The organism is Sphingobacterium sp. UBA6317 (assembly GCF_002440385.1).
In the GTDB taxonomy this organism is placed as follows: Bacteria; Bacteroidota; Bacteroidia; order Sphingobacteriales; family Sphingobacteriaceae; genus Sphingobacterium; species Sphingobacterium multivorum.
In genome coordinates this window covers 1-85,668 of sequence record NZ_DJTD01000019.1, presented here as the reverse complement: position 1 = coordinate 85,668, position 85,668 = coordinate 1, and the positions used below count along the sequence as shown (strand labels likewise).

Sequence of the window (85,668 nt, the reverse complement as noted above, 5' to 3'; positions counted from 1 at the left end):
TCCATTTTGAGACAGCCTCTTTTTCTTTTTTCATGGTTCCTTCCCATAAACCCCAATTCTATTTCTTTTTTAAAAAAAACAAAACAAAGTTTTGAAGCATCTTGTTCTTATTATAGTAACAAAAGCGATTTCATATGGATAAATTGAAGAAATTCCAATTGATGGAAAAGATAGCAAGAGAATTAGAAGATGTCAGAAATAGCCAGCAAGCTGTTTTGGAAAAAATAGGTAAAATCGAAGTTGATAACATTGAACTCGGCGATAAAAATATCGAAAAAACAATTCCCGATATCTATCAACGTACAGCAGATAATTCAGATGCTATTAAAGCTCTTCTGGAATCTTTTCAAGATGAGACAGCAGAGTTTGGGGAAAAGAACAATGTTGGAAAATTATTGGAACAACAACAAATTAACAGTATAAAATAATGATATTCCAAACACAAAGAAGGCCGACTAAATAATCGGCCTTCTTTGTGTTTTATAATTGGACTTTTGCAGCCTTAGCTTTCAAATACTCTTCTTCAACAAAATGGAGCTGTTGTTCTGGTGTCAGATTAGAATTATCCAAAACAATCGCGTCTTCCGCTTGTCGTAATGGACTTTCCGCACGGGTACTGTCGATACGGTCACGTGTTGCAAGATTTTCCACGACTTCTTCCAACGTCACATCCTCCCCTTTTTCCGTCAACTCCAGATAACGTCGCGCAGCACGTACTTTAGGATCGGCCGTCATAAAAATCTTCAGATCAGCATCTGGAAAAACAGTAGTACCGATATCACGGCCATCCATAATAATATTTCGTCTGCTACCCAATTTTTGCTGCTGGGCGACCATGGCAACCCGGACAGCTTTAATTGCACTCACATCACTAACTTTATCAGAAATATACATCTGACGGATCTCTTCCGAAATATCCTCATCATTTAGATGGATCTCCGTCTTTATTGCATTTGGGATAAAATCAATATGGATATCTTTTAGTGCGCTTTCGATCGCTTCTTGATCATCCAGCGCTATTTTATGCCGGATAAAATAGAGTGTGACGGCCCTATACATGGCTCCGCTATCAATAAAGGCAAACTTCAGTTTTTTTGCCAAAGCTTTTGCCAGTGTACTCTTACCGCAGGAGGAAAAGCCATCTATGGCAATAATAAAATTGTGACGTCCACTCATTATTCGTTTCCTCCTATGATTACACCTGGACGATTGACCAAAGGAACCTTAGTCAGGTTACCATCCACAATGCTTTCAGGTAAAAAGATATATTTTTTATCGTAAATAATGTTATCAATATAAAAACTCAACCAATATTCATTTGTAAGCCCGAATACCTGTTCATCAATCGCTTCAACACGATCGAAAGATTTAGCTTCTATATTTCCAATAAAATGACGCAGCGTCGTTGTTGTTACTTGTCGGCCATCCTTTTCGCCATAACCTTTTGAGCTAATCAGCACGTTCTGAATAGCAATGTTCTTGTCGTTGATAACATAGACAGTCCAATTTTTTGTCTCCACCGTCTCACCTTCCAAAACGACGGCGATCATAATGTCTTTGACTATATTTTCAGGCAAATCTGCTTTCATGCTTATTTAGACTTTGTAGTTTTTTTAGCTGGAGCCTTCTTAGCGGTAGTCTTTTTTGCTACAGTTTTCTTTTCTGTTGTTTTTGTTTTAGTTGCTTTTCCTTTTGGCGCATCCGCCTCAGCCCATTTTAACACATCTTCATAGGTAATTTTTTCAATTTCCGTTCCCTTAGGAATCTTCAGATTCTGCTTGCCAAAACGAATAAATGGTCCCCAGCGTCCCTGTTCAATCTGAGCATCCGGATTTTCATCAAAAACCCGAATCACTTTTTCGATATCTTTCTGACGTTTGTCTTTGATAATCTGTATCGCCTCTTCTTCTGTCACATCCAATGGGTCAACACCTTTTGGTAGTGAGTAAAACGCCGAATTGTGACGGATATAAGGTCCAAATCGCCCAACAGCAACCGTCATTTCCTTATCTTCAAATAAACCAACTTTTTTCGGTAATTTGAACAATTCCATGGCATCCTCAAAAGTAATGGTTTCGATCATCTGTCCCTTTCTCAAGGAAGCAAAACGAGGTTTCTCTTCATCGTCAGGAGAACCAATCTGTACCAATGGGCCGAACTTACCAATGCGAACCGAAACAGGCTTACCGGAAACCGGATCGACACCGAGCTCACGCTCATTATTCGCACGATCTGCATTGACTAAAGTATCTTCTACCTCAGAATGAAAAGGCCCATAGAAATCATGCAGCATTTTTGTCCATTCGGTCATTCCATGCGCAATATCATCAAATTCTTTTTCTACGTTGGCCGTAAAATGAAAATCCACAATACCGTTGAAGTGTTCAACCAAAAAGTCATTCACGACAACACCGATATCTGTTGGAAACATTTTTCCTTTTTCGGCACCGGTTATTTCGGTTTTTGTTACCGCTGTTAATTCGGCATCCTTTAATGTCAGTACACGGTAATCGCGCGATTTACCTTCACGCTCTTCCTTTATGACATACCCGCGGTTTTGAATCGTTGAAATTGTAGGGGCGTAGGTTGAAGGACGGCCAATTCCCAATTCCTCTAATTTTTTCACCAAAGCAGCTTCCGTATAACGTGCTGGCGGTCGTGTAAAACGCTCCGTCGCCGACATGTTTTTCAACGTTAATGGCATACCAACAGCTAATGGTGGAAGAATAGCATTGTCACTATCTTCGTCCATCGCGCTGTCTTGATCGTCATCCAAGGATTCCATGTAAACTTTCAAGAATCCATCAAATTTCATCACCTCTCCCGAAGCATTCAAATCTTCAGTACGAGTTGATATGTCGATTTTTGCCAATGTACGTTCAAACTCCGCTTCACTCATTTGAGAAGCAATTGCTCTTTTCCAAATAAGCTCGTATAATCTTTTTTCGGATGCATCGCCATCGATGGTGTGTTCAGAGAAATAAGTAGGACGAATAGCTTCGTGCGCCTCTTGTGCACCCGATGTCTTTGTTTTATATTTTCTGACTTTATGGTACTGGTTACCATAAGCCGATTTGATTTCCTTTTCAGCAGCCTCAATCGCCGTATCACTCAAATTAACAGAATCGGTACGCATATAGGTAATTCGTCCTGATTCATACAGCCTTTGAGCCACCTGCATGGTGCGGGCAACCGAAAATCCAAGTTTCCGGCTTGCTTCCTGCTGTAATGTTGATGTTGTAAATGGCGCTGCTGGTGAACGCTTCGCAGGTTTTGTTTCGAGATTTTTTACAGAAAAAAGCGCTGCTTTACAATCCTCCAAAAATTTGGTCGCCTCTGCCTCTGTCGCAAAACGCTGCGGAAGCTCGGCTTTAAAACTATCCTTAACTTTTCCCGTATGAAAAAAAGCAACGATCTTAAAAGCCGCTTCGGGTTCAAATTTATTGATTTCACGCTCACGATCTACAATCAGACGAACCGCAACTGACTGCACGCGTCCGGCAGATAAAGAAGGTTTCACCTTTTTCCATAGAACCGGAGACAATTCAAATCCGACTAATCGATCTAACACCCTTCGCGCTTGTTGTGCATTTACGAGGTTATAATCTATTTTACGCGGGTTGTCAATAGCCTTCAAAATAGCTGGCTTTGTAATCTCATGAAACACAATTCTTTTTGTGCTTTCATCTTTTAATCCCAAAGTCTCAAATAAATGCCATGAAATAGCCTCTCCTTCGCGGTCCTCATCGGACGCTAACCAAACGGTTTCTGCAGCTTTAGCCAATTTCTTCAGTTCACTTACAACCGCCTTCTTGTCGGATGGAACTTCATACTTTTGTTCAAAATTCTTTTCGGTATCAATTGCATCATCGGTTTTCACCAAGTCGCGAATATGTCCATAACTTGACTTGACCAAAAAATCCTTTCCTAAATACCCTTCTATCGTTTTCGCTTTCGCCGGAGACTCAACTATCAATAAATTTTTCGCCATCTAATTTGAGATTTGTGCAAATAAAGGGAATTCTGAAAGGAATGACAATAATTTCTTACAAAAAAGACAAAAAAAATAGATTTCATGTCGACAATTAAGAAATTTATCCTACAATAAAGAAGCAGGTAACGAGCTCATGGTTGGCATAGAAACGCTGTCAGATCAAGGTAATTTGCCTATCGAACTACTTTGTGCCCCTCAATTTCAGACCAAAACAAATTCATTTAACTTTATTCGGTTTCGAATTCACCTTCATAAAGTTGCAAAATCAAGTATTCGAAACAGTTAAAATACGTAAAAGCAAAATATATATGTATATTCGCTTATTCAAAAGGGCAATATTAACAACTCCGCTATTTTGTTTAAATATTTTAATAATGAAAAGAAGTCTTCTCAGAATTACCTTTTGGGGCACGTTATTACCATTTGCATCTTGTTCAGTTATGAAAGATTCAGCAAAATCAACTTCAGACAATTTCCCTAAACTTAGCCTGGAAGCGCATCGTGGTGGCCGCGGCCTATACCCTGAAGAGTCTATCGCTGCCATGAAAAATGCAATAGATTTTGCAAAGGTGACCACACTGGAAATGGATTGTCATATTACCAAAGACCGTAAGGTTGTTGTCTTTCACGACGATTACCTTAACCCGAAGTTTGTATTGAAACCCAATGGCACCGAAATTTCTGACAAGGACAAACCGTTGAGAATTTACGATATGCTTTATAAAGATCTGGTTAAGTACGATATCGGATCGAAATTTTACAAAGAGTTTCCTGAACAAAAAAAACAGGTTACACGTATAGCAAAACTAGCAGACCTTATTGATAGTACTGAAGCCTACGCAAATCTAAAAAGGAAAGCGCCGATGTTTTACAATATCGAAGTGAAAAGTAAGGAAGATAAAGATGGTATTTTCCATCCAAGGGTTGAAGAATTTGTGGATCTTATGGTACAAGTAATCACCGATAAAAAAATTGCTGCGCGAACCGTTATTCAATCGTTTGATAGCAGAGCCATTAACTATCTGCACAAAGCATATCCTCAAATCAAAGTTTCTTATCTTATTGATGCAAACCATACAAAAAGTGTTGAGCAAACAATTGCAGCTTTGGGTTTCACGCCTTTTATTATAAGTCCGCATTATAAAATAGTAACAAGCGATTATGTCAAGCAGTGTCACAAAGCTGGTATCAAGGTCATTCCTTGGACAGTCAATACGAAAGAAGAAATCGAGCAACTAAAAGCCGTGAAAGTTGATGGCATTATTAGCGATTACCCCAATTTGTTTTAATAAATACTTCACATGGTTCGCTTAGAATAAAAATATCAGTTTCAGTATGTTTCAATGCCAGAGAAACCATGTACAGCCAAAGCAAAGTAGTCCCTTGATCGTCCTAAACTACTTTGCTTTGGCTTTGTTTTTTAATGCTTTGTCAATATATTCCCGCCCCTTCTGGACCAAAAATTCAGAGCGGTGATAATCCCAAAGGTTACAGATATTATAGGGAATGTCTACCACCACATCGGGCCGGTACAAATCAACAATCATACGGCTCATTTTCCTGCGCATCACATAGTATGACGCTTGGAGTATATCCAACGAATTCGAAGTCCTTGTATCCAGTTTTTTGATAACAGAATATTGTTTATCCGGTTTAGATTCCAGATTAACCGCTATGATTAGGTTCTCTTTCTTGGTGACATGATTTATAGGCAATGGATTGAGTACCCCGCCATCAACATAGACATGATTGTCGTCTTCTACAGCTGTAAACACCGCGGGAATGGCAATCGACGCCCGAATAGCATCATACATACTTCCAAAGTCCAGCACAACCTCCTTTTCGTAGTTTAGATCTGTCGCAACGGCTTTAAACAAAATAGGGAAAGTCTCAATATTAGCATCCGGAATCACAGATTTCAAGGCGTTAAACACCTTGATCCCCTTCATCATCCCCAGTCCCTTCCAGCTAAAATCCATCATATTAAAGACCGATTTCTTCGTCAGGCGCTGCATCCATTCTTCCAGAACATCCATCTTCCCCTGTGCATAGATACCACCGACAAGCGCTCCTATTGAACAACCTACCACCTCATCGATTTCGTAGCCCAGCTCTTCAAGACGTCGAATAATACCAATATGCACCAGGCCTCTTGCACCACCCCCGCCCAGAACAAGGGTAACTTTACGATTTAAAAAAGCTTTCTCCACCATAGTTATACAAATACTTGAAACACTTGTTTACATCCATGCAACAATGTAAACAGATAATCATCGTTATTATATGTATTTTTGATTACAATATACGCAGTAAAAAAAGAAATATGAAAATAGAAATTTGGTCGGACATCATTTGTCCTTTTTGTTATATTGGTCTGACAAAGCTTGAACTAGCTCTTCAGGATTCCACAAGTAAGCCATCCGCTGAAATCATCTGGAAATCATATCAGCTTAACCCTGATTATCCCCAAGATGCTCCGGCAATGCCAACCTACGATTACCTCGTTCAAACGAAAGGCATGAGTATGGACGATGTCGTTGCGATGACCTCACAGCTCAGTGCACAAGGAAAAGAGCTGGGTATTGATCTGAACTTTGAAAAAGCAATCGTTGTAAATACAAAAAAAGCACATCGTCTGATCCATTTTGCCCAAGCGCAACAAAAAGGCACTCAAATCAAGAAAGCCTTATTTAAAGCTCATTTTACGGATGGTCTTGATGTAAATAACAACGAGGTGCTCAGCACGATTGCTACGCAAGAGCATCTTTCCGCTCAGGAGGTAAAAAACTTATTGGAATCTGATGAATATGCTTATGATGTTGCACAGGATATTCAAGAAGGTGTCAGCTTAGGACTCCGAGGTGTCCCTTTCTTTGTATTTGACAGAAAATATGCTATCCCCGGAGCACAGCCCATGGAAGTCTTTCACAACACCATAAATGAATGCTTGGCCAGTCAGCCAACACCGCTTGAACGCAGAGGCGAAGAAGGCCCTTCATGTGATCCTGAAACAGGAAAATGTGAATAAAGAAAGGAAAAATTATTGTTTAATTTTACTATTTTCGCAAGCTTATAACGACAAACAAATTTGGTATAAATGCAGTTAACCAAACTAGAAATTAAAGGATTTAAAAGTTTCGGAGACAAGATCACGATCAACTTCAATGATGGTGTCACAGCGATTGTTGGCCCCAATGGATGTGGGAAGTCCAATGTGGTCGACGCCATACGCTGGGTGCTGGGAGAGCAGAGCACAAAGATGCTTCGCTCCGATAAGATGGAAAATATTATCTTCAATGGAACGAAAAATAGAAAACCGGCAAACCTTGCAGAGGTCTCGCTGACCTTCAACAACAACAATAATATTTTGCCAACGGAATTCTCTACAGTGACCGTCACGCGGAAGCTGTTTCGCAACGGCGATAGTGAATATCGATTGAATGATGTCAAATGTCGTTTAAAAGATATCACAGATCTGTTCCTGGATACCGGAGTTGGTGCGGACAGCTATTCGATCATCGAATTGAAAATGATTGATGAAATTATCAATAATAAAGATAATTCACGTCGCAACCTCTTCGAAGAAGCATCTGGAATCTCTAAGTATAAAGTTCGTAAAAAACAGACTTTGGCAAAGCTGAGAGATACTGAGGCCGATCTTAGCCGTGTAGATGACTTGCTTTACGAAATCACCAAGAACCTCAAATCATTAGAAAATCAAGCTAAAAAAGCTGAAAAATATACCTCACTTAAAGCAGAATACCGCCAGAGCAGTATAGATTTGGCTTATTATAAAATAGCAGATTTCTCGACTGAATTGGAAAGACTTCAAACACAAGAATCCAAGGTTCAGAAAGATGCTGCCAATGCACATCAAAATATTCTGAATGCGGAAACGGAACTCCAATCACTCCGCCAGACAAATTTGGAACAAGAAAAAAACCTTTCGGTACAGCAAAAAACAACGCAGGAATTTGTCAATAAAATCCGAGGTTATGAATCGGAAAAGAAGATCAAAAACGAAAAGGTCAAAAATCTTCAAGATAAAGAGAACCGGTTGAACCTCGATATCAACAGCGATAAACAACAGCTTAATCATGTACTCTACACCATCAAACGACTGAATGAAGAATTGTTTGATGAACAAAATAAACTCGATTCGTTAAAAACGAATCTTGAATCGGATAAATCCGAAGTCGACGAACTGAGGGGACAGCAACAATCGGCAAAGGGAAAGCTTGATCTTTTTAATAAGAGTAATGCTGAATTACAGGCAAAAATCTACAAATTAGAAAAAGATCTTGCCGTATTTACCATTCAGAAAGAAGCCCTCCTCCAAGAATCTGTTCGCAATAGTGTAGATACAGAAGCAAAAGAAGCCGAATTGCAGCAGTTTAATTCTGCTGTTACTGAACTGGAAGGCCGTGTGGAAGCACAGCAGTTACAGTATGACTCAGCAAACCAGCTGGAAGAAGAGCTCCAAAGACAGATCAGTCAGTGCCAGGCAAACCTAGAAGAACTTAAGGCCCAGCTTGCCAAAGACCTCCGTCTGGTAGATGCCAAACAAAACGAATACAACCTCACGAAATCTCTTGTTGATAATTTAGAAGGTTTCCCCGATTCCATTCGGTTCCTCAAGAAAAATGCAGGATGGAAAAAGCAACCTCCGCTCCTATCAGATGTCCTTTTCTGTCAGGAAGATTATCGCGTGGCTATTGAGAACTATCTAGAGCCTATAATGAATCACTATGTTGTCGAAACACAACAAGATGCTGTTCAAGCAATTCAGCTATTGAGCGATGCCGCAAAAGGAAGAGCTAATTTCTTTGTTTTAGATGCCATAACACACTCGCCAAACGCTGCCCCTGCACCAAATGACAATTTGATGTCTGCGTTGGATGTGATTACAGTAGACGAAAAGTACAAGGCTTTATGTACGATGCTGCTCCAGCAGGTCTTTATTCTTAAACATGACAATGAAAAAGAACTGGATGAAAAGCTACCTGCTCTGGGACAGGTGATTCTGCAAAAAAATGGACGTTATTCGAAACATCATTTGGGTCTTTCTGGTGGTTCCGTGGGATTATTTGAGGGCAAACGTATCGGAAGAGCGAAAAACCTCGACGTGTTATCCCAAGAGATCAAAACCTTAAATCAGGAAATAGCAAAACTTGAAGATAAAATAACCGCCGAAACAGCTCGCTTGGATGTACTACACGGCAATTCGCAGAAAGAGTTAATCGATGAGCTTCGTTTTCAGCTCAATAGACTGAATAATGAATTAATTACTGTCAAAACAAAGCAAGAGCAATATCAAGCCTTCATCAATAACTCCCAGGCCCGTAAAAAAGATATTCAGGAGAAAATTGAAAGTATAGAATCAGATTTAAGGATTGCCGAGCCACAGCTTCAGGAGCTGCGCCAGGAAAAAGAACAGAGTATCGCCGAATTATCGACTTTACAGGACCAGTTCCATGAAATAGCTGAAATACTTAACGAAAAATCGACCGCATACAATCAAGAGAATATCGCTTATCATCAACAGTTAAACAAAGTTTCCAATATCACGAAAGATCTCGAATTTAGAGAGACGCAGAAGGATGACCACGAACTCCGTCTGGAGCGAAACAGTGCAGAATTAGTTGAAGTGCAAGAAGCGTTAAGAACAACCATTCCATTTGAAGATGAAGAAGATCAGGATCTTATTGCCATGTATGAGCAGAAGATTGCTTTAGAAGATGGTCTTAAAGAATTGGAAGACAACTACTATGCAGATAAGCAGAAAATCAATAATCTCGAAGACGCCCTGACACAGCAGCGTCGTTCAAAAGAGCAGAGTGACTTTCTTATTTCAGAGATCAAAGATAAAAAAACAGGTCTGCAGATCGACCTCAATGCCTTAAAAGAACGCCTTTCCGTTGAATTCAACATTGAATTGAAAGATCTAATTGACCGTGAAGATGCGCCTGAGATCACAGAAGATCAAGCGACATTGGCAACCAAATGTAGCAAACTCAAGAAACAGCTTGATGAATTTGGAACGATCAATCTGATGGCAAAAGAGGCTTTCGACGAGATGAACGAACGCTATGATTTCATTAACAAAGAGAAAGCTGATTTAATTGAAGCAAAAGGATCCTTGATGGCAACAATAAAAGAAATTGACGATACCGCTCAGGTTCAGTTTATGTTTACATTTGATGCCGTGAGGAATAACTTCGTTAAAGTATTCCGTTCGCTATTTAACGAAGAAGACAGCTGTGACCTGGTACTCACAGACCCGAGCAATCCGTTGGATTCAGATATCGACATTATTGCAAGACCCAAAGGGAAAAGGCCGCTGTCTATCAATCAGCTTTCGGGTGGTGAAAAGACCTTGACTTCAACAGCTCTCTTATTCTCACTATATCTTTCTAAACCGGCACCATTTTGTATCTTCGATGAGGTGGACGCTCCTTTAGATGATACGAATATTGATAAGTTCAACAATATTATCCGGGATTTTTCGAAAAATTCACAATTTATCGTAGTCTCACACAATAAGAAAACGATTGCAAGTACAGACATCATCTATGGAGTAACCATGGTGGAACAAGGTGTATCCCGTGTAGTAGCAGTAGATCTAAGAGAAGTTGCCTAGAGCGCAGCAAAATACACAATAAATAAGGCGGACCGGATGTACATCTGGTCCGTCTTATTTTATATATATATCGATTTAAGTTCCGCCCGACTTTAATGAGACTCTTTACTGCAACAAACAGTGAATTGCTCTGAGCTTATTTCATGTCGCAGATCAATATAAGGATAGCGAGCAGACAGCTGATTCCCCCAATAAATAAACCGACTGATAACCAAACGGGCCCGCTACTAATCCCGCCAATGCCCCTGCCATTCGTAGAGGCAAATCCACCAATGCAACACAAGCTCCAAGTGCTGTACCACGCATCTGTAATGCAACTTTTTTATGACTGCCCCCCTCCCACACAACTATATTTCGAGTACAAATATGCTACGGATCAAAAAGCTAAACATTGACTCAATTCAAAAAAAGCCTTTAAGTCGAAAATGGGACCTGAAAAATAAAAAGCCCAGAGTGGGGAACTCTGAGCTTTCGTTAGCCATATATTAACCTATTTTATGAAAAGTATTTGTAATTAAAACGTCGCATTTTTGAATTCATTATAAGAATAGATGCCATTTAACATTTTTTAACATTTAGAATAAACGGAGGATCAGCTCAATTAAGCGGGAACAGAATGGTATTTTTTCGTACTCTTGAAGCGATCCCCCATTCGACAAAAAAGCTCGAAGTGGGGAACTCCGAGCTAACCTAACCAATTATTAACCTAAATTTATGAAAAGTCTTATTTATGCAAACAGCCTTTTTTGCTGTTTAGAATTCTAAACGTAAGTGAAGAGCTTATTATTACACATCCCATTCGGAATTATATGAAATTTGACGTTTTTTAACAATTCAATAAGTAACTTTAGGAAAACGAACGTATAAATCAATAGCATATGGCAGAATACGATTTAAATGAACTTCAGAAGATCTACGAAAACAAAGATGTTTTAAACTATCTGGAACAGCATGGCATTCTGGAGATAAAAAAATTCAATGATGTTTACGATTATGAAAAGGAGCTTTACGAGCTCCAAGTCAAGCTCTTAAAACTTCAATATGAAATCATTGAAAAAGGAAAACGGGTACTGATTATTTTTGAAGGCAGGGACGCTGCGGGTAAAGGCGGTACAATTGGCCGTGTAACCCAATACCTGAATCCCAAAAAGGTGCGCGTTGTTGCATTGCCTAAACCAACCGAGGAGGAAGCTGGACAATGGTATTTTCAACGATATATCAAACAGCTCCCCAATGCTGGGGAAATTGTGATTTTCGACCGCAGCTGGTATAACAGAGCTGTTGTTGAACCAGTATTTGGATTTTGCACCAAGGAACAGCACGAGCTGTTTATGAACCAAGTTCCTGAATTTGAGAAGCAGTTAATCGACGATGGCATCATCCTTATCAAACTATTCCTGAATATCAGCAAAGAAGAGCAGGCCGAAAGATTAAAAGAGCGAAAAGAAGATATCCTAAAACAATGGAAAATCGGTGTGCTGGACGAGCAGGCGCAGGAGAAATGGGATGTTTATACGGGTTATATTGAAGATTTATTTAAAAAGACAAGCACCAAAAAATCGCCTTGGTTAGAAATTACCAAAGATAACAAGAAAAAGGCCCGCTTAGCGTCCTTCAAACTGATTATCAATGCGCTTGTTGGAAGTGAGCAGGAAAAAATAGATTCTTTCGTTACAAAACACGACTAAATGACTGTCGGTCTGGTAAGGTATCATTATAAAAAAACAGGAGGAAAAGTATTTCCTCCTGTTTTTTTATAATATTAAAACGAATTAAGATACAAGTATCGTAGTTTCTATTTTAGGTCCTGCGGCCAGCACGGAGTCCGGCATTTCATTATTGAATTTTTCAAAATTCGAAATGAACAACTTCGCCAAGCGTTTTGCTTGCATGTCATAAGCCTCATCATTGTTCCATAAACCGCGTGCATCTAAAATTTGTGCAGGAACATGCTCTCCACAGCTCGTTGGATATTCCAATCCAAAAATATCATGCTTATTAAACTGAGATTCCAGTAGTGAACCGTCCATGGCCGCGCGAATTAGCGATCGTGTATAATTCAGCTTAATACGTCTACCTATTCCGTAAGGACCAGCAATCCAGCCTGTATTCACTAGCCAAACTTTGATGTTACAATTTTGCTCTAGTTTCGAACGCAGCAAGGCCGCATATTTTGAAGGATGGAGCGGTAAAAATGCCTGTCCAAAACAGGTTGAAAATGCTGCTGTAGGCTCCTTTATGCCGACCTCTGTACCGGCAACCTTTGCTGTATAACCACTGACAAAATGATATACCGCCTGATCGGTGGTCAACAATGAAATGGGAGGAAGTACTCCAAAAGCATCTGCTGTAAGGAAAAAAATATTTTCTGGTTCATTGCCAATTCCATTTATTTCGGCATTTTCCATAAAATCGATGGGATAGGATACCCTCGTATTCTCTGTCTTGCTAATATCATTATAGTCAGGTCGATCAAATTCATCCAACACAACATTTTCAAGGAGAGCCCCAAAACGAATTGCGTGAAAGATCTCAGGTTCTTTGTCTTCTGACAACCCTACACATTTGGCGTAGCAGCCGCCTTCGAAATTGAATATTCCCCTTTCGCTCCATCCATGCTCATCATCACCAATCAACTTTCTGTTTCTATCAGCCGACAGGGTCGTTTTCCCTGTACCTGAAAGTCCGAAAAATAACGCTGTCTCCCCTTCCTTCGAAGTGTTCGCCGAGCAGTGCATAGAAAGCACATTATGTTGGAATGGCAAAATAAAGTTCAATATTGAAAAAATGCTCTTTTTAATCTCCCCCGTGTAACCGGTCCCTGCAATCAGTACTATCTTTTTTGTAAAGTCAATCGCGACAAAATTTTCGTTGATAATGCCATATTGATGCGGCTCATCGATAAGCAGCGTCGGAGCGGCTAAAATCGACCAGGCTGGCTGGGCATCTGGATTTGGCTCCGGCCGTAGAAACAGGTTATTGGCAAATATACTTTGATAAGCTGTTTCCGTAACAACACGTAAATCTATTTGATAAGCTGGATCAGCCCCTGCAGCACAATCTCTTACATAGATGATTTGATCACTTAAGTGAGCCGCTACTTTCGAGAGTAGTGCTTCGAAATTAGCCGGAGACATTCGTTGATTGATCTCTCCCCACCAAACGCTATCTTTAGTTAAAGAATCTTCGACCAGAAACCGATCTTTTGGCGATCTTCCAGTAAATTTCCCTGTATCAGCAGCTAGCGCTCCCGTATCAGAAAGTCGACCTTCGTGATTTGCTAAGGCATGTTCGACCAATTCTGAAACAGGCAATTGATAAAATACATTTTTTGTACTATCAATTTTTAAATATTTCAAATCAGGCGCGTTTCCAATGTTACCCTTTTTCATATTTTTTGTTTGTTTTAAAATGTGCCCAAATTTAAAGGCATTTTTCGCTAAAAACAAAACTCAATTACCTAAAAATCAAGCTTATTGTACAAAAAACACAAAAACAAAACACTCATTAACAGCAACTTATAGAGGTAAAAAAAATTAAACTTTTTAGCATATTTTTTTAGCACATCAATTTATCACCATCAAAAAATATCACATATTTTTCGTAAATTGTTCCAAGCTTTACAAATATTAATAAGGTAAAAACAGATCATTAAAAGACATATCATCTGCGAATGAAATTACATGCCATAGAAACGGGATTTTTCAAACTTGATGGCGGTGCAATGTTTGGCGTTGTCCCCAAGAGTATCTGGAACAAAACAAACCCGGCCGACTCAAACAATATGTGTACTTGGGGAAACCGCCTGCTCCTCATCGAGGACAGTAATCGTTTAATGCTGGTCGATACAGGATTGGGAGACAAACAAAATGAAAAATTCTTCAGCTATTATTATCTTCATGGCGATGCAACGCTGGATAAATCATTAAAAAATAGTGGGTTTGACAGAAGTGATATCACCGATGTCATCCTTACACACCTGCATTTCGACCATTGTGGTGGCGCTATCGCCCGCGAAGGTGAACAACTCGTTCCGGCTTTTAAAAATGCTCATTTTTGGAGCAATAGCGACCATTGGTCTTGGGCTACCGATCCTAATCCACGCGAAAAAGCTTCTTTCTTAAAAGAGAACATTTTACCAATACAAGAGAGTGGGCAATTAAAATTTGTCGAAGATCACCAAAATCCTTTCGGAAGCAATATTGCTATCCGTTATGCACACGGTCATACAGAAGCGATGATGCTGCCTCAGATACTGTATAAAAGCAAAACGATCCTCTATATGGCGGATCTATTGCCATCGGTGGGACATATCCCCATTCCTTATGTTATGAGCTATGATGTTAGACCTCTCGTGACCATGGAGGAACGCAACAGCTATTGGAATGAGATCGTCGATAATGAATACATCTTATTTTTCGAACACGATCCGATACATGAATGCTGTACACTTCAGCGTACTGAAAAAGGTATTCGGGTAAAGGATATTTTCAAACTGAGCGACATTTAGCTAAGACGTTTATAGAAGATGAAATAGGATATAAAAAGAATATACAAAAAAGGCTACTTTAAAGTAGCCTTTTTTGTATCGAATATATTTTAAAACCTAAAGCCCAAAGCCCAGTAATTTTCAAAAAACCATATTTGTTGAGAGGCTTTATCTACGCCTCTTCTTCCAGTTGTACGAATGTTTGTTAAATCAGTCCAGCCCGTTTTGAAATTCCCCTGAAGGTAGAGTCCTTTATAAAAACGGTAGTGCAAACCAACTTTTGCCGAAGCGCCATACCCCGCAATGTTCCAAAAATGGTTGGCTCCTTCACCAAAAAGATGTACGTCGGAACGAGGAATCAATAAGCCTACATCCACACCCGATTCCATCGTCAATACCTGTTGACCCTTGCGGTTATTGATGATGTCGTCATAACGCTCTAGCCCTACTGAGGCAAAGTTATAGCCATCGGTGTGTTCAAATGTCAGCATGGCGGAGTCTACAGTAATCAATTCACCGTTATATTGACCAGCGCGATTTCCTGTCGGAATACCAGGGTTAGAAATCTCTTCACCGATAAAACCCGAAATTTTCACCTGTTGCGGAATATCGACCACATATTTCATATGGTCCCATCCCAATGAAATGGAATAATTATCCTTGATATAATAACCGAAGTGCAGATTAAATTGCGGAATAGTCAGCCGGCTTGGATCAAAATACGTTGAACCAAATTTGGTTGGCCTGTCACCCGCTTTTACATCATGCAGAATAAAGTCATAATTAGGACCCGTAAAATGAATATCTGATTTCGCGTAAGAAGAGAAGTTGTACCCCCAAAAGAAGAAGAATTTGCCCTTGTTACTCTCTGTTCTCAAATTTTTCGGTTTGAAAATGCTTTTTCCTATCTCAGGATTTTCTTGGGCAAATAAGGCAGAAACACTTAGTGCAAGTGCTCCAATCGTTAAAAATATTTTTCTCATATCGGTGCTAAAAACGTTGGGCAAAAGTACCGGCATTCTATTTTATAAGCAAATAAAAACAGTGGAAATTGGTAAAATATGACGAAGATCACAGAAATGTCATTCGATTTAAAAAACAAACCTTCTTGACTTCTCAAGCACCGAGAGCAGTTAAAGCAAACTAGCAAGTTCTTTCTGTCGAATAACATCAGACACTTTCAAAAAAAAGCTGCTTCCCATTTCCAGGAAAGCAGCTTTTCATTTTATTTCTAAAGAATTATTATCCTTGATTTTTGCGGATGATATTCAAAGCTCCACCGGCTTTAAACCACTCGATTTGTTGCGCATTGTAGGTATGATTCGCCAAAATCTCTTCCGAAGTACCATCAGCATGATGTAACACAAGCGTTAATGGTTTACCTGGAGCAAATTCTGTCAGACCGATAATATCAATGGTATCATTCTCCTGAATCTTGTTATAATCGTCTTTATTTGCAAACGTTAATCCCAACATACCTTGTTTTTTCAGGTTTGTTTCGTGAATACGGGCAAAAGACTTAACTAAAACAGCACGAACACCTAAATGACGAGGTTCCATCGCAGCATGCTCGCGGGAAGAACCTTCACCGTAGTTTTCATCACCGACCACAATTGAACCAATACCGTGTGCTTTATAGTCCCGCTGTGTTGCAGGAACAGGACCATATTCGCCTGTAAGTTGATTTTTAACGCTATCAGTCTTCTCATTGAAGAAATTCAAGGCGCCAATCAACATGTTATTTGAGATATTATCCAAGTGACCACGGTATTTCAACCAAGGACCAGCCATAGAAATATGGTCAGTAGTACATTTACCTTTCGCCTTAATCAATAGTTTCAACCCTTTCAAATCTGTACCTTCCCATGGAGCAAAAGGCTCCAACAATTGAAGACGATCAGAAGTAGGCGCTACATCAACCACCACCGAACTACCATCAGCAGCTGGCGCTTGGTACCCTGGGTCATCTACCGCAAATCCCTTTGTTGGCAACTCATCCCCCACAGGTGGATCCAGCTTCACTTGTTCACCCTTGTTGTTTGTCAAAGTGTCAGTTACCGGATTGAAACCCAAATCACCAGAAATCGCAATCGCTGCTACCAATTCTGGCGATGCAACAAAGGCATAGGTATTTGGATTACCATCTGCACGTTTTGCAAAGTTACGATTGAAAGAATGAACGATTGTATTTTTCTCTTGTTTATCGGCCCCTACACGATCCCACATACCGATACATGGACCACATGCATTTGTAAAAATTGTCGCATTGAGATCTTCAAAAGTTTTCAGCAAACCATCGCGATCAGCCGTAAAACGCACTTGCTCTGACCCTGGATTAATACCGAATTCAGCTTTTGTGATAAGCCCTTTATCAACAGCCTGTCTTGCAATAGAAGCCGCACGTGACAAGTCTTCATAGGAAGAGTTTGTACATGAACCGATCAATCCCCATTCAACTTGCAGAGGCCAGCCATTTTTCGTTGCTTCTTCACGCATGCGTGAAACCGGAGTATACAAATCTGGCGTAAAAGGACCGTTTAGAGAAGGCTCTAATTCAGACAGATTGATTTCAATTAACTGATCAAAATATTGTTCTGGGTCAGCATAGACCTCAGCATCCGCAGTCAAATGCTGTTTTATAGCATTGGCCGCATCAGCTACTTCGGCACGACCCGTAGCGCGCAGATAACGTTCCATCGATTCGTCATAACCGAAAGTTGAGGTTGTTGCACCAATTTCAGCACCCATGTTACAGATGGTTCCCTTACCTGTACACGATAGCGACTCCGCACCTTCGCCAAAATACTCGACAATGGCACCAGTTCCACCCTTTACAGTCAAAATACCCGCGACTTTGAGGATCACATCTTTTGCTGCCGCCCATCCACTCAATTTACCCGTTAATTTTACACCGATCAGTTTCGGGAATTTAAGTTCCCAAGGTAAACCTGCCATCACATCACACGCATCAGCACCACCCACACCGATCGCAACCATACCTAAACCACCGGCATTCACCGTATGCGAGTCTGTACCGATCATCATACCGCCTGGAAACGCATAGTTTTCCAAAACGACTTGGTGAATAATACCAGCTCCGGGTTTCCAAAAACCGATACCATATTTATTGGATACAGAACTCAAAAAGTTGAATACTTCAGAACTTTCGCTTTTAGCACGAGCCAAATCTTTATCCGCACCCTCTTTCGCCTGAATCAGGTGATCACAGTGTACAGTAGAAGGAACCGCTACCTTTGGACGCCCAGCTTGCATAAATTGCAATAATGCCATCTGTGCAGTTGCATCCTGCATAGCAACGCGATCTGGGGCAAAGTCAACGTAAGAAACGCCACGTTTGTAATCCTCAGTAGCATTGCCATCCCAAAGGTGGGCATACAAAATTTTCTCAGATAAAGTCAAAGGTTTGTTAACCACCTGACGAGCAGCAGAAATGCGCTCATCATATTGGCTATAGACCTTTTTAATCATATCTATATCAAAAGCCATATCTCTCTAATTTATGTTGTTTAATTAAGTTACTAAACCCTATCACTAATTATTTTGTTGGAATAGGCGCAAACTTCGTTAAGTTAATGCCTTCCACAGCAGCTTTATATTCTTCAATATTCGGAATCCGGCCCAAAATCGCTGAAAGAACAACAACCGGAGTTGATGCTAATAAAGACTCCCCTTTTTTACCATCTCTGTCTTCAACGACACGTCCTTGGAATAAACGGGTTGACGTAGCCATTACCGTGTCACCTTTAGCTGCTTTCTCCTGGTTACCCATACAAAGGTTACAACCAGGACGCTCCAAATACATAATATTCTCGTATTCAGTACGCGCAGTACTTTTTGGTAAAGCATCGCTAAATTCAAATCCAGAGTACTTTTGTAAAAATTCCCAATCGCCTTCCGCTTTTAGCTCATCAATGATATTGTATGTTGGCGCTGCAACGACCAAAGGCGCTTCAAACGTAACAACACCTTTTTGCTGTTCAATGTTTTTCAACATCTTCGATACGATCTTCAAATCGTCTTTGTGAACCATACAAGAACCGACGAAACCTAAATCCACCTTTTTGTTTCCACCGTAGTAAGAAAGATCGCGAATTGTATCGTGTGTATAACGTTTCGAAACATCTGCATTATTCACATCCGGGTCGGCGATCATCGGTTCTTCGATAATATCCAGATCAATAACAACTTCAGCGTAATACTTCGCATTGGTGTCCGGAGTTAAAGCAGGCTTAGCACCAGATTTAATTTCCTCAATACGTTTGTTCGCTTTGTCAATTAAGCCCTGCAAAACATTGTTTTTGTTTTCCATGCCTTTATCAATCATAATCTGGATACGGTTTTTAGCGATTTCCAATGATTCGATCAGCGTATTATCCTGTGAAATACAAATAGAAGCTTTCGCTTTCATTTCTGCAGTCCAGTCTGTAAAAGTAAATGCCTGATCCGCTAAAAGCGTACCGATATGAACCTCAATAATTCGACCTTGGAACACATTTTCACCAGCAAACTGTTGCAACATCTGCGCTTGTGTCGCATGAACCACATCACGGAAATCCATGTGTTCTTTCATACTGCCTTTAAACGTAACTTTGACCGATTCAGGAATTGGCATAGAAGCTTCACCTGTCGCTAAAGCTAGCGCCACCGTACCGGAGTCAGCACCAAAAGCAACACCCTTAGACATACGGGTATGTGAATCACCTCCGATAATGATTGCCCACTCATCGATGGTAATATCATTTAATACCTTATGAATAACGTCCGTCATCGAATGATACACCCCTTGAGGGTCGCGTGCTGTGATCAATCCAAAATCATTCATAAATTTCATCAATTTAGGAATATTGGCTTGTGCTTTTTTATCCCATACCGATGCAGTATGACAACCTGATTGATAAGCCCCGTCTACTGTAGGCGAAATTACTGTAGCAGCCATCGCCTCTAACTCCTGCGCAGTCATCAAACCTGTCGTATCTTGCGAGCCAACGATATTCACCTTCACACGCACGTCAGAACCAGCATGTAATACCTTACCTGGCGTTACACCTACCGCATTTTTATTGAAGATTTTCTCCACTGCCGTTAGACCCTGGCCTTCAATTGTAATTTCTTTTGAAGGGGCAAATACTGCTGGCGCTTGAATACCTAAAGTTTCCGCTGCAAAAGTTTGGATCTTTTTACCAAAGACAATAGCATAAGAACCACCTGCTTTAATAAATTCCATTTTTTGAGGAGTCAAAGCTTTCGAAATATCGATTAGCTCCTGCTCGCCGTTATATAATTTTTTAGTCTTGGTATTAATTGTTAAGACAGTACCTGTAGCAACAGAATAAGCTTCTTCAAGAATTGGCTCGTTTTTCTCATTACGGATTACGTTACCATTTTCATCCACTTTCTTCACCCAGTTTTTAAGGTCTATACCGATACCTCCGGTTACGTCCACTGTTGTCAAGAAAATTGGTGAGATACCATTCGTACCACCAACAATTGGTGCAATGTTGACAAAAGGAACGTAAGGGCTCGCTTGTTTACCGGTCCATAGTGCAACGTTGTTTACACCCGACATACGAGATGACCCCACTCCCATTGTTCCTTTCTCAGCAATTAACATAACGCTTTTACCAGGGTGTTGCGCCTGTAATTCAACGATCTGTTGCTGTGCTTCAGGTGTGATCATACATTTTCCATGTAATTCACGATCTGAACGCGAGTGTGCCTGGTTACCTGGCGACAATAAATCTGTCGAGATATCACCTTCACCAGCGATAAAAGTAACCACTTGAATTTCCTCAGCAACCTCAGGCAGTTTCGTAAAAAACTCTGCTTTTGCATAGCTTTCTAAAATATCTTTCGCAACTTCATTGCCTTGCTCAAAAGCTTCTTTCAAACGAGCAGTATCTGCGTCGTATAAGAAAACTTGTGTTTTAAGAACCTCAGCCGCCTGTTTTGCAATAGCTAGGTCTGTGCCCAAAGCCAGGTCCAATAAGACCCTGATCGAAGGACCACCCTTCATATGTGACAACAATTCAAAAGCAAAATCAGGTGTAATTTCAGCAACAACTGATTGACCCAAAATAATTTCCTTCAGAAATTGTGCTTTAACACCCGCTGCAGGCGTAGTACCCGGCAACGTGTTGTAAATAAACAATCTTAAAGATTCAGCTCTATTTTCATTGTTTAAATCTTTAATCTGAGCAATTACCTCACTTAGTAATTCTGCTCCATCAATAGGCTTAGGATGTAATCCTTGGCCTTCTCGTTCTACAACCTCTTGTACGTAATCGTTGTAAATACTCATAGATATCTATCTTTCTATTTTATGGGCAGCATAAAAAAACATTATCTTTCTACGCCACCATGTCTGTTATATAATTAAGCTAATACGCCATCTATCGGGTCCCCCTAACAAATCACAAATTAACCCTTCCACTTCATGTTTTGAAGTTGATTCATTTGTCGTAAATCAACTTGTATGACTAATTACAAAAATAGTGAAAATCCAACTTTAAACGCATGCATTCCATTTATTTAAATCAATTTGGAATTGTTCTAAACAGAACTTATGCAATCCCGCCATCTTTCTTTGCAATCCACTATTTTGCATTTATTTCTTTCAAAAAAAAAGGTGATTTATATTATCAAATCACCTTTTCCTTTTATATACTTTCTACAGTTATATCAATGTCTTTTAATGCTTTCACAGTTTCCAAAGGATCTGTCGCGTTGAAGACAAATGAACCTGCCACCAGCACATCTGCTCCCGCTTTCAATAACTGTGCTGCATTCGCAGTCGTTACTCCCCCATCGATTTCAATCAGCAGTCCATCATTCACGCCTTGTGCCATCGCCCTTAGTTCCTGCACCTTGGCGTAGGTATTCGGAATAAATTTCTGACCACCGAACCCTGGATTAACAGACATGATACACACCAAGTCTAAATCTGCAAGAACATCTTTTAATAGAGCAACCGGTGTATGTGGATTCAATGCGACACCAGCTTTACATCCCAATTCTTTTATAGCAGCTATTGTACGATGCAAATGTGTACATGCTTCGTAATGCACTGTAATGATCTCAGCACCCGAATCTTTACATACTTGCAGATAACGATCGGGGTCAACAATCATCAAATGTACATCCAAAGGTTTAGCAGCATGTTTTGCAATAGCCTGCATAACTGGAAATCCAAAAGAGATATTTGGAACGAAAACCCCGTCCATAATATCAATATGAAACCAATCTGCCTCACTGTTGTTTACCATGATAATATCATCGTATAATTTTGCAAAGTCTGCAGCAAGAACGGATGGTGCAATTAGATGTGATTTTGTTGACATGTTGTATTTTTTTTGCAAAGATAACAAGTATTTTTTGTTCATCACAGCATTTACCCGATTTAATACCTACAAACGACAATTGGCAGAAGCTGCAGAAAATAAATTATAACTACATTTGTATATTAACATTATATTAAAAATATAGCTCACAGTGGGAAGACTAAAAATAAAGTACAAAAGAGAATTAAATACAACGGAGAACCTCGTCCGAAAAATTGGATTAATACTTATCACTATTATTCTGATCTGTATATTCCTTCCCAAACAGCCTCGTTTTCGCTATGAATTCCAAAAGGGAAAAGTATGGAATCATGAGAATCTGATATCACCTTATAATTTTGCCATATTAAAAACGCAGGAAGAATTGAATGCGGACAAGAAAAGTATCTTGAACACGATTCAACCGATTTATAATGCCAATACGACGACAAGCAAAGAGCAAATTGATCAGTTCAATACCGATTTGGCCGAAAAATGGCAAAGCAGCAAGCTGGATACAACACATGAGAATATTGCGGATTATAGAAATGCCGGCAATGCCATCTTAAGCCATCTCTATGGTAAAGGCATCCTTTCATTGAACAATCGGTTTCAGAACCGCAGCAATGACAAATCTCCAGCTTCCAAGCATTACAATTTCACACTGATCCAGGACAAAGTTGCCAGTCAAAAAAACACGGCCGACTGTTACACCATCGAAAGCTCCTATGGTTACATGGATGAGATCATGCCCAAATTGACCAAAATAAAACAAAAGAGCTGGCTCGAGGAGACTTTAAAAAACTATATTACCATTAACTATATTTATAACGACCAGCAGACGGAGGCCTTGGAACAGAATGCCATTGCTAATATTTCAGCGACACGGGGTGTAGTCCAAAAAGGCGAACTGATCGCCGAAAAAGAAAAAATAATTTCCAATGAAACTTACCAGAAACTCGAATCGCTCCGGAAGGTATACGAAGATGAAGGCAAGATCAGTGGTAATCAAAATTATGTGACATTAGGGCAATTTCTAATCATCTCGCTCGCCCTTTCAATTCTAATGGTTTTCCTTTTTCTTTTCCGCAAGGACATCTATTTCAACAATAGATTGCTGGTCATTATCATGATTGTCATTATAGGTATGCTCGGCGTCCTATCCTGGGCCATTAAAATCAAGATACCGAATCTCTACTATATGCCGTTTTGTGCTGTCCCTATTATAATCCGTATTCTTTTTGATACACGGGTTGCACTCAACATCCATCTGTTGATGGTACTGCTGGCGGGTCTTTTTGTACCAAATAGTTTTGAGTTTGTCTTCCTGCAATTTATGGCGGGAATCGTCGCAATCTATAGTATTAAAACATTGGTCAAACGGGAGCAGCTGTTCATTTCCTCGGCTATCATCCTCGGTACCTATTGGATTGCTTATATCGGCTTGGTCGTCACAAGAAACGGATCAATAGACACCATTTACTGGTCTGACCTTCTTCCCTTTTTCGTAAGCGTAATGATCACCTTATTGGCTTATCCGATGATCTATGCATTCGAAAAGTTGTTTGGTATTGTCTCTGATCTCACACTCATGGAACTTACCAATAGTAATTCCAAATTATTGCGGGAACTTTCTTTTAAAGCTCCGGGAACCTTTCAGCACTCCCTACAGGTGGCTAATCTAGCGGAAGCCGCTATCTACAAAATCGGCGGGAATCCACTTTTGGTCCGCGCCGGAGCCCTATACCACGATATCGGAAAATTGACAAACCCTCAATTTTTCATCGAGAATCAGAAGACAGAAAAAAATCCGCATGACGAGCTTTCACCGGAACAAAGTGCGCAGATTATTATATCACATGTCATCAAAGGGGTCGATATTGCCAAAAAACATCAATTGCCCGACGTGATCCTTGATTTTATCCGCACACACCACGGAACGACGCGTGTTGACTATTTTTATAACGTTTTTGTCAAGAACAATCCCGACAAACTGGTGGATGAGTCTTTATTTACCTACCCCGGCCCTATTCCTTTTTCAAAGGAAACAGCCGTACTCATGATGGCAGATTCGGTCGAAGCCGCATCCCGTGCGTTAAAAGAACCATCGGAAGAGTCTATCAATAATCTTGTCGATAAGATTATTGAACATAAATTGATGCGGGGACAGTTCAATAATAGTAACATTACGCTAAAAGATATCACTGAATCGGCAGTTATTTTTAAGGCAATGCTCAAAAGCATCTACCATGTTCGGGTAGATTACGATTTAAGCAAAAAAACAATGTAATTTTAATTGTCAAACAACAAATTGAATTTCAAACGCTTATTGCAACGTTACATTTTTTTTGCATTTTTTTTATTATTTAGACTTTGCAGAATCAAATAATTGCCTTATGTTTGCAATGTCAAAACGAGGAAGGGTGCCTGAGTGGCCGAAAGGAACAGTTTGCTAAACTGTCGTACTGGAAACGGTACCGCGGGTTCGAATCCCGCCTCTTCCGCAGACAACAGCGCTTTCAGAGAAATCAGAAAGCGCTTTTTTTGTTTCTGACGCCAAGGCAGCACCAAATAGCCATCTCGCCTACCGTTGCTATTTGACATTCTTTATTTAACTCCGGCCCATAAAATGCATTCCTGAACATCATTGTACAGTCTTTAGGCCCCAATAAGTATTGCAAATATTTTATCAATTTATTACATTGTGTTTGATTTTCATAACGCTATTAGATTGTTAAAAGCAATTTGTTCAACTTTGGCAATATGAAACAGCTTAAAAGAACAGGTCATCTACAAATTCCCTTCGGTACGCTCGAACTTGTGCTCCTGACAGATGGTTATTTTACATTAGAAACATTACAGCCTACCCTTGCCCCAAAAATACCGTCTCAACTAGTCGAAATGGAACTGCAAAGGCTTTCACTTTCAACAAAGATCTACCAAGCACCCATCATCATCATGCTGATTAAACAACAGAATCGATACATACTCATTGATACTGGTGAGGGACATTATGACACCGACAAAGCCGGAAATTTAATGGAAAGTCTGCTTTTAGCGAATATTGACTGTAATAAGATAACAGATATTCTCATTACGCACGCACATCGCGACCATATCGGTGGCATATTGGATGCCGATGGTTCACCCAATTATCCAAACGCAACATACTACATGGCTAAACCCGAATTTGAGTTCTGGATGTCAGATCGTCCTGATTTTTCGAAGAGCGAAAATCCAGAAATTGCTCAAGCTAGCATCGATTTAATACGAAAAACACTCGTTGCTATTGAGGTCAAATTACAGCTATTTGAACCGGGCGATCAACTATTTTCCTGCATTCATACAGAATCAGCAGCTGGGCATACCCCAGGACATATCATCTATACAATAAAATCCGACAATAGAGCAATTACAAATCTTGTTGATCTGATACATTCACCGATCCTAGTTTCCCAGCCTCATTGGGGAACTCAATGGGATATTGACTTCGATCGTGCTGTGGATACACGGATAAAAATACTTGATCGCTGTTATCAACAACAGACACTTATGCTCGCATCTCATATGCCTTGGCCGGGGATAGGCTTCATTGGTAGAAAAAACAACGGTAAAGAATTGGAGTGGATTCCTAAAAACAGCATTAACTAAAATGTCTTTTCCAAAAGACACACAGCAGATAAATAATCTCCTTCAATTCCTGAAATATTCAAAATGCTCTCTTTCATAATTTTTGTTTTTCATCATATCCAATTTTTTGTAGCAAATGACTCAAGGATTATAAAATATCGTTTCTAGTACTATGCAAAAAAATACCTGAAACCAGTGATAAGGGGTATGGGCCAATTCAGCTATTTTTGTAGGAAAGAAGAGTGAAAAATGAAAAAGTTAATTGGATGCTATTTTATTATTTTAAGCATCGGACCACTTTGCTTAAAAGCGCAGGAAAATTTAAAGTTTGACGATAATTTCAACGTTTGGAACATACAGAAAGGCCAGTCAGCAACTGTTTTTGCAGCCAAAGCTTACGTCCGTGCTCAACCCAGTCTAAAGGCAGCAATCGTAGATTCTTTATCCGTCGGAAATGTCGTTACGATCAATAGTAATCCCATCAAAGGAAATACACTAAAAAATTTTTATGCTCCTTGGTATGAGATAAGTTATTCCGACGGTAACAGCAAAAAGAATGGATTTATTTGGCTTGGACTATTGGCGCTCGGAAAACAGACCGCATCAGACGGCTCGCAATATATTTACGGTTTTGAACGTTTCACCAAAGGTATCAACGAACAGGAACAGGATCATTTCTCAACCGGGGTAAAACTTATCGACGCAAATGGAAATTTTCTAGCTGAACACACCTTCCCTTTTGCCTACTCAGAACAAACCTTCTCCCAAAGTAAATTGCTGCCTGCAATGGGGCTGCAAAATGTCAAACACATTATTCGCATCGAATTTCTGGGCGAAGCTTGTGGCATACCCTCTGAATATAACTATGTGGCCTGGACGGGACGGCAGCTGGTTGATCTTCCTAGCCGATATTCGGTCAGTGATGCTGGTGTGTTCTATTACGATGAAAAGATTCTTTTCCCTTCCGAACACGGAAAAAATAATCAGATTATCTATAAATACATTGAAGAGGGAGAAGTTATCGACGATAATGCGGAAAATCCAAATTTTAGGGTCACAAAAAAGAGTGAAGAATTTCTATGGAACGGCATTGGCTTTGAAAAGCTTTCGAAAGCTAAATAGTATTTTAAACAGATTTCAATATACTGAATACATACAAGAATTAATAAATGGAAGAAAAGAATATATATGATTTGTTCTACAGCGGACAACTAGACCTCTTTATTATTGAAGGAGAAAATCAACTACGACAAAACGATCAAGATGTGACGCTTTGGACACACCTCGCCATCGCCTACCACGATCAGCTATTTTATGAGGGCCACGAAGCTATTTTCGATGTGATTCAGGAAAAAATGATTCCCTATTTTCAAAAAGCATTGGCCATCGAACCTAATAATGAAACGACTCTATATCATATACTGAATTATGTTTTAGACAAAAAAGCAACACTAGCGCAAATTGGTCGACCAAAATCCCATATTACCGAAGACAATAAAGGTTTATTTATCGAATATGCAAAAAAATTAATCGCTTCCCCGAATATGTCCGGATATGGTCACAATTATTTAACCAATATCTACGAAGGACTCCAGGATGATACAGCGTTGCTCCCAGCTTTGGAGGCGAGTATTGATTTCGTTAAAGAAACATTCAAGGATGAACGAGAAACCTCTGATCATAATTTTTCCCTCTTTTGGATAAAGAAAATATATCTGCTCGACCGTACAAAACAGATCAACACATCCAATATTTTAGCTTTAATGGAAGCAGATTTTAAGCATTTCATCAGCAGCAATGAAATGAATTATGTGGATCTTGCTGAAATTGCTTACGAAAACAAAGCAATCGACCTAGCATTGCAGATTTTACTTAAGCTCATCAAAGGGGAAAACTCAGCCGTGCATATCCATCAGGAGCTGGTTAAATGGCATACTCGATTTGAAGAATTGATTGCCGAGGGGTATGAGCACCCTGAGGTCTTCTACTATCAGCTTATCATTGAGCGTAATTACTCGGAAGAAATCGGAATCACCCTTGACTATTATTATCTCCATGCACTCAAATTGATCGACGCCTATCCTGACTCTTACGTCGGTTACCATTTTGCGGCAGCCTATCTCTATGACGAGGGACAGTATGCTGCTGCTATTCCATATCTGACTATGGTAGGCGAACGGAAATGGAACGCAACATCCTGGCGACGTCTAGTTGAATGCACTTTTAAAGCCAATGGAACAGTTTACGATCAGGTCCCTACTTTCAATGACCTTCCCCGTGAATGTTACAATGAAGCTGTTATGCTATTTGATTTCATTCACTCCCTGGACAACTTAACCGCAGTCGATCAGTCTGCACTACAATTGCTCGTCCTCGGACTTTACCGTCAAGCCTACGACGCCTTCAAGGACTATTTTGAACAAAATAAATACGAAAGTGACTATTTTGGAGGCAGTCACAATAGGGCCATGAATTGCAATAATCTAGCTTTAGCTTATAAAGAAGCCGGTGAATTGGAAACCTGTTACGCTATCGCAACCGAAGGATTAAGCTATTCCGACTTTGAAGAACTTCATTTCACCCGAGCCGATACCTTGTCAGCCTTGGAAGATTACGTACGTCTCGAGCAAGTACTTCACCAGTACTTTGACACCAATCAGATCTCGTTGGAAGCCACTCTTGCGCAGCAAGAATTTACTTCGGAAGAAGACGAAGAGGACGAAGAAACGGAGTCTGCCATATTTCCTCCTTGTTACCGCATGCTTATGCATCAAATCGACGTCGAATATCAACTGGGTCGTACAGCGGACATTCAATCCCGGGCGCAACAGCTTCTGGAGTTTATTTACAAATTCTATATTGATCATCCCAATTTAGACGAATATCACTACCGTGACTTTGAAGCGTCAAAGAATGGGATCGAGCATATTATCTATCAGATAACCGAACAGGATAATTTAGCGCAACGCATCTCTTATTACGAACAAATGGCTAAACAATATCCACACGAGGCCCAGCCTCAATATGTGTTGATGCAGCTATATAATGAAAAGAGCAACTACAAAGCCATGAACATCGCTGCGCAGCAATATCTTAAAAATAAACCGGAATTTATTATCGACAATTTCGACAAGGCAAAAACACTCTATCTCATCATAAAAAGCCATTATTACCTTATGGAATTTAGTGCAGGTAAGGAAACATTCCAAAAGCATGATAACTGGGTCCAATCGATCATGGAGCCTAATGACTATGTTCTTTGGTTAAAATTCGGCATTGAACTTTTAGCCGAAAGCGGAGCTATAAACGAAGTAGATAAATACGTCAAAGTTTTCAACGGTATTTATGCCCAACACGATTGGGGTTATGACGATGATGTCGAATCGGTTAAATTAGCAGAAGCACATGTGAACTATAAAACTGGGAATCTGAAAAAAGCACACAGCTTACTGGATGAAGTGCTTTCCTATTCGGATCACTCTCCTCTGGCTGATGAATATAAACGTACCTGGAAAAAGCCAGGCTTCTTCTCTGGTTTTAAATTTTAAGTACTTCTTTTGCTTAAAAAAAAGAAAGAATTCCAAACGTCGCTCCATGTTATTCGGCCCTCTGACCCCAAATAATATGGAGCGGATTAGAAAATCCTTAATGCCAAAAAACGTTAAAAAGGAAGCAGATTCTACCTAAAACAACTATATTTGAGCTGATATGGAACTTAAGCGACTTATACTACTATTTTTAACCTTCGGTTTCTTTTTAAGTGCACCCGACGCTTTTGCCTGCCATAAAATGAATGCAAACAGTAGTCACACACAAGGTAATGCTACCACTGACAAAAAGGACCATTGTTGTTCAAAATCTAAATCTTCCAAAAAAAAGGCTTTCTGTAAACATCATAAACCATGTAAGAATTGCAATTGTCAATGCACGTATAGTGGTACATTTTTGGCAATTTCCCCCCCCCTTGAACAAGGTCATGAACTTTGCGGTATAGCAATCAAAAAAAATTATAAACCCATAGCGCCAACATTTATTTCTGAGGGATATTTTTGTCCTTGGGTCCCGCCAAAAATAAGTTAATCCATACATTGCTCATTTATCAATCATTTTTGATTACTTATTTTTATATATTCTTTTATCCAATCATATGAAAATCCAACACTATATCATAACAGGGGCTTTAGTGCTATCCTCTTTGACAAACTATGCACAAGACAACAACACCGTGAACAACAATGTTAAAATTGCCGGGAACTGCGGTATGTGTAAAAAAACAATAGAAAATGCAGGAGCCGCCGCTCAGGCTAAAGTTGAATGGAATGAAGACAACCAAACAGCGACAATAGCCTATGATGCAAGAAAACGTCCTTAGATGCTGTATTGAAAAGTATCGCTGGAGCAGGCTACGACAATGAAAAATACCTTGCTGCCGAAGATACCTATGCTAAGATACACACTTGCTGTCAATACGAGAGGAATTTAGCTCCTCCAGCTTCAGACGCCACCCAAGATGCAACCATTGCAGCGGTAGCTTCAGTAGATAACATCAGCAACGCAAGCAATTTTCAAAAGATCTATGACCAATATTTTCTGCTTAAAGATGCGCTTGTAGCAGGGGATGGTAAACGAGCTGCAGGCCTCGCAAACGATCTTGCCGATGCTATCGCCAAGGTAAAAACTGCTGATCTAACGCAAGCGGAACAGGACGTCTGGAAAACCAAAACAGCATCACTCAAAGCCATTGTAAAGAGTCTACAACAGGCCAAGGATATCAGCAAACAACGAGAATCCTTCGCAATTTTGTCAGAAGATATCTATAGTTTGTCCAAAAACTCAAAACCATCTTCTGCTGTTTATTATCAAAAGTGCCCGATGTTTAACAAAGGTAAAGGTGCCACTTGGTTAAGCCGTCATAAAGAAATCAAAAACCCTTACTATGGCGCACAGATGCTAACCTGTGGTAGCACAGTTCAAACGCTTTAACCAATAACGTCAGTTAATCGACTCTTAAAAGGTTTATCTCGTCGGGAGATAAACCTTTTTTTGTAATTGCTGCCACAATGATCGATTTTTTATAAACCAAAATAGTATATTTAATATCAGCAGAAATAGGTTCGCTTAAATGACAATATGCGTATATTATAAAACAAGGTTCGATTCATGGAAAAAGTAATTATTACAGGTGGTGCCGGAGCTATAGGTCTTCATTTAACAAAACTATTGGTTGCCAATTTCTATGAAGTTATTATTTTTACTAGAAATCCGAAATCCCATCCCGCACAGCCGAATGTCAGATACGTACACTGGGATCCCTATAAGCAAGAGATAGATGCCAAATCAATTCAGGAGGCCGATTATATCATCAACCTGGCAGGCGCAAACCTCAATGCCAAACGCTGGACAAAAACATATCAGCAAGAAATTATTGGCAGCCGGGTCGAAAGTGGGAAACTGCTCTACCAAAGTCTTAAACAACTACCTAATCAGGTAAAAGCAGTTATATCTGCCTCCGCTATAGGCTGGTATGGAACGGACGATCCCTACCAAAAAAGACCTTTTACAGAAGGAGACCCACAAGGGGGCAATTTTCTATCCTGGGTTTGCAACCTCTGGGAAGGAAGCGTAAAACCTATTGAAACATTGGGAAAAAGACTCGTTGTCTTCCGTTTTGGAGTCGTTATCAGTAAGGATCAGGGAATGCTAAAAGAAATCGGACGCTTCCTACCCTTCCGTTCAGTTCCGATATTGGGTTCTGGCAAACAGATGCTCAGCTGGATCCATATGGATGATCTCTGCCGCATGCTGTTATTTGGTATACAAAATAATACCATAGCCGGGATTTATAATGCCTGCTCGTCCGAACCGCTTCCGCTTGCCGAGTTTACCAAAAGAATAGCGAAACGTCAATACGGTCCATTCTACATACCCCTCCCAGTCCCATCACTGATGATTAAGCTGATGCTCGGAAAAAAAGGAGAGGAAATGGTACTCAATGGGACATGGGTGAGCAACAAAAAGATTGTTCATGAGAAATTCCCTTTTAAATATCCCCTTTTGGACAATAATTGTATAGATAATTTACATATCGATTAATTGTTAATTCGCGTTAATTTCCGCCCTTTTTGGGACAAAATCCGTATATTTGCGGCTTATGAAGATTTTTAGATATGGCGCAAAGGGCTCCGAAAAAGCGGGAGTCATTTTAAACGAAAAGAAATATGATGTTTCGGAAGGAAATTTTCAATATAACCGCGATTTCTTTGCGGATATTGCAAATTTGGAAAGACTTCAAGCATATATAATTGAAAAAGGCGACAAGCTTAAAGAGATAGCCGACGACGAGCGTATTGGTACACCATTGGAAGCTCCTTCCAAAATACTTTGTGTAGGACTTAATTTCGATGATCACGTCAAAGAGACCAAATTACAACAAGCTTCCGAGCCTATTGTATTTATGAAATCTGTATCTGCATTCAATGGCCCTTTTGATGGAATTACCCTTCCGAAGTTCTCTGTAAAATCTGATTGGGAAACCGAATTTGCCATTGTAATAGGAAAAAAAGCTTCTTATGTTACTGAAGAAGAAGCTTTGGACCATGTGTTTGGCTACGTGCTACACAACGATGTGACAGAGCGTGAATTTCAAATCGAGCGTGGCGGAACCTGGGACAAAGGTAAAGGATGTGACACGTTCGCCCCTATTGGTCCGTTTATAGCAACCAAAGATGAAATCACAGATATCGATAACTTAAGAATATGGCTTAAACTCAATGGTGAAATCATGCAAGACGGCAATACAAGTGATTTTATCTATCGTGTGCCCAAATTGATCTCTTATTTAAGTCACTTTATGAGCTTACTTCCTGGCGATATCATTTCCACAGGATCGCCTGCAGGATCTGGCATGGGCAAATCTCCACAAAGATTCCTGAAAGATGGCGATGTCATCGAATATGGTATTGATGGACTTGGATCGGCAAAACAAGTGATTTCAGCTTATCAAGGTTTATAAAAAATAGATATCTGGGTTCTTTCATTCTTTTTCAGTCTGAAAGAGCCCATTTTCTTTCACTTGATTTTATTTTATCCGCGGCATTTGTGTACATTTATATCAACATCATCCATTTGTCCAACTAAAATTGCTAAATCCCTACAGGGTCAATGATTCAACTAAACAACATATCCAAATCTTTTGCGGTAAAAGCGACACGTATTGATGCTTTAAAAGACGTCTCACTGTCTATTGCAAAAGGTGAAATTTTTGGTGTAATAGGCGCTTCCGGAGCGGGTAAAAGTACTTTGATTCGTTGCGTCAACCTTTTGGAAAGGCCAGACAGTGGTCAGGTAATTATAGAAAACAACGACTTGATGTCGCTGCCTGCCAGTGATCTTATGTTAAAAAGAAGGAAAATTGGTATGATTTTCCAACACTTCAATTTGCTGTCATCACGAACAGTTTATGGAAACATATCCTTCCCGCTCGAACTTGAGGGCAAATCTAAAGAATTTATCAGCGGAAAGGTGTTGGAGCTATTACGTTTGGTTGGGTTGGAAGACAAAGCCGACGTGTACCCTGCAAATCTTTCAGGAGGCCAAAAACAACGCGTTGCCATCGCGCGTGCATTAGCCAATGATCCTTACATTCTACTTTGCGATGAGGCTACAAGTGCCTTAGACCCAGCAACCACAAAATCTATCCTCAAACTGCTAAAAAAAATCAATAAGCAGCTTGATCTTACGATATTATTGATTACGCACGAGATGGATGTTATAAAAAGTATTTGCGATCAGGTTGCCGTATTAGACCACGGAAAATTGATTGAAACTGGTCCGGTAGAATCAATATTCGCCAATCCTCAGGAAACAACAACCAAAAACTTTATTCAGTCTTCACTTGAAGTTGAAATTCCACTAAGTTTTCAGGAACGCTTGAAAAGCGCTGGAAACCCACTCGTAGAAATCTATCTAACTTCAAATGAAGAATCCATCCCATTTATACAACATTTGGAACAACAATTTCAAGTCAAGACAAATATCATCACCGCTCAAATAGATTATATTGGCGAAATGAAATTTGGTGTTATATTAGCCGAACTATCGGGTGAAAAAGAAAATGTTATGCATAGTCTATCTTTCTTAAAAGAAAAGCATTCACAAACTAAAATCTTAGGCTATGTCTGATCAGGTATTTAATCTTCTGCTATCGGGTACTTTAGAAACCCTAACCATGACTTTCTTATCAGGTTTCTTTGGTTTTGTACTGGGTCTTCCACTCGGGATTTACCTGTTCTTGACCCGCAAACATCAACTGCTCGAAAACAAAGCCATGCACCAACTTGTTTCATTGCTGGTGAATGTGTTTAGGTCTATCCCCTTTATTATACTTATCGTATGGATGATTCCGTTTACACGCAACCTTGTCGGAACATCTATTGGTATGGCCGCAGCATTGGTTCCCTTGAGTATAGGTGCAGCTCCCTTTATTGCAAGACTTGTGGAAAATAGTCTTCTAGAAATTCCAAATGGCCTGATTGAGGCCTCAAGAGCAATGGGAGCAAATGCCCAACAGGTAATTTTCAAAGTTTTACTTCCTGAGGCTCTCCCCTCGCTGGTAAACAATGCAACAATTACGTTGATCACACTTGTTGGATACTCCGCGATGGGTGGCACTGTAGGTGCCGGTGGACTTGGACAGATTGGTTATCAGTATGGTTATGTCGGATATGATACTTTTATCATGAATTCTGTTCTAATTTTATTAATTTTAATCGTATTCCTGTTACAGTATACAGGAGACTACATCTCAAAAAAAGTAAACCATCGTTAACATAAATTATATCATATGAAAAAATTGAACTATGCATTTGCAATCTTAGCCTTCAGTCTCGTATCGATTGTGGCATGCAACAACAGCGAAAAGAAAGAGAATACCCTTAAAGTCGGTGTGGTATCCGGACCAGAAAAGGAGCTTGCAGAAACGGCTAAGAAGGTTGCAAAAGAAAAGTTCAATCTTGATGTGGAGTTGGTAGCTTTCAACGACTATGTTGTGCCCAATGAAGCCCTAAATCAAGGAGATATCGATGTAAATGTATTTCAGCATCAGCCTTATTTACAGGAACAATCCAAACAACGCGGTTTTACAAAGTTAACCATCGTCGGAAACACATTTGTATTTCCGATCGTTGCCTATTCTAAAAAAATAAAAAGCATCACCGAGTTACAGCCTGGCGCCAGTATTGCCATCCCCAATGATCCTACCAATGGTGGCCGCTCACTTTTACTTCTCCAACGCGAGGGCATTATCGGCTTAAAAGAAAATGTAGGCATACAGCCTAAAGTAACAGATATAGTAAGCAACCCTAAGCAGGTTAAAATCATTGAGATGGAGGCACCACAGTTGCCGCGCGTTCTGGATGATCCTCAGGTTACAATTGCCATCATCAACAATAGTTTCGCCGCTCAGGCTGGGTTGGATCCCGAAAAACAAGGCTTATTCACAGAAGACAAAGAATCACCTTACGTTAATCTGATTGTTACCCGTTCGGATAATAAAAACGATGAAAAGGTGCAGCAGTTTATTCAAGCGTATCAGTCACCTGAAGTGGAAGCTACCGCAAAAAAAGTCTTCAAGAATGGCGCCATTAAAGGCTGGTAAAATTTTTAAAATACAAGTGATAGCATCAGATCAATTATGCCCCTGTGGCTCTGGCAATACCTTTGGGGAATGCTGCCAACAAATTCATCGTTTCCATGCCAAAGCAACCACAGCAGAGGCATTGATGCGTGCACGTTATAGTGCTTTTGTGACACAACAGATCGATTTCCTATACGATACATTTCACCCCTCAACACGACGGTTCCAAAATAAACAGGCCATTGGGCAATGGGCGCGGGACAATAAATGGATGCAACTCGCGATCCTGAAATCTACACTCCATACGGTCGAGTTTGAAGCACATTATCTGGATCCACAGATGGAAGTTCATATTCACCATGAAAAGTCTACCTTCAAAAAACAAGGTGATTTATGGTACTACGTTGACGGGCGCTGATATAAATAGTTTGCTTGCAAGCCATTGGAAAGGATACCAGACTATCAACAACAGCTTGCAAGCAGCTTTTCGTTCCATAAAAATTCCCTTCTATGAAATAAAATGTGGTTTCAACTAAGTCCTTATTTTTGCTCATAAAAAAGCAGTCTCAACGGGGATGTCAAGACTGCTTTTCTGCAACGAATATTCGTTAGTTATTTCTATTAGATCGCCTGTTCAGTATCTTCGCGATAAGGAGCTTCTTCATCAAACTCACCCTCCCATTTAGCAACAACAACGGTTGCCAAACAATTTCCGATCACATTGACAGAGGTACGCGCCATATCCATGAGTTCATCGATACCTAAAATGGCAGCAATGACAAATGTTGGTAAACCAAACTGATCCGCTGTCGCAATCAAAATAATTAATGAAGCCCTTGGGACAGCAGCAACACCTTTGGAGGTGATCATCAATGTAAATGCAATCATCAATTGATGTCCAAACGACAAATGGATACCAGCCGCCTGAGCGACAAAGATGGCAGCCAATGATAAATAGAGTGAAGTACCATCCAAGTTAAAACTATATCCTGTCGGAATGACAAACGAAACAATCTTACGTGGCACACCAAATTTCTCCATTGCGCTCATTGCTTTCGGTAATGCCGCATCTGAACTTGTAGTGGCAAATGCAATGGAAACAGGTTCCTTAATCGCATTTATAAAACGTTTAACAGGTATCTTTAAATACAAAGCTACAGGAAGCAATACCAAGCATAAAAAGCATACTAAAGCAAAATACAGCGTCGCTAAAAGCATGAAAAGATTCTTAAGGATATCGACACCGAGATGCCCCACAGTGTAAGCCATGGCAGCACCAACCCCGATAGGCGCAAAGTACATAATCATGTTCGTAAACTTAAACATCGTTTCAGACATACTTTCGGTAAAATCAACCAAGGGTTTACGCTTTTTCTCATCGACCATTGCCAGGCCAATCCCGAACAAAATTGAAAATACAACAATCTGTAAAACTTGGTTATCCGCTACAGATTTGACAATATTTTCAGGAAACAAGTCGCGTATAAAAGAAGTGAACTTGTATACAGGATGCACATGGTCCGGAAGGGTTTTAAGGATATGCTCATCCATACTTTCCTTCGGCGCAGGGAGTTCTTCATGTGGCATATGTGCAACATCAACGCCCACTCCTGCTCGAGTCAGGTTTATAGCACCTAAACCAATAAAAATAGCACATGTCGTTGCGCAAAAGAAATAAAGCATCGATTTCCATGCCATACGTCCCACCTGTTTCAAATCAGAATGCCCTGCAATTCCATATACAAGCGTAGCAAAGAGAATCGGTCCCACAATCGTCTTGACTAACTTGATAAAACCTTTACTCAAAGGTTGCAGGGAAATCGCTAGATTTGGAAAATCCAACCCGACAAATATCCCCATAATCATACAGGTCAAAATCCAAGTGGTCAAATTTTTCTTAAAGAGCGCATTTACAACCAAAACGGTAGCAACTATCCAACGGACAGCCATTAGAAATTCATGCGAAAAGCCTACAACATCAAATTCGTATAATACAGCAATGATACAAGCTAATGTAACTGTGATTAGGGTTATCAACCCTATTTTGGTTTTTAACATTTAAAAGATTTTAATGGTCAAAAGAACAAAAATAAAAAAATACTATGCTTTTGCAAATATTATTATTCCAAATAGCCAAGATTCACAACAAAATATCGATTTCGCCAAAATAGAAAGGCACAAAAAAGGCAGGAAAATTTCTTATCCTGCCTTATATTTTAACGGAACACTAAATTTATTCCGCGTGTAACCAAGCTTTTTTCGCTAATAGCTCATCGTTCGATTCACGTACATCTTCGTCATCCACACAACAATCTACAGGGCAAACCGCTGCACATTGAGGCTCATCGTGGAAACCTACACATTCCGTACATTTATCTGAAACAATATAATAGACTTCATTAGAGATCGCTTCTTGAGACTCGTTGGCATCTAGTGTAACACCATCGCCAAAATCAATAACCCCATCCAAAGCCGTCCCATCTGAGAATTTCCAAGTTACACCAGCATCGTATATTGCATTATTTGGGCATTCCGGTTCGCAAGCACCACAGTTAATGCATTCGTCTGTAATTTTAATCGCCATTTATAACCTCACAATTATGATAAATAAACTATTTTTGCATTATCAATATGAAACAAAGTCTGATTGAACAATAAGGCTAGTTGATTCACGTTGATTAATGTTAACAGCACAAATATAATACAAATTTGTGTATTCATCTTTTAAAATTTTAATATTTTGACAAAGCAACAACGAATAAATGCATTTGTAAAATTAGGCGAGCGGCTGCAAGAGCGACCTGATGATTTGATTCAAATCATTCAATTCGCCCAACATAAAAACCCCTGGTATACGCCTCAAAATGTTGAACGTGCCATTCAAGCCATTGCTGCCAATCTGACAATAGAAAAGCTGAATCACTGGTTAGCTCCTTATCCAGATCTAAATTCAACGAAAATTGTAGGATTAATTCTGGCCGGCAATATCCCCTTGGTTGGCTTCCATGATATGCTATCGGTACTGATCAGTGGCTTTAGAGCCAAAATCAAAGTCTCATCGGACGACGCAGGATTGACAAGTTATGTGCTCCGCCTCCTTAAACAAATTGACCCGTCCTTTACCGATGCCTTTGAAATTGTTGACAAACTAAAAGATTTCGATCTGGTTATAGCAACAGGTTCCAACAATAGCTCGCGTTATTTTGACTATTATTTTGGAACCAAACCACATATTATTCGTCGCAATAGAAATAGTGTTGCCATCATCGGTGGACAAGAATCTCCCGACCAGCTTGAATCACTGGGACATGACATCTTTGATTATTTTGGGTTAGGCTGTCGCTCTGTATCAAAGTTATTCATTCCAAAAGATTATCCAATAGCACACTTCTTCGAAGGTATCGCTGCGTTTAACAACGTGACGGAACATTTTAAATATAATAACAATTACGACTACAACAAATCCATCTATCTGATCAACGGCGACAAGCATTTTGATAATGGATTTTTATTGCTAAAGGAGGATGAGCGCACAGCTTCTCCCCTTGCTGTAGTTTATTATGAAACATACGAAACACTGGCTGAAGTTGAAAATAAACTCCAATTAGCGCAAGAAAATATCCAATGTGTTGTATCAGAAATAGCTTTAAATGTGCCCTCGCCAGTATTTCGTTTTGGAGAGAGCCAATGCCCTGCTTTGGATGATTTTGCTGACGGCGTGAATACATTGGATTTTTTATTCGCAAACCAATAAGCTTCCTTTAAATTCATAGTAAATAAATTGCATTAAAAATACTAACTTTGAAATTATGTATATCATTAAAGTAAAAGGTGTCGCCAAAATCCCTGATTATGTTCAATTAAGAGATGATGCCTTCACCTTGCTGGCATATTTTAGAGTCGACCGCCCAGATAAATCACTTGATAAGATTGGATTAGGAGAAAAGGCAGAATATATCATGCAACTGGTTAAAGAAATGCCTTTTGGGCAAATTAAAAAATTAGAATTTTAGCTTCCATGATTGAAAATAAAGTCATTACATTAAAAAACGTTGATATCTTCCAACAAAAACATTTGGTATTGTCCAATGTCAATTTAAACATTGGTAAAGGAGAGTTTATTTATCTTATCGGCCAGTCCGGCAGTGGAAAAAGTAGTTTACTAAAAATCATTTACGGCGATTTATACATCGGCAATGGTGAGGGAATGATTGCGGGCTTTGATCTTAAAAAGCTGCACGAAAATGATGTTCCCTACCTGCGTAGAAAATTGGGTATTGTATTCCAGGACTTCCATCTTTTATCCGATAGAAGCATCGAGAAAAACCTCGAATTTGCACTGAAAGCAACAGGCTGGAAAGATAAGAAAATGATCGATAGCCGGATATTGGATGTATTGGAAAAAGTTGGGCTTCGTTCCAAACTTAAGAAAATGCCACATGAGCTTTCTGGTGGTGAGCAACAACGCATTGTAATTGCCCGCGCATTACTAAATAATCCTGAAATTATTCTGGCAGATGAGCCGACCGGTAACTTAGATCCTGCGACATCAGAAGAAATCGTCTTATTATTGCGTGACATTGCCAATTCCGGAACGGCTATTTTAATGGCAACACACGATTATACCATTATCCGTAATATGCCATCGCGCATCATCAAAACTACTGATGGGGTATTACAGGACAATGTCAGTATCTAGACAGAAAACTGACATATAAAAATAAGATTCCGACAAATTGTTAGGCTTTTTTAATAAAATCTGACAAGCTGTCGGAATTTTATTGTTTGGCAAAAACTTTGACAAACGAAGCATAGAGTAAATTTTTGAATCTAATTTTAGCATTGAAGATATGAATGAGCAAGATAATTATTACGATGAAGGTCAAGATCCAGTAGAAACAAATTCTTCTGAACAACAGGAACAGCCTGCTGATAATATAGCAGAAGAACTGTCTACTGAAGAGAAATTGGCTGCAGAATTGGCAGAGGCAAAGGATAAATACATTCGTCTTTCTGCTGAATTTGACAATTATAGAAAACGTACAAGCAAAGAACGTGTTGAATTGATTCAATCAGCAGGAAAAGATGTCATCAGTAAGCTATTACCTACACTAGATGATTTTGACAGAGCGTTAACAGCCATGGAAACAGCGACAGATGTTGAATCTGTAAAAACAGGAATGGATATTGTTAACAACAAATTCAGACAAACGTTGTCGCAATTGGGGTTAAAGGAAATGGATACCATAGGCCAAGCCTTCGATCCTGAATTACAAGAGGCTATCACAGCAATTCCTGCACCCACAGCAGAATTAAAGAATAAAGTAGTTGACGTGATCGAAAAGGGGTACTACCTAGGTGACAAAGTGATCCGTCACGCAAAGGTAGTTATAGGTCAATAATATTAAGACGATGTCAAAAAGAGATTATTACGATATACTTGGTGTCTCGCGATCAGCGGACGAGAAGGAGATTAAATCAGCATATCGCAAATTAGCGATAAAATACCATCCGGATAAAAATCCTGGTGATCATGAAGCTGAAGAACAGTTTAAGGAAGCTGCTGAGGCATACGATATCTTGAGCAATCCACAAAAACGTCAACGTTATGACCAATTTGGCCATGCCGGTAATTCTGCAAGTGGTGGTTTTGGCGGTGGCGGCGGTATGAATATGGAAGACATATTCAGCCAATTTGGTGATATCTTTGGTGGAGGACATCCATTTGAAAGTTTCTTTGGCGGTGGCGGTGGCCAGCGTGGCGGCCGTCGGGTAGCTCGTGGAAGCAATTTACGCATAAAAGTTAAATTAACACTCGAAGAAATTGCCAAAGGCGTCGAGAAAAAGGTAAAGGTCAACAAACAAGTGGTCTGTCATTCTTGTGACGGATCTGGTGCTAAAGATAAATCTTCGTTCCATACCTGTAAAACCTGTGGCGGATCAGGATCAGTTCGAAGAGTAACAAATACCATCTTAGGACAAATGCAAACAACAAGCACTTGCCCTACGTGTAATGGTGAAGGTGTTGAAATCACAGCAAAATGTACAACTTGTAGAGGTGAAGGACTCGAACGCGGTGAGGAAACAATTGCGATCAATATTCCTGCGGGTGTAAGTGAAGGCATGCAACTTTCCATGAGTGGAAAAGGAAATGCTGCTCCGCGTGGCGGCGTCCCAGGAGATTTAATTATCCTGATCGAAGAAGTACCTCACGAAAGTCTAAAACGCGACGGACTAAATGTAATCTATGATCTATATATTAATTTCGTAGATGCTACCTTAGGCACTAGCGTGGAAGTTCCTACAATAGATGGAAAAGCGAAGATCAAAATTGAGCCCGGTACACAAGGCGGTAAAATTTTACGGTTAAAAGGAAAAGGTATTCCCGAAGTCAACTCTTATCACAAAGGGGACCAACTTGTATACGTTAATATCTGGACACCAAAAGCTGTGTCTAACGAAGAAAAAGAATTATTGAACAAACTGAAAGAATCACCAAACTTTAAACCTCAACCAGGTAAAAGTGAAAAATCATTCTTCGAGCGAATCAAAGAATATTTCGATTAAAATCGGTCTTTCAAATACAAAAAAAAGCCATTTGTCCGCTGTTGACAAATGGCTTTTTTTTATCTTCTTACTTGAAATTGACAATTAAAAACAAAAAGTCAGGCCAATATCATTATCGTTAAATAGAAACGATAAAAATAAAAATACACTAAATTTTAACGCGCTGAACCACTATCAATTACCATAATGGCAAAACATCTAGACAATCTAGTGACAAAAAATTAAAATAAGATTTCGATATTTGACTAACAAATTTAAAAAGTCAGGAAGTATTTACTGGCTTATTAGAACAAACTATTTTAAATAAAAAAGACATGAAAAAAGTTTTACTAACATTGACTGCCATTGCAGGTTTAACAATAGCAGCACAAGCTCAAACTGAACAAGGAAAAATTATGGTTGGTGGTCAGGTTGGCTTCCAAACTTCTAAAGTTAAAGACACAGACTTCAAAAATAACTCATTCTCAATCAACCCAACAGTTGGTTACTTTGTAAGCGACAACTTGGCAATTGGTACAGGTATCGGTTACAACTGGAGTAAAGATGAAAGTGTTATGGACTTAAGCACAAAAAGAGACGCGTTCCAAGTTTCTCCATTCGTTAGAAAATACTCTGCTAATGGTCCATTAAGATTTTTTGCACAACTATCCGTACCAATGTCTTGGGGAAAAACTACCGTTGAAACAAATAACGTAAAAGCAGAATCAAAATTTGAGAACTACGGTGTCGAATTGGCTCCCGGTTTGGCATATTTCCCAACAAGCAAAGTCGGTATCGAATTAAAAGTTAGAGGTTTATACTATAATTATAACAATAACAAAACAGCTGATAGAGCAACAAATACATTTGGTTTAGACGCAAATTCATTAGCACCAACTTTAGGTGTACAATTCCACTTCTAGTCAGTACGGAATTTAACAATAGGAAAGGCTATAATTACTTATAGCCTTTTTTTATGTCCTTCGGGATCATGTATACCGTTTAACAATCCGGAGTTTGTGGGTGTAACGGTTCTGTTCAGTATTAAAAATACCCTCCGTATCCATCCGATCGACACGCACTTTCGCTGAAGCGTGAATAATCGTATCGCGATCCAGCATAATCCCTACATGGGTAATCCTTCCTTCGGCGTTATCGAAAAAAGCCAAATCCCCTACCCGTATTTCCGAAACAAAATCCACTGTCTGCCCCATCTCCGCCTGCTGGTAAGCATCGCGAGGTAAGGAAAGGTCAAAGCAACGATAAATCAATTGGGAGAAACCGGAGCAATCAATTCCCCATTGTGAACGTCCACCCCATAAATAAGGAACGTCCTGATAGCTTAAGGCCAATCGCACCACCTCGGTTTCAAATTGCTCTCTGGTAAAGGTATTCATACTACCTTGATACGTTAATGTCAATGGCGATAAATTGAAGGTATTCCCTGTATTTAGATAAAGCTTGGTACCATGACAGAGCTGAAATTGTGTTGTATCGGTAAAAAGAACTCCCCCCTCCCGTCCAACGATAGTAGGTTTTCCACTCAGATAATGTTGCCTATCCAAGTCGTTTAGTTCCTGAAACTGTCCGTTTTGAATCCAACCCAAATAGTCCGTTTCCAATAGACGTATTGAGGTCCAATCGGCCTGTTCATCAAGGATCTCAAAAAGTTCTCCAAACAGTACCTGAGAAACCATTTCACTGCGGTGTGCCTGTTCTGAACGTAACGGAACGAGAGCTAGTGTACAAATACCATATTTCATGTGCTAAACAAAACAAAATCGTCAAAAATGTGATTATATATTATATGACGAAGATAAATTAATTATAGTAGAAATGGACAATACAAACTCAAAATTCAAAAGGATACTCGTCGCTGTCGACGACGAACCATGCTCAGAGAAGGCGATACTATATGCCAAAGAAATGGCCGCAGTATTTGGAGCCTCTATAGCGCTTGTCACTGTTGTTCCCCCTACTTCTCCGGCCAACTTTGGCGCGGATCCACTATTAGGTCAGCAACCTATCATTGTTCCGGAAGTATCGGAAATGGAACAGGATAATGCACAAAAATACCTTGAGAAAATAAGCCGCGAGTTTACAGGTGCAGGCGAAGTTTATCTTTTTAATCGAATCGGATCCATTAAAGAAGAAATTCTGGCGGCATCCCATGAGTGGTCCGCCGATCTTATTATTATGGGGACCAATGGACGGACTGGCTTTGACCATTTCATTTCTGGTTCCGTATCCGAGTCAGTCATTCGCAAATCAACTTGCCCTGTGCTCGTTATTCCCAGTAAATGTGACTGATACTAAATGATTTCTACATATAAAAGGCTATTTTTTCCAATGAAAAAAATAGCCTTTTGCTTTTATTGCTTCTGAAAATTACCTTTTAATCAATCGCGCCACAAACATACTATCCGCTTTCTCTTCATAACCTTTCAAATAGTCCATGCGTTCGATTTCAAAACCAAAATTATCCACAATGTAATTGACAACATCTTCATTTTCCGCTTTAAAAATAGAGCAGGTTATATAAATCAAAGGCTTTCCCACTTTAACATGTCCTACTACATTACTTGCAATATTTTTTTGTAGTGCATTGAATTCGCCAATCTTAGCAGCCCGAAACTGTCTAATCATTTCTGGTGTACGCCCCCAAGTCCCCGATCCTGTACAAGGCGCATCCAATAACACCCCATCAAATCGTTCGCTCCCAAGAATTGCAAAGGTATCCTTGGTAAGATCGAGTATTTTCTTTCGGTAATGCTTTATTCCGGCACGGTCAAAACGTTCATCGAGATTTCGGAGAATACTCATGCGAACATCGGATACCAAAAGATTGACAGTCGGACAATCATCCATCAATAAGAGAGATTTGCCACCAGAAGCTGCACACGCATCCCACCAGGATTCCTTTTCAGCTGGATCCATATAATCCAACGTGCGCTGTGAAGAAAGATCCTGCACTTCTATCATCCCATCCAACACATCAAATCGCTGCAAAGATGTTCCATTATTCAAGGCAATAGTCTGATCGCCAATCATGGAATAAGGAATCTGATTGTTATCCAAAATAGCGCACACGACTTTTGTCTTTCCGCGTTTCACCCGAATATATAAATAAGGCTGGATCAACTGGCTCTCTAAAAATTGTACCATGTCGATCTCATCAGAAATATGATCCGTAAATGGAAAGAGGTCATTCAGGTTAAAAACGCCTTCTGATTCCAGAAATGCAATTTTGTCCTTCAGTGGTTGCTGGATCTTATCGCTGTACGAAGGCTCAAAAAGAGCCACCAAGGGGCTTTCGTGTTCACACAGGAATTCCGCAAGCACCAATCTACGCTGTTGTGACAGCTGCGAAGCTGCCGTTCCCAGACGAAAATAATTATAACATAAACGGGAAGTAGCCTTGCGATCGGATGATCCCATTTGCTTATTCAGCTTAAAAAAAGTAGTCAAATAACGCGAAAAGGGTTGATCCGCTTCAAAACCATCCATTGCCCGCTCAAAATTACGTATTTGCTGATGAACACGTCTTTCACTGAATTCCGCCATTCAAAGATTATTTTCTTTCAAATTTTTTGTTGTGATAAACCATTATACCCAAAGCTCTATTGGCATAGCCCCATTTTGGATAAAATTCAAATTTGTAATCGCTATTCAATCCCGAAAACTTATCCTGCGTCATTCGGCTAACATAATCTACGCCATATTTGTGGATCAATCGACCGAAATACAACGCCGCGTCATAACCTTTATAAGAAAATTCAGACGGGTCCACTTTATAAGCCGATTTATAATTTCCAATAAATTTACGGGTATCACTATCACTCTCATTCACCAAGTTGGAAGAAGTAATAGTAAGTCCATAAAAATCCATATTTTCGAAATTCTCATACGAAAGCTTAGCCATGTTTGGATGTCCATACAACTTAAATTGCTTACCTGGATTCAAAAAGCGTTCGTCCATCTTATCCAATAAAGCTTTAACAAGATTCTTATTGGCTGTACCACTTACAATATGATTTGAACCGGTCAAGACAAGACTATTATCCAGTTCAGCAAGATTATAAACCGTTTTCACTTTTGCCTGTGCATTGGCTTTTGAAATTTCGCTAACAAAATTAACTAGAAACTGTTTGCTTTCATCGTCACCGGCATCGTATACTAATATTTGATCACCCGTATAGTATTGATCAGCAACATATTTCGCCAATGTCTCGGAATGTGTTCGAATAGAAGGTGTTATGGAAACCAAATTAGGTAAGCTAAATTCAGAAGCCATAGTGGCCGCCAAGGGAGAAACTTGCAGCACATTCTTATTTGCAAATGTTTGCCCAAAGCTTTTTATCTCACGTGGATACACCGGGCCCACCACAAGTACGGCATCCTTCACATTGACCGCTGTCCCCAAGGTCGCATTATAGGCAACATTGTCTCGAGAATCAATTACTTGTAAATCAAATAAAGCGCCCTCTTTGGCAATTTTGTCAAGGCCCAACTGAAACCCCTGATAAAAATCAAGTGCCAGGGAAGAACGCTCCACATCTTCTTTTGTAATTGTACCGGCAATACCACTTAACTCAAATGGCAATAGTAGTGCTATTCGATTATTCTTCACGGCGTGCCCATTGACATTTTGCACATCGCCCACTTTGGCAATCGTCGTCTCTTTGTCAACGGCCGGTTTAGTCACAGCAGTTTGATGTTCGCCTTGACCAGAGGAAGGCGAACGCAATACTGTGCTTTTTTTGGTTGTACAGCTTGCAAGGCATAATGCTACAAGTGCCGCAACCCATATTTTATTCCCACTCAATTGTAGCGGGCGGTTTTGAACTGATATCATATACAACTCTGTTTATTCCTTTCACATGGTTGATAATTTCATTTGAAATTTTTGCCAACAGGTCATATGGTAAATGTATCCAATCCGCAGTCATTCCATCAAGAGAACCAACTGCACGTAAGCTAACAACATGCTCGTAAGTACGCTCGTCACCCATCACGCCTACAGAACGCACTGGCAAGAAAATTGTACCAGCTTGCCATACTTTATCGTACCAGCCAGCTTCCTTCAGATTATTGATAAAGATCGCATCAGCCTCTTGTACAATACGTACACGCTCAGGCGTAATATCACCTAAAATACGAATTGCCAAACCTGGTCCAGGGAAGGGATGTCTGCCTAAAATTGTCTGATCCACTTCTAAAGCTTTTCCTACTCTTCTTACTTCATCTTTAAACAACGTTTTAAGTGGTTCTACGACTTTCAATTTCATAAAATCAGGTAAACCACCAACGTTATGGTGTGATTTGATTGTTGCTGAAGGTCCTTTCACTGAAACCGACTCGATAATATCTGGGTAAATTGTGCCTTGTCCCAACCATTTCGCTTCAATTCCCTCAGGTAATTCCTTTTGGATTTCTTTTGCAGCTTCATCAAAAACATCAATAAATGAATTACCAATGATTTTGCGTTTCTCTTCTGGTTCAGAGATCCCAGCTAATCTACCATAAAATAAATCCTTGGCATTTATTCCTTTAATATTTAACCCCATATTTTTGTAAGAATCCAATACCTGCTCGTATTCATCTTTACGAAGCAGACCATGATCTACGAAAATACAATGTAAATTTTTTCCAATTGCTTGGTGCAACAATACCGCTGCTACTGTCGAATCTACGCCCCCTGACAAAGCCATGATAACGTGATCGTCACCCAATTGTTCTTTCAAAGCGGATACTGTTGTTTCAACAAATGCGTCTGGTGTCCAATCCTGTGCACAACCACAAATGTTTACAACAAAGTTTTTTAATAAGATAGCACCATCTGTACTGTGTGTTACTTCCGGGTGGAATTGTATACCATAGGTACGGGTGCCTTTCACTTGATAAGCTGCAACGCGCACTTTATCCGTACTTGCAATAATATCAAAATTTGCAGGAACTTCTTTGATGGTATCGCCATGTGACATCCATACCTGCGATTGAATGGGTACTCCTGCCAATAATTCATTCTCGCTATTGACAAACTGCAGATTTGCACGACCATATTCACGAATTTCAGACGGCAACACTTCACCTCCTGATTTTTGAGCAATGTATTGCGCTCCGTAACAAACTCCTAAAAGTGGGAAACGATCCTGAATAGCAACAAAATCAATTTGCGGTGCATCTTCTTGTCTAACAGAATAAGGACTTCCCGAAAAGATAACACCTTTTACGGTATCGTCAAAATCTGGCAATTTATTGAACGGGTGTATCTCACAATACACATTTAGTTCTCTGACACGTCTAGCGATTAACTGTGTGTATTGAGACCCGAAGTCTAGAATTATAATTTTTTCTGGCATGCTGCAAAGGTAAGTATTACGAATGAATTATTAAATGTCAAATCAGGAAATAATGCCTGCTTTTAACAGTTCTACTTCCATTTCTTTCTGTAGAATCAGCGCTTCCTCCCGTGCCCTTTCAGCGAAATCACGTCCTTTTGAGGCATAGATAATTCCCCTTGTGCTGTTTACTAAAAGCCCGCAATCTTTGTTCATACCAAATTTACAAAAATCTTCAAGCGAGCCGCCTTGAGCCCCCACTCCTGGAACCAATAAAAAATGATCTGGTGCATGTTCTCTAATTTTAATAAAGCCCTCCCCACGTGTTGCTCCAACCACATACATCAAATTGTCAGGTGTACCCCAAGTATTGACTTTATCGATCACCTGTTCGAACAATTGCAATCCTTCTTTGTTTTCAAAATTTTGAAAGTCCAGGCTACCTTCATTCGATGTCAACGCAAGTACGATTGCCCATTTATCGTTAAAATCCAAAAATGGTGTCACCGAGTCCTTCCCCATATAAGGTGCGATAGTAATACTATCAAATCCAAGACCAGACGTCTTTTCATCAAAAAATGCCATCGCATAACGTCCCGACGTATTACCAATATCGCCCCTTTTTGCGTCAGCAATACTGAAACAATCCTTCGGTAAAGCAGCCCAGGTTTTTTGAAGCGACTGCCAGCCTTTAATGCCATAACATTCATAAAACGCAATATTAGGCTTATAGGCAACACATAAATCAGCTGTTGCATCTATGATAGCCTTATTAAAGCTATAGATCGGATCCTCATCATCTAAAAGATGCTCCGGGATTTTGGTGAGGTCTGTATCGAGTCCGACACATAGAAATGAGTGTTTCGCTTTTATTTGATGAATAAGTTCTGCTCTTGTCATACTATATTTAGAGATCTTAAAAATTATTTATTGATTAAATCTTGCATAAATTTGCCTACATCCGGACTTGAATAATCCGCCATACCTTCATGCCGTGTCGCGATCTTACCCGCTTTGTCCAATATTACCGTTGATGGAATCGGCCCCGAGAGCCATTCTTTTGGAATATCGCTATTTGGAAAACTAATTGGCAGGGTCAACTGCTGTTCTTTCATGAAAGCCTCAGCCTTAGCCCTGTCGCCTTCAATCTCCACAATTAAAAACACCATATTTGGGTCATCTTTATACCGCTCATAGAGTACATTGATCGAAGGCATTTCGGCACGACAGGGAGCACACCAAGTTGCCCAAAAATTAATAAAGACCACTTTTCCCTTCAGATCCGCCACCTTGATTGTTTCTCCCCGCGAATTGACAAAGGAGACATGATTGAATGAAGTCTCTGGAGCCCGCCCGTCGGATTCTTTAGTAGCTGAAACAAGCTCCAGTTTAGGGTTGAAAAAACCCAGTTTCATTAAAAATTGCTGAAAATAACTTCTACTTGTTGGCCAGATCAACAAACCGATGAGCAGTACAAATACAACGTTTCCGATGATGTTTCTTGTCTTTGGACTCATTAGGCAATCCAGGTATTAAGCATCGAACTTATCCAACAGCTTCAATAAGGTCGCAAAATCCTTTGGATAAGGTGCCTCAAAAGCCATCTTAACTCCATTCAACTCAAATTCAACCTGTTTTGAATGGAGCGCAAAACGTTTCATAATAGGCTGCTCCTCTTCATCTTTGGACAATGTATATCCCCTTTTCTTAATTTGGGACAAATACACAGGTTTACCGCGATACATGTCATCCCCCACGATAGCGGCATGTTGTGTCGCGAGGTGAATACGGATTTGGTGCATACGTCCTGTAATAGGTTTACATTCCACCAAAGTATAATTCTTATAGTATTTGATCGAATTGAAGATGGTCTCGGCCGGTTTACCGTTTGCACGGTCAATAGATACGTTTTTATTGCCCTGGTTCAAGATGGGTAAATCGACAAGCAAGTCCTGAAAAGTATGTGTACCTCCTATGACCGCATGATAAATCTTATTCACTTTTCTTTTTTCAAATGCAATGGAGATTGTACGGTATGTTTCTGGATTTTTTGCAATTAGTAAAATACCCGAGGTCTCTTTATCCAGGCGGTGGCACACCTGTGCATCAGGATGATATTTCTTCGCCAAACGAAGAATATTGACCTCCCCTCCCTCACGTTCATCTAACGAAGCGACAAACGGCGGTTTATTGATAACGATCAAATTTTCATCCTCATGGATGATTAATTCTGAAAATTTGGGGAATTTAAATAGACGAGTCTCATTTTGTATCATTCTGCAAAAATACAAAACACAAGGCAGAATATTGGTCAATGTATGATAAAAAGCTTACTTTTGAACACACAATATAAGTTAAGATGTCTGTAAACAAAGAAATGAAACGAGTAAGCACAGCAATGCTGCAAGCCATGAAAGAACGTCAGGAAAAGATTTCTATGCTTACAAGCTATGATTACTCCATGGCCAAAATGGTCGATCAAGCCGGTGTTGACGTTATTTTAATTGGAGATTCTGCTGCTAACGTATTCGCTGGCTACGAAACTACCTTGCCTATCACCCTAGATAATATGATCTACCATGCCGCTGCCGTTGCTAGAGGTACCCAACGCGCCATGGTATTGGCAGATTTGCCATTTGGATCTTATCAGGGCTCCGCCAATGAGGCTTACAATGCCGCTGTACGCATGATGAAAGAATCAGGTGCGCACGCATTGAAACTGGAAGGAGGTCTTGAAATCATCGAAAACATCAAAAAAATCATTGCCGGAGGCATCCCTGTATGTGGACACCTGGGCTTGACTCCCCAATCCATCAATAAATTTGGAAATTTTGGTGTGCGGGCGAAAGAAGAACAAGAAGCCGCTAAATTAATAGACGATGCCCTCGCTTTACAGGAGGCGGGCTGTTTTGCCATTGTTTTGGAAAAGATACCTGCAAAATTAGCTAAAACAGTTACCGAAAAATTGGTGATTCCAACAGTTGGTATTGGAGCTGGACCGGATTGCGATGGACAAGTCCTTGTGGTTAACGATATGCTGGGTATGAATGCTGATTTCAAACCAAAATTTATGCGTCATTTCGCTAATTTGCACGAACAGATCACAACTGCAGTAGCTCATTATGTGGCCGAAGTAAAAGCGGTACAGTATCCGAACGAAGACGAACAATATTAGAAAAATATGCGGTTTTTGATCATTGGACTTATTATTCTTATTGCTTATCTGGTGATACGCAAAAAATTCAATCTATTTGGGTTTACCGAGGATATGTCCAGAAATTTAAAATCAGGTTTTCAGTTGATTGAAGCTTCATCTCCGGTCATCCAGGCAAATCTAAAGAAGAGCGTTTCCAACGCCATGATGGGGGTTGTACTCATTTTGATCACCGTCTTGCTGTTCATGAAGATAAAAATTGTCCTGTTCCTGCTTCCGATTGCCTTTTTCCTGCTGGGTTATCTTTTTCTGTTCAACAACCACTTTAGTAAGCTCAAAAGCCAGCAAATCTGGTACAATGCCAAAACCAATGAAGTTTTTATTGAACAGCTCAAAGGAGAAAATTATGCTTTTAACATGTTTAAGGACATAGAAGCCGTTCAGAAAATCGAATCAATTCAAACGACCAAAGGTCTATTATACGGCTACTACCGTCTCAAGTTAAAGAACAAAATAGTAGAGATCCCCTATTTGGTCGCCGAAAACAAGCCGGTCAATAATTTATTTTTCGACACCATTAACCAAAATTTCACCATAACTGTTCAAAAACGTATTTTTCCAATCATTTAAAAATGAACAAATTGAATATCTAAAAAGAATGTGGTATATTTAGGTAATTAATAAAATTTGTTAAAACCAAAATATTTCACACTATGGGAAAAGGTGACATCAAGACCAGAAGAGGAAAAATATCGAATGGTTCTTTTGGAAAAAGAAGACCACATGTATCGAAAACTGCAATCAAGGCGGAAGTAAAACAAGAGGCTCCAAAAGAAGTCCAACCAAAAGCAAAATCAAAGAAATAGTAAACAGGAAGCTAGAAAGTTATTTCTAGCTTTTTTTATTTCCAACCATTCGCGCTCGTCCATTTCGCTGTCCATTTGCAAAGTTTTCGTGGTATTGTAAAATCCTTTTGACAACTGATATCGGCATAATAATAAACCTATATTTACCTGTTAAATGTAAAAAGTACATAAGAGACTATATCGTATGAATAAAAAATCGATCATTTACCTCCTTTTGGCCTGTGCTGTGTTTGGAGGTGGATACTTTCTGATAACTGCTAAAAAAGATAAAAAAGAAGCTGATAAGCCCAATGGAAAAAAAGATATGCCCGTCCCCGCACAGGCTATCATTGCCAAATCTTCCGTCGCCGATAGATCCATTAATCTCTCGGGAAGCATTGACGCAGAAGAGCAGGTTGAAATCAGAAGTGAAGTAAGTGGTCGAATCACCAAAATCTATTTCTCTGAAGGACAGCGCATCAAACAGGGCGAGCCCTTGATCAAGATCGATGATATTGAGCTGCAGGCACAATTAAGACAAGCGCAAACAACAAATCAGCTGAATGCCGAAAATGAACGTCGGGCCAAACTGCTGTTGCAAAAAGGAGCAATCAGTCAGGAAGAGTTTGATATTGCCAGTGCAGCCTTAAAAACCTCCTTAGCACAGATCCAGTTGATTCAGGCACAAATATCCAAAACAACCATCCGTGCCCCTTTTAGTGGCATGATTGGACTTCGGAACATTTCCGTAGGTGCCATTGTCTCATCCAGTACCTTGATTACAAATTTAGTGAAGGACAATCTTGTCAAAGTTACTTTTGCAGTGCCCGAAAAATACAGCAATATAGTTAAAATAAATATGCCCATTGAGTTCAGTGTAGCCAATGACCCAACGATCATTACAGCAAACATTTACGCTATTGAACCACAAGTATCACTTAACACCAGAACACTCACTGTCCGCGCCAGAGCAACGAACGATCAGGGCAAATTGAAAGTCGGATCTTTTGTCAATGTTATCGTGCCGATCGAAGTGGAAAACGATGCGATATCCATTCCTACAGAAGCTATTGTCCCCGTACAGGACGGAAAGAAGGTCTTTGTACTACAGCACGGCCTCGCCAAGGAAGTGAAGGTTGAAACAGGTGCACGTACCGACAAGGACATCGTTATTCTATCTGGCATCAGTGCCGGCGACACCGTTTTAACCACGGGCGTTCTGTCTTTAAAAGATGGAGCAAAAGTTAAGGTATCATTAGCTAACTAGTTGTACATGAATTTATCTGCAGTTTTTATTAAACGTCCTGTTTTAACTATTGTCGTCAATATTACCATCATCTTGTTTGGCTATATTGGTTTTAGTTTTCTGGGCGTACGCGAATACCCCTCCATTGACCCCGCCATTGTTTCTGTCAGAACAAATTATGCCGGTGCCAATCCTGATATCATTGAATCTCAGATTACCGAGCCACTAGAGAAGGCCATAAACTCGATCGATGGTATTCGTAACATCTCTTCTTCGAGTAACCAGGGATCCAGCAATATTACCATCGAGTTTGATTTAAAAAAGAACCTGGAGGAAGCCGCAAATGATGTCCGGGATAAAGTATCCCAAGCCGTCCGAAGCCTACCACAGGATATTGATGCTCCACCGGTGGTATCCAAAGCCGATGCGGATTCCGATCCCATTATTACGTTGACATTGCAAAGTGAGACACGCGACAAACTGTCGCTGAGCGACTACGCCGAAAATGTGATTTCTGAAAGGTTACAAACCATCCCCGGCGTCAGCAGCACACAGATCTATGGCCAAAAACGTTACGCCATGCGGCTATGGCTCAATCCCGACCGTATGGCTGCCTATGGCATCACTGCTTCAGATATTCGTACGGCATTAAATAATCAGAATGTTGAATTACCTTCGGGAAAAATTGTCGGAAACACAACCGAGCTCACCGTAAAAACTATAGGCAATCTGTCTACCCCCGAGCAATTCAACAACATCATTCTAAAAGCCGACAGCAGCCGTATCGTCAAGTTTACCGATATTGGTCGAGCCGAAATAGACGCTGAGAATCTCGAAACAAAAATGGTTAGTAATGGTAAACAGCTGGTCGGTATTGCCATTATTCCGCAACCGGGTACAAATTACCTCGATATTGCCAACAATTTTTATAAAATGCTCGATCAGATCAAAGAAGATCTGCCGCAGGATATTATACTCAACATCGCTTCTGATAATACGACTTTCATCAAAAAATCAGTTGAAGAAGTCGCCGAGACACTCCTGATTTCGATCATACTGGTCACCCTAATTATTTATTTTTTCTTTCGCGACTGGGGCATAGCGTTACGTCCTTTATTGGATATTCCGGTATCCTTGATTGCGACATTCTTTATTATGTATATTTTTGGTTTTTCCATCAATGTACTGACGCTACTCGCTATCGTACTCGCGACGGGGCTTGTCGTCGACGACGGTATCGTTGTTACCGAAAATATCTTCAAGAAAGTTGAAGAAGGAATGTCTCCAATTGAAGCCGCGCTAAAAGGGTCTAAGGAAATATTCTTCGCTGTTATTTCCATTTCAATTACACTTGCAGCGGTATTTTTACCGGTTATATTTCTTCAGGGCTTTGTGGGAAGGCTGTTCCGGGAATTTGGTGTCGTCATCGCCTCGGCTGTATTGGTTTCGGCATTTGTTTCCCTCACCCTTACACCGATGCTCAACGCTTATCTGATCAAAGGTGGTGGCCACAAAAAGACGAAGTTTTACGATTGGACAGAACCCATGTTTGTCAAAATGAATAAAGGTTATGCCAAGGCTCTGGAAAAATTCATGAAATTCAAATGGATAAGCTTTCCAATTCTGATCCTATGTTTTATCATTATTGGTATCCTTTTCTCCTCCATTAAAAAGGAAACAGCGCCTTACGATGACAGAAGTAACATCTCCGTCAATGTAACAGGCCCTGAAGGTGCCACCTATGAATACATGGATCGCTACATGCAGGAATTGGACAAATTGGTCTACGACTCCATTCCTGAAAACAAAATCAGTTTAAACATTACCTCTCCGGGTTTCGGCGCGAGCTCAGTCAACTCCGGGCGTATACGGATGACTTTGGTTGATCCTGGTGAGCGCAAAAAATCACAGGACGATATTGCCAAGGAGCTCACTAAATGGACAAAACAATACGATGCCGTACGCGTCAATGTTTCGCAAACGCCAACGATATCCATGAATCGAAGAGGTGGACTACCTGTTCAGTACATTATCCAAGCACAGAATTTTGAAAAACTTCAGGAAAAGATTCCCGAATTTATGAATGAGGTCAACAGCGATCCAGCATTCTCGACAACGGATATCAACCTGAAGTTCAACAAACCCGAACTGCATGTCGAAATTGATCGTCTGAAAGCACTTAGTCTGGGTGTTTCCGTACTTGACGTTTCACAGTCCCTCCAATTGTTGTTAAGCGGTCAACGTTTCGCCTATTTTATGCGTGATGGCAAACAATATCAGGTCATAGGCCAAGTTGAAAACGACCGTAGAGCTACGCCGACAGACCTTGCTTCAATTTATGTACGTAATAACATCGGTCAGCTTATCCAGTTAGATAACGTCGTAAGCGTCAGGGAAGAAAGCAGCCCACCCCAACTCTACCACAATAACCGGTACATGTCGGCTACAGTTTCAGCTGGCTTGGCGCCAGGCATGAGCATGAGCGACGGAATTGCAGCAATGGATCGCATAAAAGAAAAGGTACTCGACCAGAGCTTCACCACCGACCTTAGTGGTGAATCACGTGACTTCGTTGAAAGTAGCTCCAATACCTTATTTGCTTTTGGTCTTGCTTTATTGCTTATTTACCTGATCTTGGCAGCCCAATTTGAGAGCTTCCTCGACCCATTTATCATTATCCTTACGGTGCCTATGGCCGTTGCCGGTGCACTAATAAGTCTATGGCTATTTGATCAAACCTGGAATATCTTCAGCCAAATTGGAACGATTATGCTTATCGGTCTAGTAACCAAAAATGGTATCCTGATTGTTGAGTTTGCCAACCAAATGCGTGAAGAAGGGATGGAAAAATTTGAGGCAATTATGCACTCTGCCGAATCACGCCTCAGACCGATCCTAATGACAAGTTTAGCCATCGCCTTGGGTGCATTACCGATCGCCATGTCTCTTGGAGCTGCTTCGACCAGCAGAATTGGTATGGGGGTTGTTATCGTTGGCGGTACAATATTCTCCCTTATCCTAACCTTATTCATTATCCCGGCGATCTATTACATGTGGTCAAGACAAAAAAAGCATAGACCTGAATTTGATAACATTAAAAGCTACGAATAATAAAGACATGAAGAGAAATTTCATCCTATTAGTATTACTTTACTCCATCATGTTTCAAGCTCGAGCGCAAGAAGTACTGACTTTGGAAGATGCACTGAAAACCACGTTGAACAATAACTTCAATATTCTCCTGGCTAAAAATGACAATAACATTGATATGGAGAATACTAGTTTAGGAAGCGCCGGTATGCTTCCAGCAGTAACTGGAACGTTCAACAGAAGCAACTCCATCCAGAATTCCAGACAGGTCAGAGCAGATGGTCAAATACAGCAGATCTCCAATGCAAAAAACGACAACATGTCTTATGGAGTTAACCTAAACTGGACGATATTCGATGGATTGGGTATGTTTGCCCGTCGCGATCGCTTCAAAGAAATACAACGACAAGGGGAAGCGGAGATCAAATATCAAGTGATCACCCAGCTCAGCGAAGTCATGGCAACCTATTACAATCTGGTGCAGCAAAAGCGCCTGATAAACGCACTGGATACCACCATTACCTTATCGAGATACCGCGTCACGCTGGCCGAAAATCGCCTGGAGATCGGAAAAGGCTCCAAGCTTGATCTCCTGAATGCGAAAGTCGATTTAAATACCGATCAGACAAACTTACTCAGACAGCAGGAAAGCTTCAAAAATACCAAGACTTACCTCAATCAGCTGATGACACGCGACTTGAGCCTGGATTTTCAGGTTGAAGATGAAATGAAACTTGATACGGATCTTAAACTTGGTAATCTGATCGAAATTGCCGATCGCCAAAATCCACAAATCCAGCTCGCCATCATCAACAATCGGGTGGCCGAACTCAACTTAAAAGCAGTTAAGGCCGAACGTTATCCCAAAATTGGATTAAACAGTGGTTACAACTGGAACGAATCCCACTCCTCCCTCGGTTTCTCGACAGAAAATAAAAATAGAGGTCTTACCTACGGTGTATCGGCTTCCCTTAATATTTTCAATGGATTTCTTCAAAATAGAAACGAACGGATTGCTAAATTTCAGATTAAAAGTTCTGAGCTGCAGATACAACAACAAAAACAAGATATTCAGGCACAGGTCAGAACGCTGTTCCAAACCTACATCACCAATATGGAACTGGCTCATGTAGAACGGAAAAACGAGGAGCTGGCAAAAGAAAATTTAAACATCACCATGGATAAATTCCGTATCGGTACCATCACAACTTTGGAAGTAAGAACAGCACAGTTAAACTACATCAATGTAATGACTCGGAGCTATACAGCACAATATGATGCAAAGGTATCCGAAATAAGACTAAAAGAATTGACAGGCGAAACATACTAGAAATTTCTTTCAGCATGAGGTCCTCTTCATGAAGGGACAGGATTTTGAAGCGCTTTTCAGCAGCATCTATTCTTAAAAAGCGAAAGGCTCCTTAACTAAATGAGGAGCCTTTCGTTTGTCTATTTAATAGTCTATTGCTATAATAGATTTCAGTGGTATTAACACGCCACTTTTTATCTGAATATATCTATCGGTTAACGACCATACGGTGGTCTCGATACGCTTTGGTCCGGAATCAGTCTCAAAGGCGATTTCAGTTTTGGATTTAAACTCATTTCCCAACCGAAGTGCCCCTTTCAATTTATCCATAAAAGTCGCTGTCTTATCTTCACTCGCCGGGATAAATTTAAATTGAGGAATTTCCTCTTTAGCTATTAGTTCTCCAACCATAATACTAGCATTTAATGTGTAAATTATTGTTTTGCGCTATGCTACTCTTATAACGCTTTAAAGCCAATCTTATTTTATCTCTTTCTGCCATTGGCTTATTTAAATCTACCGATTCCCATGATAAAAATCAATTAAATCCTTGAAAACTATCATTTATTTTACAATAAAAAAACGATTGTACTTTGGACACACTACTCCCCTTTGAGGGTCACCGGCAGGCCCAAAAGGCATTTATAACGAGATATCTAAATATAGTGTCATTTCATTTTGAATTTATAGCCCAAATCATTCATATTACCTATTTTTGATCAAAACAATATGTAAATGGAAAAATCTGTTTTTGAAAAAGAGTGGGAAATTTATTTCACGCAATGCTATTCTAATGGCCGTATTCGTTTCTCCGATTTATCCAATATTCTGCAGCTTACCGCGGGAGAACACGCCAATGCTGTGGGATTCGGTTTTAAAGAAATGGCCAAACATAACCAAACTTGGGTACTTAGCCGCATACGTATAGAGATTGCACGATTGCCCAAATGGATGGACATCGTCAAGGTTAAAACTTGGATACAGGAATTAGAGGGCGCACGCTCAACACGGAATTTCGAAATTACCGTCAATGGACAGATCTATGTTACGGCAACCAGTTATTGGGCTGTCATCAATACCGTGAAGCGGAGCTCTGAAACACTCGCGATTTCCACCGAAAATTTTACCACCTATCCGGATCGTCCCGCAACACAACGGCCATTTTCAAAATTGGATATTTCCCAGACAGTCAAAAATCTTGATGAATATTGTGTTAAGCTCTCGGATCTGGATATTGTCAATCACGCCAACAATGTAAAATACCTGGACTGGTGTATGGACAGGTTGCCCATTGAGCTTGTATTGACCAATCAAATCAAATCATTAGAGATGAATTACCTGCGCGAATTACGCTATAATGATACTGTAGAGATTAATGGTGATGCGACAGATCAGGGTTACTTTATGACAGTGACCAAACAGCAGCGCATTCATTTTGCGCTGGCCATAGAAACAAAATAAAAAGGGAAAACAAGATAAGAACGCGAAACAATAAAAAAAGGGAGGCTACGGGCCTCCCTTTTTATCTTACATAGCGCATCGTTTATGCAAATGCTTTATCGCCTTTTTTGTAAGGAAGGTTACCATCAAATTTTCCCGGTATCTTCACAAAACGCAATGCTTTTGTACAACCCAGCTCCGAGTTAAAGAAACCGGTCAATGTCAATTGTTTGAACATCGTAAACCAATGTGGTGGATCGTTCTCAACATAATTGTACAATTGATTTTGTTTTTCTTTATTCTTCTCCAGAATATCCTTTTGATCTTCAGCTTGCTTTTTATTAAACTCGTTTGCTTCTTTATCCAAAGCAGCTGCAACAGCCGTTCTGTCTTCCGCAGAAAGCTCCAGGAATGGTTTTCCTTTCACCTCTTTTGCCTTATCATCTAAGCTCGCAAAACCAGTTAAAAATGCCTTTTGTTGCTTCTCCGTATAACAATCGCGAACCATGACCGGAATAAAACTTCCTACCCCTGCTTCTTTCGCACCCGGAGTTGCGGTAGCTGGTAAGATTGCTTCAGCCAAGTCACCTAATAAATCAGTTGTCTTCGCTTCAAATAATGCTTGCACATCTTTGGTTGCTGAGCGTGTACAACCTTCCAAAAATAAATTAGCGCCGATAACGGTACCTCCTAAAATTAAGGCAACTCGTTGTAATGCTTCTCTTCTATTCATACTACTAAATATCTTAATTTTAGAAATTATATTTCATTTCCCAACCTTGTCTGTAATTACGTTTTACATATTGATTGACGTTGTCAAAGTTGGTGACACGCATGTTATCGTTATCCCACAACAATTTCAGGTTACGTCCAGGGTATTTACCATCAATACGTAAATCAGCACCTCTGATTGCAAGGTTAGCCATCAATAAAGCTTCTGTCAACGGACCTGCTATTTCAAAAGGTGAACTTACTTCTTTCTTGCCGTATCCAGCCTGACAAGCTTCAACCCATTGTGCGTAGTGTCCACCTTCTTGTCCTGGTACACGGGCATATTTCTGTGCCACCTGCTCTTTTCTTGAAGTCGGCAACAAGCGTGCATTCTGGCCGTAGGTATCCGCAAGGATTTTACCTTTTGTACCTACAAGTAAGATACCGTTACCACCATCACCAAAAATTTCGTTTGGACCTAATTCATCCGGGCGAGCAGGCTGAATACCACCATCCATCCAATGTAAAGTCACCGGACCATTGGTACGTGGTGTTTTAGGGAATGTTAATGTAGCATGGCTCGATGGAGGACAGCTTTCAGGGAAATATCCACGTTTGAATTCATCCACATACACCGATCCTACAGTTGCCTGTACATCCTGTACATAAGTCAATCCCAAGGTACTGAAAGGAACTTCCAACAAGTGACAGCCCATATCGCCCAATGCGCCAGTACCATAATCCCACCAGCCGCGCCAGTTGAAAGGTACCAATTTATCCACATACTCTTTATAAGGCGCTGTACCTAACCAAAGGTCCCAATCCAATTCTTTTGGAACTTCGGCCTTGCCTGTAGGCCATGCAATACCTGAAGGCCATACCGGACGATCTGTCCAACAATATACCGTATGTACATCACCGATCAGACCTGCTTCGTACCATTCACGCACAAAACGTGGTCCATCATTCGATGCACCTTGATTTCCCATCTGGGTAACCACTTTATATTTTTTAGCTGCATGCGTCAACGCTCTCGCTTCCCATACATCGTGAGTCAACGGTTTTTGAACGTACACGTGTTTACCCAATTGCATAGCTGCAAGTGCCTGAATCGCATGTTGATGATCTGGAGTTGATACAGAAACGGCTTCTATACGTTTGTGCTCCTTATCCAACATCTCACGGTAGTCTTTGTAATACTTTGCTTTCGGGTAACGTTTCAACGCACCAGCTGCACGACGGTCGTCCACATCACACAAGAAAGCAAGATCTGCTTTTCCTGAATCATGGAATGCATTGATGTCACTAAAACCTTTACCTCCTACACCAATACCTGCTACTTGTAATTTGTCACTTGGAGCTGTAAAGCCATTTCCGCCCAATACATGGCGAGGGACGATCATAAAAGCCGCAGCAGCTGTTGCCGCGCTCTTTATAAAACCTCTTCTACTCGTCTTATTTGAGTTATTTTCCATTGTTATCAATCTTTAGCTATTAGATGTTACCTTTTTTCAATTCGCTCACTGCGAAATCAACCGCACGAGCAGTAAGTGCCATATATGTCAATGAAGGGTTGACACAACCTGCAGAAGTCATACAAGCACCGTCTGTTACGAAAACATTCAATGCATCCCAAACTTGGTTGTTACCATTTAATACCGAAGTTTTTGGATCACGTCCCATACGGGCAGTTCCCATTTCGTGGATACCTTGGCCCAAACCATATACGTTATCGTACGTATAGGTATCTTTTACGCCAATGCTTTCCAACATCTCCTTCATTTCATTTTGCATGTCGCCACGCATCTTCAATTCATTATCCTTGATCTCAGCGTCAAATGATAATACAGGTAAGCCCCATTTATCTTTTTTGCTCTTGTCAAGTGTAATTTTATTTTCGTGATATGGCAAGGTTTCTCCGAAAGCAGTAAAACCAACAGTCCAGTCACCTGGCTCACAGATCGCATCTTTCCATGCACCACCAACTTCCATCTCGGCAACAGCACCAGACCAACGTCCACGACCTGCAGCACCCTGGTAACCAAATCCACGTACATAGTCACGTTTTTTGGTATCACCTTCTACATTTACAAAACGTGGCACATACAAGCCTGTTGGTCTACGACCATATACATAGCTATCCAAATATCCATCTATTTTACCTCCGGCACCACAACGGAAATGGTGATCCATCAAATTGTGGCCCAATTCACCGCTACTGCTACCCAGACCGCCTTCCCAAACATCTGTAGCTGAGTTCATTAACACCCAAGTCGAGTTCAATGCAGATGCACAAACAAAAATTACTTTAGCGAAAAACTCATACGTTTGGTTTGTTTCAGCATCAACAATTTCAACACCTTTTGCCTTTTTCGTGTTTTTATCGTAGATAATCTTTGTTACGATAGAAAAAGGACGTAAAGTTAGATTGTTTGTTTTACGTGCTGCAGGAAGAGTTGCCGATTGCGTACTGAAATAAGCACCAAAATTACAACCCAACCAACATTGATTTTGATATTGACAATTTACACGATCATGATGCGGAACAGTAATGTTGGCTGTTCTACCCATGATGAAATGACGTTGACCACCATATTGCTTTTTCAAACGCTCAGCCAGGTCTTTTTCAACAATGTTCATCGCCATTGCCGGCATGTAATCTCCATCTGGCAAAGATGGTACACCATCTCTATTTCCGGAGATACCCGCAAATTTTTCAGCATAACTATACCAAGGGGCAATATCCTTATAACGAATCGGCCAATCCACACCGTGGCCATCTTTTAAGTTAGCTTCAAAATCCAAATCGCCCAAACGATAAGATTGTCTCCCCCACATTAAAGAACGTCCACCAACATGATACCCACGGTACCAGTCAAAACGTTTTACCTCTGTATATGGACTCTCCTTTTCATTTACCCAAAAATCCAGGTTCTTCTCATTCAACGGATAATCTCTACGCAAAACCGGATATTCTTCGATCATTTTTTGTGTACGACCGCCAGCATGAGGCCATTCCCATGGATTTTTATTTGGCGCAGTGTAATCCTTAATGTGTTCAATGTTACGACCACGCTCCAGCATAATTGTTTTCAGCCCTTTCTCTGTCAATTCTTTCGCAGCCCATCCACCACTTATCCCCGAACCGATTACAATTGCGTCATAAGTATTTGTTGCCATCTCTCTTCTAATTATTTGTTTTTAAATAGTTATTTTTTCTGTTTATTGTGCAGCATTTGTACTGTCGATCTTTTCGTCCTTAAATAAAGCTAAAAAGATAAAAAATACAACAGCTGCGATAATTGCAGGTACAACCCAGGTATGATTCCAGAATGCCGCCATATCAGTTGCTTTCAATTCTTTGTACTTATCTCCAACATAACTTGCTACCCAGAATCCGATCAACTGTCCAACACCATAGGTTGCCAAGGTAATCAAACCCTGTGCTGCCGATTTGTATTTAACCCCCGCTTTGCTGTCTGTATAAATTTGTCCCGAAACAAAGAAAAAGTCATAACAGATACCGTGCAATGCAATACCGATCAATAACATGAACGATAATTCCCCTGCATTGCCATAAGCAAATAACAGGTAACGGATTACCCAGGCCAACATACCGACCAAAATTGTTTTCTTGAAGCCAAATTTTGTAAAGAAAACTGGCAAGGCCAATAAAAACAATACCTCAGATGCTTGACCGATTGTCATCTTACCTGTTGGATTTTCCAATCCTATTTCGGTCAGGAACAAGTTTGCATTTGAATAATAAAATGCCAATGGAATACAGATCAATACCGAAGAAACGAAAAAGATCAAGAAGTTTTTGTCTTTCAACAATTTGATCGCATCCAGACCAATAATTGATGCAAAGGACGGTTTTTCGTTTTCATCCAATTTGACCGGCGGCGTTTTAGGTAAGGCGAAGGAAAATACCCCTAGTACCAATGAAGCTACACCTGACATTAAGAAGGTATTTTTCAAAGCTCCCTCTGATGCAGCAGCATCCCATCTAAAGATATAACTGATTGCTAAACCTGCTACAATCCAACCAATTGTTCCCCAAATACGTATACCTGAAAATTGTTTTTCCGGATTGGTCAATTGGCGAAACGAAACTGAACTCGCCAAGGCCAATGTTGGCATATAAAGCACCATATAAGCCAATACATATGGATAAAAAGTAGACATATCTGCAGCACCATACATTTGGTACATTAATACTGCGCCAACCAAGTGTAAAACACCCAAAATACGCTCCGCATTAAAATAACGGTCTGCAATCATTCCGACAATAAAAGGCGCGATAATCGCTCCCAATGATTGTGTTGAAAATACATTGGCCATTTCAAAATCCGTTGCATGTAGATTTTTGCTCAAGAAAGTACCTAATGTGACAAACCATCCCCCCCAAATAAAAAATTCGAGGAACATCATAAAGGATAGTTTAAATTTTATTGTTGATGAAATCATAAAAAAAAATGGTGTTTTACAATACTACTAATTGGTTTTACCTGCTCAATTTAAGAAATTAAATCTAATTGTCAATAGTACACTATTAAAATATTACAAAAAGCTATCGACCTCGCGATATGCCGCCACCAAGCGATCCTCACCCTCTTTACCAGGCTTGGAAATACCATGCTCCATCCCCATGATACCCTTATATCCTTTACTATGAATGTGTTTGAATACGTTTTTATAATTGATCTCGCCCGTAGTCGGTTCTTTACGACCTGGATTATCGCCGATTTGAATATACGCAATTTCATCCCAACAACGATTCATATTTGCAATTAAATCTCCTTCGGTACGTTGCATATGATAAATATCATACAAAATTTTACAGGATGGACTATTCACGGCCTTACATAAAGCATAGGTCTCATGCGTTTGCTGCAAAAACAAATCTGGTGTATCACTTAAGGTTTCCAACACCATCACCAAACCATGTGGTTCAAAGATCTCCGCACCTTTACGCATCGCAGTAAGGATATTGCTGAACTGATTACCCCACGGCAGTTTTCTTTCATAAAAGCCCGGTACCACAGTCAGCCATTTTGCGTTACAACGCTTGGTAGCTTCGACAGACTTCTTGCATGTTTCGACAAACTTGTCTAAATACTCCTGTTTACCCGTCGCTAAAGAAGGCATCCAGTTTTGTCCGCCATCCACAACAAATACACCCATGGTCATGCCTAACTTCGCCAATAAATCACCGATCTTCTGCTGCTCGTCCAATGTTCTACCCAAATAGCCATTATCTTCTATTCCACGGAATCCCAAATCATACATATACCGAATTTCATCCAGGAAATTATCACCTGCATGATTTTTGAACATTCCCTGATGGGGAGCATAATTTAAATTGAATGTCTTTCCTTTATCCATCGTATTTGCTGTATTTTGAGTTGTAGACGCAAAAGTCTGTCCAGCTAGTCCTGCCCCCGCGGCCAAAAGACTACCTTTAATAAAATCCGATCTCTTCATTTTATTTATAATTGATTAATTTTTAAATAATTTACCAAATCCATCCGAATAAATCGTTTCTATGGACTGATTTTTATTTTTAAAAATGACAAAAACCGCCACACCTTTCAATTTTTTGGCCTTTGTCTTAATTTGTTCGGGTTCCATGCCCATAAAATAATTATCCAGTGCATCCGCCTCCATGGCAGTCTTCGCATAGACGCTGACACTCAATATATTGGTCATGTATGGAAAACCCGAAACAGGGTCAATATGATGACCCAATTTTTTCCCTTTGTATTGAATAAACTTTTCGAAACTGCCGGCTGTTGTCAGCGCCCCTTCATTGAGCTGCGCAACAGCAGTCATCAATTCCTCCCCACTTTCACCATCGGGCTGAACAATACCAATGGAAAAGCCCTGCCCACCTGGCGGAGTTCCCAAAACCCTGATTTCACCACCGACCTCGACCATATAATTGGCAATTCCCTTACGTTCGAGATAGTCGGCCAAGACGTCTACCGTATACCCCTGTGCAATACCATTAACATCGATTTTAATCCCCTTTTTCTTTTTAATCAGCTGGTTGCCGCTGACCTTCAGGTAGTGCATTCCCACCAGTTCCTTCGCTTTTCGTACCGTCGCCGAATCCGGGGCCACCGGGCTCTTATTAGCACCAAAGCCCCATAGGTTGACCAGCGGGGCAATAGTGATATCGAATTGACCTTTCGATAATTTGTGGTATTTAAAGGAAGCATTTATCACCTTAGCCATGTGGCTATCCATCACAACAGACATTACCGTATCTGTATTGAACTTGGATATCCTCGAGTCTTTGCGGTAAATTGACATCGACAAATCGATTGCCGTTAAGATACTGTCAACTTCCGACCGCCTAACAAGACTGTCGGAAGCGAAGTAAGTGATATGGAATTGGGTACCCTGCGCGGGTCCCTCCAGCCGAATTTTATGGGGTTTCGTTGCCGGTATCTGCGCCTGTGCATCAATGCAACAAATCGTAGCAAAAAATAGAAGGCACAAATTCCACTTTAATCCCATCGGCCCAATTGCTTAAATATATAAGTTGGTGTTTTGACCAGGCATCGCTACTGGGTAAAAACCTTCTGCATCCGGAAGTAATTTTGGTTTAGCATCCCAAGCAAGTACATCTGGTCCCAATTTGATGGTCGATTTCAAGGCTTCATCCCACTTGATTACCTTACCGGTATAACAAGCGATACGTCCGATAATACCTGTTAACGTACTGTAAGCACCATATTCTGCATTATCAAATTTATATTCGCCTTTCGAAATTGCCGTAAATAGTTCTTTATGTTCTTGTTGATACGGGTTTGGATTACCCTTCGCATCATGGCGATAGATTTCTTTTCCCTTCCAGTCGTACAATACAGCCTGTCCACCTGCAGAAAGATAAGCACGTCCTTTTGTTGCCTGGAATTGCTCGTCTACACGGTTATGTATACCTTCGAAGTGTCTACATTGACTATAAACAACGCTGTTGTCGGCATAGGTCAATTCTAATGCAAAATTATCATAGATTTCACCATACTCTTTGCCGGTGCGGTGTGCCCTGCTACCTGTACCTTGGATCGATACCGGGTAAGCACCTTTCACCCAATTGGCGATATCAATATTGTGTACGTGCTGCTCTACGATATGATCGCCACACAACCAGTTGAAATAATACCAGTTACGCATTTGGTACTCCATTTCAGTTTGCTCTGGCTTACGCGGACGCACCCATACGCCACCTGAGTTCCAATAAACTTGTCCCGAAGTAACATCACCGATTGCACCCTCGTGGATACGTTTGATCGCCTCACGGTAATTCGTTTGATAACGGCGTTGTAACCCGACTACAACATTCAATTTTTTACGTTTAGCTTCTGCAGCCACACGTAAGACCTGCTGTACACCAGGGATATCAACAGCGACCGGTTTCTCCATGAAAACATGTTTACCTTGACGGATCGCTTCCTCAAAATGCATTGGTCTAAATCCTGGAGGAGTTGCTAAAATAACAACATCGGCCAATTGAATTGCATCTTTATATGCATCGAACCCCACAAATTTGTGATTGTCACTTACATCGATCTTATCTTGCCATTTTTCCTTCAGCGTTTTATAAGTACTCTCTAAATTATCTTTAAAAGCATCTGCAAGAGCCACCACTTTAATGTTCATGCCCGAACTTAGCGCATCAAATGTAGCTCCAGTTCCGCGGCCCCCACAGCCCACTAAGGCAACTTTGATAACATCCGAACCAGCGGCATATGCACCTGATAAAGGCATTGAGCTCAGCACAGCGCCTCCAGCAACTACAGCAGAAGTTTTAATAAAATCTCTTCTTTCTAGATTTTCCATAACAGTTTTATATTGATTATTTTATATTAAAAGTCTTTGATTGGCTGTTTATCGTAATAAGCCATAATCTCTTCGTGACTAGGTGGGTTGAGGGGTCTGACTAGTCTCATACCCACGAATGGGGCTTCTGGAAACCACCAGTTACTTTTTGGAATTTGTGGATCCAACTGTTTCCATACGGGATCTGAGGCACCACGCGCTGCAGAGCGCATGTCCTCGGCACCACTGTCAAAAGCACCGCCACGTACAACATGTGGATACAGGGTTGTCGGAACGACTACAGGATTAGTCAATACCTTGCCTTTACCTTCATTGTAACTATCGGCCTTATATTGATCATAAGTCCATTCGGCAACATTGCCATAAATATCATAAAGGCCCCAAGGATTCGGTTTCTTCTGTCCTACAATATGTGTTTTCTGTTCAGCATTATCTTTAAACCAGGCATAATCTGCTAATGGCGTTGCTTGATCACCGAAAAAATAAGTCGTCTTTGAACCTGCTCTAGCTGCATATTCCCACTCGGCCTCTGTTGGTAAACGGTAAAATACACCGGTACGGACATACAGCCACTTACAGAATTGAATAGCATTGTAATGGGTCATCGCTAGGGCCGGGTGCCCTTCCTTTCCAAAACCAAAAGTCATATCCAAATAAGGTTTGGTCGGTCGCGTAACGGCATCAATCTCTTTCGATACTTTACCGTCCTTACTCTTTGCGATCTCATAATCTTTATACAGAAATGGCTCAAACAGATCCCAGGTTACTTCATACTGGCCCATCCAAAATGGATCCAACTTCACCTCGTGTGCAGGTTTTTCATCCTCTTTCCCACCACTTGTAGTTCCCATTTTAAAATTACCGCCAGGGATTGCCAGCATTTTGAACGTCAGATTAGTCCCTTCAATAGGTTGCTCATAAGGTTCGAAAGCTTTCTGAGCCATAGCGTGCACACCGGCAAATAACAAAACAGGAATAAAGATTCTTTTTAACATATTTAGGTTTGTAATTAAAGACTAAAATATAAAATAAGGTGTATACTTTACACTTTGACACTATAACTTTTTTATTACAGTTTAATTCTTAACATAATAGTCCATTCGTAATATCGATTTAGCCAGATGCAGGCAAGTATCCCTGGTAACTTAACTAGCCTGAAAATCAAGATCAATAAAAAAGGTTTTCCATTCTCATGGAAAACCATAATATCTTATCACAGTATGCCCCTGTCTAAAGCAGAATCTTACGACTTACCGCTTTATCGATGGTAATATATCCCGGGTAGAATACCGACTGCCCTGCGATATTGATAGAAGGTTTCACTTTTAACGTAAATATTCCCTTTTTATTCTCATCGCTTGACATTAAAAAATCCTGCAGGTCCGAATTCTTTAATAAATCATAGATATTGGTCGCTATACGCACATTGGCCACAGTAGATTCTCCGGGCTCTATTTGTAATGATTGATTGACAATCCCTTCCACAAGCTGCTGTCCACCATAAAGAATGATATACTGAAACTTATTAATGGATGCCTTTTTGAGCGTCGGGTTGTCTATTTTAAGCCGGATAACTGCATTCAATGGAATATCTTTCCGCAAATAGGCCAACGCCAGGCTCGGCGCTGCTCCCAGGTCGATTTGATTATTCTTGATCAGTCGTTGCAATGATGTACCGGCCAACCGAATACTATCTACCGATTCCACATCGAACTTACATTTCGCCAAATTCTCGATCTGTGCCTTTTGTCGATTCACGCCGCAGCCGGAGATAAACAAACCCAGCAGAACCAAACATCCAAATAAAATTTTCTTGCTCATAATCCCTATTTTCCCCCAAATTTATATAAAACTCCCAGTGTAAACAATGGGTACCCTGCTTTTAAATAGGTATTACTTTTAAAACCAAATACCATACCGTTCGTATATTGCAGCTTCCATCCTTTCCCTAAGCCCATCCTTGTATAAAATACAGGTTCAATAAGCATATTGTCTTCTTTCTCTGCCGGAAGACCATCAATAGCGAAATTCTTCATCCGCATATTGCTCAACCGAATGATGGTACCGTAATCGATATCGTGCCGGTTGCCAAACAACTTTAGGGCATCCTTTTTCTCCGATGAAAAGTTTACCTGCACAAACACCTTTTCAAAATCCATATCCTTCGTTTCCACAATAGCTTGTCCCATCGTCGACGAACGCTTATCAACCACACTGGTATTGCCTAGCCCATACCCCCCGTAAACCTCAAACACACGATTGTTTTTCCGACCAAAACGTGTATAATAGCCAATCCCCGCTTCGCCCATCTTTTGCGCATAGTCTTTGATATTGGATTTATTATCCACATAGGAACCATTGGCGATGACAGCTACATGATCGGTTACGGCTACCCCCAGGTTGGCCGATACATTAGCCTTTGTATTGATATTACCGGAAACATATACCTCGCCAGCTTCTGTAAACATCGGCGCTGAAGGCACATTAGGCATGTAAATCGAACTACAGGAATAAAATGAACAGGCAAATAACCCCGCACACAAACCATATCCAAACTTGTTGTATTTCATATGTAAGTATTTATTCAATCGTGCTTGCATCCAATGGTATTCCGGAATGTTTCGCCTATTGTCTTAAAAACACCTATCCTTTATAAAAATTGTACCAAAGCTTTACATTTAACAGAAAATAACAATTTAAATAAAACCAAAACCTTAACGCACTCATTACCAACTCCGATAAATTGGCGGGGCAGCAACGCTGCGGGCCAACGATATTGCCAACAGTGGCTCTGTGCAACGAAAGTGCAGCAAGTAGCATCCGATTTCGTTCCTATTGCCCAAGGGTAGATCCATGGGAGAACAGACAAACAAAAAAAGGCATCAATTTCTTGATGCCTTTCCAATATTGTTGCAAAACCTTACGCTTGTTCTGTAGGAACTACAGATACATAAGATTTATTGTTAGCTTTTTTACGGAAAACTACTTTACCGTCTACTAAAGCGAACAATGTGTGGTCTTTACCAATACCAACGTTTGTGTCAGGATTGTGTTGTGTACCGCGTTGGCGTACGATGATGTTACCAGCGATTGCTTGTTGACCACCGAAGATTTTGATACCTAAACGCTTGCTATGTGACTCACGGCCGTTCTTAGAACTACCCGCACCTTTTTTGTGTGCCATTTCTTTATCTTAATTTAAGACTATTTGTCTGATTAAAAATTCAATTATAACGTAATACCAGTGATCTGGATTTTAGAAAATTGTTGACGGTGACCGTTTTTCTTTTTGTAGCCTTTACGACGTTTTTTCTTGAAAACGATAACTTTATCGCCTTTTAAATGAGACAAAATTTTAGCCGAAACTTTTGCACCAGCAACGCTAGGTGTACCAATGGTAAATTTACCACCGTCTTCTGCTAACAATACATTGTCAAATTCAATACTAGCGCCTTCATCTCCTTGTAAACGGTGTACAAAAAGGAACTGGTCTTTTGCAACCTTAAATTGCTGTCCTGCTATATTTACTATTGCGTACATTGTTAATTAATTAAATGTGTTATTAAATGAAGGGCAAAAGTAATCAGTTTTTATCATAATTCAAAGACAAATTTACTTTTTCGTTTCCATTTAAACGTTATCAGTTGAACAACATGACCTTAATCCGTATTAGGCAATGCTGTTCACGCCTGTTTCCGCTTACCAAACCAAAATTCTTTTCTCCGGTGCCACATCCATTTTTGCTGTAGGCTGTACATTAAATGCTTTATAGAAAGCCTCCATATTGTATACGGGACCATTTACCCGAAATTGTTCGGGGCTATGTGGATCAACTTTTAAACGTAGCCGCATGCGCTCATCGCTGCTCTTTACGCGCCACACTTGCGCAAAACTCAGGAAGAAACGTTGATCTGGAGTAAAACCATCAATCTTGTCCTGCCCCTGCCCTTGTTTGGTTAATTTAAAGGCATCATAGGCAATATTTAAACCGCCGATATCCGCCAGGTTTTCACCTAAAGTAAGCTCACCGTTTACATGTTGATTGTCCAACAGTGTAAAACCACCATATAACTTCGCTACCTGATTAGCGCGTTCCGTAAACTGTTTCGCATCCACGGCAGTCCACCAATCGTTCAAGTTACCGTCTTTATCATATTGGCGCCCCTGATCATCAAAACCATGTGTCATCTCGTGTCCGATAACGGCACCGATAGCGCCATAATTGATTGCATCGTCCGCGTTGGCATCAAAGAAGGGGAACTGCAAGATGCCGGCCGGAAATACAATCTCATTATACGGTGGATTGTAATAGGCATTCACCGTAGGTGTTGTCATCAGCCATTCTGCCTTGTCAACCGGTTTACCAATTTTACCCACCATTTCTTTATAAGCATGCTTTGCAGCAGACTGCAAATTGGCATAGTAGGTATCTTTGGCGACTTCCACATCACTATAATCTTTCCACTTCTCCGGGTAGCCGATTTTTTTGGTGAAGGCTTCCAATTTTTCAATCGCTTTCTTTTTGGTTTCAGGCGTCATCCAGTCCAATTTCTCAATGCGGCTCTTATAGACTTTCTGCAAATTGTCGACCAATTCGAGCATTCGTTTTTTTGCTTCGGGCTTGAAGTATTCATCCACATACAACTTACCCACAATCTCGCCAAGATTCTCGTCCGCCGAACTCACCATCAGCTTCCAACGCTCTTTCTCCTGCTTCTGACCATTCAGGGTTTTCCCGAATAATTCAAACTTGGCCTCCCGGAAACCTTTGCTCAGTGCCGTCGCAGAAGCATTCGCTAAATCTGCTTTTAGTTTTGTCTTCCAGCTATCTAAGGACTGCGACTTCAACAAATTATTTAAAGCAAGGTAAAATTTGGGCTGCTGTACCAAAATCGTGTCGGTCTTCACATCCAAGCGTTGCAGAATATCTTTCCAGTTGAGGTTTGGCGTTTGCTTCTGAAATTCCTGTACCGCAAATTTGTGGTAGTTTTTAATGGGATCCCGCAATTCTACAGGTGTGGCATGCGATTTGGCAATTTCTGTTTCCAGGCGTAGCACTTCATCAGCCGACTTTTGGGCATTTGCCCCTTCACCGATCAGTCCGAATAACTTGACCAGATACGCGACATAGGCCTCCCGGATCTTCTTCGCTTTCTCATCCTGATCTAAATAATAACTTGCTTCAGGCAGGTTGAGTCCCCCCTGAAAAAATTGCAATGCATTCTTAGTGCTGATCCGGTCATCCGCGGCGACATAAAAGGTAAAAAGATCACCATCGCCCTCCTTAAATCCATCTGCAGCATACGCAATCAATTCATCAATACTTTTCAATCCATTGATTTTTTGAATGGCCCCTTCGATCGGTTTCGCACCCAATTTATCGATCGTCACCGTATCCATACCACTCGCATAGAAATCGCCGGCCTTTTGCTGATCTGAACCTTTTTTGTTGTCGGACTTTGCGGCCCCTTCCAAAATAGATTTCAGGTTTGCCAGATTTTCGTCGGCGAGCACATAAAAGGAGCCCCATCCTGTTTCCGATGCCGGGATCTGCGTATTTTTCATCCAGCTTCCATTCGCATATTGGAAGAAATTATCTCCTGGATTCACCGTCGTATCCATACCTGAGACATCAAAAAAATTTGTGCGGACCTCCTGAGCAGTATCGCTTTTCTTATTTGACTGACATGACATCATCATTAAGACCATGGATAGCGTCCCCCATTTGACTTTTTGTATCATATTTTAAGAGATTAAAAGCGTATTTAAATTTTACTTCAAAAGTTTCACTTCATACAGATCCTTCCGCCTATCCTTCTTCACTTTAACAGTACCATACTCATGTAGGTCGCGCAGCGCATACAGGTCAACGTCGGCAATAAGCACCATTTCGGCATTCGGTGTCGCCTCGGCTTTGATGGCATTATTGGGAAAAGCAAAGTCTGAAGGAGTAAAAACGGCAGACTGCGAATATTGTATATCCATATTATTCACACGCGGCAAATTACCCACAGAGCCGGCAATAGCCACATAACATTCATTTTCTATCGCCCTGGCCTGCGCGCAGGTACGCACCCGGATGTACCCGTTTTGGGTATCCGTCATAAAGGGCACAAATAGAATCTGCATGCCCTGATCGGCCAAAATACGGCTCAGTTCAGGAAACTCGACATCGTAACAGATCAACAGCCCTACTTTACCACAATCGGTGTCAAATACTTTCACTTCACTACCACCCACCATACCATAGTATTTAAATTCATTTGGCGTGATATGAATTTTTTTAAACTCATCCAGCTTACCGTTGCGATGACAGAGGTAGGAAACATTGTAGAGTTTTTTGTTTTCCATCAATGGCATGGAACCCGCAATGATATTAACGTTGTAGGATACAGCAAACTGTTGAATGCGGTCGATAATCTCGGAGGTATGCTGCGCAAGCCTTTCCATCGCCAGGCGCTCGGGAAGGTCGTTATAAGGGCTCATGAGCGGCGTATTGAAAAATTCCGGAAACATGATAAAATCTGTTCCATAATCACTCACCGTATCCACAAAAAACTCGATCTGATCATAAAATGCCTCCAGATTATCAAACAAGCGCATCTGCCATTGCACCAGCCCCAAACGGATCGTCTGCTTGGTGGTCGAAATGGACCGTGTCTCTGACTCATAATAAATATTATTCCATTCCAACAGGGTAGCAAACTCCATCGATTCAGCATCTTCAGGCAGATAATGCTTGAGTATTTTTTTGACATGAAAATCATTTGAAAGCTGAAAGGTCAGCGTCGGATCATAGATCTCCTTGCGTTTGACTTTCTCGATGTAAACCCGCGGACTCATTTTATCCGCATAGTTATGGTAATTGGGAATACGGCCCCCGGCAACAATACATTTGAGGTTCATCTGTTCACACAGCTCCTTACGCGCATCATAGAGACGCCGGCCGAGACGTAACGCCCGATGTGCCGGATGAACAAACACTTCTATCCCGTAAAGGGTGTCTCCATCATCACTATGCTTGGTAAACTTACCGTCATCGATAATCTCATAATAGCTATCGTAAATATTATTCTTTTTTGAATTCAGGATAATGGACAAGGCACAGGCAACGACATGTCCATCAATCTCCACACATAATTGCCCTTCGGGAAATATATCAATCAAATCCTGAATATTTTCCTTTGACCAGGTCTCACCTGCACCATCATAAGCCTGTTCCATCGATCGTTTCAAATCAACATAATCCTTCTTTGTCAAGTTCCGCACTTGAATATCCATATAAATCTCCTTTTTGAATTAGTTATCTAAATTTAGTAAAAGTAAATGCCAAGTCCAAAACTAACAATAGCCCACAGGCGAATATCAGATGGCATCCAACTTTATATTTTAGACAGTGCTTACTCAGTGATTGTTCAGTGCTCGTTCAGTGCTTGCTCAGTGTAGACTGAATATGCACTGACTTATTACTGTCTAAACATTGATTAAGAAATATTAATAGGCACTACCTGATATGCAGATGTTTCAATTTTAATTAGATCTTGATGATCTTATCCCTTAACAGGTAGTTAGGGCAATCGTTTTTTTCGTACATGAACCCGATTGGAGCATCGGAAAGACTTTGCTGAAATCAAGGACATAAAAAAAGCGCCAATGTTCAATTGGCGCTTTTGATATCTCAATGATAGCTGCAATCAACTATGCTTGACCTTGTGGCGTTCCAAAAGGGAATGCAACTGTAGGATCACCACCTTGTTGAGGTTGTTCAGCAACACCTAAGTCCATTTTAATTGGGCCATTTAATGCTTCGAAACGGTTCACGTTATCAACCAATGCACCTAACAAGCGTTTTGCATGCTCTGGAGTCAAAACGATTCTTGATTTCACTTTTGCTTTTGGCACTCCTGGCATCACACGGATAAAGTCAACCACAAATTCAGTATTAGAGTGAGTGATAATCGCAAGATTTGAGTAGGTTCCTTCTGCTACTTCTTCTGTCAACTCGATGCTCAATTCGTTTTGATTTTGGTTATTTTCCATAATAATTCTAATGATAAGTTAATATATTCTTAAATTCTACTTTGTAAATGTTCTAAAATCTTGTCCGTTCTCAATATTCAATAATGTTTCGTAGATCAACCGGATCACGTTATCCACATCTTCCTTGTGCACCATCTCCACTGTTGTGTGCATATAACGGAGTGGTAAAGAAATCAATGCAGACGGTACACCACCATTGCTATAGGCAAATGCATCCGTATCAGTTCCTGTAAAACGAGAAGAAGCCTGACGCTGGAAAGGAATATTATTCTTCTCAGCAACTTTAACCAACAGTTTATTCAGATTAATCTGAACCGCTGGAGCGTAGGACAATACCGGACCTTTACCTGAAAATAGATCGCCCTGCGTGATCTTATTGATCATCGGAGTTTGCGTATCATGTGTCACATCAGTTACGATGGCGACATTCGGTTTGATACGATCTGCAATCATTTCGGCACCGCGTAAACCAATCTCTTCTTGCACCGAATTTACGATATATAATCCAAATGGCAATTTCTTTTTATTCTCTTTTAGCAAACGAGCAACCTCAGCGATCATAAAACCACCAGCACGATTGTCCATAGCCCGCCCAACATAATAACGGTCGTTAAGGATAGAGAATGTATCTTCGTATGTAATGACACAACCGACATGTATTCCCAAGGCTTCAACCTCTTCTTTGGTACTACAGCCACAGTCCAAAAAGATATTTTTCAGCGAAGGATTTTCTTCTTTCTCTCCCGAACGCGTATGAATTGCAGGCCAGCCGAATACAGCTTTGACAATGCCCTTTTCCGTATGAATATTCACGCGCTTAGACGGCGCAATCTGGTGATCTGAACCACCGTTACGTATTACATAGATCAGTCCGTCTTTGGTAATGTAATTGACAAACCAAGAAATCTCATCCGCATGAGCCTCTATAACGACCTTATACTCCGCTTTTGGATTGATTACCCCTACAGCTGTACCGTAGTTGTCAACGAATGTATCATCAACATAAGGCTTCAAATAATCCAACCACAGGCGCTGTCCTTCCCACTCAAATCCTGTAGGAGAAGCATTATTGATATATTTCTCAAAAAATGAAAGCGAATCTTTCGTCACAACCGCGTCGTGCTTCGGCTCTTTTTTCTTGTTTTTTTCTGCCATCTTTTCCTTTTCTATTTACTTTCGTCAAAATATGAAAATTTCAATGAAATGCAAAAGTAAAAATGTTTTTTGAAATATTGTTTGCGCAATTTATTTTAAGTCATACGCTCCTCTTTAAGTAAAAAGGATCCGCAAAAGACAATATTTTGTTCACGATGAATGAATTAGATCCGCAGCCCAATGATATTCTGCTTAAAAACAAATTGTAGGAATAAAAAAATGAGATTAAAGCTTATCTTTACTTCAAAGTAATTTAAAAAGCTATAAAATTTATGAATTCAATATTAAGTGCAATACATTGGAATATTGACCCCGAAATGTTCAACTTTGGCGCTTTTGCCCTTCGCTATTATGCCTTATGCTGGTTGTTAGCATTTTTTGTTTCATACGTGATCATGTTGCGTATATTCAAAAAGGAAGGCCGCACACAGGAACAGTTGGATCAGCTTTCAATTTATATTTTTCTGGGCACTTTGATCGGAGCACGATTAGGACACTGCCTATTTTACGATTTTGACTATTACAAAGATCATATACTTGAAATCTTCCTGCCATTCAAATGGGATAAAACAGGATTTCATATTACCGGCTTCGCAGGATTGGCTTCCCATGGCGGCGCCATCGGAATTATCCTCGCACTCTATTTATTCTGCAGAAAAACAAAAACCGACTTCTTGTGGTTAGCGGACCGATTGGTCGTTGTAGTCCCTATTGCCGGCGCACTTATCCGTATCGGAAATTTCTTCAATTCCGAAATTATTGGCACACCTACAGATCTACCCTGGGCTATCGTGTTCGAACGTGTAGACAATGTACCACGCCACCCTGGGCAGCTTTATGAAGCAATCGCCTATATTTTGATCTTTATTATCATTGGTTCCCTATTCAAATCAAATCCCAATCGCCAAAAAGGTCAATTATTTGGTATATTCATGGTCCTATTATTTGGTGCACGCATGGTCTTGGAACATTTTAAAATTGACCAGGAAGCTTTCGAGCAAAGTATGGCTTTAAACATGGGCCAATTACTGAGTATACCTTTTATTTTGGTGGGCTTCTACTTTATCTTCCGGAAAACCAACGCTTAAAACAGGCCGCAATATATCCTTGTTTGCAAATACAAGATTTTACAGGCATCTTTTCTAGAAAAGATGCCTTGTTTTTTTTCTATACCTGCAAAGATTACTATATTAGGCTTCAATAAATAATATATCTTTTTACAACAAGAAACTTAAGCCTAAAATGAGTCTAACACAAGCTGCATCTGTCGAAGCAAATGAGAAGATGCTTCAATACAATGGTCAATATGGAGAATTTGGCGGATCTTACATCCCACAGGTATTGGAAGAGCAATTGAATAAACTGGCTGCTTTTTTCGATAGTCATGTCCAAAAAGAAGAATTCCAGAAAGAGTTTATTGCGATCTTAAAACACTATGTCGGTCGCCCCTCACCTTTATATTACGCGAAGAATTTAAGCGAACACGTAGGTTCCAAAATCTATTTGAAGCGGGAAGATTTAAACCATACAGGTTCCCACAAGATAAACAACTGTATCGGTCAAATTCTTTTGGCTAAACAAATGGGCGCTACAGAGATCATTGCCGAAACTGGCGCCGGTCAACATGGCGTTGCAACAGCAACAGCAGCAGCATTGTTAAACATCCCCTGCAAAGTATTTATGGGCGAAATCGATGCTGCGCGGCAGGCCCTGAACGTCAAACGCATGGAATTGTTGGGCGCCGAGGTTGTAACGACCAACTTAGGTAGCCGTACATTGAAGGATGCCGTAGACGCGGCCTTGATGTATTACGTCGAAAATCCCACATCCTATTATCTATTGGGATCACATGTTGGCCCACATCCCTATCCAAAAATGGTCGGCTATTTTCAAAGCGTTATCGGTAAAGAAGCACGCCAGCAGATTCTTGATCAGGAAGGGCGCCTTCCCGACAGCATCTTTGCCTGTGTAGGTGGCGGGTCAAATGCGATTGGCTTATTTTCGGGTTTTCTCGATGATCATGACGTCGAAATTCATGGTGGTGAAGGTGGTGGCACCGGGACTTACCCAAAAACAGCAGCGACACTTTCTTTTGGTAAACCAACTGTATTCCAGGGGACATTTTCATACTGTCTGGTCGATGATGAAGGTAATCCGATCCCCTCAACCTCGATATCTGCAGGCCTTGATTACCCGGGGATATCGCCGCAACATGCCCAGCTAAAAGATAGCAATCGTGCAAACTATCATCCCGTGACTGACACCGAGGCGATTGATGCCTACAAGTTGCTTTCCCGACTGGAAGGTATTATTCCGGCCATTGAATCGTCTCATGCTGTTGCCCTTGCGGTGAAATTGCTCAAAGACAAAAACCAAGTCGCTATTGTGAACCTTTCGGGACGTGGCGACAAGGATGTTGACCGCGAATTCTAGACGGTAACATCAAAATACATGAGTAGACCGAGTGCCGAGCCCTAGGTTAGGCACTCGGTCTAAACATTTTATCCATTAGCTAACGATCGCCAAGATGAAACGACCTAGAAAACGTCGAATAGTTTTAAAAACAGTCATCAGCCTCCTCGTCTTACTTTGCCTGGGCCTGATAGGTTATAATCTTTATCCCGAACCAACGTTGGATCGGCATGCGAAAGTGGACAAACTGATTGTCTATAAATCTAAAAGGACACTATTGGCCTATAGCAAGGGAAAGCTCCTAAAATCATATCGTATTTCACTAGGCGGTCAACCTGTGGGCGACAAAGAATTTGAAGGTGATTTAAAAACACCCGAGGGTCTTTATACGATCTACGATAAAAATCCATATAGCGACTATCACAAAAACCTAGGTGTCTCCTATCCGAATGAACAAGATATCGCCCATGCCAAAAGTTTAGGAAAAGATGCCGGTGGCGACATCAAGATCCACGGACTCCGAAACGGACTAGGCTTTATCGGTAAATTGCAACGCCACATGGACTGGACTTTCGGTTGTATGGCACTTACAAACTCGGAGATTGACGAGCTTTTTGACGCTGTTCCAATAGGCACAACTATTGAAATAAAGCCCTAGCGGAAATAAAGCCTTGACTGAGATAAACGCTTAGCATCCGTCCCTTGACACTCATCTGTAGGCGATCTAACCCTTCCGTCCTATTTTTTCCCACAGCCTATTTTCAAAATACTACAAGATAAACCCTAAATATTACAACCCCATGTCTAATAAATTAGCGATTTTTGAGTTTACATGAGTAACTTGTATTTAAAATAAATCTTATGAAACTTGCAATAAAGAATATGGTATGCAATAGATGCATAATGGTTGTTGAAAATGAACTGGCGAAGCTCAATCTCCATGTTAAGCATATTTCTTTGGGCCAGGTGGAAATTGAAGAAGAACTAACCAAAGCGGAGAGCAAGCAACTTGCTGAAAATTTTTCGGAACTTGGGTTTGAACTTATTGACGATAAAAGAACCGTCATCATCGAACAGGTAAAACATGTGGTGTTGGATCTCATCCGTAATCAACATAACGACACCAGCCTTAATCTTTCCGAAATCATCAGCAAGAAAGTGCACCATGATTACAACTACATCTCCAATCTATTTTCGGATGTTGAAGGGATCACCATCGAAAAATACTTCATCGGCCAAAAAATTGAATATGTCAAAGAGCTATTGGTTTACGATGAACTGACATTAAGTGAGATTGCCTATAAACTCAATTACTCCAGTGTTGCCTATTTAAGTAATCAATTCAAAAAAGTAACCGGATTGACGCCAAGCCACTTTAAACAGATCAAAGACAATAAACGTAAGCCGCTCGATAAAATCAACGAGTAAAGGCGTGGAACGACAAAAGCAAGCTTCATAGCAGCCTCGGCCGCCAGGATTAGAAAACAGACAAAAAACAGAAGCAACTGGTCAAAGAAAAGAAGCAGCAGGCCAAATGAAGAAGTGACAAATCAAAGAAAAGAAGCAGCTGCCCAAAGAAGAGCAGGTCAAAAAAGCAACTGGTCAACAAAAAGAACAGCAGGTCAAAAAAGAAAAGGCTTCCGAGCGGAAGCTTTTCTTTTAAAATTGCCCTTTCAAATTAGCAACCCTTATCTTGAATATCTCTAATTCTTTTTGTTGTTGATTGATAAAAGAATTGTCCTCCAGTTTTCCGACCACAATATCACGTTCTTCATCATTGGCATAAACCATGTTTTTGAACTGATTTTTGTAGTCTTTGGCCCGGGATTTATAAATCTGTTCACCAATCCAGATCCGGTGCCCAAGCGCCTGATCCAACAAAGATACAATTTTATCTGTTGATAAAACCATACCTTCCAAATTTAAGACTTCGATTAAAGACAAGAGTGCATGTTCACGTTTATCTAGGGGGTAATCTTTACTTTTATCATGATAGAATTCATGAATATCATCCCACGAATCTATCTTTTTTGATTTAATATCATCTAAGAAAGTGTGCAGGGCATTGCTTTCGATCAGCTGTCCGCCGATATTCTGCCAGTTCGTACGCGATCGACCCGTTAAGGAGGCCATAATATCCTGCAGTGACAGACCTTCCTCGAGGGCATCCATCAGGTGCAATACACCATAATACTTAATAAACGAACGATACAAGTGATAAGCCTCGCCAACCTTCTGAATAACAGTCGGTCTGCGTGAATTTTCGGCTCCTTGCAACACGATGGTCTGATCTTTTAGGTCCATGTTGTTGGCAAGCAGTGCCCGACCGGCAACAATACGTTCACGCTCATCCTTCCCTGCTGCAGTGTGAAGGCTGTCTGCAACGGCCAAGGCCAGCATATCCATCCCTTCAAACATTTCATTCACCGTATCCGGTGCCAACATATCGTATTCAAAATATTGATTTTTGAAATGTCGATTGTCCCGCGCCGCATACTTATTGGCATTCCGTACCAATGCGTACATATTGTACATAAACCAATACCCCGGAATCAGGACCAGTTGATCATGTTGTACGTCATTGCTTACTAAGGTGAAAGGTAGCTTAATATCCAGTTCATGCAGAAAATCCCCTTTTACAATCAGGCAATACGAAGCAAATCTGGAGTTGTGTTTTAGACTGACACAGAGTCCGGGCCAAAAACCACGCCCCGCGATAATTTCACCATCCGCAGCTCTGGAGTTGTGATTCGATCCTACGGTTGCTCCAGCAGCCATGTTACTTTGGCCCATCACCAATGCCGCACATAAAAACGAGTTGTTATGGTGCTGTTCATGGGCTGGAAAAATCAGGGAATTTAATACTTCACAACAGGAAATTGTCGAGTTGTCACCCAAATAAGAGTTGATCAAGCGCGCACCATATTTCAATTGCGAATAGGAAGCCAAGATAAAACGTACGGCTTTAACGCCATAAAATATACGACAGCCATAGCCAATAATTCCATTAACAAGCTCACAGCCTTCACCGATCTGCGTATACGATTCCTGTGAGGAATTGACGGTTACATTTTTCAGCTTGCTGACCCCTTTGATATAAACATCAGTCCCAATCTTGACATTCTTGATCGTTAACGTATTTTTGATGACACAACGGTCGCCAATTTGGCTGTAATAGCCGCGTTGACTTCCAAATTTTTGATCCGTAAGTTCTCCAAATCGCTGCTGTAAAGCATGATCATGCCGATTGCGGGTCCAAAGGTATACATCTGCAGCCTGCATGCCATCAAAAGGGTAAACCGAGCGGGCACCATTTTCGTTGCAGAGCTCCAGCTCGATCCGTTTCTCCGACTCTTCACCGTCACGGAGGATGCCATTACCAAACTTGGCTGTACTACCGGTCTCCATTTCCTTGATCTGGCTCAACAGCACTTCATTACCAACAATAAAGTAGGACAAGTAGCCCACATAATGAACAGCAACATCGTCACCAAAGTCCGAGCTGATGATCGTCGAATGGTACAGGCCAATGGGCAGCTGCAAATTGCGGTAATCCAGGTAACTCGGACTCAAATTGCCGATACGGACCAGACCGTAGAACTTACAGTGCTGCACCTGATTCGGATCGAAGACTGCCGATACTTTGACCTTGGTCCAGTCGCTTGACCAGTTACCGTTATGAATCAACTGTTGAATCTCCGTTTCCGTCAGATCGCGGTAGTCATTACGCGGGTTTTGCTGAAAGCGCAGGGTATATTCATCTTGTCCTGCTGGAATAAATTCATCTGGGATAAATCCATAGCCCAGCTGTTCCAAAGGTTTCTTCTTCAATACACTCATAGGCCTCCTTACTCTACAGTTACCGACTTCGCCAGGTTACGTGGTTTGTCCACATCCAATCCGAGTTCTACACCAATATAATACGATAGCAGTTGCAATGGTACAACCGAAATCAATGGCGCAATAATCTCATCGGCCTCCGGAATTTCCATAAAATCATCGGATAGATTTTCAGAAACGGTATCGCCCTTGGTAACCACCGATATGATCTTTCCCTTACGTGCTTTGATCTCCTGAATATTTGAAACAATCTTCTCGTGATAAGCATCTTTTGTAGCGATAAAAACAACAGGCAAGTTCTCATCAACCAATGCGATCGGTCCATGTTTCATCTCTGCTGCAGGGTAACCTTCGGCATGGATATAGGAAATTTCCTTGAGTTTAAGCGCACCTTCCAGAGCAACCGGGAAATTATATCCCCTACCCAAGAAAAGAAAGTCGCGGGCATCTTTGTACTTTTTGGCAATGGTTTTAATTTTATCAACCTGCGTATCCAAAATCCACTCCACCTTTTCAGGCACTTCATTTAATTCCTTTGCGAGTTTTTGATAACGCTCTTCACTGATGGAGCCTCTCAAAGAAGCAATCTTTAAGGCAATCAGATTCAATACAGTCAACTGTGCTGTAAATGCTTTTGTACTTGCTACGCCGATTTCTGGTCCAGCATGGGTATAGGCACCTGCATCCGAAAGTCGGGCGATAGAAGATCCAACAACATTGACCACACCCAATATAATAGCACCCTGTTTTTTTGCATTTTCCAACGCAACTAATGTATCAGCCGTTTCACCACTTTGGGAAATCGCCAGGATCACATCTCCTGGATGAATAACCGGATTACGGTAGCGGAATTCCGATGCATATTCAACTTCTACATTTATGCGGCACAATTCCTCAATAACATATTCTGCAATAAGTCCGGCATGCCAGCTGGTACCGCAGGCAACAATTACAATGCGATTGGTGTTGCTGATCTCATTGGCAAATTTTTCAATGCCGCTGAGTGTAATCTGATGGGATTGCAGATCAAGACGTCCACGCATGGAGTCAAAGATCGTTTGCGGTTGCTCAAAGATCTCTTTCAACATAAAGTGATCAAAGCCTCCTTTTTCAATAGCTGACAGTTCCAGATCCAATTTTTGGACATAAGGTGTGATGCGCTCATTACCCAAATTTTTAAGGATCAGCTCCTCCGGTGTGATAATGGCCAGTTCATAGTCATTGATGTAAACAACTTCTTTGGTATACGCTAACATCGGGGAAGCATCTGAACCCAAAAAATGCTCATTTTTACCGATACCAATTACCAAAGGACTTCCCTTACGTGCTGCAATAATACGATCCGGATGACCAGCTTCCAATACGAGGATCACATAGGCCCCGACGACCCGTTTTAAAGCAATACGGATCGCTTCTTCTAACGAGCATTCATTCTGCAATTGGATTTCTTCGATAAAGTTGACCAGAACCTCTGTATCGGTATCACTTTTAAACGTATAACCTTTATTGATTAATTCTGATTTTAAGGAAGCATAGTTTTCAATGATACCATTATGGATCATCGCGATGCGTCCGCTATTGGAATAATGCGGATGTGCATTCCGATCAGAAGGTTCACCATGGGTAGCCCAACGGGTGTGGCCTATCCCTGTGGTCGACTGTAGATCTTTTCCGTACACAAACTCTTCCAAGTTTGCGACTTTACCTGTTTTTTTGTAAACATCGATCTGCTCACCTTTATGCAATGCCACTCCAGCACTGTCATAACCACGGTATTCTAACTTTTGTAATCCGTCAATGACGATACCATACGCCTGACGATAACCTGTGTATCCTACAATTCCACACATGTATGTCTCAATTTTAAGTGTATATTTTGTTAATGCGCCGCAATGTAATAAAAAATATTTACGCAATCGATTGATTAACCTAAAATTAACACAAAAAAGAAGCTGTCTCAAATT

73 protein-coding genes and 1 tRNA gene are annotated in these 85,668 nt (G+C 40.5%); 37 read left to right on the top strand and 37 right to left on the bottom strand.

The window, feature by feature from the left end:
* The first annotated feature begins 134 nt into the window (after positions 1 to 134).
* Complete coding sequence (locus B3E92_RS05450) at positions 135 to 428, top strand: hypothetical protein (RefSeq protein WP_070561096.1); 294 nt, start codon at positions 135 to 137, stop codon at positions 426 to 428.
* A gap of 52 nt (positions 429 to 480) precedes the next feature.
* On the opposite strand, the gene cmk is transcribed toward B3E92_RS05450, so the two are convergent.
* The 3 genes from cmk to topA are packed head-to-tail and all read right to left on the bottom strand — an operon-like array spanning position 481 to position 3,991.
* Positions 481 to 1,176: a (d)CMP kinase gene (gene cmk / locus B3E92_RS05445; protein WP_070561097.1), complete on the bottom strand. Its 696-nt coding sequence runs from the start codon at positions 1,174 to 1,176 to the stop codon at positions 481 to 483.
* Positions 1,176 to 1,589 carry a hypothetical protein gene (locus B3E92_RS05440; protein ID WP_046672862.1) on the bottom strand — a complete coding sequence of 138 codons (414 nt, stop codon included), beginning with the start codon at positions 1,587 to 1,589 and terminating at the stop codon, positions 1,176 to 1,178. The genes cmk and B3E92_RS05440 overlap by 1 nt, the downstream gene beginning before the upstream one ends.
* A 2-nt stretch (positions 1,590 to 1,591) precedes the next feature.
* The gene (gene topA / locus B3E92_RS05435) at positions 1,592 to 3,991 is read right to left on the bottom strand and encodes a type I DNA topoisomerase (RefSeq protein ID WP_286895710.1); all 2,400 of its coding nucleotides are present in this window, start codon (positions 3,989 to 3,991) and stop codon (positions 1,592 to 1,594) included.
* Positions 3,992 to 4,368: 377 nt separating this feature from the next.
* On the opposite strand from topA, the gene B3E92_RS05430 reads away from it, so the two are divergent.
* Positions 4,369 to 5,283, top strand: coding sequence for a glycerophosphodiester phosphodiesterase family protein (locus B3E92_RS05430; RefSeq protein ID WP_286895709.1), 915 nt, complete (start codon positions 4,369 to 4,371; stop codon positions 5,281 to 5,283).
* Positions 5,284 to 5,391: 108 nt separating this feature from the next.
* On the opposite strand, the gene B3E92_RS05425 is transcribed toward B3E92_RS05430, so the two are convergent.
* A complete protein-coding gene (locus tag B3E92_RS05425; protein ID WP_070561100.1) occupies positions 5,392 to 6,207 on the bottom strand; it encodes a patatin-like phospholipase family protein in 816 nt (271 codons plus the stop codon).
* A 110-nt stretch (positions 6,208 to 6,317) separates the two neighbouring features.
* Between B3E92_RS05425 and B3E92_RS05420 the strand changes: the two genes are divergently transcribed.
* The 3 genes from B3E92_RS05420 (at position 6,318) to ppk2 (ending at position 12,322) form a co-directional block, all read left to right on the top strand.
* Entirely contained in the window at positions 6,318 to 7,022 is a 705-nt protein-coding gene (locus B3E92_RS05420) for a DsbA family oxidoreductase (RefSeq protein WP_286895707.1), read from the top strand.
* A 69-nt stretch (positions 7,023 to 7,091) separates the two neighbouring features.
* Positions 7,092 to 10,634, top strand: coding sequence for a chromosome segregation protein SMC (smc, locus tag B3E92_RS05415; RefSeq protein ID WP_286895703.1), 3,543 nt, complete (start codon positions 7,092 to 7,094; stop codon positions 10,632 to 10,634).
* 878 nt (positions 10,635 to 11,512) lie between these two features.
* Entirely contained in the window at positions 11,513 to 12,322 is an 810-nt protein-coding gene (gene ppk2 / locus B3E92_RS05410; protein WP_046672869.1) for a polyphosphate kinase 2, read from the top strand.
* A gap of 84 nt (positions 12,323 to 12,406) precedes the next feature.
* Here ppk2 and pckA read toward each other — a convergent pair whose 3' ends face one another.
* A complete protein-coding gene (gene pckA, locus B3E92_RS05405) occupies positions 12,407 to 14,026 on the bottom strand; it encodes a phosphoenolpyruvate carboxykinase (ATP) (RefSeq protein ID WP_286895699.1) in 1,620 nt (539 codons plus the stop codon).
* 281 nt (positions 14,027 to 14,307) lie between these two features.
* Between pckA and B3E92_RS05400 the strand changes: the two genes are divergently transcribed.
* The gene (locus B3E92_RS05400; RefSeq protein WP_286895696.1) at positions 14,308 to 15,144 is read left to right on the top strand and encodes an MBL fold metallo-hydrolase; all 837 of its coding nucleotides are present in this window, start codon (positions 14,308 to 14,310) and stop codon (positions 15,142 to 15,144) included.
* 89 nt (positions 15,145 to 15,233) lie between these two features.
* On the opposite strand, the gene B3E92_RS05395 is transcribed toward B3E92_RS05400, so the two are convergent.
* The 4 genes from B3E92_RS05395 to rpe all read right to left on the bottom strand — a co-directional run bounded on the left by B3E92_RS05395 (position 15,234) and on the right by rpe (position 22,481).
* Positions 15,234 to 16,106 (bottom strand): hypothetical protein, encoded by an 873-nt coding sequence (locus B3E92_RS05395; RefSeq protein ID WP_046672928.1) that lies wholly within the window; start codon positions 16,104 to 16,106, stop codon positions 15,234 to 15,236.
* 259 nt (positions 16,107 to 16,365) lie between these two features.
* On the bottom strand, positions 16,366 to 18,630 hold the full coding sequence (locus tag B3E92_RS05390) for an aconitate hydratase (RefSeq protein WP_046672871.1): 2,265 nt from the start codon (positions 18,628 to 18,630) through the stop codon (positions 16,366 to 16,368).
* Between the two features lie 49 nt (positions 18,631 to 18,679).
* On the bottom strand, positions 18,680 to 21,442 hold the full coding sequence (locus tag B3E92_RS05385) for a bifunctional aconitate hydratase 2/2-methylisocitrate dehydratase (RefSeq protein ID WP_070561104.1): 2,763 nt from the start codon (positions 21,440 to 21,442) through the stop codon (positions 18,680 to 18,682).
* A gap of 358 nt (positions 21,443 to 21,800) precedes the next feature.
* Positions 21,801 to 22,481 carry a ribulose-phosphate 3-epimerase gene (rpe, locus tag B3E92_RS05380; protein ID WP_046672873.1) on the bottom strand — a complete coding sequence of 227 codons (681 nt, stop codon included), beginning with the start codon at positions 22,479 to 22,481 and terminating at the stop codon, positions 21,801 to 21,803.
* 151 nt (positions 22,482 to 22,632) lie between these two features.
* Here rpe and B3E92_RS05375 point away from each other — a divergent pair, with 151 nt between their 5' ends.
* The 13 genes from B3E92_RS05375 to B3E92_RS05315 all read left to right on the top strand — a co-directional run bounded on the left by B3E92_RS05375 (position 22,633) and on the right by B3E92_RS05315 (position 36,142).
* Positions 22,633 to 24,750, top strand: a complete 2,118-nt coding sequence (locus tag B3E92_RS05375) for an HD family phosphohydrolase (protein WP_046672874.1) — start codon at positions 22,633 to 22,635, stop codon at positions 24,748 to 24,750.
* Positions 24,751 to 24,877: 127 nt separating this feature from the next.
* Positions 24,878 to 24,964, top strand: a tRNA-Ser gene (locus B3E92_RS05370).
* Positions 24,965 to 25,223: 259 nt separating this feature from the next.
* On the top strand, positions 25,224 to 26,111 hold the full coding sequence (locus tag B3E92_RS05365) for an MBL fold metallo-hydrolase (protein ID WP_286895689.1): 888 nt from the start codon (positions 25,224 to 25,226) through the stop codon (positions 26,109 to 26,111).
* A 228-nt stretch (positions 26,112 to 26,339) separates the two neighbouring features.
* Positions 26,340 to 27,212 carry an SH3 domain-containing protein gene (locus B3E92_RS05360; protein WP_070561108.1) on the top strand — a complete coding sequence of 291 codons (873 nt, stop codon included), beginning with the start codon at positions 26,340 to 26,342 and terminating at the stop codon, positions 27,210 to 27,212.
* A 47-nt stretch (positions 27,213 to 27,259) separates the two neighbouring features.
* The gene (locus B3E92_RS05355; protein ID WP_286895685.1) at positions 27,260 to 29,638 is read left to right on the top strand and encodes a hypothetical protein; all 2,379 of its coding nucleotides are present in this window, start codon (positions 27,260 to 27,262) and stop codon (positions 29,636 to 29,638) included.
* A 599-nt stretch (positions 29,639 to 30,237) separates the two neighbouring features.
* Positions 30,238 to 30,462, top strand: coding sequence for a hypothetical protein (locus tag B3E92_RS05350; RefSeq protein WP_286895683.1), 225 nt, complete (start codon positions 30,238 to 30,240; stop codon positions 30,460 to 30,462).
* 8 nt (positions 30,463 to 30,470) lie between these two features.
* Positions 30,471 to 31,073: a DUF3347 domain-containing protein gene (locus tag B3E92_RS05345; RefSeq protein WP_286895681.1), complete on the top strand. Its 603-nt coding sequence runs from the start codon at positions 30,471 to 30,473 to the stop codon at positions 31,071 to 31,073.
* 177 nt (positions 31,074 to 31,250) lie between these two features.
* On the top strand, positions 31,251 to 32,183 hold the full coding sequence (locus B3E92_RS05340) for a TIGR01777 family oxidoreductase (RefSeq protein WP_286895680.1): 933 nt from the start codon (positions 31,251 to 31,253) through the stop codon (positions 32,181 to 32,183).
* 58 nt (positions 32,184 to 32,241) lie between these two features.
* Entirely contained in the window at positions 32,242 to 33,102 is an 861-nt protein-coding gene (locus tag B3E92_RS05335; protein WP_204991113.1) for a fumarylacetoacetate hydrolase family protein, read from the top strand.
* Between the two features lie 149 nt (positions 33,103 to 33,251).
* On the top strand, positions 33,252 to 34,271 hold the full coding sequence (locus B3E92_RS05330) for a methionine ABC transporter ATP-binding protein (RefSeq protein ID WP_112376361.1): 1,020 nt from the start codon (positions 33,252 to 33,254) through the stop codon (positions 34,269 to 34,271).
* Positions 34,264 to 34,917: a methionine ABC transporter permease MetI gene (metI, locus tag B3E92_RS05325; RefSeq protein ID WP_286895679.1), complete on the top strand. Its 654-nt coding sequence runs from the start codon at positions 34,264 to 34,266 to the stop codon at positions 34,915 to 34,917. The genes B3E92_RS05330 and metI overlap by 8 nt, the downstream gene beginning before the upstream one ends.
* Positions 34,918 to 34,932: 15 nt before the next feature.
* Positions 34,933 to 35,745, top strand: a complete 813-nt coding sequence (metQ, locus tag B3E92_RS05320) for a methionine ABC transporter substrate-binding lipoprotein MetQ (RefSeq protein ID WP_112376360.1) — start codon at positions 34,933 to 34,935, stop codon at positions 35,743 to 35,745.
* Positions 35,723 to 36,142 carry a YchJ family protein gene (locus B3E92_RS05315; protein ID WP_070561116.1) on the top strand — a complete coding sequence of 140 codons (420 nt, stop codon included), beginning with the start codon at positions 35,723 to 35,725 and terminating at the stop codon, positions 36,140 to 36,142. Before metQ ends, B3E92_RS05315 begins: the two co-directional genes overlap by 23 nt.
* A 203-nt stretch (positions 36,143 to 36,345) precedes the next feature.
* Here B3E92_RS05315 and B3E92_RS05310 read toward each other — a convergent pair whose 3' ends face one another.
* Positions 36,346 to 37,782, bottom strand: coding sequence for a dicarboxylate/amino acid:cation symporter (locus B3E92_RS05310; RefSeq protein WP_070561117.1), 1,437 nt, complete (start codon positions 37,780 to 37,782; stop codon positions 36,346 to 36,348).
* 175 nt (positions 37,783 to 37,957) lie between these two features.
* Positions 37,958 to 38,308, bottom strand: a complete 351-nt coding sequence (locus tag B3E92_RS05305) for a 4Fe-4S dicluster domain-containing protein (RefSeq protein WP_046672889.1) — start codon at positions 38,306 to 38,308, stop codon at positions 37,958 to 37,960.
* A 156-nt stretch (positions 38,309 to 38,464) separates the two neighbouring features.
* On the opposite strand from B3E92_RS05305, the gene B3E92_RS05300 reads away from it, so the two are divergent.
* From B3E92_RS05300 to B3E92_RS05275, 6 genes are all read left to right on the top strand, one after another.
* Positions 38,465 to 39,478 (top strand): acyl-CoA reductase, encoded by a 1,014-nt coding sequence (locus B3E92_RS05300; protein ID WP_112376359.1) that lies wholly within the window; start codon positions 38,465 to 38,467, stop codon positions 39,476 to 39,478.
* 55 nt (positions 39,479 to 39,533) lie between these two features.
* Positions 39,534 to 39,737: a fructose-6-phosphate aldolase gene (locus B3E92_RS05295; RefSeq protein WP_070561119.1), complete on the top strand. Its 204-nt coding sequence runs from the start codon at positions 39,534 to 39,536 to the stop codon at positions 39,735 to 39,737.
* A 5-nt stretch (positions 39,738 to 39,742) separates the two neighbouring features.
* The gene (locus B3E92_RS05290; protein ID WP_070561120.1) at positions 39,743 to 40,423 is read left to right on the top strand and encodes a cell division ATP-binding protein FtsE; all 681 of its coding nucleotides are present in this window, start codon (positions 39,743 to 39,745) and stop codon (positions 40,421 to 40,423) included.
* A gap of 151 nt (positions 40,424 to 40,574) precedes the next feature.
* Positions 40,575 to 41,126, top strand: coding sequence for a nucleotide exchange factor GrpE (locus tag B3E92_RS05285; protein ID WP_112376358.1), 552 nt, complete (start codon positions 40,575 to 40,577; stop codon positions 41,124 to 41,126).
* 10 nt (positions 41,127 to 41,136) lie between these two features.
* Entirely contained in the window at positions 41,137 to 42,291 is a 1,155-nt protein-coding gene (gene dnaJ / locus B3E92_RS05280; protein ID WP_046672894.1) for a molecular chaperone DnaJ, read from the top strand.
* A 314-nt stretch (positions 42,292 to 42,605) separates the two neighbouring features.
* The gene (locus tag B3E92_RS05275; protein WP_115049011.1) at positions 42,606 to 43,193 is read left to right on the top strand and encodes an outer membrane beta-barrel protein; all 588 of its coding nucleotides are present in this window, start codon (positions 42,606 to 42,608) and stop codon (positions 43,191 to 43,193) included.
* Between the two features lie 66 nt (positions 43,194 to 43,259).
* Here the strand turns inward: B3E92_RS05275 and B3E92_RS05270 are convergent, their stop codons facing one another.
* Positions 43,260 to 44,033 carry a C40 family peptidase gene (locus B3E92_RS05270; RefSeq protein ID WP_286895676.1) on the bottom strand — a complete coding sequence of 258 codons (774 nt, stop codon included), beginning with the start codon at positions 44,031 to 44,033 and terminating at the stop codon, positions 43,260 to 43,262.
* Between the two features lie 73 nt (positions 44,034 to 44,106).
* Here B3E92_RS05270 and B3E92_RS05265 point away from each other — a divergent pair, with 73 nt between their 5' ends.
* Positions 44,107 to 44,580, top strand: a complete 474-nt coding sequence (locus B3E92_RS05265) for a universal stress protein (RefSeq protein WP_046672897.1) — start codon at positions 44,107 to 44,109, stop codon at positions 44,578 to 44,580.
* Between the two features lie 78 nt (positions 44,581 to 44,658).
* On the opposite strand, the gene B3E92_RS05260 is transcribed toward B3E92_RS05265, so the two are convergent.
* Genes B3E92_RS05260 through B3E92_RS05235 form a run of 6 tightly spaced genes read right to left on the bottom strand, consistent with a single transcriptional unit; the run spans position 44,659 to position 50,887 of the window.
* Positions 44,659 to 45,834 carry an RsmB/NOP family class I SAM-dependent RNA methyltransferase gene (locus tag B3E92_RS05260; RefSeq protein ID WP_286770844.1) on the bottom strand — a complete coding sequence of 392 codons (1,176 nt, stop codon included), beginning with the start codon at positions 45,832 to 45,834 and terminating at the stop codon, positions 44,659 to 44,661.
* 7 nt (positions 45,835 to 45,841) lie between these two features.
* A complete protein-coding gene (locus tag B3E92_RS05255) occupies positions 45,842 to 47,125 on the bottom strand; it encodes an ABC transporter substrate-binding protein (protein ID WP_286895674.1) in 1,284 nt (427 codons plus the stop codon).
* Positions 47,082 to 48,632: a glutamine-hydrolyzing GMP synthase gene (gene guaA, locus B3E92_RS05250; protein ID WP_286895672.1), complete on the bottom strand. Its 1,551-nt coding sequence runs from the start codon at positions 48,630 to 48,632 to the stop codon at positions 47,082 to 47,084. Before guaA ends, B3E92_RS05255 begins: the two co-directional genes overlap by 44 nt.
* Before the next feature lie 42 nt (positions 48,633 to 48,674).
* A complete protein-coding gene (gene pyrF / locus B3E92_RS05245) occupies positions 48,675 to 49,511 on the bottom strand; it encodes an orotidine-5'-phosphate decarboxylase (RefSeq protein ID WP_286895671.1) in 837 nt (278 codons plus the stop codon).
* A 23-nt stretch (positions 49,512 to 49,534) separates the two neighbouring features.
* Entirely contained in the window at positions 49,535 to 50,128 is a 594-nt protein-coding gene (locus B3E92_RS05240) for a TlpA family protein disulfide reductase (protein WP_286895669.1), read from the bottom strand.
* A gap of 15 nt (positions 50,129 to 50,143) precedes the next feature.
* Complete coding sequence (locus B3E92_RS05235) at positions 50,144 to 50,887, bottom strand: RluA family pseudouridine synthase (RefSeq protein WP_046672902.1); 744 nt, start codon at positions 50,885 to 50,887, stop codon at positions 50,144 to 50,146.
* Positions 50,888 to 50,970: 83 nt separating this feature from the next.
* Between B3E92_RS05235 and panB the strand changes: the two genes are divergently transcribed.
* From panB to B3E92_RS05205, 6 genes are all read left to right on the top strand, one after another.
* Positions 50,971 to 51,786 (top strand): 3-methyl-2-oxobutanoate hydroxymethyltransferase, encoded by an 816-nt coding sequence (gene panB / locus B3E92_RS05230; protein ID WP_286895667.1) that lies wholly within the window; start codon positions 50,971 to 50,973, stop codon positions 51,784 to 51,786.
* Positions 51,787 to 51,792: 6 nt separating this feature from the next.
* Positions 51,793 to 52,395 carry a hypothetical protein gene (locus B3E92_RS05225; RefSeq protein WP_070561128.1) on the top strand — a complete coding sequence of 201 codons (603 nt, stop codon included), beginning with the start codon at positions 51,793 to 51,795 and terminating at the stop codon, positions 52,393 to 52,395.
* 83 nt (positions 52,396 to 52,478) lie between these two features.
* On the top strand, positions 52,479 to 52,631 hold the full coding sequence (locus B3E92_RS05220) for a 30S ribosomal protein THX (protein ID WP_070561129.1): 153 nt from the start codon (positions 52,479 to 52,481) through the stop codon (positions 52,629 to 52,631).
* Positions 52,632 to 52,815: 184 nt separating this feature from the next.
* Entirely contained in the window at positions 52,816 to 53,877 is a 1,062-nt protein-coding gene (locus B3E92_RS05215; protein ID WP_070561130.1) for an efflux RND transporter periplasmic adaptor subunit, read from the top strand.
* Between the two features lie 6 nt (positions 53,878 to 53,883).
* Entirely contained in the window at positions 53,884 to 56,967 is a 3,084-nt protein-coding gene (locus tag B3E92_RS05210) for an efflux RND transporter permease subunit (protein ID WP_204991110.1), read from the top strand.
* A 7-nt stretch (positions 56,968 to 56,974) separates the two neighbouring features.
* The gene (locus tag B3E92_RS05205) at positions 56,975 to 58,276 is read left to right on the top strand and encodes a TolC family protein (protein WP_286895666.1); all 1,302 of its coding nucleotides are present in this window, start codon (positions 56,975 to 56,977) and stop codon (positions 58,274 to 58,276) included.
* A gap of 123 nt (positions 58,277 to 58,399) precedes the next feature.
* Here B3E92_RS05205 and B3E92_RS05200 read toward each other — a convergent pair whose 3' ends face one another.
* Complete coding sequence (locus B3E92_RS05200; protein ID WP_172462508.1) at positions 58,400 to 58,666, bottom strand: hypothetical protein; 267 nt, start codon at positions 58,664 to 58,666, stop codon at positions 58,400 to 58,402.
* A gap of 324 nt (positions 58,667 to 58,990) precedes the next feature.
* On the opposite strand from B3E92_RS05200, the gene B3E92_RS05195 reads away from it, so the two are divergent.
* Positions 58,991 to 59,716 carry an acyl-[acyl-carrier-protein] thioesterase gene (locus B3E92_RS05195; protein ID WP_070561133.1) on the top strand — a complete coding sequence of 242 codons (726 nt, stop codon included), beginning with the start codon at positions 58,991 to 58,993 and terminating at the stop codon, positions 59,714 to 59,716.
* 82 nt (positions 59,717 to 59,798) lie between these two features.
* On the opposite strand, the gene B3E92_RS05190 is transcribed toward B3E92_RS05195, so the two are convergent.
* The 16 genes from B3E92_RS05190 to B3E92_RS05115 all read right to left on the bottom strand — a co-directional run bounded on the left by B3E92_RS05190 (position 59,799) and on the right by B3E92_RS05115 (position 77,452).
* Entirely contained in the window at positions 59,799 to 60,428 is a 630-nt protein-coding gene (locus tag B3E92_RS05190) for a gluconate 2-dehydrogenase subunit 3 family protein (protein ID WP_070561134.1), read from the bottom strand.
* 19 nt (positions 60,429 to 60,447) lie between these two features.
* Complete coding sequence (locus B3E92_RS05185) at positions 60,448 to 61,881, bottom strand: Gfo/Idh/MocA family protein (RefSeq protein ID WP_070561135.1); 1,434 nt, start codon at positions 61,879 to 61,881, stop codon at positions 60,448 to 60,450.
* 19 nt (positions 61,882 to 61,900) lie between these two features.
* Positions 61,901 to 63,586: a GMC oxidoreductase gene (locus tag B3E92_RS05180; RefSeq protein ID WP_070561136.1), complete on the bottom strand. Its 1,686-nt coding sequence runs from the start codon at positions 63,584 to 63,586 to the stop codon at positions 61,901 to 61,903.
* Between the two features lie 42 nt (positions 63,587 to 63,628).
* Positions 63,629 to 64,873, bottom strand: coding sequence for an MFS transporter (locus B3E92_RS05175; protein ID WP_286895713.1), 1,245 nt, complete (start codon positions 64,871 to 64,873; stop codon positions 63,629 to 63,631).
* Positions 64,874 to 64,969: 96 nt separating this feature from the next.
* The gene (locus tag B3E92_RS05170; RefSeq protein ID WP_286895665.1) at positions 64,970 to 65,893 is read right to left on the bottom strand and encodes a hydroxypyruvate isomerase family protein; all 924 of its coding nucleotides are present in this window, start codon (positions 65,891 to 65,893) and stop codon (positions 64,970 to 64,972) included.
* A gap of 15 nt (positions 65,894 to 65,908) precedes the next feature.
* Positions 65,909 to 66,931, bottom strand: coding sequence for an FAD:protein FMN transferase (locus tag B3E92_RS05165; RefSeq protein ID WP_286895664.1), 1,023 nt, complete (start codon positions 66,929 to 66,931; stop codon positions 65,909 to 65,911).
* Between the two features lie 12 nt (positions 66,932 to 66,943).
* Positions 66,944 to 68,257: a Gfo/Idh/MocA family oxidoreductase gene (locus B3E92_RS05160; protein ID WP_046672915.1), complete on the bottom strand. Its 1,314-nt coding sequence runs from the start codon at positions 68,255 to 68,257 to the stop codon at positions 66,944 to 66,946.
* Between the two features lie 26 nt (positions 68,258 to 68,283).
* On the bottom strand, positions 68,284 to 69,252 hold the full coding sequence (locus B3E92_RS05155; protein ID WP_286779173.1) for a formylglycine-generating enzyme family protein: 969 nt from the start codon (positions 69,250 to 69,252) through the stop codon (positions 68,284 to 68,286).
* A gap of 235 nt (positions 69,253 to 69,487) precedes the next feature.
* On the bottom strand, positions 69,488 to 70,078 hold the full coding sequence (locus tag B3E92_RS05150; RefSeq protein WP_112376352.1) for a hypothetical protein: 591 nt from the start codon (positions 70,076 to 70,078) through the stop codon (positions 69,488 to 69,490).
* 5 nt (positions 70,079 to 70,083) lie between these two features.
* Positions 70,084 to 70,827 carry a hypothetical protein gene (locus B3E92_RS05145; RefSeq protein WP_115049607.1) on the bottom strand — a complete coding sequence of 248 codons (744 nt, stop codon included), beginning with the start codon at positions 70,825 to 70,827 and terminating at the stop codon, positions 70,084 to 70,086.
* A gap of 350 nt (positions 70,828 to 71,177) precedes the next feature.
* On the bottom strand, positions 71,178 to 71,441 hold the full coding sequence (gene rpmA / locus B3E92_RS05140; protein ID WP_046672918.1) for a 50S ribosomal protein L27: 264 nt from the start codon (positions 71,439 to 71,441) through the stop codon (positions 71,178 to 71,180).
* 44 nt (positions 71,442 to 71,485) lie between these two features.
* Positions 71,486 to 71,797 (bottom strand): 50S ribosomal protein L21, encoded by a 312-nt coding sequence (rplU, locus tag B3E92_RS05135; protein WP_028068281.1) that lies wholly within the window; start codon positions 71,795 to 71,797, stop codon positions 71,486 to 71,488.
* Positions 71,798 to 71,956: 159 nt separating this feature from the next.
* Positions 71,957 to 73,999 carry a M13 family metallopeptidase gene (locus tag B3E92_RS05130; RefSeq protein ID WP_286895660.1) on the bottom strand — a complete coding sequence of 681 codons (2,043 nt, stop codon included), beginning with the start codon at positions 73,997 to 73,999 and terminating at the stop codon, positions 71,957 to 71,959.
* Positions 74,000 to 74,029: 30 nt separating this feature from the next.
* Positions 74,030 to 75,538: a bifunctional GNAT family N-acetyltransferase/carbon-nitrogen hydrolase family protein gene (locus B3E92_RS05125; protein ID WP_046672920.1), complete on the bottom strand. Its 1,509-nt coding sequence runs from the start codon at positions 75,536 to 75,538 to the stop codon at positions 74,030 to 74,032.
* 417 nt (positions 75,539 to 75,955) lie between these two features.
* Complete coding sequence (locus tag B3E92_RS05120; RefSeq protein WP_046672455.1) at positions 75,956 to 76,297, bottom strand: DUF3467 domain-containing protein; 342 nt, start codon at positions 76,295 to 76,297, stop codon at positions 75,956 to 75,958.
* 36 nt (positions 76,298 to 76,333) lie between these two features.
* Positions 76,334 to 77,452, bottom strand: coding sequence for a M42 family metallopeptidase (locus B3E92_RS05115; protein ID WP_070561144.1), 1,119 nt, complete (start codon positions 77,450 to 77,452; stop codon positions 76,334 to 76,336).
* Between the two features lie 272 nt (positions 77,453 to 77,724).
* Between B3E92_RS05115 and lgt the strand changes: the two genes are divergently transcribed.
* From lgt to B3E92_RS05095, 4 genes are all read left to right on the top strand, one after another.
* The gene (lgt, locus tag B3E92_RS05110) at positions 77,725 to 78,540 is read left to right on the top strand and encodes a prolipoprotein diacylglyceryl transferase (RefSeq protein WP_070561145.1); all 816 of its coding nucleotides are present in this window, start codon (positions 77,725 to 77,727) and stop codon (positions 78,538 to 78,540) included.
* Positions 78,541 to 78,694: 154 nt separating this feature from the next.
* On the top strand, positions 78,695 to 79,885 hold the full coding sequence (trpB, locus tag B3E92_RS05105; RefSeq protein ID WP_286895658.1) for a tryptophan synthase subunit beta: 1,191 nt from the start codon (positions 78,695 to 78,697) through the stop codon (positions 79,883 to 79,885).
* Between the two features lie 94 nt (positions 79,886 to 79,979).
* Entirely contained in the window at positions 79,980 to 80,522 is a 543-nt protein-coding gene (locus tag B3E92_RS05100; RefSeq protein WP_286895656.1) for a L,D-transpeptidase family protein, read from the top strand.
* A 203-nt stretch (positions 80,523 to 80,725) separates the two neighbouring features.
* Positions 80,726 to 81,292: an AraC family transcriptional regulator gene (locus B3E92_RS05095; RefSeq protein WP_070561147.1), complete on the top strand. Its 567-nt coding sequence runs from the start codon at positions 80,726 to 80,728 to the stop codon at positions 81,290 to 81,292.
* Positions 81,293 to 81,523: 231 nt separating this feature from the next.
* Here B3E92_RS05095 and B3E92_RS05090 read toward each other — a convergent pair whose 3' ends face one another.
* Together B3E92_RS05090 and glmS are read right to left on the bottom strand one after the other, a co-directional pair.
* Entirely contained in the window at positions 81,524 to 83,704 is a 2,181-nt protein-coding gene (locus B3E92_RS05090; protein WP_286895654.1) for a DUF4954 family protein, read from the bottom strand.
* Positions 83,705 to 83,712: 8 nt separating this feature from the next.
* Positions 83,713 to 85,554 carry a glutamine--fructose-6-phosphate transaminase (isomerizing) gene (gene glmS / locus B3E92_RS05085; protein ID WP_046672460.1) on the bottom strand — a complete coding sequence of 614 codons (1,842 nt, stop codon included), beginning with the start codon at positions 85,552 to 85,554 and terminating at the stop codon, positions 83,713 to 83,715.
* Positions 85,555 to 85,668 lie beyond the last annotated feature (114 nt).

Bases quoted from the DNA above. Each gene is read 5' to 3' on its own strand.
- B3E92_RS05450 (WP_070561096.1), top strand. From the start codon at position 135: ATGGATAAATTGAAGAAATTCCAATTGATGGAAAAGATAGCAAGAGAA.
- cmk (WP_070561097.1), bottom strand. From the start codon at position 1,176: ATGAGTGGACGTCACAATTTTATTATTGCCATAGATGGCTTTTCCTCC.
- B3E92_RS05440 (WP_046672862.1), bottom strand. From the start codon at position 1,589: ATGAAAGCAGATTTGCCTGAAAATATAGTCAAAGACATTATGATCGCC.
- topA (WP_286895710.1), bottom strand. From the start codon at position 3,991: ATGGCGAAAAATTTATTGATAGTTGAGTCTCCGGCGAAAGCGAAAACG.
- B3E92_RS05430 (WP_286895709.1), top strand. From the start codon at position 4,369: ATGAAAAGAAGTCTTCTCAGAATTACCTTTTGGGGCACGTTATTACCA.
- B3E92_RS05425 (WP_070561100.1), bottom strand. From the start codon at position 6,207: ATGGTGGAGAAAGCTTTTTTAAATCGTAAAGTTACCCTTGTTCTGGGC.
- B3E92_RS05420 (WP_286895707.1), top strand. From the start codon at position 6,318: ATGAAAATAGAAATTTGGTCGGACATCATTTGTCCTTTTTGTTATATT.
- smc (WP_286895703.1), top strand. From the start codon at position 7,092: ATGCAGTTAACCAAACTAGAAATTAAAGGATTTAAAAGTTTCGGAGAC.
- ppk2 (WP_046672869.1), top strand. From the start codon at position 11,513: ATGGCAGAATACGATTTAAATGAACTTCAGAAGATCTACGAAAACAAA.
- pckA (WP_286895699.1), bottom strand. From the start codon at position 14,026: ATGAAAAAGGGTAACATTGGAAACGCGCCTGATTTGAAATATTTAAAA.
- B3E92_RS05400 (WP_286895696.1), top strand. From the start codon at position 14,308: ATGAAATTACATGCCATAGAAACGGGATTTTTCAAACTTGATGGCGGT.
- B3E92_RS05395 (WP_046672928.1), bottom strand. From the start codon at position 16,106: ATGAGAAAAATATTTTTAACGATTGGAGCACTTGCACTAAGTGTTTCT.
- B3E92_RS05390 (WP_046672871.1), bottom strand. From the start codon at position 18,630: ATGGCTTTTGATATAGATATGATTAAAAAGGTCTATAGCCAATATGAT.
- B3E92_RS05385 (WP_070561104.1), bottom strand. From the start codon at position 21,442: ATGAGTATTTACAACGATTACGTACAAGAGGTTGTAGAACGAGAAGGC.
- rpe (WP_046672873.1), bottom strand. From the start codon at position 22,481: ATGTCAACAAAATCACATCTAATTGCACCATCCGTTCTTGCTGCAGAC.
- B3E92_RS05365 (WP_286895689.1), top strand. From the start codon at position 25,224: ATGAAACAGCTTAAAAGAACAGGTCATCTACAAATTCCCTTCGGTACG.
- B3E92_RS05360 (WP_070561108.1), top strand. From the start codon at position 26,340: ATGAAAAAGTTAATTGGATGCTATTTTATTATTTTAAGCATCGGACCA.
- B3E92_RS05355 (WP_286895685.1), top strand. From the start codon at position 27,260: ATGGAAGAAAAGAATATATATGATTTGTTCTACAGCGGACAACTAGAC.
- B3E92_RS05350 (WP_286895683.1), top strand. From the start codon at position 30,238: ATGAAAATCCAACACTATATCATAACAGGGGCTTTAGTGCTATCCTCT.
- B3E92_RS05340 (WP_286895680.1), top strand. From the start codon at position 31,251: ATGGAAAAAGTAATTATTACAGGTGGTGCCGGAGCTATAGGTCTTCAT.
- B3E92_RS05335 (WP_204991113.1), top strand. From the start codon at position 32,242: ATGAAGATTTTTAGATATGGCGCAAAGGGCTCCGAAAAAGCGGGAGTC.
- B3E92_RS05330 (WP_112376361.1), top strand. From the start codon at position 33,252: ATGATTCAACTAAACAACATATCCAAATCTTTTGCGGTAAAAGCGACA.
- metI (WP_286895679.1), top strand. From the start codon at position 34,264: ATGTCTGATCAGGTATTTAATCTTCTGCTATCGGGTACTTTAGAAACC.
- metQ (WP_112376360.1), top strand. From the start codon at position 34,933: ATGAAAAAATTGAACTATGCATTTGCAATCTTAGCCTTCAGTCTCGTA.
- B3E92_RS05315 (WP_070561116.1), top strand. From the start codon at position 35,723: ATGGCGCCATTAAAGGCTGGTAAAATTTTTAAAATACAAGTGATAGCA.
- B3E92_RS05310 (WP_070561117.1), bottom strand. From the start codon at position 37,782: ATGTTAAAAACCAAAATAGGGTTGATAACCCTAATCACAGTTACATTA.
- B3E92_RS05305 (WP_046672889.1), bottom strand. From the start codon at position 38,308: ATGGCGATTAAAATTACAGACGAATGCATTAACTGTGGTGCTTGCGAA.
- B3E92_RS05295 (WP_070561119.1), top strand. From the start codon at position 39,534: ATGTATATCATTAAAGTAAAAGGTGTCGCCAAAATCCCTGATTATGTT.
- B3E92_RS05290 (WP_070561120.1), top strand. From the start codon at position 39,743: ATGATTGAAAATAAAGTCATTACATTAAAAAACGTTGATATCTTCCAA.
- B3E92_RS05285 (WP_112376358.1), top strand. From the start codon at position 40,575: ATGAATGAGCAAGATAATTATTACGATGAAGGTCAAGATCCAGTAGAA.
- dnaJ (WP_046672894.1), top strand. From the start codon at position 41,137: ATGTCAAAAAGAGATTATTACGATATACTTGGTGTCTCGCGATCAGCG.
- B3E92_RS05275 (WP_115049011.1), top strand. From the start codon at position 42,606: ATGAAAAAAGTTTTACTAACATTGACTGCCATTGCAGGTTTAACAATA.
- B3E92_RS05270 (WP_286895676.1), bottom strand. From the start codon at position 44,033: ATGAAATATGGTATTTGTACACTAGCTCTCGTTCCGTTACGTTCAGAA.
- B3E92_RS05265 (WP_046672897.1), top strand. From the start codon at position 44,107: ATGGACAATACAAACTCAAAATTCAAAAGGATACTCGTCGCTGTCGAC.
- B3E92_RS05260 (WP_286770844.1), bottom strand. From the start codon at position 45,834: ATGGCGGAATTCAGTGAAAGACGTGTTCATCAGCAAATACGTAATTTT.
- B3E92_RS05255 (WP_286895674.1), bottom strand. From the start codon at position 47,125: ATGATATCAGTTCAAAACCGCCCGCTACAATTGAGTGGGAATAAAATA.
- guaA (WP_286895672.1), bottom strand. From the start codon at position 48,632: ATGCCAGAAAAAATTATAATTCTAGACTTCGGGTCTCAATACACACAG.
- pyrF (WP_286895671.1), bottom strand. From the start codon at position 49,511: ATGACAAGAGCAGAACTTATTCATCAAATAAAAGCGAAACACTCATTT.
- B3E92_RS05240 (WP_286895669.1), bottom strand. From the start codon at position 50,128: ATGAGTCCAAAGACAAGAAACATCATCGGAAACGTTGTATTTGTACTG.
- B3E92_RS05235 (WP_046672902.1), bottom strand. From the start codon at position 50,887: ATGATACAAAATGAGACTCGTCTATTTAAATTCCCCAAATTTTCAGAA.
- panB (WP_286895667.1), top strand. From the start codon at position 50,971: ATGTCTGTAAACAAAGAAATGAAACGAGTAAGCACAGCAATGCTGCAA.
- B3E92_RS05225 (WP_070561128.1), top strand. From the start codon at position 51,793: ATGCGGTTTTTGATCATTGGACTTATTATTCTTATTGCTTATCTGGTG.
- B3E92_RS05220 (WP_070561129.1), top strand. From the start codon at position 52,479: ATGGGAAAAGGTGACATCAAGACCAGAAGAGGAAAAATATCGAATGGT.
- B3E92_RS05215 (WP_070561130.1), top strand. From the start codon at position 52,816: ATGAATAAAAAATCGATCATTTACCTCCTTTTGGCCTGTGCTGTGTTT.
- B3E92_RS05210 (WP_204991110.1), top strand. From the start codon at position 53,884: ATGAATTTATCTGCAGTTTTTATTAAACGTCCTGTTTTAACTATTGTC.
- B3E92_RS05205 (WP_286895666.1), top strand. From the start codon at position 56,975: ATGAAGAGAAATTTCATCCTATTAGTATTACTTTACTCCATCATGTTT.
- B3E92_RS05200 (WP_172462508.1), bottom strand. From the start codon at position 58,666: ATGGTTGGAGAACTAATAGCTAAAGAGGAAATTCCTCAATTTAAATTT.
- B3E92_RS05195 (WP_070561133.1), top strand. From the start codon at position 58,991: ATGGAAAAATCTGTTTTTGAAAAAGAGTGGGAAATTTATTTCACGCAA.
- B3E92_RS05190 (WP_070561134.1), bottom strand. From the start codon at position 60,428: ATGAATAGAAGAGAAGCATTACAACGAGTTGCCTTAATTTTAGGAGGT.
- B3E92_RS05185 (WP_070561135.1), bottom strand. From the start codon at position 61,881: ATGGAAAATAACTCAAATAAGACGAGTAGAAGAGGTTTTATAAAGAGC.
- B3E92_RS05180 (WP_070561136.1), bottom strand. From the start codon at position 63,586: ATGGCAACAAATACTTATGACGCAATTGTAATCGGTTCGGGGATAAGT.
- B3E92_RS05170 (WP_286895665.1), bottom strand. From the start codon at position 65,893: ATGAAGAGATCGGATTTTATTAAAGGTAGTCTTTTGGCCGCGGGGGCA.
- B3E92_RS05165 (WP_286895664.1), bottom strand. From the start codon at position 66,931: ATGGGATTAAAGTGGAATTTGTGCCTTCTATTTTTTGCTACGATTTGT.
- B3E92_RS05160 (WP_046672915.1), bottom strand. From the start codon at position 68,257: ATGGAAAATCTAGAAAGAAGAGATTTTATTAAAACTTCTGCTGTAGTT.
- B3E92_RS05155 (WP_286779173.1), bottom strand. From the start codon at position 69,252: ATGTTAAAAAGAATCTTTATTCCTGTTTTGTTATTTGCCGGTGTGCAC.
- B3E92_RS05150 (WP_112376352.1), bottom strand. From the start codon at position 70,078: ATGAGCAAGAAAATTTTATTTGGATGTTTGGTTCTGCTGGGTTTGTTT.
- B3E92_RS05145 (WP_115049607.1), bottom strand. From the start codon at position 70,827: ATGAAATACAACAAGTTTGGATATGGTTTGTGTGCGGGGTTATTTGCC.
- rpmA (WP_046672918.1), bottom strand. From the start codon at position 71,441: ATGGCACACAAAAAAGGTGCGGGTAGTTCTAAGAACGGCCGTGAGTCA.
- rplU (WP_028068281.1), bottom strand. From the start codon at position 71,797: ATGTACGCAATAGTAAATATAGCAGGACAGCAATTTAAGGTTGCAAAA.
- B3E92_RS05130 (WP_286895660.1), bottom strand. From the start codon at position 73,999: ATGATACAAAAAGTCAAATGGGGGACGCTATCCATGGTCTTAATGATG.
- B3E92_RS05125 (WP_046672920.1), bottom strand. From the start codon at position 75,538: ATGGATATTCAAGTGCGGAACTTGACAAAGAAGGATTATGTTGATTTG.
- B3E92_RS05120 (WP_046672455.1), bottom strand. From the start codon at position 76,297: ATGGAAAATAACCAAAATCAAAACGAATTGAGCATCGAGTTGACAGAA.
- B3E92_RS05115 (WP_070561144.1), bottom strand. From the start codon at position 77,452: ATGGCAGAAAAAAACAAGAAAAAAGAGCCGAAGCACGACGCGGTTGTG.
- lgt (WP_070561145.1), top strand. From the start codon at position 77,725: ATGAATTCAATATTAAGTGCAATACATTGGAATATTGACCCCGAAATG.
- trpB (WP_286895658.1), top strand. From the start codon at position 78,695: ATGAGTCTAACACAAGCTGCATCTGTCGAAGCAAATGAGAAGATGCTT.
- B3E92_RS05100 (WP_286895656.1), top strand. From the start codon at position 79,980: ATGAAACGACCTAGAAAACGTCGAATAGTTTTAAAAACAGTCATCAGC.
- B3E92_RS05095 (WP_070561147.1), top strand. From the start codon at position 80,726: ATGAAACTTGCAATAAAGAATATGGTATGCAATAGATGCATAATGGTT.
- B3E92_RS05090 (WP_286895654.1), bottom strand. From the start codon at position 83,704: ATGAGTGTATTGAAGAAGAAACCTTTGGAACAGCTGGGCTATGGATTT.
- glmS (WP_046672460.1), bottom strand. From the start codon at position 85,554: ATGTGTGGAATTGTAGGATACACAGGTTATCGTCAGGCGTATGGTATC.